The 113595-nt window shown below is 65.8% G+C and carries 99 protein-coding genes, 1 tRNA gene, 1 pseudogene and 1 riboswitch (2 of these 102 cut by a window edge); of the genes and pseudogenes, 48 read left to right on the top strand and 53 right to left on the bottom strand.

The window, feature by feature from the left end; all coding sequences use genetic code 11:
- From U5A65_RS21430 to U5A65_RS21370, 13 genes are all read right to left on the bottom strand, one after another.
- Nucleotides 1–359, bottom strand: partial view of a serine O-acetyltransferase gene (locus tag U5A65_RS21430; RefSeq protein ID WP_321947266.1) — the 5' portion only. The gene continues 52 nt to the left of window position 1, outside the view; 359 of the gene's 411 nt are visible here — the first part of the coding sequence; it begins with the start codon at nucleotides 357–359; its stop codon lies beyond the left edge, outside the window.
- Nucleotides 360–495: 136 nt separating this feature from the next.
- On the bottom strand, nucleotides 496–1383 hold the full coding sequence (locus U5A65_RS21425) for a SprT family zinc-dependent metalloprotease (RefSeq protein ID WP_321947264.1): 888 nt from the start codon (nucleotides 1381–1383) through the stop codon (nucleotides 496–498).
- A 178-nt stretch (nucleotides 1384–1561) separates the two neighbouring features.
- A complete protein-coding gene (locus U5A65_RS21420) occupies nucleotides 1562–2323 on the bottom strand; it encodes a lysophospholipid acyltransferase family protein (protein WP_321913699.1) in 762 nt (253 codons plus the stop codon).
- A gap of 41 nt (nucleotides 2324–2364) precedes the next feature.
- Nucleotides 2365–2928, bottom strand: a complete 564-nt coding sequence (gene gmhB / locus U5A65_RS21415) for a D-glycero-beta-D-manno-heptose 1,7-bisphosphate 7-phosphatase (protein WP_321913700.1) — start codon at nucleotides 2926–2928, stop codon at nucleotides 2365–2367.
- A gap of 30 nt (nucleotides 2929–2958) precedes the next feature.
- Entirely contained in the window at nucleotides 2959–5058 is a 2100-nt protein-coding gene (gene glyS, locus U5A65_RS21410; protein WP_321947262.1) for a glycine--tRNA ligase subunit beta, read from the bottom strand.
- Nucleotides 5059–5074: 16 nt separating this feature from the next.
- Nucleotides 5075–6082, bottom strand: a complete 1008-nt coding sequence (gene glyQ / locus U5A65_RS21405; protein ID WP_321913702.1) for a glycine--tRNA ligase subunit alpha — start codon at nucleotides 6080–6082, stop codon at nucleotides 5075–5077.
- 250 nt (nucleotides 6083–6332) lie between these two features.
- Nucleotides 6333–8030: an apolipoprotein N-acyltransferase gene (gene lnt / locus U5A65_RS21400; protein WP_321947261.1), complete on the bottom strand. Its 1698-nt coding sequence runs from the start codon at nucleotides 8028–8030 to the stop codon at nucleotides 6333–6335.
- Nucleotides 8031–8227: 197 nt separating this feature from the next.
- Complete coding sequence (locus tag U5A65_RS21395; protein WP_321913704.1) at nucleotides 8228–9121, bottom strand: HlyC/CorC family transporter; 894 nt, start codon at nucleotides 9119–9121, stop codon at nucleotides 8228–8230.
- Nucleotides 9122–9312: 191 nt separating this feature from the next.
- Nucleotides 9313–10002, bottom strand: a complete 690-nt coding sequence (locus U5A65_RS21390; RefSeq protein ID WP_321947259.1) for a gamma-glutamylcyclotransferase — start codon at nucleotides 10000–10002, stop codon at nucleotides 9313–9315.
- Nucleotides 10003–10011: 9 nt separating this feature from the next.
- Complete coding sequence (gene ybeY / locus U5A65_RS21385) at nucleotides 10012–10473, bottom strand: rRNA maturation RNase YbeY (RefSeq protein WP_321913706.1); 462 nt, start codon at nucleotides 10471–10473, stop codon at nucleotides 10012–10014.
- Nucleotides 10474–10508: 35 nt separating this feature from the next.
- Nucleotides 10509–11642, bottom strand: coding sequence for a PhoH family protein (locus U5A65_RS21380; RefSeq protein ID WP_321935030.1), 1134 nt, complete (start codon nucleotides 11640–11642; stop codon nucleotides 10509–10511).
- A 56-nt stretch (nucleotides 11643–11698) separates the two neighbouring features.
- The gene (miaB, locus tag U5A65_RS21375; protein WP_321913708.1) at nucleotides 11699–13072 is read right to left on the bottom strand and encodes a tRNA (N6-isopentenyl adenosine(37)-C2)-methylthiotransferase MiaB; all 1374 of its coding nucleotides are present in this window, start codon (nucleotides 13070–13072) and stop codon (nucleotides 11699–11701) included.
- Nucleotides 13073–13353: 281 nt separating this feature from the next.
- Nucleotides 13354–14325, bottom strand: coding sequence for a LysR family transcriptional regulator (locus U5A65_RS21370; protein WP_321913826.1), 972 nt, complete (start codon nucleotides 14323–14325; stop codon nucleotides 13354–13356).
- 115 nt (nucleotides 14326–14440) lie between these two features.
- Here U5A65_RS21370 and U5A65_RS21365 point away from each other — a divergent pair, with 115 nt between their 5' ends.
- The 4 genes from U5A65_RS21365 to ribB all read left to right on the top strand — a co-directional run bounded on the left by U5A65_RS21365 (nucleotide 14441) and on the right by ribB (nucleotide 18110).
- Entirely contained in the window at nucleotides 14441–14845 is a 405-nt protein-coding gene (locus tag U5A65_RS21365; protein WP_321947257.1) for a VOC family protein, read from the top strand.
- Nucleotides 14846–14903: 58 nt separating this feature from the next.
- Nucleotides 14904–16091, top strand: coding sequence for an MFS transporter (locus U5A65_RS21360; RefSeq protein WP_321947255.1), 1188 nt, complete (start codon nucleotides 14904–14906; stop codon nucleotides 16089–16091).
- A gap of 188 nt (nucleotides 16092–16279) precedes the next feature.
- Nucleotides 16280–16981 (top strand): XRE family transcriptional regulator, encoded by a 702-nt coding sequence (locus tag U5A65_RS21355; RefSeq protein WP_321913711.1) that lies wholly within the window; start codon nucleotides 16280–16282, stop codon nucleotides 16979–16981.
- Between the two features lie 70 nt (nucleotides 16982–17051).
- Nucleotides 17052–17225, top strand: a riboswitch (FMN riboswitch).
- Between the two features lie 165 nt (nucleotides 17226–17390).
- Nucleotides 17391–18110, top strand: coding sequence for a 3,4-dihydroxy-2-butanone-4-phosphate synthase (gene ribB / locus U5A65_RS21350; RefSeq protein ID WP_321913712.1), 720 nt, complete (start codon nucleotides 17391–17393; stop codon nucleotides 18108–18110).
- 92 nt (nucleotides 18111–18202) lie between these two features.
- Here the strand turns inward: ribB and U5A65_RS21345 are convergent, their stop codons facing one another.
- Nucleotides 18203–18889, bottom strand: a complete 687-nt coding sequence (locus U5A65_RS21345) for an HAD family hydrolase (RefSeq protein ID WP_321913713.1) — start codon at nucleotides 18887–18889, stop codon at nucleotides 18203–18205.
- Nucleotides 18890–19088: 199 nt separating this feature from the next.
- On the opposite strand from U5A65_RS21345, the gene U5A65_RS21340 reads away from it, so the two are divergent.
- Nucleotides 19089–19466: a hypothetical protein gene (locus U5A65_RS21340; RefSeq protein WP_321935034.1), complete on the top strand. Its 378-nt coding sequence runs from the start codon at nucleotides 19089–19091 to the stop codon at nucleotides 19464–19466.
- 293 nt (nucleotides 19467–19759) lie between these two features.
- Here U5A65_RS21340 and U5A65_RS21335 read toward each other — a convergent pair whose 3' ends face one another.
- Nucleotides 19760–19957, bottom strand: a complete 198-nt coding sequence (locus U5A65_RS21335; protein ID WP_028205977.1) for a hypothetical protein — start codon at nucleotides 19955–19957, stop codon at nucleotides 19760–19762.
- Between the two features lie 651 nt (nucleotides 19958–20608).
- Between U5A65_RS21335 and U5A65_RS21330 the strand changes: the two genes are divergently transcribed.
- The gene (locus tag U5A65_RS21330; protein WP_415765317.1) at nucleotides 20609–21442 is read left to right on the top strand and encodes a ferritin-like domain-containing protein; all 834 of its coding nucleotides are present in this window, start codon (nucleotides 20609–20611) and stop codon (nucleotides 21440–21442) included.
- A gap of 66 nt (nucleotides 21443–21508) precedes the next feature.
- Here the strand turns inward: U5A65_RS21330 and U5A65_RS21325 are convergent, their stop codons facing one another.
- The 4 genes from U5A65_RS21325 to U5A65_RS21310 form a co-directional block, all read right to left on the bottom strand.
- A complete protein-coding gene (locus U5A65_RS21325; protein WP_321947253.1) occupies nucleotides 21509–23158 on the bottom strand; it encodes a DEAD/DEAH box helicase in 1650 nt (549 codons plus the stop codon).
- A 257-nt stretch (nucleotides 23159–23415) separates the two neighbouring features.
- Nucleotides 23416–24036 (bottom strand): PAQR family membrane homeostasis protein TrhA, encoded by a 621-nt coding sequence (gene trhA, locus U5A65_RS21320; RefSeq protein ID WP_321913716.1) that lies wholly within the window; start codon nucleotides 24034–24036, stop codon nucleotides 23416–23418.
- A 316-nt stretch (nucleotides 24037–24352) separates the two neighbouring features.
- The gene (locus tag U5A65_RS21315) at nucleotides 24353–25648 is read right to left on the bottom strand and encodes a cytochrome c (RefSeq protein ID WP_321913717.1); all 1296 of its coding nucleotides are present in this window, start codon (nucleotides 25646–25648) and stop codon (nucleotides 24353–24355) included.
- Between the two features lie 22 nt (nucleotides 25649–25670).
- Nucleotides 25671–26438, bottom strand: a complete 768-nt coding sequence (locus U5A65_RS21310; protein WP_321913718.1) for a c-type cytochrome — start codon at nucleotides 26436–26438, stop codon at nucleotides 25671–25673.
- Between the two features lie 642 nt (nucleotides 26439–27080).
- Between U5A65_RS21310 and U5A65_RS21305 the strand changes: the two genes are divergently transcribed.
- Nucleotides 27081–28007 carry a copper resistance D family protein gene (locus tag U5A65_RS21305; protein WP_321935035.1) on the top strand — a complete coding sequence of 309 codons (927 nt, stop codon included), beginning with the start codon at nucleotides 27081–27083 and terminating at the stop codon, nucleotides 28005–28007.
- Nucleotides 28008–28035: 28 nt separating this feature from the next.
- On the opposite strand, the gene U5A65_RS21300 is transcribed toward U5A65_RS21305, so the two are convergent.
- Nucleotides 28036–28335 (bottom strand): hypothetical protein, encoded by a 300-nt coding sequence (locus U5A65_RS21300; RefSeq protein ID WP_321947251.1) that lies wholly within the window; start codon nucleotides 28333–28335, stop codon nucleotides 28036–28038.
- A gap of 283 nt (nucleotides 28336–28618) precedes the next feature.
- Nucleotides 28619–29767: a galactonate dehydratase gene (gene dgoD / locus U5A65_RS21295; RefSeq protein WP_158758581.1), complete on the bottom strand. Its 1149-nt coding sequence runs from the start codon at nucleotides 29765–29767 to the stop codon at nucleotides 28619–28621.
- A gap of 100 nt (nucleotides 29768–29867) precedes the next feature.
- Here dgoD and U5A65_RS21290 point away from each other — a divergent pair, with 100 nt between their 5' ends.
- Together U5A65_RS21290 and U5A65_RS21285 are read left to right on the top strand one after the other, a co-directional pair.
- A complete protein-coding gene (locus tag U5A65_RS21290) occupies nucleotides 29868–30581 on the top strand; it encodes a FadR/GntR family transcriptional regulator (protein WP_321947315.1) in 714 nt (237 codons plus the stop codon).
- Nucleotides 30582–30743: 162 nt separating this feature from the next.
- Entirely contained in the window at nucleotides 30744–31760 is a 1017-nt protein-coding gene (locus tag U5A65_RS21285; protein WP_321913721.1) for a sensor domain-containing diguanylate cyclase, read from the top strand.
- A 55-nt stretch (nucleotides 31761–31815) separates the two neighbouring features.
- On the opposite strand, the gene U5A65_RS21280 is transcribed toward U5A65_RS21285, so the two are convergent.
- From U5A65_RS21280 to U5A65_RS21270, 3 genes are all read right to left on the bottom strand, one after another.
- A complete protein-coding gene (locus U5A65_RS21280) occupies nucleotides 31816–32907 on the bottom strand; it encodes a M14 family metallopeptidase (protein ID WP_321947250.1) in 1092 nt (363 codons plus the stop codon).
- 6 nt (nucleotides 32908–32913) lie between these two features.
- Nucleotides 32914–34104, bottom strand: coding sequence for a M20 aminoacylase family protein (locus U5A65_RS21275; protein ID WP_321913723.1), 1191 nt, complete (start codon nucleotides 34102–34104; stop codon nucleotides 32914–32916).
- A gap of 77 nt (nucleotides 34105–34181) precedes the next feature.
- On the bottom strand, nucleotides 34182–35507 hold the full coding sequence (locus U5A65_RS21270) for an MFS transporter (protein WP_321947248.1): 1326 nt from the start codon (nucleotides 35505–35507) through the stop codon (nucleotides 34182–34184).
- Nucleotides 35508–35641: 134 nt separating this feature from the next.
- On the opposite strand from U5A65_RS21270, the gene U5A65_RS21265 reads away from it, so the two are divergent.
- The gene (locus U5A65_RS21265; protein ID WP_321935041.1) at nucleotides 35642–36514 is read left to right on the top strand and encodes a LysR family transcriptional regulator; all 873 of its coding nucleotides are present in this window, start codon (nucleotides 35642–35644) and stop codon (nucleotides 36512–36514) included.
- A 78-nt stretch (nucleotides 36515–36592) separates the two neighbouring features.
- Here the strand turns inward: U5A65_RS21265 and U5A65_RS21260 are convergent.
- The 4 genes from U5A65_RS21260 to U5A65_RS21245 form a co-directional block, all read right to left on the bottom strand.
- A tRNA-Met gene (locus U5A65_RS21260) sits at nucleotides 36593–36669 on the bottom strand.
- Nucleotides 36670–36780: 111 nt separating this feature from the next.
- Nucleotides 36781–38439: an MFS transporter gene (locus U5A65_RS21255; protein ID WP_321913726.1), complete on the bottom strand. Its 1659-nt coding sequence runs from the start codon at nucleotides 38437–38439 to the stop codon at nucleotides 36781–36783.
- Between the two features lie 322 nt (nucleotides 38440–38761).
- Nucleotides 38762–40402, bottom strand: coding sequence for a sensor histidine kinase (locus tag U5A65_RS21250; protein WP_321913727.1), 1641 nt, complete (start codon nucleotides 40400–40402; stop codon nucleotides 38762–38764).
- A gap of 12 nt (nucleotides 40403–40414) precedes the next feature.
- Complete coding sequence (locus tag U5A65_RS21245; protein ID WP_321947246.1) at nucleotides 40415–41179, bottom strand: response regulator transcription factor; 765 nt, start codon at nucleotides 41177–41179, stop codon at nucleotides 40415–40417.
- Nucleotides 41180–41415: 236 nt separating this feature from the next.
- Here U5A65_RS21245 and recA point away from each other — a divergent pair, with 236 nt between their 5' ends.
- From recA to U5A65_RS21205, 8 genes are all read left to right on the top strand, one after another.
- Nucleotides 41416–42492: a recombinase RecA gene (gene recA / locus U5A65_RS21240; protein WP_321913729.1), complete on the top strand. Its 1077-nt coding sequence runs from the start codon at nucleotides 41416–41418 to the stop codon at nucleotides 42490–42492.
- A gap of 152 nt (nucleotides 42493–42644) precedes the next feature.
- Nucleotides 42645–43427, top strand: coding sequence for a recombination regulator RecX (recX, locus tag U5A65_RS21235; protein ID WP_321947245.1), 783 nt, complete (start codon nucleotides 42645–42647; stop codon nucleotides 43425–43427).
- Between the two features lie 119 nt (nucleotides 43428–43546).
- Nucleotides 43547–44242: a DUF2889 domain-containing protein gene (locus U5A65_RS21230; RefSeq protein ID WP_321913731.1), complete on the top strand. Its 696-nt coding sequence runs from the start codon at nucleotides 43547–43549 to the stop codon at nucleotides 44240–44242.
- 50 nt (nucleotides 44243–44292) lie between these two features.
- Nucleotides 44293–45459, top strand: coding sequence for an ADP-forming succinate--CoA ligase subunit beta (gene sucC / locus U5A65_RS21225; protein ID WP_321913732.1), 1167 nt, complete (start codon nucleotides 44293–44295; stop codon nucleotides 45457–45459).
- Between the two features lie 98 nt (nucleotides 45460–45557).
- Nucleotides 45558–46439 carry a succinate--CoA ligase subunit alpha gene (gene sucD / locus U5A65_RS21220; protein ID WP_069262862.1) on the top strand — a complete coding sequence of 294 codons (882 nt, stop codon included), beginning with the start codon at nucleotides 45558–45560 and terminating at the stop codon, nucleotides 46437–46439.
- A gap of 184 nt (nucleotides 46440–46623) precedes the next feature.
- On the top strand, nucleotides 46624–47346 hold the full coding sequence (locus U5A65_RS21215; protein WP_321913733.1) for a TerC family protein: 723 nt from the start codon (nucleotides 46624–46626) through the stop codon (nucleotides 47344–47346).
- Nucleotides 47347–47479: 133 nt separating this feature from the next.
- On the top strand, nucleotides 47480–48091 hold the full coding sequence (locus U5A65_RS21210) for a pilin (protein WP_321935043.1): 612 nt from the start codon (nucleotides 47480–47482) through the stop codon (nucleotides 48089–48091).
- 99 nt (nucleotides 48092–48190) lie between these two features.
- Nucleotides 48191–50029: a PglL family O-oligosaccharyltransferase gene (locus tag U5A65_RS21205; RefSeq protein ID WP_321913735.1), complete on the top strand. Its 1839-nt coding sequence runs from the start codon at nucleotides 48191–48193 to the stop codon at nucleotides 50027–50029.
- 62 nt (nucleotides 50030–50091) lie between these two features.
- Here U5A65_RS21205 and U5A65_RS21200 read toward each other — a convergent pair whose 3' ends face one another.
- Nucleotides 50092–50442 (bottom strand): nucleotide pyrophosphohydrolase, encoded by a 351-nt coding sequence (locus tag U5A65_RS21200; RefSeq protein WP_158758565.1) that lies wholly within the window; start codon nucleotides 50440–50442, stop codon nucleotides 50092–50094.
- 4 nt (nucleotides 50443–50446) lie between these two features.
- The gene (gene moaC, locus U5A65_RS21195) at nucleotides 50447–50926 is read right to left on the bottom strand and encodes a cyclic pyranopterin monophosphate synthase MoaC (RefSeq protein WP_321913737.1); all 480 of its coding nucleotides are present in this window, start codon (nucleotides 50924–50926) and stop codon (nucleotides 50447–50449) included.
- 186 nt (nucleotides 50927–51112) lie between these two features.
- Here moaC and U5A65_RS21190 point away from each other — a divergent pair, with 186 nt between their 5' ends.
- Complete coding sequence (locus U5A65_RS21190; RefSeq protein WP_321947243.1) at nucleotides 51113–52924, top strand: M48 family metalloprotease; 1812 nt, start codon at nucleotides 51113–51115, stop codon at nucleotides 52922–52924.
- 8 nt (nucleotides 52925–52932) lie between these two features.
- Here U5A65_RS21190 and U5A65_RS21185 read toward each other — a convergent pair whose 3' ends face one another.
- The 6 genes from U5A65_RS21185 to U5A65_RS21160 form a co-directional block, all read right to left on the bottom strand.
- Nucleotides 52933–53565 carry a DUF2946 family protein gene (locus U5A65_RS21185; RefSeq protein ID WP_321947241.1) on the bottom strand — a complete coding sequence of 211 codons (633 nt, stop codon included), beginning with the start codon at nucleotides 53563–53565 and terminating at the stop codon, nucleotides 52933–52935.
- Complete coding sequence (locus U5A65_RS21180) at nucleotides 53558–54628, bottom strand: YheT family hydrolase (RefSeq protein WP_321913740.1); 1071 nt, start codon at nucleotides 54626–54628, stop codon at nucleotides 53558–53560. Before U5A65_RS21180 ends, U5A65_RS21185 begins: the two co-directional genes overlap by 8 nt.
- A 27-nt stretch (nucleotides 54629–54655) precedes the next feature.
- Nucleotides 54656–55102, bottom strand: a complete 447-nt coding sequence (locus U5A65_RS21175; protein WP_028205952.1) for a nuclear transport factor 2 family protein — start codon at nucleotides 55100–55102, stop codon at nucleotides 54656–54658.
- 316 nt (nucleotides 55103–55418) lie between these two features.
- A complete protein-coding gene (waaF, locus tag U5A65_RS21170) occupies nucleotides 55419–56444 on the bottom strand; it encodes a lipopolysaccharide heptosyltransferase II (protein WP_321913741.1) in 1026 nt (341 codons plus the stop codon).
- 333 nt (nucleotides 56445–56777) lie between these two features.
- Nucleotides 56778–56972, bottom strand: coding sequence for a zinc-finger domain-containing protein (locus U5A65_RS21165; protein WP_028205950.1), 195 nt, complete (start codon nucleotides 56970–56972; stop codon nucleotides 56778–56780).
- A 60-nt stretch (nucleotides 56973–57032) separates the two neighbouring features.
- Complete coding sequence (locus tag U5A65_RS21160) at nucleotides 57033–57956, bottom strand: branched-chain amino acid transaminase (protein ID WP_321947239.1); 924 nt, start codon at nucleotides 57954–57956, stop codon at nucleotides 57033–57035.
- Between the two features lie 494 nt (nucleotides 57957–58450).
- Between U5A65_RS21160 and U5A65_RS21155 the strand changes: the two genes are divergently transcribed.
- The 7 genes from U5A65_RS21155 to U5A65_RS21125 all read left to right on the top strand — a co-directional run bounded on the left by U5A65_RS21155 (nucleotide 58451) and on the right by U5A65_RS21125 (nucleotide 67069).
- Complete coding sequence (locus U5A65_RS21155) at nucleotides 58451–59650, top strand: phosphoglycerate kinase (protein WP_321935047.1); 1200 nt, start codon at nucleotides 58451–58453, stop codon at nucleotides 59648–59650.
- 447 nt (nucleotides 59651–60097) lie between these two features.
- Nucleotides 60098–61534: a pyruvate kinase gene (gene pyk, locus U5A65_RS21150; RefSeq protein WP_321913744.1), complete on the top strand. Its 1437-nt coding sequence runs from the start codon at nucleotides 60098–60100 to the stop codon at nucleotides 61532–61534.
- A 410-nt stretch (nucleotides 61535–61944) separates the two neighbouring features.
- Complete coding sequence (gene fba / locus U5A65_RS21145; RefSeq protein ID WP_028211757.1) at nucleotides 61945–63009, top strand: class II fructose-bisphosphate aldolase; 1065 nt, start codon at nucleotides 61945–61947, stop codon at nucleotides 63007–63009.
- A 263-nt stretch (nucleotides 63010–63272) separates the two neighbouring features.
- Nucleotides 63273–64163, top strand: a complete 891-nt coding sequence (locus U5A65_RS21140) for a phosphoribosylaminoimidazolesuccinocarboxamide synthase (protein ID WP_321913745.1) — start codon at nucleotides 63273–63275, stop codon at nucleotides 64161–64163.
- Between the two features lie 41 nt (nucleotides 64164–64204).
- A complete protein-coding gene (purE, locus tag U5A65_RS21135; RefSeq protein WP_321913746.1) occupies nucleotides 64205–64723 on the top strand; it encodes a 5-(carboxyamino)imidazole ribonucleotide mutase in 519 nt (172 codons plus the stop codon).
- A 55-nt stretch (nucleotides 64724–64778) separates the two neighbouring features.
- On the top strand, nucleotides 64779–65996 hold the full coding sequence (locus U5A65_RS21130) for a 5-(carboxyamino)imidazole ribonucleotide synthase (RefSeq protein WP_321913747.1): 1218 nt from the start codon (nucleotides 64779–64781) through the stop codon (nucleotides 65994–65996).
- A gap of 26 nt (nucleotides 65997–66022) precedes the next feature.
- Nucleotides 66023–67069 (top strand): L-threonylcarbamoyladenylate synthase, encoded by a 1047-nt coding sequence (locus tag U5A65_RS21125; RefSeq protein ID WP_321947238.1) that lies wholly within the window; start codon nucleotides 66023–66025, stop codon nucleotides 67067–67069.
- Nucleotides 67070–67181: 112 nt separating this feature from the next.
- Here the strand turns inward: U5A65_RS21125 and U5A65_RS21120 are convergent, their stop codons facing one another.
- The 3 genes from U5A65_RS21120 to dacB all read right to left on the bottom strand — a co-directional run bounded on the left by U5A65_RS21120 (nucleotide 67182) and on the right by dacB (nucleotide 71789).
- Nucleotides 67182–68567: an SGNH/GDSL hydrolase family protein gene (locus U5A65_RS21120; RefSeq protein ID WP_321913749.1), complete on the bottom strand. Its 1386-nt coding sequence runs from the start codon at nucleotides 68565–68567 to the stop codon at nucleotides 67182–67184.
- 173 nt (nucleotides 68568–68740) lie between these two features.
- Entirely contained in the window at nucleotides 68741–69727 is a 987-nt protein-coding gene (locus U5A65_RS21115) for a sterol desaturase family protein (RefSeq protein WP_321935051.1), read from the bottom strand.
- 331 nt (nucleotides 69728–70058) lie between these two features.
- Entirely contained in the window at nucleotides 70059–71789 is a 1731-nt protein-coding gene (gene dacB / locus U5A65_RS21110; RefSeq protein ID WP_321947236.1) for a D-alanyl-D-alanine carboxypeptidase/D-alanyl-D-alanine-endopeptidase, read from the bottom strand.
- A gap of 420 nt (nucleotides 71790–72209) precedes the next feature.
- Between dacB and U5A65_RS21105 the strand changes: the two genes are divergently transcribed.
- The 6 genes from U5A65_RS21105 (at nucleotide 72210) to U5A65_RS21080 (ending at nucleotide 77847) form a co-directional block, all read left to right on the top strand.
- Complete coding sequence (locus tag U5A65_RS21105; RefSeq protein ID WP_112173421.1) at nucleotides 72210–72872, top strand: response regulator; 663 nt, start codon at nucleotides 72210–72212, stop codon at nucleotides 72870–72872.
- A 25-nt stretch (nucleotides 72873–72897) separates the two neighbouring features.
- Entirely contained in the window at nucleotides 72898–74199 is a 1302-nt protein-coding gene (locus U5A65_RS21100) for an ATP-binding protein (protein WP_321913752.1), read from the top strand.
- A gap of 135 nt (nucleotides 74200–74334) precedes the next feature.
- The gene (locus tag U5A65_RS21095; protein WP_321913753.1) at nucleotides 74335–75840 is read left to right on the top strand and encodes a DegQ family serine endoprotease; all 1506 of its coding nucleotides are present in this window, start codon (nucleotides 74335–74337) and stop codon (nucleotides 75838–75840) included.
- Nucleotides 75841–76049: 209 nt separating this feature from the next.
- Nucleotides 76050–76556 (top strand): carboxypeptidase regulatory-like domain-containing protein, encoded by a 507-nt coding sequence (locus U5A65_RS21090; RefSeq protein ID WP_321913754.1) that lies wholly within the window; start codon nucleotides 76050–76052, stop codon nucleotides 76554–76556.
- 142 nt (nucleotides 76557–76698) lie between these two features.
- The gene (locus U5A65_RS21085; RefSeq protein ID WP_321913755.1) at nucleotides 76699–77064 is read left to right on the top strand and encodes a DUF427 domain-containing protein; all 366 of its coding nucleotides are present in this window, start codon (nucleotides 76699–76701) and stop codon (nucleotides 77062–77064) included.
- 33 nt (nucleotides 77065–77097) lie between these two features.
- Nucleotides 77098–77847 (top strand): CoxG family protein, encoded by a 750-nt coding sequence (locus U5A65_RS21080; protein ID WP_321913756.1) that lies wholly within the window; start codon nucleotides 77098–77100, stop codon nucleotides 77845–77847.
- A 58-nt stretch (nucleotides 77848–77905) separates the two neighbouring features.
- On the opposite strand, the gene U5A65_RS21075 is transcribed toward U5A65_RS21080, so the two are convergent.
- Nucleotides 77906–78892 (bottom strand): helix-turn-helix domain-containing protein, encoded by a 987-nt coding sequence (locus U5A65_RS21075; RefSeq protein WP_321913757.1) that lies wholly within the window; start codon nucleotides 78890–78892, stop codon nucleotides 77906–77908.
- Nucleotides 78893–79037: 145 nt separating this feature from the next.
- Between U5A65_RS21075 and U5A65_RS21070 the strand changes: the two genes are divergently transcribed.
- The gene (locus U5A65_RS21070; protein WP_415765301.1) at nucleotides 79038–79673 is read left to right on the top strand and encodes a cysteine hydrolase family protein; all 636 of its coding nucleotides are present in this window, start codon (nucleotides 79038–79040) and stop codon (nucleotides 79671–79673) included.
- 71 nt (nucleotides 79674–79744) lie between these two features.
- Here the strand turns inward: U5A65_RS21070 and U5A65_RS21065 are convergent, their stop codons facing one another.
- On the bottom strand, nucleotides 79745–80398 hold the full coding sequence (locus tag U5A65_RS21065; RefSeq protein WP_321913759.1) for a TetR family transcriptional regulator: 654 nt from the start codon (nucleotides 80396–80398) through the stop codon (nucleotides 79745–79747).
- Nucleotides 80399–80833: 435 nt separating this feature from the next.
- Between U5A65_RS21065 and U5A65_RS21060 the strand changes: the two genes are divergently transcribed.
- Genes U5A65_RS21060 through U5A65_RS21050 form a run of 3 tightly spaced genes read left to right on the top strand, consistent with a single transcriptional unit; the run spans nucleotide 80834 to nucleotide 86942 of the window.
- The gene (locus tag U5A65_RS21060; protein WP_321913760.1) at nucleotides 80834–82108 is read left to right on the top strand and encodes an efflux RND transporter periplasmic adaptor subunit; all 1275 of its coding nucleotides are present in this window, start codon (nucleotides 80834–80836) and stop codon (nucleotides 82106–82108) included.
- Nucleotides 82109–82123: 15 nt separating this feature from the next.
- Complete coding sequence (locus tag U5A65_RS21055) at nucleotides 82124–85399, top strand: efflux RND transporter permease subunit (RefSeq protein WP_321913761.1); 3276 nt, start codon at nucleotides 82124–82126, stop codon at nucleotides 85397–85399.
- Between the two features lies 1 nt (nucleotide 85400).
- Entirely contained in the window at nucleotides 85401–86942 is a 1542-nt protein-coding gene (locus U5A65_RS21050; protein ID WP_321935055.1) for an efflux transporter outer membrane subunit, read from the top strand.
- A gap of 233 nt (nucleotides 86943–87175) precedes the next feature.
- Here U5A65_RS21050 and U5A65_RS21045 read toward each other — a convergent pair whose 3' ends face one another.
- A complete protein-coding gene (locus U5A65_RS21045; protein WP_321913763.1) occupies nucleotides 87176–88630 on the bottom strand; it encodes a nucleobase:cation symporter-2 family protein in 1455 nt (484 codons plus the stop codon).
- A 609-nt stretch (nucleotides 88631–89239) separates the two neighbouring features.
- Here U5A65_RS21045 and U5A65_RS21040 point away from each other — a divergent pair.
- Complete coding sequence (locus tag U5A65_RS21040) at nucleotides 89240–90715, top strand: xylulokinase (RefSeq protein WP_321947234.1); 1476 nt, start codon at nucleotides 89240–89242, stop codon at nucleotides 90713–90715.
- 70 nt (nucleotides 90716–90785) lie between these two features.
- On the opposite strand, the gene U5A65_RS21035 is transcribed toward U5A65_RS21040, so the two are convergent.
- From U5A65_RS21035 to U5A65_RS21025, 3 genes are read right to left on the bottom strand one after another with little or no spacing between them, the layout of a single operon-like run.
- Complete coding sequence (locus tag U5A65_RS21035; RefSeq protein WP_028205927.1) at nucleotides 90786–91568, bottom strand: metal ABC transporter permease; 783 nt, start codon at nucleotides 91566–91568, stop codon at nucleotides 90786–90788.
- Entirely contained in the window at nucleotides 91561–92511 is a 951-nt protein-coding gene (locus tag U5A65_RS21030; RefSeq protein ID WP_321935057.1) for an ABC transporter ATP-binding protein, read from the bottom strand. Before U5A65_RS21030 ends, U5A65_RS21035 begins: the two co-directional genes overlap by 8 nt.
- Nucleotides 92512–92535: 24 nt before the next feature.
- Entirely contained in the window at nucleotides 92536–93519 is a 984-nt protein-coding gene (locus tag U5A65_RS21025; RefSeq protein ID WP_321947233.1) for a metal ABC transporter solute-binding protein, read from the bottom strand.
- 323 nt (nucleotides 93520–93842) lie between these two features.
- Here U5A65_RS21025 and U5A65_RS21020 point away from each other — a divergent pair, with 323 nt between their 5' ends.
- From U5A65_RS21020 to U5A65_RS20995, 6 genes are all read left to right on the top strand, one after another.
- Nucleotides 93843–94646 (top strand): L-iditol 2-dehydrogenase, encoded by an 804-nt coding sequence (locus U5A65_RS21020; protein ID WP_321947231.1) that lies wholly within the window; start codon nucleotides 93843–93845, stop codon nucleotides 94644–94646.
- 97 nt (nucleotides 94647–94743) lie between these two features.
- Nucleotides 94744–96078 (top strand): sugar ABC transporter substrate-binding protein, encoded by a 1335-nt coding sequence (locus U5A65_RS21015; protein WP_321913768.1) that lies wholly within the window; start codon nucleotides 94744–94746, stop codon nucleotides 96076–96078.
- Nucleotides 96079–96222: 144 nt separating this feature from the next.
- Nucleotides 96223–97167: a carbohydrate ABC transporter permease gene (locus U5A65_RS21010; protein WP_415765296.1), complete on the top strand. Its 945-nt coding sequence runs from the start codon at nucleotides 96223–96225 to the stop codon at nucleotides 97165–97167.
- Nucleotides 97164–98033, top strand: a complete 870-nt coding sequence (locus U5A65_RS21005) for a carbohydrate ABC transporter permease (RefSeq protein ID WP_415765294.1) — start codon at nucleotides 97164–97166, stop codon at nucleotides 98031–98033. Before U5A65_RS21010 ends, U5A65_RS21005 begins: the two co-directional genes overlap by 4 nt.
- A 12-nt stretch (nucleotides 98034–98045) precedes the next feature.
- Nucleotides 98046–98732, top strand: a complete 687-nt coding sequence (locus U5A65_RS21000) for an HAD family phosphatase (protein ID WP_321913769.1) — start codon at nucleotides 98046–98048, stop codon at nucleotides 98730–98732.
- A gap of 24 nt (nucleotides 98733–98756) precedes the next feature.
- Complete coding sequence (locus U5A65_RS20995; RefSeq protein ID WP_321947229.1) at nucleotides 98757–99866, top strand: sn-glycerol-3-phosphate ABC transporter ATP-binding protein UgpC; 1110 nt, start codon at nucleotides 98757–98759, stop codon at nucleotides 99864–99866.
- Between the two features lie 121 nt (nucleotides 99867–99987).
- Here the strand turns inward: U5A65_RS20995 and U5A65_RS20990 are convergent, their stop codons facing one another.
- From U5A65_RS20990 to mutL, 5 genes are all read right to left on the bottom strand, one after another.
- Nucleotides 99988–100935: a sugar-binding transcriptional regulator gene (locus U5A65_RS20990; RefSeq protein WP_158758530.1), complete on the bottom strand. Its 948-nt coding sequence runs from the start codon at nucleotides 100933–100935 to the stop codon at nucleotides 99988–99990.
- Between the two features lie 54 nt (nucleotides 100936–100989).
- On the bottom strand, nucleotides 100990–102471 hold the full coding sequence (xylB, locus tag U5A65_RS20985) for a xylulokinase (RefSeq protein WP_321947227.1): 1482 nt from the start codon (nucleotides 102469–102471) through the stop codon (nucleotides 100990–100992).
- A gap of 122 nt (nucleotides 102472–102593) precedes the next feature.
- The gene (dalD, locus tag U5A65_RS20980; RefSeq protein WP_321947226.1) at nucleotides 102594–104000 is read right to left on the bottom strand and encodes a D-arabinitol 4-dehydrogenase; all 1407 of its coding nucleotides are present in this window, start codon (nucleotides 103998–104000) and stop codon (nucleotides 102594–102596) included.
- 240 nt (nucleotides 104001–104240) lie between these two features.
- The gene (miaA, locus tag U5A65_RS20975; protein ID WP_321947224.1) at nucleotides 104241–105221 is read right to left on the bottom strand and encodes a tRNA (adenosine(37)-N6)-dimethylallyltransferase MiaA; all 981 of its coding nucleotides are present in this window, start codon (nucleotides 105219–105221) and stop codon (nucleotides 104241–104243) included.
- Nucleotides 105218–107368, bottom strand: a complete 2151-nt coding sequence (gene mutL, locus U5A65_RS20970) for a DNA mismatch repair endonuclease MutL (protein WP_321947222.1) — start codon at nucleotides 107366–107368, stop codon at nucleotides 105218–105220. The genes miaA and mutL overlap by 4 nt, the downstream gene beginning before the upstream one ends.
- Before the next feature lie 224 nt (nucleotides 107369–107592).
- On the opposite strand from mutL, the gene U5A65_RS20965 reads away from it, so the two are divergent.
- Nucleotides 107593–108279 carry a DedA family protein gene (locus U5A65_RS20965; RefSeq protein ID WP_321913775.1) on the top strand — a complete coding sequence of 229 codons (687 nt, stop codon included), beginning with the start codon at nucleotides 107593–107595 and terminating at the stop codon, nucleotides 108277–108279.
- Between the two features lie 95 nt (nucleotides 108280–108374).
- Here U5A65_RS20965 and U5A65_RS20960 read toward each other — a convergent pair whose 3' ends face one another.
- Nucleotides 108375–109190, bottom strand: a complete 816-nt coding sequence (locus U5A65_RS20960; protein ID WP_321935066.1) for a mechanosensitive ion channel family protein — start codon at nucleotides 109188–109190, stop codon at nucleotides 108375–108377.
- 287 nt (nucleotides 109191–109477) lie between these two features.
- On the opposite strand from U5A65_RS20960, the pseudogene U5A65_RS20955 reads away from it, so the two are divergent.
- A pseudogene (locus U5A65_RS20955) lies at nucleotides 109478–110098 on the top strand (ParB-like protein); the annotation flags it as partial.
- Between the two features lie 102 nt (nucleotides 110099–110200).
- Here the strand turns inward: U5A65_RS20955 and U5A65_RS20950 are convergent.
- Both U5A65_RS20950 and U5A65_RS20945 read right to left on the bottom strand, forming a co-directional pair.
- Nucleotides 110201–110581, bottom strand: a complete 381-nt coding sequence (locus U5A65_RS20950; protein ID WP_321947220.1) for a hypothetical protein — start codon at nucleotides 110579–110581, stop codon at nucleotides 110201–110203.
- A 334-nt stretch (nucleotides 110582–110915) separates the two neighbouring features.
- Nucleotides 110916–111845, bottom strand: a complete 930-nt coding sequence (locus U5A65_RS20945) for a LysR family transcriptional regulator (RefSeq protein WP_321913778.1) — start codon at nucleotides 111843–111845, stop codon at nucleotides 110916–110918.
- Between the two features lie 112 nt (nucleotides 111846–111957).
- On the opposite strand from U5A65_RS20945, the gene U5A65_RS20940 reads away from it, so the two are divergent.
- The 3 genes from U5A65_RS20940 to U5A65_RS20930 form a co-directional block, all read left to right on the top strand.
- Nucleotides 111958–112527 carry a cytochrome b gene (locus U5A65_RS20940; protein ID WP_321913779.1) on the top strand — a complete coding sequence of 190 codons (570 nt, stop codon included), beginning with the start codon at nucleotides 111958–111960 and terminating at the stop codon, nucleotides 112525–112527.
- Between the two features lie 61 nt (nucleotides 112528–112588).
- Nucleotides 112589–113176, top strand: coding sequence for a YceI family protein (locus U5A65_RS20935; protein WP_321913780.1), 588 nt, complete (start codon nucleotides 112589–112591; stop codon nucleotides 113174–113176).
- Nucleotides 113177–113230: 54 nt separating this feature from the next.
- On the top strand, nucleotides 113231–113595 hold the 5' portion of the coding sequence (locus U5A65_RS20930) for a YceI family protein (protein WP_321913781.1). The gene runs 226 nt beyond the window's last position; the window shows 365 of its 591 coding nt (coding positions 1–365); the start codon lies at nucleotides 113231–113233; its stop codon lies beyond the right edge, outside the window.

The following is a 113595-nucleotide window of genomic DNA, read 5'->3' as shown; positions in this document are numbered from 1 at the left end:
TCTGCAAGCACGACGGAATTTGCACCAATAACTGCACCTCGACCGATACGGACATCGCCAAGGATACAGGCGCCAGCGCCAATGGTGACGTCGTCTTCGATGACAGGAGCGCCCGGTTTTCCTCTGCCCTTACCACCAATGACGACGTTGGGTGAGATGATGATGTTGGATCCGAGGCGCGCATTCTTATGAACGACGATACCAAGGCCCTGATAACCGAATGTGACGTTCTTTCCGACCTCTACCGAAGGTGGCAACGATACCGAGAAAAGGATGCGGTTCACGATCTTCAGGAGCCACGGCAAAACAGGAATTCGCAACTTAAAAAGTAGATGGGCCAACCGATAAATATAGATCACCGTAACACCAGAGAGGGGGAGGAGAGAGACGTTAACGTCTCACGAGGCGCGGTCGCGATTCAATAATACTGCTCCTAATTTTGCGTTCGGTTACGCGTCGTCAGCCAACGTATCGAGAAAATCACGTTGTTCTGCGTCACATCTCCACCGGATGCTGCTTCAATTGCTTCCTGGCTTCCCGAAACTCCGGAAAAATCGACTCCACCGTCTGCCAGAACCGCGGACTATGATTCATCTCACGCAAATGCGCGAGCTCGTGCGCAACGACATAGTCCACCACCGAAAGCGGAAAATGAATCAACCGCCAGTTCAAGCGAATCCTGCCCTCGCTTGAACAGCTCCCCCACCGTGTGGCAGCCGAAGAAAGCGCATAAGACCGAAACGTAACCCCAAGCCTGTCGGCATAAACAGCAAGCCGCTCACCAAAAATCCTTGTCGCTTCACCCTGAAGCCACCCAGTCACGCGATCCTTGATCTGCTGCGCGTCAGCATGCGGCGGCAACGGCAACGCAAGAACACGAGTCGCTTCATCAAACGCAAGCAAGGAAGCCCCAAGCCTCACCGTAATCGGTTTGCCAAGAAAAGGCAGTTCAGCCCCATCGCGCCATTCCACGCGCGGCAACGCGCGTTGCTCCGTGCGCGTTTGCCACTCCGCGAGCTTCGCAAAAATCCACCGCTGCTTCTCAGCGATAGCGGTCTCAATATCGGCAATCGTGACCCATCTGGGCGCAGTGATGCTAAGCCCCGTTCCATCGATCACAAACCCAATCGATTTACGCGAAGAGCGCTTGAGCCGGTAATGCAGCGTGCGCGCGCCAAGCGCGACAGTACGCAGACGCGTGCCATCGGGCGCGAGCGGTGCCTTGCCGGGCTTTTCAGGCGATAGCAAAGGAGCGGGCTGCGGAGTGAGTGAGGGAGAGGACACATCAGGCGCCACAACAGGCGCCGGTTCAGCGAAGAGCGGCAAGTCGAGCTGCCGGTTGTCGAGTGCCGCGTTTGGGCGCGGCGTGGGGGACTTCTGCATCGTCAGGCCTGGTGCTGATGGGCGTGCGCGGCGTGGGCGTTTGCCGCTTTTCGCGGGGCGCGTGCGTGGAGCTTCTGGCTCAATGTTGCGCGGCGAGTTCAGCCGCGCGCCGAGCAGCGCCAGCACCCGCGCGCCAACCCTGCGTGCAACGCGAGCCAGTACGTCAAGCGCCGACGCCTCAAATCCCCGCTGCTTTCGCCGCTGCGCCATCCGTTTCGCGATACGCCTCAGGATCAATACGTCGCATTTCCGCTTCGATCCACTGTTCCACGCGCGTGTTCACTTCGTCGGGCGTGAGTCCGGTCGTCTCGATCGGCTTGCCGATCGACACCGTGACTATACCCGGATATTTAATGAACGAGTTTCGCGGCCAGACGTGGCCCGCGTTGTGCGCGATCGGCACCACGGGCGCGCCCGTTTCAATGGCAAAGCGAGGGCCGCCGGTCTTGTACTTGCCCTGCTTGCCCACCGGTATGCGCGTGCCTTCAGGGAACATGATCACCCAGGCGCCTTCGGCCATGCGCTGCTTGCCCTGGCGTATCACCGAGGTGAAGGCGTTCTTGCCTTCCTTGCGGTTGATGTGAACCATCTTCAGCATGCCGAGCGCCCAGCCGAAGAACGGCACGAACAGCAGCTCGCGCTTGAACACATAGCACAGCGGTCGCGGCATGAGCGCAGGGAACGCCAGCGTTTCCCATGCGGACTGGTGCTTCGAGAGCAGCACGGCCGGCCCGTTGGGCAGGTTCTCCATGCCTTCGATACGGTAGCGAATGCCATTGAGGTGGCGCGCGACGAACAGCGTGGAGCGGCACCAGCCCACGGCCATCCAGTAGCGTCGCGTCGCGTTCAGGAACGGGAACGCGATAAAGCACGCCGTTGCGTACGGCATCGTGTAGACGATGAAGTAGATGAACAGCAGCAGGGAGCGGAGAAAGCGCATCAGTCGAGCCGGGTTAATGTACGCGGGAACTGTCTGCGCCTTCACGCAGTGGCGTTCGCGAGAAAATCGAGCGCGAAAGCGCGCAGGTCGTCGTGGATCATCGTGCCTTCAGGCAAGCCGCCGGCGGCGAGCGTTTTCTCGCCTTTGCCCGAGCGCACGAGGTGGGTGCGAAAGCCGAGCGCCGCGCCCGCTTGCAGGTCGCGCAGCGAGTCGCCCACCACCGGAGTATCGGCGGGCTCGATCTCGAAGCGCTCTGCGATCATCTTGAGCATGCCCGGCAGCGGCTTGCGGCACTCGCAATGGTCCTGGGCCGTGTGCGGGCAGAAGAACACGGCGTCGATGCGCCCGCCCACGGCCGCGGCCTGGCGGTGCATCTTCGCGTGCATGGCGTTGAGCGCGGCCATGTCGAACAGTCCGCGCCCAATGCCCGACTGGTTCGACGCCACCGCGACGCGATAGCCCGCCTGGTTCAGGCGCGCGATCGCTTCGAGGCTGCCGGGAATCGCGATCCATTCGTCCGGCGACTTGATGAACGCGTCGGAGTCGACGTTGATCACGCCGTCGCGGTCGAGGATCACGAGTTTTCTGGTGGTGCTGTTCGGCATGGCGTCTTGCTCAGTTCCGCTTTTTTCCGCTTATGCAGCGAGTCGCGAGATGTCCGCGACGCTGTTCATCTGGCGATGCAGCGCCTTGAGCAGCGCGAGGCGGTTCGCACGCAGCGCCGGGTCTTCGGCGTTGACCATCACGTCGTTGAAGAACGTGTCCACGGTTTCGCGCAGCGCCGCGAGCGCGGTGAGTGCGCCCGTGTATTCGCGTGCGGCGAGTTGCGTTTCCACGCGCGGCGCGACCTGTTCGAGCTGCGCGTAGAGCGCCTTTTCGGCGGCTTCGACGAAAAGGGCCACTTGCACGCCGGCGTCTTCCGCGCCCTCGGACTTCTTGAGGATGTTGGAGATGCGCTTGTTGGCCGCCGCGAGCGAGGCCGCTTCCGCGAGCGCTGCGAATTCGCGCACCGCGTCCAGACGCGAGACGATGTCGTCAAAGCGCGTGGGGTTCAGTGCGAGCACGGCGTCCACTTCAGTCGCCGCAAAGCCGCGTTCGCGCAGCATGCCGCGCAGGCGGTCCATGCAGAACTCGTAGATGGCCTGGGTCGATTCCGTCACGGCCTCGATGCCGGCGAATTGCGCGTACGTGGCGCGCAGCAGCTCGACCAGGTCGAGCGGCAGTTGCTTCTCGACGAGAATGCGCAGCACGCCCAGCGCGTGGCGGCGCAGCGCGAACGGGTCCTTCTCGCCAGTGGGCGCAAGGCCAATGCCCCAGATGCCGACGAGCGTTTCGAGCTTGTCCGCGAGCGCGACGATCGTGCCCGTGGTGGTAGCGGGCAGGGCGTCGCCCGAGAAGCGCGGCTGGTAGTGCTCGGAGCACGCAATCGCCACTTCTTCGGGTTCGCCGTCGTGGCGCGCGTAGTAGGTGCCCATCGTGCCTTGCAGCTCCGGGAACTCGCCTACCATGTCGGTGAGCAGGTCGGCCTTCGCAAGGCGCGCGCCACGTTTCGCGAGCGCGACGTCGGCGCCGGAAAGTTCAGCGATCTGGCCGGCGATCGCTTCGAGGCGCTCCACGCGCTGCAGCGTCGAGCCGAGCTTGTTGTGATACACCACGTTCGCGAGCAGCGGCACACGGTCGGCCAGCGGCTTCTTCTTGTCCTGCTCGAAGAAGAACTTCGCGTCGGCCAGACGCGGGCGCACCACGCGTTCGTTGCCCTCGACGATCTCGTCGGGCGTTGGCGTCGCGATATTCGAGACGATCAGGAAGCGCGAGCGCAGGCGGCCCTGGTCGTCGGTGAGCGCGAAGTACTTCTGGTTCGTCTGCATCGTGAGGATCAGGCATTCCTGCGGCACTTGCAGGAATTCGTCCTCGAACTTGCATGCATACACAACCGGCCATTCGACGAGCGAATTCACTTCGTCGAGCAGCGACTCGGGCATCACGACCTTGTCGCTGCCGGCCTGTTCGATGAGTTGCGCGCGAATCGACTCGCGGCGGTCGGCGTAGCTCGCGATCACGAAGCCCTTGTGCTGGAGCGTGTGCGCGTACTCGTCGGCGTGCTGAATGGCGATCAGGCCTTCGGAGAGGAAGCGGTGGCCGCGCGTGGTGTCGTCGGCGTCGACGCCGAATGCCGTGACCGGCACGATCTGGTCGCCGTGCAGCACCGTGAGGCGATGCACCGGGCGCACGAACTGCACGTTGCTGCCGTCCGGGCGCTGGTAGGTCATGACCTTCGGGATCGGCAGCTTGCCGAGCGCTTCGTCGAGCACGGCTTGCAGGCCGTCGGCGAGCGTGGCGCCAGGCGCGGAGTAGCGCAGGAAGAACGCTTCGTTCTTGCCGTCGCTTGCGCGTTCAAGGTCGCTAACCGGGAAATCGGGGAAGCCGAGCGCCGCGAGCTTCTTCGCGAGCGGCGCGGTGGGCTGGCCGCTCGCGTCGAGCGCGACCGAAACGGGCAGCACTTTTTCGCGCACCTGCTTTTCGGGCGCGACGCTGCGCACGTTCTTGATCGTGACCGCGAGGCGGCGCGGCGTGGCGTAACGTTCGAACGCGAGATCGCCTTCGATCAGGTCGCGCGCGGCGAGGCGCTGCGCAATGCCTTCGGCGAACGCGTCGCCCAGGCGCGCGAGGGCCTTGGGCGGCAGTTCCTCGGTCAGCAGTTCGACGAGGAGAGTGGCGTGATGAGCTTGCGTCATTGTTCTGGAGATCCGGTCATGCCTCGTCGAACTTGCGTTCGACCTTCAGCGGCGGCGCCCAGGCGGGCATCGCGGCGTCCTGTTCGTCGGTGGTGAGGCCAGGCACGCCGTGCACGGGGTTGCCGAGCATCGGGAAGCCGAGCTTCTCGCGCGACTCGTAGTACGACTGCGCCACGCTGCGCGACAGCGCGCGAATGCGGCCGATGTACGCTGCACGCTCCGTCACGGAGATCGCGCCGCGCGCGTCGAGCAGGTTGAACGTATGGCCGGCCTTGAGCACGAGTTCGTAGGCGGGCAGCGCGAGCTGCAGATCGATCATGCGCTTCGCTTCGCTTTCGTACGCGTTGAAGAACGTGAACAGCAGGTCGACGTTCGCGTGCTCGAAGTTGTAGGTCGATTGCTCGACTTCGTTCTGGTGATAGACGTCGCCATACGTGAGGCGGCGCAGTTCCGGGCCGTTCGGGCCTTGCTCTTCCCACTCGGTCCAGACGAGGTCGTAGACGTTCTCGACCTTCTGCAGATACATGGCGAGACGCTCGAGACCGTAGGTGATTTCGCCGAGCACCGGCTTGCAGTCGATGCCGCCCACCTGCTGGAAGTAGGTGAACTGCGTGACTTCCATGCCGTTGAGCCACACTTCCCAGCCAAGGCCCCAGGCGCCGAGCGTGGGGTTCTCCCAGTCGTCTTCGACGAAGCGCACGTCGTTCTGCTTCAGGTCGAAGCCGAGCGCCTCGAGCGAGCCGAGGTACAGGTCGAGAATGTTCTCCGGCGCGGGCTTGAGCACCACCTGGTACTGGTAGTAGTGCTGCAGGCGGTTCGGGTTCTCGCCGTAGCGGCCGTCCTTCGGGCGGCGCGAGGGCTGCACGTAGGCCGCGCGCCATGGCTCGGGGCCGATTGCGCGCAGGAAGGTGTGGACGTGCGAGGTGCCGGCGCCGACTTCCATGTCGATCGGCTGGAGCAGTGCGCAGCCCTGCTTGTCCCAGTAAGACTGGAGCGTCAGGATGATTTGCTGAAACGTGAGCATGTGTGCCTGCAGTGTCTTTCGGGCTTTCGGGAGCGGAATGCAGCGGGCCCGCCTTAAGCGAGCGCGCCGGCGGGGCGGCGATTCTCCGCCTTGCCCCTTCCCCTTGCGTGGCCCGGGCCGGAGGCGGCCAGGTGCTAAAACGTTGAATTTTACCGGATTGCCGGAGCCTTGAGACCTGGACGGGGTTCCGGCGGCCGGCAGCGGTGTGGTTGCGTCGTTGGCGCGATGTTGCGTGTGCCTTGCGCGCGCCTTATTTTTCGTCCGCCGGCTTGCGCGTCTTCGCGCCCTTGAAGGCCGGTCCGAACGCGAAGCCGAGCGCGAGCAGCAGCAGCGAAATGGCGATCACGGTGTTGTTGCCGCTCGTCACGTAGGGCGTGAAGCCGCTCGTGCCTTCCACCTTCACGTCGAGCGAGCCCGCCGTGAACGTTGGCAGACGCGCGATCACGCGGCCTTTCGCGTCGATGGCGGCGGTCGCGCCCGTGTTGGTCGCGCGCAGCATCGGCCGGCCGGTTTCGAGCGAGCGCATGCGTGCGATCTGCAGATGCTGGTCGAGCGCGATGGTGTCGCCGAACCACGCGAGGTTCGTCGAGTTGATGAGGATGCCCGGCGAGGTGGGGCTCTCGCGCACAATGCGCGCGATTTCCTCGCCGAAGATGTCCTCGTAGCAGATGTTCACGGCCACGAGTTCACCGTGCACGCGGAATGGCGGCTGCACGGGCGCCCCGCGCGCGAAGTCGCCGAGCGGGATGTTCATGAGATTGACGAACCAACGGAAGCCCCAGGGCACGAACTCGCCGAAGGGCACGAGGTGGTGCTTGTCGTAGCGATAAAGGCCGTTCTGGCCCGGCGTGATGCCGAACAGGCTATTGGTGTAGTCGGTCACGCGTCCGTCGGGCGTGATCGTGCCGCCCACCGCGCCGAACAGGATGGCCGTGTTCGTGCCGTCGGCGAAGGCGCGGATATCGCGGCCGAACTTCTGGGGAATCTCCTGCACCAGCACCGGCACGGCGGTTTCGGGCGTGACGACGAGATCGGCGGGCTTTTCGGTAATGAGCTTCTGGAACTCGTTGAGCGCGTCGGTAAAGCCGGCCTCGGAGAACTTCATGTCCTGCTTGACGTTGCCTTGCAAGAGACGCACGTTGAGCGGTGTGCCGGACGGTTGCGTCCACGAGACGAGCGAGAGCAGCAGGCCGGCTGCGATCACGGCCGCAGCGAGCAGCGCCGGCGTCGCGACCGCGCTGCGCGAGGGCGCTGCGGGCTGGCGATTCACGTCGCGCACGCGCAAGACCGCCTGAGCGATGAGCGCCGCGACGAGCGCGAGCACCCAGCCCACGCCATACACGCCGACGATCGGCGCGAAACCGGCGAGCGGGCCGTCCACCTGCGCGTAGCCGCTCGAAAGCCAGGGAAAGCCGGTGAACACGTAGCCGCGCGCCCACTCGCCGAGCGCCCACGCGCTTGCGAACGCGAAAGCGCCGTGCCACGTCGGCGAAAACGGCAACTCGCCGCTGCGTCCATTTTTCGCATGTCCGGCGCAGAACGACCAGATGAGCGCGGCGAGCGCCGGATACACACCGAGATAGAGCGAGAACAGCACGAGCGCCGCGCCCGCGAGCACGGCGGGCATGCCGCCGTAGAAGTGCATGCTCACGTAGAGCCACCACACGCCGCTCACGAAGTTGCCGAAGCCGAATGCCCAGCCGGTGAAGAGCGCGCTCTTCCAGCCGGTCGTGCGCGTGAGCCAGAAGTAGAACAGCGCGAAGATCGCAATGGCGAGCCAGCCGCCGTGCGGCGTGGGCGCGAACGACAGCGTGTTGAGTGCGCCCAGCGCGGCGGCCGCGAGATAGTGCCAGAAGGGCAGCGCGCGGCGCGCGGCGCCGTTGGTGGCGCTGGTGGTTTCCGTCGCGCGCGTCTCGGTGCGCGTGCGGGTATCGATCGGTTCGGCCATGCGGTGCTGTGGAATGCGATGAAATGCGCGATGAAAGGCGCGAGCGCGGATTGCGCGACGAGCGCAACGATAGCACTTTCGTGCGTCGTTCCCGGGAAGCTCTGCTGGGGACGGATCGGGACATCCGCGCGCTCGAAGCAAAAACGCCAGCCCAAAGGCTGGCGTCATCGGCGCATACGAGGCGCGCTCGCGCGAGCTCAGGTGCCCGGCGGCTGCAGCGCGGCTTCGCGCTGTCCTGCCATCGGGTCGCGGCGCACGAGCAGCATGTGGACCTGGCGCGCGTCGGCGCGCAGCACCTCGAAGATCAGGTCGTCGATGCGGACCTTCTCCCCGCGATGCGGCACGTGCCCAAAGTGGTTCGTGACGAACCCGCCGATCGTGTCGACTTCCTCGTCCGAATAATGGGTGCCGAACGCCTCGTTGAACTGTTCGATTTCGGTGAGCGCGCGCACGCGGAAGCGCCCGTCGGGCGAGGCGATGATGTTGCCGCTTTCCTCGTCGAAGTCGTACTCGTCTTCAATGTCGCCGACGATCTGCTCCAGCACGTCCTCGATCGTGATGAGACCGGCCACGCCGCCGTACTCGTCCACGACGATCGCGATGTGGTTGCGGTTCTGGCGAAAGTCGTGCAGCAGCACGTTCAGGCGCTTGGACTCGGGAATAAACACGGCCGGGCGCAGCATCCCGCGCACGTCGAACTCTTCTTCGGCGTAGTAGCGCAGCAGATCTTTCGCGAGCAGCACGCCGATCACGTTGTCGCGATTGCCGTCATACACGGGGTAGCGCGAGTGCGCTTTCTCGAGCACGAACGGAATGAATTCGTCAGGACTGTCGGCGATGTTGATCGCGTCCATCTGGGCGCGCGGGATCATGATGTCGCGCGCGCAAAGCTCGGACACCTGGAACACGCCTTCGATCATCGAAAGCGAATCGGCGTCGATCAGGTTGCGCGCGTGCGCGTCCTGCAGGATTTCGAGAAGCTCGGCGCGCGAGTCGGGCTCGGGCGAGATGAAGTCGGTCAGCCGCTCGAGTAGGGAGCGCTTTTCCTGCGGTTTGTCGGTCTGGCGTCGACTGGGATAGGAGTCGTTCATGGTGGTGCGCCCTTTGCCGCTTGAGGGCAGGGCGCGCTGTTGCGGAGGGTTAAGGATACAACATGCCTGTGGCGCGACCGTGTAATGGCACACACGCGGCACACGTTCGGTACACACCGGCAGATCAATCCTAACGCAGATGCGGTGCGGCCGCCCGCTGAAACAAAAAGACCCGAGCCGTGACGCGAGGCTTACGCGCAGCGCGTGAGCAGCCGCTCCAGCGCGCGGTCGCGCATGCCGCTCTCGCGCAGCGCGTCCACGGTGCGGCGCACGTAATCGAGCGTCGTGCCATAGCGGCCCGACGCGCAGCCGAACACGGTGCGCACCGTCGCTTCGGAAAGCTTGCCGGTGTAGGACGCCACATCGCGCCGCATGACGAAGGCGAGCGCGTCGACGCGGCGGCCGTCGGCGAGCACGCAGGGCAGCCAGGCCGGGCGGTACGAGCCCATCGGCATTTCGCGGCGCCAGAGCGCTTCGAGGTGCGGCATCACGCCTTCGGCGGCGAGACGGAACGCGACGCCCGCGCACGAGCCGCCGCGGTCGAGTGCGAGCACGAGGCCCGGTTGCTCGGGCGTGCCGCGGTTCACGCGCGACCACAGGTAAAGCCCGCGATGGTAGCCGTGCACGCGCGAACGCACGTTCTCGACGGTGGGCAGGCCTGGGTTCCAGATCAGCGAGCCATAGCCGAAGAGCCAGATGTCGCTTGCGCCGTCCCAGCCTTTCGACTTCAGTGTGCACTCGAGCGAGGTGCGCAGCTCGTCTTCGCTCAAAAGTCGTGACTCGCCAAGCGTCGGCGGGTAGCCGGGGCAGGGCACGCTCGCATCGCCCGCCTCGGGCAGGGCTGAGGGTTCGGCGAATTCGGGCGTGCGCTTGTCGTTCATGGCGGGGACTTACTTGTACGGATCAGGAAAGCCTAGCGAACTGAGCACCTCGGTCTCGATGCCTTCCATCTCTTCGGCTTCGGCCTCGTCTTCGTGATCGTAGCCCTGCGCGTGCAGCGCGCCGTGCACGAGCAGGTGTGCGTAGTGCGCGGCGAGCGGCTTGCCCTGCTCGGCGGCTTCCTTCTCCACCACGGGGCAGCACAGGATCAGATCGCCCGTGACCGGATCGTCTTCGCTCTCCGCATACGCGAAGGTGAGCACGTTGGTCGCGTAGTCCTTGCCGCGATACGTGCGGTTGAGCGTGCGGCCTTCCTCGGCGTCGACGAAGCGCACGGCCAGCTCCGCGTCCGCGAAGAGCGCGGCCTTGAGCCACGCCGCCACGGTGGCGCGCGGCAGCGCGGCCTTGTGCTCGGGGAACGCCTTCGCGGCGGGGAACTGTACGGTCAGTTTGAGTTTCGGTGCGCGGGGCATGGGGCTAAAGCAGTGATACGACGCAGGCGGCGGCGTTAGCGCGCGTCGCCCACACCTTCGTCCTTTTTCGAATGCGCGTCATAAGCCTCGACGATACGCGCGACGAGAGGGTGGCGCACGACGTCCGCACTCGTGAAGTGCGTGACGGCGATGCCGCGCACGTCCTTGAGCACATGCTGGGCTTCGATCAGGCCGCTCTTGTGGCCGCGCGGCAAGTCGATCTGCGTGGTGTCGCCGGTCACGACCGCCTTCGAGCCGAAGCCGATACGCGTGAGGAACATCTTCATCTGCTCGGGCGTGGTGTTCTGCGCCTCGTCGAGAATGATGAACGCGTGATTGAGCGTGCGTCCGCGCATGTACGCGAGCGGCGCGATTTCGATCATCTGGCGCTCGAACATTTTCGCGGTCTTGTCGAAGCCGAGCAGATCGTAAAGCGCGTCGTACAACGGGCGCAGATACGGATCGACCTTCTGCGAGAGATCGCCCGGCAGGAAGCCGAGGCGCTCGCCCGCTTCCACGGCCGGACGCGTGAGCACGATGCGCTTGACCTGATCGCGTTCCAGCGCGTCCACGGCGCAGGCCACGGCGAGATAGGTCTTGCCGGTGCCCGCGGGCCCGATGCCGAACGTCACGTCGTGCGAGATGATCTGCTTGAGGTACTCGCGCTGCGCGGGCGTGCGGCCACGCAGGTCGGCGCGGCGCGTGTAGAGCTTCGGGCCCAGTTCTTCGACATCGACGCCTTCGCGCGCGGGCTCGTCGAACGGATGATCCGGGTCGCCGCGAAAACGCGGGTCGATCTCGCTGGCGTCGTTACCACCGCCGTTGACACCACCCGCATGGCCGCGCACGCCGCCGTTGCCATTGCCGCGCGGATCGTTGGCCGAGTTGCCGCCGAAGCTCGCCGGGTGTCGTGCTTCGACGAGCGCGAGCTGAATGTCGTCGACGGAAAGCGGATCGCGCGCCCGGTTGTAGAAGTTTTCGAGCGCCGTGAGCGCCAGCCTGGCGCCGCGCCCGCGAATGCTGATGCGATGGCCGCGCCGTGCGAGCGTTACGTCGAGCGCTTGCTCGATCTGCCGCAGGTTTTCGTCGAGCGGGCCGCAGAGGTTGGCAAGCCGCGCGTTGTCGTCGCGCGGCGCGGTGAATTCCAGATGCTGCTGATTGGGCTTCAAGGTGTCTCTGAACTCCTGAATTCCTGGCTGGGTGCGTCGAGCCGATTAATGCACGATTAATGCGCGAGCGTCGAGGCTTCTTCGTGCGCGAGCACGAGTTCGCCGCGCAGCGAGTGCGGGTACGCGTGGTTGATCTTCACGTCGATCATCTGGCCGATCAGGCGCGCGTGCGAAGCGAGCGGCGCCGGGAAGTTCACCACGCGGTTGTTTTGCGTGCGGCCCGACAGTTCGCTCGGGTCCTTGCGCGAAGGGCCTTCCACGAGAATGCGCTCGACTCGGCCAACCATCGACTGGCTGATGCGCGCGACGTTCTCTTCGATCGTGGCCTGCAGGTGCTGCAGGCGCTTGAGCTTTACCTCGCGCGGCGTGTCGTCTTCGAGATTCGCGGCGGGCGTGCCCGGGCGCGGGCTGTAGATGAACGAGAAGCTCGTGTCGTAGCTCATCTCCTCGACGAGCGCCATCATCTTCTGGAAGTCCTCTTCGGTCTCGCCGGGGAAGCCGACGATGAAGTCCGTGGAGAGCGACAGGTCCGGGCGGATCGCGCGCAGCTTGCGGATGATCGACTTGTACTCGAGCACGGTGTAGCCGCGCTTCATCGCCATGAGCACGCGGTCCGAGCCGTGCTGCACCGGCAGATGCAGGTGGCTCACGAGCTTGGGCACCTTCGCGTAGGTGTCGATCAGGCGCTGCGTGAATTCCTTCGGGTGCGAAGTCGTGTAGCGGATGCGTTCGATGCCCGGGATGTCCGCGACGTATTCGATGAGCGTGGCGAAGTCGGCCACGTCTTGCGCGCCATTGGTCAGCGCACCTCGATACGCGTTCACGTTCTGGCCGAGCAGCGTGACTTCACGCACGCCCTGGTCGGCGAGACCGGCGATTTCGGTGAGCACGTCGTCGAGCGGTCGCGAGACTTCTTCACCGCGCGTGTACGGCACGACGCAGTAGCTGCAGTATTTCGAGCAGCCTTCCATGATCGAGACGAACGCGCTCGGGCCTTCCACACGTGCGGGCGGCAGATGGTCGAACTTCTCGATTTCGGGGAAGGAGATGTCCACCTGCGCGCGGCCCGAGGCGCGGCGCGCGTCGATCATCTGCGGCAGGCGGTGCAGCGTTTGCGGGCCGAACACGAGGTCCACATACGGGGCGCGCGCGACGATCGCCGCGCCTTCCTGGCTCGCCACGCAGCCGCCCACGCCGATCAGCAGGTTCGGGTTCGCTTCCTTCAGCTCGCGCACGCGGCCGAGGTCGGAAAACACCTTCTCCTGCGCCTTTTCGCGCACCGAGCAGGTGTTGAAGAGAATGACGTCCGCGTCTTCGGGGGTGTCGGTCTTCACGAGACCTTCGGCGGCGCCGAGTACGTCGACCATCTTGTCGGAGTCGTACTCGTTCATCTGGCAGCCAAAGGTCTTTACATAAACTTTCTTGGTCATCGGGTTTCGCCGTTCGCAGTGGTTGACCTGGGGGCGTCGTCCGCTTGATGCACGTGCGGGAGGCACGGTCTGCACGTCAGGACTACGGTGTTTTATGGGGCCGAATCGGGATGCGGGGAGACCGGCTACGAGACCGGCGTTGGCACCCTGTTTCTGGCAATGCGCGTTTTGCCATTCTTCGGACGTTCCGCTTTGCTTTTCACTTCATTTTGCCGACGCGCATTGGCCAACGATTGGCCCATGCGGTTGCGGCTGCGGATCGCTTTCTGCGCAATCCACCATTATATCCGTTTGCGCCTTCGGCTTTGCGTCGCAACGGCTGGATCGGTGCAGGGCACCAGCGCCTCCAGTTCGCCCGAAGTCTGCGCGAAACGCTCGGTGAGGAAGTCGAGCAACACCCGCACGCGCGGCGCGAGAAAACGGTTGCGGTGATAGAGCGCGTGCAGCGGTGCGTCGGGGTAGCGCCACTCGGGCATCACCGTCTTGAGCCGCCCGGCGCGCAGGTCGTCGGCGACATCCCAGATCGACTTTACCGCCAGTCCGTAGCCGCACAGCGCCCACTGGCGCGCCACTTCGCCATCGGTGGATTCGAGCGCGCCGTCGAGCGGCACCGTGTAGGTTTGCGTTTCGTCGCCGCGCGTGAAGCGCCATTCGTTCACCGGCCCCGCCGCCGAGCCGATCACGATGCAGTCGAAACGGGCCAGATCGTTCGGCTCACTCGGCTCGCCGCAGCGCGCGAGGTAGGCGGGCGAGGCGCACAGCACGCGGCGGTTCGGCGCGAGCCAGCGCGCGACGAGCGAGCTGTCCTGCGGCGTGCCGAAACGAATCGCGAGGTCGATGTCTTCGAGCACAAGGTTCGAGAGCGAGTCGGTCAGCATCAGCGCGAAACGCACGTCGGGGTACAGGGCGCGGAATTCGTCGAGCCAGGTCATCAGCAGGTTGCGGCCGAAATCCGAAGTCGCCGAAATGCGCACCTTGCCGCGCACCGCGTTCTGGCCCTCCTGCAAGGCCGCCTTGGCGTCGTCGAGCGAGCGCAGCGCGTGCTCGCTGCAGGTGAGGTAGATACGGCCTTCGTCGGTGAGGCGCAGCTGGCGGGTGGTGCGGTCGAACAGCCGCGCATGCAGTTCCGCTTCGAGCCGCGCGAGCCGGGCGCTGGCCGCCGCGGGCGTGAGGCCGAGCTTGCGCCCGGCCGCGGAAAGGCTGCCGAGGCGGGCGGCTTCCACGAAAAGGCGCACATCACCGAGGTTGTCCATCGCGCGATTATTAGAAAGCGATTGAAAATGATTCAAATGCTACGCCAATTATCAAATTTGAGCGTAGCCGCGACAATGCGCGTGTTCTCAGGACAACCGCCCCGGCCCGCACGCCATGCAACTCGATCACGTCACCCTCGTCACGCCCGACCTCGAAGGCACATGCCGCTTCTTTCGCGACATCGTCGGCCTCGACGACGGCCCGCGTCCGCCGTTTCGCGTGAACGGTCACTGGCTCTACGCGAACGGCCGCGCGGTCATCCATCTGGTCGATGCGACCGTGCCCGCGAGCTTGGCCGGCGAGTCGTCTGCGCTCGTGGCGCCGCGCATCGATCACGTGGCGTTTCGTTTGGCGTCCGCTGCTGAGTGGCGCGCGCTCGTCGAGCGGCTTGCCGCGCACCGCGTGCCTTACCAGGTGGCCGAGGTGCCCGCGAGCGCGGAAGTGCAGCTTTTCGTGGCGCTCGCGCCGGGCGTGGTCGTCGAGTTCGTGACGTCGATGCCCGCTGACGCGGTGGTCTAGCCGTTGCCTGATTTGCCCTGAAGCCAATTTGAATTCCGGCTGATTTTTGGAGATTTCGATGCCTATCCCCTTGCTCGCGCTGGCCATCAGCGCCTTTGCCATCGGCACCACCGAGTTCCTCATCATGGGCCTGTTGCCCGACGTCGCGCGCGATCTGCACGTGACGATTCCCGCTGCGGGCCTGCTCGTGACCGGCTATGCACTCGGCGTGGCCGCTGGTGCGCCGCTGCTCGCCGCGCTCACGAGCCGCATGCCTCGCAAGCTCGCGCTGCAACTGCTGATGGGCGTGTTCATCGTCGGCAACGTGATGTGCGCCGTCGCGTCGAACTACTCGCTGCTGATGGTCGCGCGCGTGGTCGCTTCGTTTGCGCACGGCTCGTTCTTCGGCATCGGCGCCGTGGTGGCGGCCTCGCTCGTGCCGCAGGAAAAGCGGGCGAGCGCCATCGCGCTGATGTTCACCGGGCTCACGCTTGCCACCGTGCTGGGCGTGCCGTTCGGCACGGCTATTGGCCAGCAGTTCGGCTGGCGCGTGGCGTTCTGGATCGTGAGCGGCTTTGGCGTGATTTCGCTGATCGGCGTGACCGCCCTGGTTCCCAACCATCACGACAGCGGCCCCGCGGGTCTCGGCCACGAAGTGCGCGTGCTGCGCGACCCGCAGGTGTGGCTCGCGCTCGGCATGACGGTGCTGGGCTTTGGGGGCGTGTTCGTCGTGTTCACCTACATCGCGCCGATTCTCGAACAGGTCGGCGGCTTCTCGCCGCGCGGCGTGACGCTGATGCTCGTGCTGTTCGGCGTGGGGCTCACGCTGGGCAACACGCTCGGCGGCAAGCTAGCGGACCGCGCACTGATGCCTTCGCTCATGGGCATTCTCGTGATGCTCGCCGTGGTCATGGCCATCTTCACGAAGACGAGCCACGCCATGTGGCCTGCCGCGATCACGGTGTTCGTGTGGGGCATCGCTGCGTTCGCGACCGTGCCGCCCTTGCAGATGCGCGTGGTCGCGAAGGCTGCGGCGGCGCCGAATCTCGCTTCTACGCTGAACATCGGTGCGTTCAACGTGGGGAATGCAATGGGTGCGTGGATGGGCGGTCTCGCCATCGCGCACGGCGTGGCGCTCGACTCGCTGCCGTGGGTGGCCGCGGCCGTTTCGGTGGCGGCGCTCGTGCTGACATGGGCGGCGGCGCGGCTCGATACGCGCAACGCGCCGGTGCGCCATGCGAGTGTGCCTCAGCAGCAAAATACGTGAGCGCTCGCGAGGGCAATGCGCAAGGTAATGCGCCTTATGCGCAGGGCGCGAAAGCAATCCCGGATTCGCGCTCTGCAATGCTGATAACAGTGTGAAGATAACTTCGTTGGGCGCGGCAAATCGCGATGCTAGTCTTGCCTCCATTCATGCTCTTGCGCCGCAATGACGCGGCGCGCCTGGAGGCAGCCATGCATTCACCCCTCGCGCTCGTGCGCGAAGCACAGCCCAATATTGCGCACACCGAAGGATCTTACGAGGCGCTCGAGCATCTCGTGGGCGTGAACCTCGCCCGCCTGCGTGCCGAACGCCAGCTATCGCTCGATGCGCTCGCCCGCGCCTCGGGTGTCTCGCGGGCGATGCTCGCGCAGGTCGAGTCGGCGCGCAGCGTGCCGTCGATCAAGGTGCTCTGCAAGGTGGCGGCGGCGCTCAAGGTTTCGGTCTCGGCGTTCCTGCGGCGGCATGCGGTGAACGGCTTCGAGCATTTGCCTGCCGAGCGCGCGTCGCGCGTCGTGTCCGCCGACGGCCGCTATTCGGCGCGCGCGCTCTATCCGGAAGGGGAGCCCGCCGCAGCCGAGTTTCACGAGTTGCGCATTGCGCCGCTGCACACCGAGCCCGGCGTGCGCCGCCCGCCCGGCACGACGGTGAACCTCGTGGTGAGCGAGGGCACGCTCGAAGTGAGCGTGCACGATCGGCGCCAGCTGCTCGCCACCGGCGACGCGATTCTTTTCGACGCCGACCAGCCGCACAGCCTGCGCAACCCGGGCGACACCGAGGCGCGCGTGTTTCGCGTGACGCTCAACGCCGAGACGCCGCCGCGCTGGGACGTGCCCGCCGCGCCGGCTGGCGGCGATGCGGCGTCGCACAAAACGCGTTTCGAGCACATTGTCTAGTCGTGCTTTTTCGCGCTGCACGGTTTTGCAGCCTGTTGTATCCTTTGCCCGCCGGTTAATCCGGTAATCAGTGCGTCTTCAGGGCGGGGCGAAATTCCCCACCGGCGGTATGCCGGCCGCGCCGAAAGGCAACGCCGACGAGCCCGCGAGCGCCTGCGCGAGCTTCATGATGTGATGCGCAGGGTCAGCAGATCTGGTGTGAAGCCAGAGCCGACGGTCATAGTCCGGATGGAAGAAGATGTGCAGATGGTCATGTTTGCCCATCCGCCGCGGTGTTTCGGCCGATGCGCGTGCGTCCCCATTTTTTGGGGCGTGGCGCGTGCCTGCCGAATGACGCGTGCCGGGGATTCCTGTCTGTTTGCAATGCCCTGAAACGTTTTTCGCCTAACTCTCGCGAGGAGCGTTTCACATGTCCAGTACTACTCTCGCTGCATCCCAAGGCGCGCCGCTCGACGCCGCCGCCGATCTCCCGTTCATCGATTCCGAGCCGGTGCCGCCGCGCATTGCCGCCGCGTTGCAAGCCATGCGCGAAGGCCGCCCGGTCGTGCTGCAAGACGACCACGACCGCGAGGACGAAGCCGACCTGATCGTCGCCGCCGAACGCCTGACGCCCGAAACGATGGCGCTTTTCATCCGCGAATGCAGCGGCATTGTGTGCCTGTGCCTCTCCGACGAGAAAGTGCGCGCGCTCGAACTGCCGCCGATGGTGGCCCACAACGAAAGCCGCAACCGCACCGCATTCACGGTCTCGATCGAAGCGCGCGACGGCGTCAGCACGGGCGTTTCGGCCGCCGACCGCGTGACGACGATCCGCGCTGCGATCGCTCCAAACGCGAAGCCTGACGATATCGTGCGTCCCGGCCACGTCTTCCCGCTGCGCGCGCAGCGCGGCGGCGTGCTGGCGCGTCGCGGCCATACCGAAGGCACCGTCGATCTGGCGGTGCTCGCGGGCCTCGCGCCAGCCGGCGTGCTGTGTGAGCTGATGAACCCCGACGGCACGATGGCGCGCGGCAAGCAGGTCGACGACTTCGCGAAGCTGCACAACCTGCCGATGCTCACGATTGCCGAGCTGGTGGCGTTCCGTGAATCGATCGCTGTGGCGCGCGAGCGCTGCGCCGAACCGGCCTAAGGGTCGCTGAAGTAGCGAGATGAGAAACGCGGCGCCGACAGGCGCCGAGTCTCGCTTTCTTTAAGGCTCGTGCGGTCTGCGCACGCGCCGCCTCAAGACTGCACGTCGCCGAATTCGCCGCGCACGCCCGCCTCGACGAGCGCCGGCAATTCTTCCATGTGCGCCATGATGCGCGTGATGCCCATCTCGCGCAGCACGTCGGTGTAGCCCGAAGGAATGTGGCTCGCGCCGACGAACGCGATCGTCTTCATGCCCGCCGCGCGCGCGGCGTTCAAACCCGAAATGCTGTCCTCGACGACGACGCAGCGCGCCGGCTCCACGCCGAGCTGCTTCGCCGCGTGCAGGTACACATCCGGATAAGGCTTGGGCCGCGCGACCTGCTCGGCGCTGAAGATGCGCTCGCCGAAGATCGTGTCGAGCCCGGCGCGCCGCACCGAAGCGTGCACGCGCGTGAGCCGGCTGTTCGACACGACGGCGGCGGGTAGCGTCACCTGGCGCAAGGCGTCGCGCACGCCGTTGATCGGGCACACCGACTCGGCAATGGCCGCTTCGCAGCGATGTTCGATCGTCTCGAGAAAGTCCTCGGGCATCGTGAGGTCGAAGCGGGCGGCCACATCGGCGAGAAAGCGCGAGGTCTGCTGGCCGAAAGCCGCGTTCACGGCGGCGTGAAAATCGATGCCGGGAAAGGTGCTGCTGAGCGTGTCGAAGAGAACGCGGTCGGCAATGACTTCGCTGTCGACGAGCACGCCGTCACAGTCGCAGATGAGATGGTCGATCATGCGTGAAACGAGAGGCCGGGTAACGCGCGGCCGGGGCCGATGCGCGCGCCCGAGCCAGGCAGGCGGGAAGGTGGAAACCCCCAATCATACGTGCTTTTGCTTTTTGGACGCAGCGCACTCGCGGTGCACGGCGCGGTGCGAGAATAGCCGAGTCGGAATGCAGTCGTTCCAACCCGTCGAAAACGATAACGAGGCAATCATGCGTGCAATTGCAATGATCGGTGCGGCCGTGCTGCTCGCGGGGTGCGTGGGCGCGCCGCCGGGCCCGGAAGGCGGCGGGCGCGCACCGTCGCTGGCCGCCTTGCAGCAGATGTGCGGCGGCCAGGCGGTCGATTTCGGCGCGTATGCGCCGGGCGTCTACGCGGCCATGTTCGACGCCTGGGTCGCCAATCGGCGCGGCAGGCTGCCCCAGGACCAGTTTTGCGGCTTCCAGGCTCAACTCGCGCAGCAATACACCACGCTCGGCAAGAGCGGTAACGCTCAGGCGCGGGGCGAGTGGGTGAACTTCCTCAATACCCAGCGCGCGCAGGCGCTGAGCTGGCGCTCGGCGGTCGACCCGACGCTGCGAGCGGGGTAGGCGGATAGCGGTGTGGCAGGGCGCGTGTCTACGCGCGTGCGAGGAAGCACGCGTCGCGCGAAACAGCGCGCGCCGTGCGGGAGGGCGTGCCAGGGCGCAAAAAAATGGTCACGCGGGCATGAAGCGCGCGGGTCCGCGTGACCATGCACTGCAGGCGCGTACGTCTACTGCCGTGCGCCTGCATCGGGGACGTGCCCGACAAGCCGGGCTGGCGGACGATCCATACGTCCGCGCAAATCGATAGAGGGCAATGGAGCCTGTGGCTGGGCGGGCACCGGGCCCGCCGGATCAGGCTACGAACACCGTTTGATGGCGCGCAACGCAGAGTCGCCGATTTCGGTTAGTCGCCATTGCTGAAGGCCGGATGCAAGGCGCTCCAGTTGGACGAGCTGTCGTTCGAGCAAGGCGTCCAGTTCTTCTCGTTCCATGTCGAGCTGGTTGGGGGCGTCCTGTACTAGCAGCAGGGTGGCGAATTCATGCGGACTCAGCATCGTTCTCTCCGTGTTGCCGCATCAGAGGTCGCCGGTTGCAGCCCGCAGGGCGGCGCAGCGACAGGAATGCGGTGGTGTGAGCGAAAGCCTGCGACCGGGGAGAATCGTCTGGCCGGAGGGACCGGCCGCCCGGGCAGCCTGTGCGCGGCCCAAACGGCATCCAGCCCGGGATCTACCTCGGGGAACTGGAGTGTAGTCAACGCCGCTGCGTTGTACAAACCACGCCCCAAAAATATTCCCTTTGACATTCGAACCCGCTTGCAGCGGTGGCACGAGCCGTCCTGATTCGCGAAATCACTTGAAGTTCGTACTGCACCGCGGCACGCCGCGGGCGAATCCGCCTCGATCCGCCATGCATCGCGGGCCGGTATTTCCAGTGGGTATTCCGTTTGCGCCGCGGCCAGTCCCGGTCAGTCGCGGCCGATGCGCGTCACATGACGTAATGAGGAGAAGTCGTCCATTCCCGGAACTGTGAGGGTCGGGCCCGGTCTGTGCTGTGTGACTGCAGCTACGCGAAACTACGGCTAAGATTGAATTAGGGATGGCCGGTAATGTTCGCCGCGCGTGACTGGCGCCGCCCGCCGGGCCTCGGGGCTTCCGGCTTCGCGCTGCGCGTCGTGAGCGAAGATACCGCTTCGGGAGTAGGACACAATGCGTAACGAAAACGAGCCTCGCCATGAGATGCCCTGGCGCATCGAAGACATCGATCTCACACGTATCGACCGTCAACGTGCCGCCGCCAACGAAGACCTGATGCTGCTCCTCGCCGCCTCGTCTTTCATCGAAAGCGGTTCCGACCTTTACACCAGTAACCTGAACGTGTTCTTCAAAGGCGACCCGGAAGTCTCCGAGTGGCTCAACCGCGAATGGGAGCCCGAGGAGCTTCAACATGGGCGTGCGCTCAAGACGTACATCCAGTACGTGTGGCCCGAGTTCGATTGGGACGCGGCGTATGCAACCTTCATCGAAGAGTATTCGAAGACCTGTTCGTTCGAGGAGTTCGAGAAAACGCGCGCGCTCGAAATGGTCGCGCGCTGCGTGGTCGAAACCGGCACCGCCACGCTCTACCGTGCGATTGGCGAGTATTCGGACGAGCCCGTGCTCAAGGAAATCACCGACAACATTCGCAGCGACGAAGTGCGCCACTACAAGCACTTTTTCAGGTATTTCAAGAAGTACAACCAGATAGACGGGCACGGGCGTCTCGCCGTGCTCGGCGCGCTCATGCGCCGCGTGATGGAAATCAGGAACGAGGATTCCGCAATCGCGCTGCGCCACGTGTACGCGGGCCGCTACCCCGACCGCGTGCGCGACGAGGCCTATAGCCGCGAACTCACCGCGCGCGTGAACAAGCTGGTGCGCCACAATCTTTCCGCCGACATGTGCGTGAAGATGCTGCTCAAGCCGCTCAATCTGCCCGCGAAGATCCGGCCGGGCGTGCACTATCCGCTCGCGAAGATCACGGAACACGTCTTCTTCCGCTAAGACGTTCGCACGTGCAAACAAAAAGCCCGCTGCTAGAGCGGGCTTTTTCGTTGCTGGACGCGAAGATCAGCGATCGCGCTGGCCGTTGCCGTCGCGACGCGAATTGCCGCCGGGGCGGCCACCGAGCAGCGCGCCCGGGTTGCCCTGCGGCTTGCGTTGTTGCGGGCGGCCCAGCGCGCTTTCGTGCGAAACGCCGCGCTGGCTTTCGCGACGCGTATGCTCGCCGCGCGCGCCTTGTGCGCCGTGATTCGCGCCTTGCTGTTTCACGGGCTTGGCGGTGCGCACGCCGCCGCCATTCGATGCCGGCTTGGCCGGGCGCTGGCCGTTGTTGCCGCCGCCGTTGGCTGCATGCGCGCGGTTGTTTTCACGGCCACCTTCGCGATTACCTTCACGGCCACCATCGCGACCACCTTCGCGATTACCACCGCGCGGCTCACGCGGCTCGCGCGCCTGCGCGGGCCGTCCGCCGTTCGCGGCATTTGCGCCATTCGACGCACCGCGGCCCTGGCCTTGCCCCTGGCGCGGCGAGCGGCCTTGCGGCTGGCTGCGGCGCTGGATCGGCTCAGGCTTTGCGTTCGGGTCCGGCTCGAAGCCCGGAATGACCTCTTGGGGCACTGCACGCTTGATCAGCTTTTCGATGTCCTTGAGCAACTGATGCTCGTCCACGCACACGAGCGACACGGCTTCGCCCGTCGCGCCCGCGCGGCCCGTGCGGCCGATGCGGTGCACGTAGTCCTCGGGCACGTTCGGCAGATCGTAGTTGACGACGTGCGGAAGCTGGTCGATATCGATGCCGCGCGCGGCGATGTCCGTGGCGACGAGCACCTGGAGCGTGCCGTCCTTGAACTCGCTCAAAGCGCGCGTGCGTGCCGACTGGCTCTTGTTGCCGTGAATCGCGAGCGCGCTGATGCCGTCCTTCGTGAGCTGCTCGGCGAGGCGGTTCGCGCCGTGCTTGGTGCGCGTGAACACGAGCACCTGAAACCAGTTGTGCTGGCGGATCAGGTGGGTGAGCAGGTCGCGCTTGCGGTCGCGGTCGACGGGATAGATCTTCTGCGCCACGGTTTCGGCCGTGGTGTTGCGGCGCGCGACTTCGATGAGCGCGGGCGAGTCGAGCAGGCTGTCGGCGAGCGCCTTGATCTCGTCGGCGAAGGTGGCCGAGAAGAGCAGGTTCTGGCGCTTGGGCGGGAGCTTCGCGAGCACGCGCTTGATGTCGTGGATGAAGCCCATGTCGAGCATGCGGTCGGCTTCGTCGAGCACAAGAATCTCGAGCTGCGAAAGGTCGATCGTCTTTTGCTGCATGTGATCGAGCAGACGCCCCGGCGTCGCGACCACGATATCCACGCCGCGCTTCAGGGCGTCGATTTGCGGATTGATGCCCACGCCGCCGAACATCACCGTGGACTTGAGCTTCAGATACTTGCCGTAGGCGCGCACGCTCTCTTCGACCTGCGCAGCCAGCTCACGCGTGGGCGTAAGGATCAGCGCGCGCACCACGCGCTTTCCGTTCGCAGCCGGCGGCATGTCCGTCAAGCGTTGCAGGATCGGCAGCGTGAAGCCGGCGGTCTTGCCGGTGCCGGTTTGCGCGCCGGCGAGCAGATCGCCGCCGCCGAGCACGGCGGGAATCGCTTGCGCCTGGATCGGCGTGGGCGTGCTGTACCCAAGTTCGTTGACTGCGCGGACCAGCGGTTCGGACAAGCCGAGAGAATCGAAAGACATAAACACCTGTTGTATTGCAGTAGCGCGGGCGTCGCTTCGCGGCCCGAGGGCGCGCTGCGCAGCCAAAGCGGTGTTGCCGGGTTCACATGCGCCAGGCGTTGCCGCTTCTTCGCGTTGTTCGGACGGCGCGCCAGTGCGCGCGCCGCGTTTTTTCTTCATGGAACGGACGGGTCTAAGAAGACACGTCGTCTGGCGTTAAGTTGCATCGTGCGGCCGCGGACACTGCGGCGGCCGTGCGATGCCTTCGCATTGACGCGTCACGCGACGTAGCGCGCGACGCTCACGAATTGACAGACGCTCCCGGCGAGCACGAACAGATGCCAGATTCCATGTCCGTGCCGGATGCGCTCGTCATTGACGAAAAAATAAATGCCGACGCTGTATATGACGCCGCCGGCCAGCAACCACGCCGTGCCCGCGGCCGGCAAAGCCTCGACGAGCGGCCGAACCGCCACCACCGCGAGCCAGCCCATCACCACATAGAGCACCATCGAAAGCACTCTCGTGCGCCGCCCGAGCGTGAGTTCCTGCACGATGCCAAGCGCCGCGAGCCCCCAACTCACGCCGAAGAGCGACCAGCCCCAAGGCCCGCGCAGCGTCACAAGCGTGAACGGAGTATAGCTTCCCGCGATGAGCAGATAGATCGCCGCGTGGTCGCACTTTTGCAGCACCGCCTTCAGACGAATGCCGCGCACGCCGTGATACAGCGTCGAGATCGTGTACAGCGCGCACAACATCGCCCCGTATACCGCAAAGCTCACGACTTTATACGCGTCGTGATCCAGCGCCGCGAGCGTCACGAGCGAGACGAGCCCCGCTACCGACAACATCGCGCCCACGAGGTGAGTAATGCTGTTCAGACGCTCACCGGCGTGCATGACGACCACTCCTTGTTCTTCTTGAGCGCAACGCGCACCGTTGGAACAGGGTTCCACCCCGTACGGCGCCGTGCTCGAGCGCAGCGTTCAAAACCCGGCCTGACGGGCCACGGAACCGTTTTCACCACACGGCCCGGCGCCAAATAGCGAAGGGCGCAGCCCGCGCTTTCGCGGACTGCGCCCTTATCAGGCAACCGCCACTATAACAGTAACCACTTGCGTGGGACCGCCGTAAGGGCTGAAGCCCTTACGGCGGTGGGCTGCTCTGCATGGGACCAGAGTAGGCACTGAAGCGCTAACTCTGGTCGACAGTGCGTCAGTCGAGCGGAGACGACCGCAGGTCGGCAACCTGCTGCGGGGAGACCGGCGTGCCCTTGTTGCCCCAGGACATGCGGATGAAGGTCACCACGGCCGCCACCTCCTGGTTCGAGAGCGACTGCGCGAACGGCGGCATGCCGTACGGGCGCGGGTTGCCCCCCGTGCTCGGCGGATAGCCGCCGTTGAGCACCATGCGGATCGGATTCACGGCCGAATGCATCTGGATCGACTGATTGTTCGCCAGCGGCGGGAAGTTCGGCGGCATGCCGAGACCATTCTCCGCGTGGCACTTTGCACACTGGTCATGGTAGATCTTCTGACCTTGCTGCAAGAGTTCGCCACCGAACGCTTCCGAAGTCTCCATCTGCATCGTTTCGGGCGCTTCCTTCTTCTGCGGGATGGTCTTCAGATACGAGGCCATCGCATGGATATCGTCGTCCGAGAGGTATTGCAGGCTGTTGTGGATCACGTCCGCCATCGGGCCGAACACGGCGCCGCGCTGGGAAACGCCGGTCTTCAGCAGGCTCGCGATGTCCTTGATGTCCCAGTCGCCAAGACCGCCTTCACTGCCCGTGAGCGACGGCGCGTACCAGTTCTGCAGCGGGATCAGGCCGCCCGCGAAGGCCGCCGAATTGACCGGGCCGCCCACCGCGTTGATGGACGTGTGGCACATGCCGCAGTGGCCGAGGCCTTCCACGAGATACGCGCCACGGTTCCATTCGACCGACTTGGTCGGGTCGGGCTTGTATTCGCCTTCGCGGAAGAACAGCGTGCGCCAGCCGATCAGCAGGTTGCGGTTGTTGAACGGGAACTTGAGCTCGTGCGGACGGCTAGGCACGTTGACCGGCGGGACCGAGCGCAGATACGCGAAGATCGCGTCGGCGTCGGCGCGCGTGACTTTGGTGTAGCTCGCGAACGGGAACGCCGGGTAGAGCAGGCTGCCGTCTTTCGAGCGGCCCGTGTGCATGGCGCGATAGAAGTCGTCGGCGCTCCACTTGCCGATGCCGTACTGGTCGTCGGGCGTGATGTTGGGCGTGTAGAGCGTGCCGAAGGGCGTAGCCATCGGCAGGCCGCCCGCGAACATCTGGCCGCCGCGCACGGTGTGGCAGGCGATACAGTCGCCGGCGCGCGCGAGATACTCGCCCTTCTTGATGAGATCGGCCTGATCGACGGGCGTCGCGGCAAGCGCTGCGCCATTTTGCAGATAGTGGGTGCCCGACCAGAGCACGGGCACGAGGGCCGCCGCAGCGGCCACGACGACGGCGGAAAGTGCGAACAGGGACTTGCGGTTCATATTGGCTGTCTCCCCCGGCGCCTTATTGCGGTTCGCTGCCGCAGGCAAGCGGCGTCTTGAGTGAGCCAGCCGGCGCCGGCACGGGGTTCTGCGGCGCGCTCTGCGTCGAGAGCCAGGCCGCGACCGCGTTCACGTCCTCGTCGGTGAGGCGTGTGGCGATCGTATGCATGCAGTCGGGCGCCTTCGCATGCCGCGAGCCCGAGCGCCAGGCGCCGATCTGCGCGCTGATGTAGTCCATATGCAGACCGACCAGACCCGGAATGGCCGGCTCCATGCCGGTGAGCTTTGCGCCGTGGCAGGCCGCGCAGGCGGGCACCTGCTTGGCCGGGTCGCCGTGCAGCACGATCTGCTGGCCGCGCGCGAGCGTGTCGCTGCCGACCGAAGGCTTCGCGGGCGCCGGGTAGGGCGGCCGCTGCTGCGAGAAGAACGTCGCGATCTCGTGCAGGTAGTCGTCGGAGAGATAGGTGACCAGATAATTCATCGGAGGGTACTTGCGGCGACCCTCGCGAAAGTTCATTAGCTGGTTGAACAGGTACTCGGCCGGTTTGCCCGCGAGACGCGGGAAGTAGTCGTTGTCGGTACCCTGCCCGTGCGAGCCGTGGCACGCGGTGCAGCCTTGCACGCGCGAGGCGATCGTGTCGGGGGCGCTGGGCTGCGGGGCCGAGGCCGCCGTCTGGGCATAGGCAGCGCTGAGAACGCTGGTCGACCCGAGCAAAAGTGCTGCTGCCAGAGGCGCGACGAGCGGAATGAGCGGTCGGAAGATACGTCTTGGGGACACGCGTAACTCCATCTTTATCGTGGACCTGACCAGGCTTCGAACGGCCCGGCTTCCAGGCTGCGCGCGATGAAAGCAGAAGACCGGGCGCGCTGCGGCGACGCAGCAGATTCTAGCATCGGGAACTTATAGTGACCATTTGCCGCATGCGCCACAAGAGCCCTCCGACACCTTCGTGGCGACATCGCGACGTGCTTGCGGCCGATCGTCGCGGCGGCGCCGGTTATGATTCTGCACCTGTTCGCCGATCGGTGACACGGGGTTGTCCCGCACCCGCGCCACACTCGCCGAGCCGCTCGCTGCTGGGCTCGTGTACGAGTTCATGCCGGGCGCATGCGGCAGCCACATTCCGTCGCGTGCGCGGACTCGATGCTCGCGCATGGAATCCGCGTTGAACCGGCTTCGAACCGGTGCTAAAGCCGCATTGAACCGATTGGTGCGGCGGCTATCGAACGAGGCACGCTTGCGGGCGTGCGTAGCGTTGCGATGTGCTGCGTCGGTGTCCTGCCGTTGCTGTTTTCATGTTGTTTCCTTGCCACTTGTCTCGATGACTCCAATTGCACTTTCCCTATCGTTGCATCAAGCGTTGCATCAAGCCGACCGATCCACTTCGCGCGAAGTCCGCGCGACCCGCAACACGCGGGAGGGCGAGGTCCGATGAAAGCTGACTGGCTCTGGATCGGGCAGGTCGCCATGGCGGCCATTGTCAACATTGCTTACGCCTTCGCGCTCGGCTCGGCGTTCTACAGCGCGTGGCTCGACAAGGACGGCCGCACGGCCGTCGCGCCCGCGCGCCTTGCATGGCTGCGTGCGCAACGCTCGCTGCGCGCCTCGGCGGTCGTGCTCGTCGCGGCGCTCATCATGTGGATGCTTTACGAAAGCGCGTCGGTCAGCGGCGAGCCGTTGCCGAGCGCGTTCGGCGTGGTCGGCACGGTGCTTTCGCAAACGCATGTCGGCCACGCGTGGTCCGTGGCTTTCGCGGGCGCGCTCGTGCTGCTCGGCTGCGCGTTCGCGGCCTCGAGCGTGGCGCGCGACGGCGTGCTGTGGCTCGCGCTCGTCGCCATCGCCGCGGGGCGCGCGGGGCTCGGGCATGCCGCCGATGCGGGCTTCGCATCGGCGGCGCTCGGCCTTCATACGTTGCATGTGCTGAGCGCCAGCGCGTGGAGCGGCATTGTCATGGCGGGCGGCCTGGCTGTCCTGCCGGCACTCGGCGCGTCGACGGCGCGCGGCGTGCTGATCCGCACAGCAGGCCAGGTCTCGAACGTGGCGTTCTTCGCGGTGGGCTTCGTGATCGCGACGGGCGTATTCAACACCCTGCGCGGCAGCGGCGGCTCGCTCGACGCCATCATGAACAGCGAGTGGGGCCGAGTGCTGCTGCTCAAGACTGCGCTCGTCGTGCTCGCGCTCGCGATGGGCGGCTTCAACCGGCTCGTCGCGATGCCGGAGCTGCGGCGCGCAGCGTCGACAGCGGCGGCGCGACGCTTCGTCAACGTGATCCATCTCGAAGCGATCGTGATGATCGGCGTACTGGTGACTGCCGCCGCACTTGCGCACACCGTGCCGGGCTACGTGTTGCAGGGCTGAAACGTCGCGCATTGGGCTGCGCCGGAGCTTACTCGTAGCCGAGCCGGTGACTAAGGATCGGTGCGAAGAAGAGGGCGATGGCGCAGCCTATGGCGTTGCCTTCGAGGTCCGCGAGCGCGGCCGCAGACGTTGGGTTCGCGATCAGCGCGAACAGTTGCGGCGCGCACCACAGCGCTGCTGCGCCGATCGCGGCGTACTCCACCCAGCCTATGCGCCAGCCGCGCATGAAGGCAATGGCGCCAGCGAGCACGCGCATGAAGCCGAAGGCGACGAGTGAGCCGACGGCGGCCTGTTCGCGAATGAGATAGTCGGGTAGTGACGCGTCCATGGAAACCTTTGCAATACCAAGATTGGGTTGCAAAGGAATCTGCAAGGAGCAGGCCAGCGAGTGGCGTTCGCTGGCGTCGTAAGCACGCGATGATGGCCGCGCCTTGAGCGGCGCGGCTTTCCATGAACTGGCTGTGTGCGCAAACGACATAAGCCGCTCGCGCGATTCACTAGCCTGCGCGCCCAAGCGCGCAAAGCCGCGCGAAATGTTACGCCGCCGAAACGCGCGGCGTTAAGCGCATCACCTTACGTTGCGTGCCGCGCATTTGACGTTCATCCTCGCATCACCATTCGGCGACGCTGCCATCCTCGTGACGCCACACCGGATTGCGCCAGCGGTGACCGGTCTTCGCCATCTCGCGCACCTTCTCCTCGTTCACGTCGATGCCAAGACCCGGGCCTTGCGGAATCGAAACGAAGCCGTCTTCGTACTTGAAGACTTCGGGATTCCTGATGTAGTCGAGCAGGTCGTTGCCCTTGTTGTAGTGAATGCCGAGGCTCTGTTCCTGGATGAACGCGTTGTAGCTCACCGCGTCGATCTGCAGACAGGTGGCGAGCGCGATCGGGCCGAGCGGGCAGTGCAGCGCGAGCGCGACGTCATAGGCTTCGGCCATCGCGGCGATCTTGCGGCATTCGGTAATGCCGCCCGCGTGCGAAGCGTCGGGCTGGATGATGTCGACGTAACCGCCCGCGAGAATGTGCTTGAAATCCCAGCGCGAATAGAGACGCTCGCCCAGCGCGATCGGCGTGCTGGTCTGGTTGACGATGTCGCGCAGCGCCTCGACGTTTTCGGAGAGCACCGGCTCTTCGATGAACATGAGCTTGAACGGATCGAGTTCCTTGGCGAGCACCTTGGCCATGGGCTTGTGCACGCGGCCATGGAAGTCCACGCCAATGCCGACGTTCGGGCCCACGGCCTCGCGCACGGCCGCGACGTTGTTGATGACGCCTTGCACCTTGTCGAACGTGTCGATGATCTGCAGCTCTTCCGAGCCGTTCATCTTCACGGCCTTGAAGCCGCGCTCGACCACGGCGCGCGCGTTGTTGGCGACGTCGCTCGGACGGTCGCCGCCAATCCACGAATACACCTTGATCTTGTCGCGCACCTGGCCGCCGAGCAGCGCGTGAACGGGCACGCCATGATGCTTGCCCTTGATGTCCCAGAGCGCCTGATCGACGCCCGCAATCGCGCTCATCGAGATCGGACCGCCGCGATAGAAGCCCGCGCGATACATCACCTGCCAGTGGTCTTCGATCAACAGCGGGTCTTTGCCGATCAGATAGTCGGCGAGTTCATCGACAGCGGCAGCGACCGTGTGCGCGCGGCCTTCGACGATCGGCTCACCCCAGCCGACGATCCCCTCGTCCGTTTCGATCTTCAGAAAGAGCCAGCGCGGCGGGACGACGAAGGTTTCGAGCTTGGTGATTTTCATGCGGTGTCTCCAGATAGGGCGCACGGCACGGACGGATGCCCGGCGCGTCTCGGAGCACATCCTACTGCAAAATTCGCCTTAAAGTGCTATTAATAGTATTATTTCGCGTCGATTCCCAATATCCAGGAGAGCAGCCATTCAGCGAGATCTGCACGGCACGGTGGCCTTCGAACTCGGCAGCGCGATCCTGCGCGGTGACCACGCGCCCGGCGCGGTCCTGCCGCGCGAGGCTGAGCTCATGGCGCGCTTCGACGTGAGCCGCACGGTGCTGCGCGAGGCGTTGCGCACGCTCACGTCCAAAGGGCTCGTGGAGTCGCGGCCGAAAGTGGGCACGCGCGTGCGAGAGCGCGCCGCATGGAACCTGCTCGATGCCGACGTGCTCGACTGGTACGCGCGCGTGGCGCCGCCGCTCGCGTTCGCGCTCAAGCTCCAGGAAATGCGCGAAATGATCGAGCCATTCGCGGCCGGGCTGGCCGCGAGCGCGCACGATGCCGATGCGCTGGCGTCGATCGCCGCCGCGCACGCGGCCATGGCCGAGGCGCGCAATGTGGACGAATGGGTGCGCGCGGACCTGCGCTTTCACCTTGCGGTGCTGGGGGCGTGCCGCAACGAATTGCTGGTGCCGCTCGGCACGCTGATCGAGCGCACGCTCGAAGGCCAGTTGCGCGTGAATGCGAAGCGCGCCGACGTGTTCAACGCGGCGCTGCCCGACCACACGCTCGTATACGACGCGATCGCGCAGCGCGACGCGCTTGCGGCGAGCCGCGCGATGGCGGCGCTGTTGCGCGTGACGCGCGAGCGTATCGAAGGCTGAGTGGATGCGCCCGCAACGAATTGCAGCAAGGCGCCGCGAATCGAAGATGTGAAACGTTTGCGCTGGCGCAATTAACAACGTTTGCTATGCTTTAGCACGATCCAACGGCGCTTCGGCTTTCAGCGCCGTCAGCAAGTCAAAGGCACGGCTAACGGTCAAGCGATGAAGAACAACGAAGCGAAAGACACGCAACTGGACAACGCAACCCTGCTGGAAATCATCAAGGCGCAGTCGGACATCGCGAAGCTCGGGCTCGATCTCGGCGGCGTGATGGCCTACGTGGCCGAGCGCACCGAGCAGCTCACAGGTGCGCACGGTGCCGTCGTCGAACTCGCCGAAGGCGAGGACATGGTGTACCGCGCGGCTTCGGGCAGCGTCGCGAACCTGCTCGGTTTGCGCCTTGCACGCGAGACGAGCCTGTCGGGCATGTGCGTGCGCGAGGGCGAGATCCTGCGCTGCGACGACGCCGAAACCGACCCGCGCGTGGACCGCGAAGCCTGCCGCCGCGCCGGCCTGCGCTCGATGATCGTCACGCCGCTCAAGCACCTCGAGACGACCGTCGGCGTTTTGAAAGTCACGCATGCGGAAGTGAATGCTTTCAACGACGAGGACATCCGCACGCTCTCGCTGATGTCCGAGCTCATCGCCGCGGCCATGTTCCATGCCGCGCGGCACGAGACGAGCGAGCTTTATTTGCGTGCAACGCACGACGCGCTCACAGGGCTGCCTAATCGCGCGCTCTTCTACGATCGCTTGCGTCAGTCGGTGGATCTCGCCGTGCGTTCGTCGGGCGGACTCGGCGTGCTCAATCTCGACATGGATGGCCTCAAGCCGATCAACGACTGCTACGGCCATCGCGCCGGCGACGCGGCGATCCGGGAGACCGCGACGCGCATCGCTCGCCACAGCCGCCGCGTGGACACGGCCGCGCGCGTGGGCGGCGACGAATTCGCAGTGATCTTGCCCGGCATCGCGGGGCGCGGGGATGCGGAGGCATACAGCCGCCGGCTTGTGGACACGGTGGGCGAGCCATTCGAGTTCGAAGGGAACCGCATCGATCTCGGTGTGAGCGTAGGCGTGGCCATCCTGCCCGAAGACGGCACCGAGATGACGGCGCTGATCGAATACGCCGATCGTTCGATGTACGAAACGAAGCGCGAGCGCAAGCGCGTGCGATGAGCGCCGCAGTGGCGCTCGAAACTCGCTAAGACGATATAGCGGCCGTTAGCGGCAGTTAACGCCCGCCGACAGGCATCCGCGAAAGGCCGAGCACCCCTTGCAGGATGGCCGCGCGCGACTGCCCGAGAATCTGCCCTTGCCAGAGCGGGTCATCGAAGCAGAACGCCGCGCGGATCTGCTCGCGAATGCCTGCGGCTTCCGGCGCGTCCGGATGGCGGCGCACCCACACATCGGCGCGCAACATATGCAGCATCGGCACTAGCGGCACGGTGCCGAACTCGATCGCGATCGCCGTTGTCTGCGCGCGCGGGCAGGTCGTGCGCAGCGTGTCGAGAATCGGGCCTCCCACGTTCGACGCGATCGTCGAGCCGTCGAGCGGGCTTGCCACGTCGGCGCCCCACCAGGCACGCGCACGCTGCAGTTCCGCCACATCGATGCGGCCCACGCAGATCTTCTCGCCATGTCCGGCCGGACCGAGGCCGGTATGAAAGTCGATCCAGCCGATCTGCTCGCACTGGCTCGCGTGTTGCGCGAGCAGCGTCTGCAGCAGGCGGGTGCTCCATACGTGCCGCTCGCCGCCATAGAAAAGGCCGTCGGCATGATGGTACTGGCCGGTTGTCAGCGCGCGTTGATAGGCCGGTTCGCCGTGGCTCGCAATGTAGCTCGCGATTGCCTCGGCGTTGCTGTCCGAAGGCGGCCATTGCGCAGGCACCAGCAGCGTGTGCAGCGCCTCATAATCCTCGTTGTACGGCACCGCACGGGTGAAATCGATGCTGTTGCGATTGAGGTCGACGTTGTCCTCGTTCGTGCGCGAGAGCCACGAGAAGCCGTATGGGTTGATCGCATGCACGACGAGCACCGCCACGCCGAGCGCGTTGAGGCGCGCCTGCAGCGCGGCATCGCCGAGCAAGGCCGTTTGCGCCGCGCTCCCGCAAAACCCTTCGACGCCATGCGTGCCGGACGTCAGCACGAGCAGGCGCTTCGCGTTCGCGGGGCCGAGCCGGACGACGTCGGTTGCGAGCGCCTCGCCTTCGCGTCCCTCCATTTCAGGGATGACGTGGCTCGCGAGCGCCAGGCCGCGTGAGGCGGCGGCGCCCATGAACCGGGCGCGCGCCTCGCTGTAGGTGGTGGAGAACAGGGAAGGCATGAGCGCTTATTTCGTGAGGAAGGCCTCGACGAGGCGCACCCAGTACGTCGATCCCAGCGTGAGCACGTCGTCGTTGAAATCGTAGCTCGTGTTGTGCAGCATGCACGGGCCGAGGCCGTGGCCATGCGCGCGATGGTCGCCGGTGCCATTGCCGATATACGCGTAGCAGCCCGGGCGCTCGAGCAGGAAGAACGAAAAGTCCTCCGCGCCCATGGTCGGGTCGATATTGCGCACCACATGGTTCGCCCCGACGACTTCCTTCATGACGTCGAGCGCGAAGTGCGTCTCGGCCTCGGTGTTGACCGTCGGCGGATAGTTGCGGTGGAACGAAAACTCCACCGTGCAACCGTAAGCGGCCGCCGTCGCCTCCGAGAACTCGCGCATGCGCTTCTCGATCAGATCGAGCACCTCGAGCGAGAACGTGCGCACCGTGCCGGCCAGCGTCGCCGTGTCGGGAATCACGTTGACGGCCTCGCCGGCCTGCATCTGCGTGATCGAGAGCACGGCGGCGTCGATCGGGCGCTTGTTGCGCGTCATGATGCTTTGCAGGCCCGTGCCGATCTGCATGGCGGTCAGCACAGGGTCGATGCCGTCTTGCGGAATGGCGGCGTGCGCGCCCGTTCCCTTCACGACGATGCGAAACTCGTTGCTCGACGCCTGGGTCGCGCCCACGCGTGCGCCGAAGCTGCCTGCAGCGAGGCCCGGCCAGTTGTGCAGGGCGAACACCGCATCGACGGGAAACTTCTCGAAAAGGCCGTCTTCGAGCATGGCCTTCGCGCCGCCGCCGCCTTCCTCGGCGGGCTGGAAAATGAACACCACGGTGCCGTCGAAATGGCGATGCTGCGACAGATGCTGTGCCGCGCCGAGCAGCATCGCGGTGTGGCCGTCGTGCCCGCACGCGTGCATCTTGCCCGCGTGCTTCGATGCGTGCGCGAACGTGTTGAGCTCCTGGATCGGCAGCGCGTCCATGTCGGCGCGCAAGCCGATGGTTTTGGTGCCGGTGCCGTTGCGCAGCACGCCGACGACGCCGGTCTTGCCGAGACCGCGCGTGACCTCGATGCCCCACGATTCGAGCCGTTCGGCGACGAGCGCGGACGTGCGATCTTCTTCGTAGCGCAATTCGGGGTGGGCGTGGATGTCGCGGCGAATGGCTTGCAGTTCGGCTTCGGCTGCGGCGATTTCGGCGATGATGGTCATGAGACTCCCTTCGTTTCGGTGATGATGCGTGCGAGCCGTACGCGGGACGGCTGCGCGATGGATGGTGAATGCGCCGCCTATAGCAAAGGCTGGCGCGAGCGGTCTTTCAGCAAGAGCAGGGTGATGAGGCCGACGGCTGCACCGAAGAGGCCGTAGTAGACGACCGAGAGCTTGTCGCCGGTCCAGCCGATCAGCAGCGTGGCGATCGCGCCGGCGAAGCCGCCGAAGATCATCACCGCAAAGTTGTAGCCGATGGCGAGCGACGTGGCGCGCACGCGCGCCGGAAACAGTTCGCAGACGAAGGCGCAGTACGCGCCCTGAAAGAGGCCGAGCGAAAGCATCAGGCAGCACTGCACGAAGATCAGCACAGGCAGCGTGGGCACGGCGCTCACGAGCCGGAAGAGCGGATACGCGACGATCAGGCTGATCACCGCCGAGGCCACCATCGGCTTCTTGCGGCCAACGGCGTCCGAGATGCGGCCCGAAGCGAGCGTGCCGACGATATACGCAACCGCGGCGCACAGCGAAGCGATCACCGAGCTTTGGAACGACACGCCGAGTGAGCGCGTGGCATAGCTCGGCATGTAGTAGTAGAAGAGGTACGTGCCGATCGTGCCGTATATCGTCAGGCCGAAGCCCGCGAGCACCTGACGCCAGTGCGAAACCATCGATTCGAGAAAAGGCGAGCGTTTCGGGCGCTTATCGTGGCGCGCATCGCTGAAGACAGGCGACTCATCGAGGCGCGAGCGCACGTAAAGGCCCACGGGCACGATAAGCAGGCCGATAGCGAACGGGATGCGCCAGCCAAACGCGCTGATCTGCTCGGCCGTGAGCGTCTGCGTGATGGCGACGCTCACCGCCGCGCCAAGCAGCATGGCGCAGGCCTGCGCGATCATCTGGAAGCTGCCGTACACGCCACGGCGTTCCACAGGCGCGTGCTCGACCAGAAACGCCGTCGCGCTGCCCACTTCGCCGCCCGCCGAAAAGCCCTGCAGAAAGCGCCCGACGAGCATGAGAATCGGCGCCGCGAGGCCGATCTGCGCGTAGGTGGGCGCGAGCGTGATGACGGCCACGCCGAGCGCCATCACGAAGATCGTGATGAGCAGGGCGGCCTTGCGGCCGTGCCGGTCCGCATAGTTGCCGAGCACGATGCCGCCGAGCGGGCGCGTGAGGAAGCCGACGCCGAACGTGGTCCACGTTGCGAGCAGCGCGGCCGTGGGATTCTCGCTCGGGAAGAACTGCTTCGCGATCACCGCTGCGAAGAAGGTGAACACAGTGAAGTCGAACCACTCGAGCGCATTGCCGATGGTTGCGACCGCAATCACACGCAGGTCGATACGGCGCGCCGCGCTTTGGGTGTGTGCCGGCGTGGCTGCACCGGCCGTTTCAATTGAGAACCCCATCCGGACGTCTCCTCCAGTTGTTGGTCTGACTGGCTTTCGTGTGGAATCATTCTGGTTGCGCAGACAATCAAAAAAAAGTGATATTTTCTGAAATGCGACTTCAGAAATTTTGATGAATTGGGGGACATGAACCCGTGAGTACGTTGCGAATGCTGCGCACGTTCGACGCCATCGCCCGATACGGCTCGTTTGCGCTCGCCGCCGAGCACCTGTCGCTGACCCAGTCGGCGATCAGCATGCAGATGCGCTCGCTCGAGGAAACCTTCGGCCAGCAGCTGTTCGACCGGGCAGGGCGCACGGTCGTGCTCAACGCCATGGGCAAGGCGCTGCTGCCGCATGCCCAGGCGATGCTCGCGCAGTACGAGGCGATGCGCATGCTGGCGGCGGGAGTCGAAGCGCAGACGGGGCCGGTCACGATCGGCGCGGTGGAGTCGGCCGTGAGCGCGCTCGCTCAGGCCGTGGCGAAACTGAAGACGGCGCGGCCGAGTCTCGAGATCCGCATCGTGACGGCGAGGTCGATCGAACTCGCCGCGCAACTCGACGCGGGCGAGATCGATTGCGCCGTGCTCGTCGATACGCCGGGGCGGCGCTTGGCGCGTGTCCGCTGGACGCCGCTGTACACCGAGCCTGTTGTCGCGCTGGTGCCTGCGAGCCTGAAATCGGGTTCGGTAGCGCAACTGCTGAGCAACGAACGGTTCCTGCGCTTCGACAGCACGCAGCGAACAGGCATCCTGATCGACCGTGCCTTGCGCAAGCGGCGTTACAAGGTCAACGTGTTTCTCGAACTCAGTTCACTGGAAGGCGTAGCGGCGCTGGTGAGGCAAGGTGTGGGCGTGACTGTCGTGCCGCTCTTGCGCAACGCCAACTGGACGCACGATGAGGCCCTGCGCGTGCTGTCCTTGCCGGGCGAGACGGAATTTCGCAGCGTGGGGATGCTCGAGCGCGCGGAGCACGAGAAGCAGCACATCACGGCGTTGATCGCGCAACAGCTCGTGGCGGCGGTTTGATGGGGGGATTGGTGGGGGATTGGGCGGAGAAAAGAAAAAAGCCGCTGTCCTTGTGGGACAGCGGCTTTCTTTTGCAACTGGTGGCGAATCAGGGATTCGAACCCCGGACCTGCGGATTATGATTCCGTCGCTCTAACCGGCTGAGCTAATTCGCCGAAGAAAAGAATTATCGCTACTCGGCCCGAAGCTGTCAACCCCCTTCGTCATCTTTTTTGCAGAGAAGGCAGTCGCCGGGCGAGAAGCCCCGCCCGGCGGCGTTCACAGCCTCAATCCTGCGCGTAGATATCCGAGTCCTTGGTTTCCTTCACGAACAGCATGCCGATCACGAAGGTGCCCAGCGCGATGATGATCGGATACCAGAGGCCCGAGTAGATATCGCCGCGCGCCGCCACGATCGCGAAGGCGGTCGCCGGCAGGAAGCCGCCGAACCAGCCATTGCCGATGTGATAGGGCAGCGACATCGAGGTGTAGCGGATGCGTGTCGGGAACATCTCCACCAGCATCGCCGCGATCGGCCCGTACACCATGGTCACGAAGATCACGAGGATCGTCAGCATCACCACGGTCATCGGCCAGTTGAGCTGCGCCGGGTCGGCCTTGAGCGGATAGCCCGCCGCTTTCAGCGTGGCCGCGAGCGTCTTCTCGAACAGCGCACCGGCTTCCTTGGCGCCCGGCGCCCGGCCGTCAAACGTGTCGATGGTCGTGTCGCCCACCTTGATCTGCGCGAGCGTGCCAGCCGGAGCGGCCACGTTCTCGTAGTTCAGGCCAGCCTTCGAGAGCGCGCTCTTGGCGATGTCGCACGAGCTCGTGAACTTCGAGGTGCCAACCGGGTTGAACTGGAACGAGCATTCGGCCGGATTCGCGATCACGACGATCGGCGCGCGCTGCGTCGCGGCTTCGAGCGCCGGGTTCGCGTAGTGCGTGATTGCCTTGAAGATCGGGAAGTAGGTGAGCGCCGCGATCAGGCAGCCAGCCATGATGATGGGCTTGCGGCCGATCTTGTCCGAAAGCGCGCCGAAGAACAGGAAGCACGGCGTGCCGATCAGCAGCGCCAGCGCGATCAGGATGTTGGCGCTGGCGCCGTCCACCTTCAGCGTTTGCGTGAGGAAGAAGAGCGCGTAGAACTGGCCCGTGTACCAGACCACGGCCTGGCCAGCCGTGAGGCCGAAGAGGGCGAGCAGCACGACCTTGAGGTTCTTCCACTGGCCGAACGCTTCCTTGATCGGCGCCTTCGAGACCTTGCCTTCCGCCTTGATGCGCTTGAACGCCGGCGATTCGTCGAGTTGCAGACGGATCCACACCGAAACGGCGAGCAGCAGGATCGAGGCGACGAACGGAATGCGCCAGGCCCATGCGGCGAACTGCTCTTCGCCGACGAACGTGCGCACGCCGAGGATCACGAGCAGCGAGAGGAAGAGGCCAAGCGTGGCGGTCGTCTGGATCCACGCGGTGTAGAAACCGCGACGTCCGGGCGGCGAATGTTCAGCGACATACGTCGCGGCGCCGCCGTACTCGCCGCCGAGCGCGAGACCCTGCAGCAGACGCATGGCGATGAAGATCACCGGCGACGCAATGCCGATTGCGGCGTAGCCGGGCAGGAAACCGACCACGAAGGTCGAGAGACCCATGATGACGATCGTGACGAGGAACGTGTGCTTGCGGCCCACGAGGTCGCCGAGGCGCCCGAACACGATCGCGCCGAACGGGCGCACGGCAAAGCCGGCTGCGAAGCCGAGCAGTGTGAAGATGAAGCCGGCCGTGGGATTGACGCCGGAAAAGAAGCTCTTGCTGATGAAGGCCGCGAGCGAGCCGGCCAGGTAGAAGTCGTACCACTCGAACACGGTGCCGAGCGACGACGCGAAGATCACGCGTTTTTCGTCGCGGGTCATCGGCGCGTGCGAGACTTGTCCGCCAACGGTTGCCATAGATGTCTCCAGTATTGATATGCGTGTGGTCCGTCGGGCAGGCGACGCTAAAGACCCGCGGTCCTGCGGAGCATTATTGGAATGGAAACTTACGGGCTTCTGACGCGCGTGTGGGTTTCTGAGGGATGCGTCGGAGTGGGGTCTAATCAGTTATGTTCGGCAAACTATTCGATAAGTTCGCGCATTGATGGTCGAATGTCTTTTAACGCGCGAAATTGAGTTTGCGTATTGCGTATCGGATAAGGGTAAGTCCCATCCCGCTTTTCTGACGTGATCCGTCAGTTTCCGGGTGGTTTTGCCGCTCAAGCGGCGGCGATGCCGCTCAAGCTTTCGCGCGCAGCCGCAGCGTCACGCGCACGAGCGTCCCGGCGAGTCGCGGCGTGTCTTGATAGACGTGATCGTCGATGGCGAGCGTGCCGCCGTGCATCGTGGCGATCTCGCGCACGATCGCGAGCCCGAGACCGCTGCCTTCGCCGTCGCGCCCGAGAATGCGGTAGAAGCGCTCGAACACGCGCTCGCGCTCGGCGGCAGGAATGCCCATACCCGTGTCTTCCACTTCGAGATGGACCACGCCCGCCGCGGGTTCCGGCCGCACGCGCACGGTAATGCGCCCGCCCGCAGGCGTATAGCGGATCGCGTTGTCGATGAGGTTCGAGAGCATCTCGCGCAGCATCACCGGGTTGCCGTCCACTTCGACGCGCGCCACCGCTCCGTCCTCGTCCTGCTCGCTCCCGTACGCCGTTTCGGGGCCTTCGTAGCCGAGGTCCATCTGTTTGGCGAGCGCCGGCTGCACCCAGTCGCGCACGGCGTGGCGCGCCACGTCCGCCACGTCGACCGGCGTGAAGATCTGCCCGGACATGCGGTTTTCCGCGCGCGCGAGCGCGAGCAGCTGCGTGACGAGCCGCGCGGCGTGCTCGGAGCTTGTCGCGATCTGCTCGAGCGAGCGGTGCACTTCGGCAGGCGCGTCCTGGCGCAGCGCGAGTTCGGCCTGGGTGCGCAGGCCCGCGAGCGGCGTCTTCATCTGATGGGCGGCGTCGGCGATAAAGCGCTTTTGCAGCTCCATGTTCTGCTCGAGCCGCGTGAGCAGGTCGTTGAACGAGGTGACGAGCGGCTCGATTTCGGGCGGCGCGCGGCGCGCTTCGAGCGGCGAAAGATCGTCGGGGCGGCGCATGCGGATGTTCGACTGCAGCGCGTGCAACGGCGCGAGGCCCCGCGAGAGACCGAACCACACGAGCAGGATCGCGAGCGGCAGGATTACGAACTGAGGCAGGATCACGCCTTTGATGATGTCGTTGGCCAGTTGGCGGCGCTTGTCGAGCGTTTCTGCGACCTGCACGAGCACCGGTTGACCCGGCCGGTCGCCGGCGCTCAGGTGCGTCGGCTCCACTGTTGTATAGGCGACGCGGATGTCGATGCCACGCAGCGTGTCGTCGCGGAACTCGACGAGACCGGGCGGCGGGCGGTCGTCGTCGTGCGGCAGCGGCATGTCGCGATCGCCGCCAATCAGCTCGCCGCGGCTGCCGAGCACCTGGTAGAACACGCTGTCGACGTTGTCGGCGCGCAGGAAGTCGCGCGTGGAGGCGGGCAGTGTGAGTTCGGCCACGCCGTTGACGGGCTGGATCTGGCGCGCGAGCACATAGGCGTCGGTTTCGAGCGCGCGGTCGAAGGGGCCGTTGGCGATCGACTTCGCCACGAGATACGTGACCGCGATGCTCATCGGCCAGAGCAGCAGCAAGGGCGCGAGCATCCAGTCGAGAATCTCGCCGAAAAGCGAGCGCGGGCGCGCCTCGGCGGCGGCTTCGGCTTCGTCGGGCGGGGCGAACGGGTTGGCGTAGCGGGCGTCGCGCGCGTCGTCGTCGAGGGCGTCGGCCGTGAATGCGGACGCGCCCGATGTGTTTTCGCCGGCTGTGCTCGCGGCGCCCTTGGGCGGCACGGCGCGCGCGATGGGAGGACGCCCGGCCATCTTCGACTCCGCCTATTTGAAATAGTGGCTGGCGGGCATCGCCGGCGTGGCGTCGGGTGTGCCGGTCTCGGCGCGTGTGCCTGGCTGGCTCGCGCCGGCGTGCGTTTCCTTCGCCTCCTTTTCGAGGCAGTAGCCCAGTCCGCGCACCGTCACGATGCGCACGCCGCCGGTTTCCAGCTTCTTGCGCAGCCGGTGCACGTAGACTTCGATGGCGTTGTTGCTGACTTCCTCGCCCCACTCGCACAGGTGATCGACGAGCTGCTCCTTCGAGACGAGCCGCCCGAGCCGCTGCAGCAGCACTTCCAGCACACCGAGTTCGCGCGCCGAAAGATCGAGCACCTGGTCGTTGATGCGCGCAATGCGCCCCACCTGGTCGTACGAGAGCGCGCCATGCCGCACCATGGTCGGGCCGCCGCCCGCGCCGCGCCGCGTGAGCGCACGCACGCGCGCTTCGAGTTCGTTGAGCGCGAAGGGCTTGGCCATGTAGTCGTCGGCGCCGAGGTCGAGGCCTTTCACGCGCTCGTCCACGCTGTCGGCGGCGGTGAGGATCAGCACGGGCAGGTTGGAATTGCGCGCGCGCAAACGGCGCAGCACTTCGAGGCCCGGCATTTTCGGCAGGCCAAGATCGAGGATCAAGAGGTCGAACGACTGCATCGACAGGGCAGTATCGGCATCCACGCCGCTACGCACGTGATCAACGGCATAGCCCGATTGGCGGAGTGATCTCACGAGCCCGTCCGCGAGTATGCTGTCGTCTTCGGCAATGAGGATTCGCATGTTGCGCCAACGTCGCTTTCGAGGCCCTTTGACCTCGTAGCACCGGCGCCGCGCCGCGTCTTTGAAGGCGCGGCCAGGCGACGCGCGGCGGTCTCCCGAAATTCGCGGTTCTGGATCGCCGGAAAGGCTTGCCAAAACCACTGTTTTTTTATACAGTGTCTGCGTTCGTGTGCATTAGCCCGAATGAGGCGTGCGCATGGTCACGAGACGCCGTTCATCATAGCAAAGGACGATTCATGGAAGATAGCAAGAAAGGCTCGGCTGGGCTGACTGCTGAAAAGAGCAAGGCGCTGGCCGCCGCGCTCGCGCAGATCGAAAAGCAGTTCGGCAAGGGGTCGATCATGCGACTCGGCGACGGCGAAGCGGTCGAGGACATCCAGGTAGTCTCCACCGGTTCGCTCGGCCTCGACATCGCGCTTGGCGTGGGCGGTTTGCCGCGCGGCCGCGTGGTCGAGATCTACGGTCCGGAATCGTCGGGCAAGACCACGCTCACGCTGCAGGTGATCGCCGAAATGCAGAAGCTCGGCGGCACGGCGGCGTTCATCGACGCGGAACACGCGCTCGACGTGCAATACGCCGCCAAGCTCGGCGTGAACGTGCCTGAACTGCTCATCTCGCAGCCGGACACGGGCGAGCAGGCGCTCGAAATCACCGACGCGCTGGTGCGCTCGGGCTCGATCGACATGATCGTGATCGACTCGGTCGCGGCGCTCGTGCCGAAGGCCGAAATCGAAGGTGAAATGGGCGACTCGCTGCCGGGTCTGCAGGCGCGTCTGATGTCGCAGGCGCTGCGCAAGCTCACCGGCACGATCAAGAAGACGAACTGCATGGTGATCTTCATTAACCAGATTCGCATGAAGATCGGCGTGATGTTCGGCAACCCGGAAACCACCACGGGCGGCAACGCACTCAAGTTCTACTCGTCGGTGCGTCTGGACATTCGCCGCATTGGCTCGATCAAGAAGAACGACGAAGTCATCGGCAGCGAAACGCGCGTGAAGGTTGTGAAGAACAAGGTCTCGCCGCCGTTCCGCGAAGCCGTGTTCGACATTCTGTACGGCGAAGGCATTTCGCGTCAGGGCGAAATCGTCGACCTCGGCGTGCAGGCCAAGATCGTCGACAAGGCGGGTGCGTGGTACAGCTATAACGGCGAGCGCATTGGCCAGGGCAAGGACAACGCACGCGAATTCCTGCGCGAGAACTCGGACATCGCTCGTGAGATCGAAAACCGCATCCGCGAATCGCTGGGCGTGAGCACGATGCCGGCCGGCGTCGACAATTCCGGCGAAGTCGAAGTCGCTGACGAAGAGTAAATTCTTCAGGCTCTCGTAGATAAGGCAAGCTGATGCGCAAGGGCGGGTCACCTACGTCCTCGCCTTCCGGCGATCAGGCTAACTCGCGGGCGGGTTCGCCTGCTGACCGGGGCGCCGAGCGGCGCCCCGCCGTGAAGCCTGCCGACGCACGCATGAGCCGTTCAAGCCGCGACGCCCAGGCGGGCGATCGCGGCTTTGCGCATTCTGACGCGGCATATTCCGCGCCCGCCGATCTCAGCGACGATGGCGGCGCGGTCTTCGAAGTGCCGTTCGAGGCTTTCTTCGGCGGGACCAATGAGTCGGCGGAAAACGCGTCATCAGAGCCGCTGCCGTTCGAAACATCATTCAAGCGCTCGCGCCGTGGGCCTGGCGAAACCGCTCGCGAATCCAGCGCACCGCAAGCCGATCAATACGAGCGCAGCTCGGTCACCCGTGCCGCACGCGCGAGCGAGCGCGAAAAAGCATCCACGGCAAAGCAGCGGCCCGAGCGCTCCCTCAAGGGTCGCGCGCTCGGCTATCTTTCGCGCCGCGAATACAGCCGCGCCGAACTTTCGCGCAAGCTCGTGCCGTACACCGAAGACGCCGACGCACTCGAAGCGCTGCTCGATTCGCTCGAGCGCGAAGGCTGGCTCTCCGACGCGCGCTTTGCCGAAAGCGTCGTGCACCGGCGTGCGGCGCGCGTGGGGGCAGGGCGTATCGTCAGCGAACTCAAGCGCCACGCCGTGGGCGATGCGCTCATCGAAGAAGTCAGCACGCAACTGCGTGAGACCGAACTCGCGCGCGCCCGCACGGTCTGGCAGAAGAAGTACGGTCAGTTGCCCGAAACGCCCGCCGAACGCGCGCGCCAGGCGCGCTTTCTCGCGGCGCGGGGCTTCTCGATGTCGATCATCGGGAAGATCCTCAAGGGAATCGAGGAAGACTGGTCCGACAATTGAGCCGGCCGTCTCGAAAAATCCGTACAGACATGTCCACGCCAGGCCTGTGTGTTCGCGGCTGTCTCAAATACCCGGTATGTTAAAATCGCGAGGTTTTCCAATCCGGTCTTACCTTTAGCATGCCGCTTTCTCCGCCCGTGCCCCGCCAGTTGCGCCACCAGCGCGCCATTCGGGCGGTTGCCTATGAGCGCGAAGACGGCCTGTGGGACATCGACGCGTGCCTGACCGACCACAAGCCACGCGACGTGCCGCTCGCCGCCGGTGTCCGGCCCAATGGTCTGCCGATCCATGAACTCTGGCTGCGCATTACGATCGATCGCAAGCTCAACGTCGTCGACGCAGAAGCGTCGTCCGACTGGGTGCCTTACGACGGTCAGTGCCAGAACGCTCATCCCGCCTATCGGGCCCTTATCGGGCTCAATCTCCTCCAGAACTTCCGCCGCGAAGCGGGCCGGCTCCTCGCCGGCACGGTTGGCTGCACGCACCTCACAGAAATGTTGGGCGTATTGCCGACCGCAGCGATCCAGGCGTTCGTTGGAGAAGTGTGGGACACATCGAATGGCTCGCCGGGTGAAGCGCCCGGACCGGAACACGGCAAGACCGCCGGAGGCATTGAGGCCGACGGTGAAAAGCCGCCCTTCCAGCTTGGCCGCTGCCATGCGCTGCGGTTCGACGGGGAGGCGGTGAAGCAGTTTTATCCGCGCTGGTATGGCCATGTGCCGCGTTCAATAGAGCGCGGCGCCGAAACCCCCAGCGTGCGCGACAGCCGGAGCCCGGGCCAAGAGGGCAGGGCCGACGCCGTCTCGCATGAATAACAACAGCGGAATCGAAGTTCACTCCAACTCTCAGACTGAAGGAATCACGCATGAAGATTCACGAGTACCAGGGTAAGGAAATCCTGCGGAAATTCGGAGTCGCCGTCCCGCGCGGCATCCCGGTGTTTTCGGTGGATGACGCGGTCAAGGCCGCTGAAGAGCTGGGCGGTCCGGTTTGGGTCGTCAAGGCACAGATCCATGCAGGTGGCCGCGGCAAGGGCGGCGGCGTGAAGGTTGCGAAGTCGCTGGAACAGGTCCGCGAATACGCGAACCAGATCCTCGGCATGCAGCTCGTTACGCACCAGACCGGTCCGGAAGGCCAGAAGGTCAAGCGTCTGCTGATCGAAGAAGGCGCTGACATCAAGCAAGAACTGTATGTCAGCCTTGTCGTCGATCGCGTGTCGCAGAAGATCGTGCTGATGGGTTCGAGCGAAGGCGGCATGGACATCGAAGAAGTCGCCGAAAAGCACCCGGAGCTGATCCACAAGGTCATCGTCGAGCCGTCGACGGGTCTGCTGGACGCCCAGGCTGACGACCTCGCCGCGAAGATCGGCGTGCCGGCTGCTTCGATTCCGCAAGCGCGTGAAGTCCTGAAGGGCCTGTACAAGGCATTCTGGGAAACCGACGCGTCGCTGGCCGAAATCAACCCGCTGAACGTCTCGAGCAACGGCACCGTGACCGCACTCGACGCGAAGTTCAACTTCGACTCGAACGCGCTGGCACGTCACCCGGAAATCGTCGCGTACCGCGATCTGGACGAAGAAGATCCGGCTGAAATCGAAGCGTCGAAGTTCGACCTCGCGTACATCTCGCTCGACGGCAACATCGGCTGTCTCGTGAACGGCGCAGGCCTCGCCATGGCCACGATGGACACCATCAAGCTGTTCGGCGGCGAGCCGGCGAACTTCCTGGACGTGGGCGGTGGCGCCACGACCGAGAAGGTCACCGAAGCGTTCAAGCTCATGCTCAAGAACCCGGACCTGAAGGCGATCCTCGTGAACATCTTCGGCGGCATCATGCGCTGCGACGTGATCGCAGAAGGCGTGATCGCGGGTTCGAAGGCCGTGAACCTGAATGTGCCGCTCGTCGTGCGCATGAAGGGCACGAACGAGGACCTCGGCAAGAAGATGCTGGCCGATTCGGGCCTGCCGATCATCTCGGCAGACAGCATGGAAGAGGCTGCGCAGAAGGTTGTCGCAGCTGCCGAAGGCAAGTAATTTTCACCGGACACGAATGGCGTGATGCCGGCGCGAACACCGCAACGCAAGAAGCGGTCTGGCGCGACGCATAACGCCAAACGAACAGAGGTCAATACATGTCGATTCTGATCAACAAAGACACCAAGGTCATCACGCAGGGCATCACCGGCAAGACCGGTCAGTTCCACACCCGCGCTTGCCGTGAGTACGCGAACGGCCGCGAAGCGTTCGTCGCTGGCGTGAACCCGAAGAAGGCCGGCGAAGATTTCGAAGGCATTCCTATCTACGCGAACGTGCGTGAAGCGAAGGATGCTACCGGCGCGACCGTTTCGGTCATTTATGTGCCGCCGGCAGGCGCTGCCGCTGCGATCTGGGAAGCCGTCGAGGCCGACCTCGATCTCGCGATCTGTATCACGGAAGGCATTCCGGTTCGCGACATGATCGAAGTGAAGGACCGTATGCGCCGCGAAGGCCGCAAGACGCTGCTCCTCGGCCCGAACTGCCCCGGCACGATCACGCCGGACGAGCTGAAGATCGGCATCATGCCGGGTCACATCCACCGCAAGGGCCGCATCGGCGTCGTGTCGCGTTCGGGCACGCTGACGTATGAAGCGGTTGCCCAGCTGACCGCGATCGGCCTCGGCCAATCGTCGGCAGTCGGTATCGGCGGCGACCCGATCAACGGTCTGAAGCACATCGACGTCATGAAGATGTTCAACGACGATCCGGATACGGACGCCGTGATCATGATCGGCGAAATCGGCGGTCCGGACGAAGCCAATGCCGCCGAGTGGATCAAGGACAACATGAAGAAGCCGGTGGTTGGCTTCATCGCGGGCGTCACGGCGCCTCCGGGCAAGCGCATGGGCCACGCCGGCGCGCTGATCTCGGGCGGTGCGGACACGGCCGACGCGAAGCTGGAAATCATGGACGCGTGCGGCATCAAGGTCACGCGCAATCCGTCGGAAATGGGTCGTCTGCTGAAGGCGATGCTGTAAATTCGAAATACACTGGCGCTTGTGCATCATGCATGCGCGGGCGGCCAGCGTTTTTTGATATGCTTGCGGAATCCTTTCACGAGGTTTCCGAACAAAAAGCGAGGGAGCCAGTCATGGCCTCCTCGCTTTTTTATTTGGCTCGATATCTGAGCCCATCCTGAATTCCGGCTGAGTTTTCGTTTCCATGCTCGAGTTTTTCGCGACGCTCCACTGGGGCGCTGTCATCCAGATCATCGTCATCGACATCCTGCTCGGTGGTGACAACGCCGTGGTGATCGCGCTCGCCTGCCGCGACCTGCCTGCGCAGCAGCGCATGCGCGGCATTCTGTGGGGCACCGCCGGTGCGATCGCGCTGCGCGTGGTGCTGATCGCCTTCGCCGTCGTGCTGCTCAACGTGCCGTTCCTCAAGTTCACGGGCGGCCTGCTGCTGCTGTGGATTGGTGTGCGGCTGCTCGCGCCCAGTCATCTCGAGCACGCCAACGTGAAGCCCGCCGACAAGCTGGTGGGCGCGATCAAGACGATCATCGTCGCCGACGCGGTGATGAGCCTCGACAACGTGGTCGCGATTGCGGGCGCCGCCGAATCCGCCGATCCGCAACACCGCATTGCGCTCGTGATCTTCGGGCTGATGGTGAGCATTCCGCTCATCGTGTGGGGCAGCCAGCTTGTGCTCAAGCTGCTCGACCGCTACCCGGTGATCATCACGCTCGGCGCGGCGCTGCTCGGCTGGATCGCGGGCGGCCTCATCATCAACGATCCCGCCGGCGACCGCTGGCCGCTGCTCGATACGCCCGCGGCCGAGTACGGCATGTGCGTGGCCGGGGCGGTGTTCGTCGTTGCGCTCGGGACCTGGCTCAGGCGCCGCAACGCGCGGCGGGCCGCGGCGCAAGGGCCGCAATCCCACTGAGCACTGAACGCGCATGGCTGTGCCATTGCGCCTAGGCCATCTGGCCGACTGATGGGCAAACCGGGCCGCCGATACGATCAAGACGCCTGTTCACGACTGTGAGCAGGCGTTTCTTGTTTCAGGAGCCCTGACGATGACCGTATCTGCATTTCCCTTGAGCCCGCCGCCGGGCAACCACTGCGCGTGTTTCGCCCGTCTCTCGCGCCTCGCAAGCCTTGCCTCCCGCTGGACCGCACGCGGCTTCACGCTGATCGAACTGATGATCGTGCTCGCGATCGTCGGCGTGATCGCCGCTTACGCCATTCCCGCCTACCAGGACTACCTCGCCCGCAGCCGCGTAGGGGAGGGTCTCTCGCTCGCGGCTTCCGCGCGGCTTGCCGTGGCGGAGAACGCCGCGAGCGGCAACGCGTTCGGCGCGGGCTACACGGTGCCGCCCGCCACGCGCAACGTCGAGTCGCTGCATATCGACGATACGACCGGTCAGATCACCGTCGCCTTCACCTCGCGCGTGGCGCCCGAGGGCAGCAATACGATCGTGCTCGTGCCTTCGGTGCCGGACAACGCCGATGCGCCCACCGCGCGCGTCGCGCTCGCGCAGGGCAGCGTGCAGGGCGGCACGCTCACGTGGGAGTGCTTCGCAGCGGGCAAGACGGCTTCCTCGCTCGGCGCACCCGGAGCGGGCCCGTCGCCGGCGGACGCCGCAACGCTGGCGGGCAATCTTGCACCGCCGGAGTGCCGCGCGTAGGGGTTGCGCGTGGGTGCGGGTGCGGTCGAACCGGCTGCACCCGCACAGCGGGGGAAAAGTTTTGTATAGTGCCCGGTTGCTGAACGGCCCCGCCCAACCATGCCTTCCAATTTTGCGCGTTACCTTACGTTCGTCTTGCTGGCCCTCGCGTTGACGCTGCCTTATGCGGTCGTCAACCACACCTATCCGATTCCCACGTTCTATGCGGAATTCGTTGCACTGACACTTTATGTGCTGATGGGTGCTGCCACGTTGTTGCTCGTTCGCCCGGCGCGCTCGGGCGAGGGCTTCGCGTCGCCCACGGTCGCGCTCGTGCCGCTTTTATTCGGCCTGCTGCTGGTCGTGCAGACGTTCGCGTTGCCGCTCGCCGAGCCCTCGATGAACTGGCTCGGCGCGGGCTACCTGCTCGCCGCCGTGCTGGCGACGCACGCGGGCTACACCATCACGCGCGCGCGCCTCATGCAGTCGGCGCTCGTGTGGGGGGCGTTCGCGCTCCAGATCGGCGGCCTTTTCGCCGTATTCACCCAGGTGATCCAGCTCTTTCACCTGGAAACGAAGGTCACGCCGCTCGTGGTTGCGTACAACATAACGGTGGATCGCCGGCCGTTCGGCAACATGGCACAGGCCAATCACCTGGCCACGTATATCGCCTTTGCGATGGCCGGTGCGATGTACCTTGCGCTCACGCGGCGTCTGAACATTCTGCTCTGGGGCGTGCTGACCGCGATCTATTCCGGTGGCCTCGCGCTCACGGTGTCGCGCGGGCCGTGGCTGCAGATGGGCGTGATTTTCGTCGCGGGCCTGTGGATCGCGTTCGCGGGCTGCCGTACCGAAGCAGGCGAGGGGCGCAGCTTCGGTGCGCAAGGCCAGGCGTCGGCGGGTTCGGGCCACAAGCCCGGTGGCGTGCGCGCCTGGATCATTCCGGTCGTGCTCGTGCTGATCTTTTTCGGCATGAATGCGTTCGTGCGCTGGGCCAACGTCCACTACGGCCTGGACCTTGCACAGTCGGCCGCCGAGCGCATGAAGGACGCGAGCCAGATCGCGCCGCGCCTCGCGCTGTGGCGCTACGGCTGGACGATGTTCAAGTCGCATCCGGTGCTGGGCGTCGGCTGGGGCGATTTTCCGATGCATCAGTTCGAGCTGGTCCGCTCGCTTGGCGGCGTCGAGATCGCCAATAACGCGCACGATATCTTCCTCGACCTGCTCGCGAAGACCGGCATCGTCGGCCTTGCCATCGTCGTGATCGGGCTCGTCGCGTGGTTCGTGCGTGGGCTGCGCGCGCCGCACACCGCCGAGCGCGTATTCGGCTTCATGCTGATCGGCGTGCTCGTCATGCATGCGCTCGTCGAGTATCCGCAGCAGTACATGTTCTTCCTGCTGCCGGCGATGTTCGTTTTCGGCCTGTTGGAGACCAAGCCGCTGCGTATTCTGCCGTCGCGCGTCTCGCTCGGCGTGTATGCGGTGATCGTGTTCGGCGGCGTCGCGGCGCTGTACCCGGTGCTGCGCGACTACAACCGCGCCGAGGTGCTCTATTACGGGCAGCATCCGGCACGCGACTACGGCGACGACCCTTCGCGCCTGTTCGGCGCCTGGGGCGACTACGGCATGGCGACGCTGTTGCCGATGAATGCCGCGAGCCTTTCGAGCAAGCTTTACGCGCACCAGCGCGCCATCGCGCTGCTGCCCGGAGAAACGGTGCTGCGCCGCTACGCCGTTTTGCAGGCGCTGGATGGCGATACGGCGGGCGCATTCGATACGGTGGAGCGCCTGCGCATTTTCGCGATGGAACTGCACGACTGGCCGACCCAGCTCGCTTCGCTCTATGGCTTGCTCGACGAGCAGCCCACGCTTGCGGACTTCAAGGCGCAACTCGTGAAGAAATATGGGACGCCAGCGAAGTCGGTCGAAGAAGACGACGAGGACGATTCGGACGACTAAGCCTCAAGGCGCGCGCATGAAGCGGCGGCTTGTCGCCGCGTTCTGCGCCGCGCCTTTGGCAATCAAAGCTCGGAGTATTTCGCGGCGCTGCCTTTCGCCTTTTCCACGGGGTAGCGCTGCGCGTTCAGCTTGAGCTTTTCGGCTGCCGCATCGACCAGATCGATCCCCGCGGTATGCGCGACCAGCAGAAGGTAGATGAACACATCCGCGCATTCGTGCTTGAGGTGCGTGAGTTGCGCGGGATCGGCGAGCAGGGCGTCGATCTGCGCGTCGGTCTTCCACTGCACCGTCTCTAGCAGCTCGCCCGCCTCGATGCTCGTGGAGACGATCAGGTTGCGCAACGTGTGAAACTGTTGCCAGTCGCGCTCGTCGCGGAACGCCAGAACCTGCGCGCGTAGTTCGTCGAGAGTCATGATCTCAGCGCTCCGCCACCCAGTCCCCCGACTTCCCGCCGTGCTTCTCCAGCACGCGCACATCGGTGATCGTCATGCCGCGGTCCACCGCCTTGCACATGTCGTAGACGGTCAGCAGGCCGACCTGCACGGCAGTCAGCGCTTCCATCTCCACGCCCGTGCGGCCGAGCGTTTCCACCTGCGCCGTGCAGTGGACGCCGGGCAGCGCTTCGTCGAGCACGAAGTCCACCTTCACGCGCGTGATCGCGAGCGGGTGGCACAGCGGAATCAGATCCGAGGTGCGCTTTGCCCCCTGGATCGCGGCGATGCGCGCAACGCCGATCACGTCGCCTTTTTTCGCGTGGCCGTCGCGGATCAGCGCGAAGGTTGCCGGCAACATGCGGATCGTGCCGCTCGCGAGCGCAATGCGCTTCGTCTCTGCCTTGCCGCCAACGTCGACCATGTGGGCGTCGCCGGCTGCGTCAAAATGCGTGAGTTCAGGCATGGTGGGTTCTTCCTTGAGGGGTACCTATCTTAACAGTGCGTTAAGCAGCGCTTTCTGCGCGTCTTACCTGGTCGCAAGGGTTGTAAGCAGGGCTACAATTGGCCGGTTAGCACACGCGAGCGCAGGGGCGGTCCGCACCGGGCGCGCCGCCGTGCCGGTGTTCCGCCTTCCCCGATCCTGTCATCAATGCGTCTGAAACGGCTGCTTGCTGCATGGTTGTGCGCGTCGCTCGCGGCTTCCCCGCAAGCGTACGCGCAGGCGTCGAATGCCGCCGTGCTCAATCTCGGCGCGGCTTCGCCAGCGGCCACGAAGCCTGCCGCGAAGCCCGCACCGGCCTCCTCCGGCCCCGCGCCGAATGCGCCCAGTACGGCGCCCGCACTCGTCAGCGGCCCATTCGACGACACGGCAGACGCCGTCATTCCCGCCTCGATCGCGCAAGGCGTGTTCGGCACCTATGGCGGGGCGCAGAGCCGCTTGGCGGCACCGGGCCAATCCGCCGCATCTTCCGCGAGCGGCAACGCCAGCGTGCGCGCTCCCGCCTGGGTGCCGCAACTGCCCGACCTCGGCGACGGCTCGGGCGGCGCGCTCACGCCGCAGGCCGAGCGCCGCATCGGCGAGCGCGTCATGCGTGAGATTCGCCGCGACCCCGACTACATCGGCGACTGGCTCGTGCGCGACTACCTCAATTCGGTCGCCGCGCGCCTCGAGGCGGCCGCGAGCGCGCAGTTCATCGGCGGTTACCGGCCCGACTTCGATCTGTTCGCGATCCGCGACGGCCAGATCAATGCGTTCTCGCTGCCGGGCGGCTTCATCGGTGTGAACTCGGGGCTCATCGTCGTGACGCAAACTGAATCCGAGCTGGCTTCGGTGCTCGGTCACGAGATGGGCCACGTTTTGCAGCGGCACATCGCACGCATGCTTTCGCAGAGCGAGCGCTCCGGGCTCGCGGCGCTGGCGGGCGTGCTGTTCGGCATTCTCGCCGGCGTGCTCGCGCATAGCGGCGACCTCGGCGCCGGGATCGCCCTCGGCAGCCAGGCCTATGCCGTGGACAGCCAGTTGCGTTTCTCGCGCGCCGCGGAGCACGAGGCCGACCGCGTGGGCTTCCAGCTGCTCACGGGCGCGGGCTACGACCCGTGGGGCATGGTGGCGTTTTTCGAGCGGCTCGAACGCGATTCGATGGAAGACACCGGCGTGCCCGCCTATGCGCGCACGCACCCGCTCACTGGCGAGCGCATCGCCGACATGCAGGACCGCGCGCGCCGCGCCGCCTACCGGCAGCCGCGCCAGGCACCCGAGTACGGTTTCGTGCGCGCGCGTGTGCGCGTGCTGCAGGACCGTACGCGCAACGAGTACATCGATGAGGTTTCGCGTCTGCGCTCGGAAATCGAGGACCGCACGGCGCTCAACGTCGCTGCGAACTGGTACGGCATTGCCTACGCGCTAATGCTGCTCGAGCGCTACGACGACGCCACGGCGTCGCTCGCGAAATCGCGGGCGGCGTTCGCGCAGTTCGAGGCCGCGGACGGCAGTAAAACACGCAACTCGCCGAGTCTCGACGTGCTCGCCGTCGATATCGCGCGCCGCTCGGGCCACGCCGACGACGCCGTGCGGCTAGGCGAGGCCGCGCACAAGGCGTGGCCGGACTCCCACGCGGCCACCGACACACTGCTGCAGGCGCAAATCGCGGCGCGCCGCTTCAAGGAGGCGCAAGCGCTCGCGCGCAGCCAGACCGAGGCCGAACCGCAGCAAGACGCATGGTGGCTGTATCTGGCGCAAGCGAGCGCAGGACTCGGCGACGCGCTCACGCAGCATCGCGCGATGGCGGAGAAGCTCGCGCTAGACGGCGCGTGGCCCTCGGCCATCCGTCAGCTCAAGGAGGCGCGCGACATGAAATCGGTCGGCTACTACGATCTGTCGACCATCGAAGCGCGCCTGCACGACTTCGAGGCGCGCTACAAGCAGGAGCGCCAGGACGAGAAGGATGAGGGCCGCGGCTGAGCCGGCGCTCAGTCTTTGGATGCAGGCCGCGTGCCGCTGCGCTCCGTGGCCTGCGCTTCGCGCTCCGCGCGTGCCGGGCTCGTCACGAAGGCAAAGCGCGCGCTCACGTCGGCACGCCTGATCGGCTGCAGCGGCAGCGCGGCGCCGGCGCGCCAGTGGAAGGTGCCGCTGTGGGCGTCGTCAGCGAGCGTGGCGTGGTCGGTGAAGAGGTCGAGGTCGTGATCGTGCAGCAGCGCCGCGCGCGGCGGCGTGCTCGCATCGGCAAAGATCACGCTGCCCGCTTCGTCGAGGTAGGCGGCCACGGGCTCGAACGCTTGACCGCCCTGATCGGTGAGCGTCAGCGCGCCGTCGCTGCCGTCGTGACCCGCGGCGAGGCGCACGATCCACGGCGTGTATTCGAGTTCGACATACACGCGCTGCGGCCCGTTCTGGAAGTACCACTGGCCCTGTTCGTCGCGCTCGTAATTGCGGTTGATGAAGCCGAGCAGCGCTTCGTGGCGGATCGCCGTGCCGGGGGCATGCTGCGCCTGGGCGGCCTCGTCGCGCATGCGCCAGTTGCCGCGTGCGTCGAGCAGCAGCCAGCCCGTGCAATGCGGGACGTTGGGCCAGCGCGCGAGCGCCTGTTTGACGATGTCATCCATGAGAAACGAAAGGCGAGAGATAAGAGAACACGCGCTGTGCGAGCCAGTCGCTGCGGCCCGGGAACGGTCCCGTCATGAAGCCGACGTGGCCGCCGTGCGCGGGCTGATCGAGCTCGACGGCGGCGCTCACCTCGTGGCGCGCGGGCAGCACCCGGCCCGGCAGGAAGGGATCGTTGCGCGCGTTCAGCACGAGCGTGGGGACGACGATCTCGCCGAGCTTCGGGCGGATCGTCGCCTGGGTGTAATAGTCGTGGGTGTCGCGAAAACCGTGCAGCGGCGCGGTCACGACATTGTCGAATTCGTACATCGTGCGGCTCGCGAGCACGGCTTGTGCGTCGAAGAGACCGGGGTACTGCTCGAGTTTCTGGAGCGCCTTGACCTTCAACGTCTTCAGGAAGCTGCGCGTATAGATCATGCCGAAGCCCTGCGTCAGCATCTCGCTGCCCGCATGCACGTCGAGCGGCGTGGAGATCGCGGCGGCGGCCGAGACGATCGCGGCGTCCTGGCGGCGCTGCGCGAGCCAGTGCAGCAGCACGTTGCCGCCGAGCGACACGCCCGCGACGACGAGCGGCCCGGCGTGGCGGGCGGCGAAGCGGCGCAGGACCCAGTCGACTTCGGCGGAATCGGCGAGATGGTAGAAGCGCGGCAGCAGGTTCAACGGGCCGCTGCAACTGCGAAAGTGGGGGATCGCCGCGTGCCAGCCGCGCGCGTGCGCCGCCGCGGCGAGCGCGCGCGCGTAGTGCGAGCTCGAGCCGCCTTCCAGGCCGTGGAACAACACGAATAGCGGCGCGCCGTGTGAATCCGCGCCCGTGCTCCTGCCGTCCAGCCAGTCCACTTCGATGAAGTCGCCATCTGGCGTGTCCCATCGCTCGCGCCGGTAGGCGGGCGCGGGCAGGCGCGAGAAAAGCGCCGGCACGATGGTCTGGATGTGCGCGCCGGGCAGCCAGAACGGCGCGCGGTAGTCGGTATCGTCGCTGGCGCCGAGCAGGGCAGCCTGGGCCTCGAGCGCGGCGGCGACGCGGGCCGCCTTGCTGGGCTTGCTGGTGTCGTCGGTCGTACTCATGACTGCCCCCTGCTTTACGCCTTTATTTCAGTGCAGCGCGCCCTGGCCGTGGCGCAATTTGGCCGAGAACTGGGTGGCTGCGTCGTCGGGCATGCGGCTCGCATGAATGTGTGCGATACGCCACTCGCCGCGCTCGTGAACCATCACATAGGTCGTGAAGACCATGGTGGGAATCGCGCTGGGGTCGACCGGACGATGCGCTTCCACAATCGCGTAGACCACGGTGCCGAGGCTGTCGTACACGCGGATATCGAGCGGCTCGATCGACACCGGCGCCGCTTCGAGCTGCGCGGCGAGACCCGCGCGGATGCTCGACAGGCCGTGCAGATGCGCGCCTTCCGCGGTGATGCAGCTCACGAATTCTTCATCGATCCACAGACCCATCAAGCTGTCGATGTTGACTTCCGCGACGGCCTGGTAGTACGCGTTGAGGGTGTCCGCGGCGGCTTCGAAGATGTGGGCAAAACGTGGCATGGCTCGTTGGTCTTGTGCGCCCGGTGTTGCACTTGGCGTGTACCTGGCGCGGGTTGGCGGATGAACGGTTGCGTCGCTTCGCGTCTGGCGCTGCGTTGCGCGCGTGTTGCCGCGAGCATGCCGCTTTCGCGAGACAGGTCTGTGACGTGCTCCGATGCGGCGCTTCGGTCTCTCCCGCGCCTCGATGCCTCTATTGGGCGCGCGCAACGCGCGTGGCGTCCGTTGCGTGGCGCACATCCATTTGCGTGCGCTTCGTTTTCAGCGTGGCGGGCGGCACACAGCCGCCCAGCGCTGGCTGGCGATGTTTCCGGCTGTCCTATCGCTGCCCGAGCAGCATGCCGCGCAGGTCGCCGAAAACTTGCTCCGGGCTCAGTTCGCGCAGGCAGTTCAGATGCCCGAGCGGACACTCTCGCGCAAAGCAGGGACTGCATTCGAGATGAAGCCATTGTACCTTTGCAAGCTCGGACAAGGGCGGGGTGTGGCGCGGATCCGTCGACCCGTACAGCGCGACGAGCGGGCGGCGCAGCGCGGCAGCCACGTGCATCAGGCCCGAATCGTTGGTCACCACGGCGTTCGCGCGCGAGATCAGCGCGCACGCTTCGCCGAGCGCGGTCTGCCCGCACAGGTTGCGCACGTTCGGCGCGCGATCGGCAATGGCCTGGGCGAGCGGGGCGTCCTTCGGCGAGCCGAGCGCGATGATCTGCGTGTACGGGAACGACTGGCCCACCATCTTCGCGAGCGCCGCGAAATGCTCGGGCGGCCAGCGCTTGGCGGGGCCGTACTCGGCGCCGGGGCAGAACACGAGCAGCGGCACGCGCGTATCGAGATTGAAGCGCGCCGACACGCGCGACGCCTCATTCGGGTCCGACTCGAGGCGCGGCATCGGCAGGTCGTCGGGCACGGTCGCGCCGGGCGCGTAGGCGAGCGCGGCATAGTGCCTGACCATGGGCGGGCGCTCGTCCTTCGGCGGATTCGCATGGCGCACGTTCAAGAGGCCGTAGCGATTCTCGCCCGTATAGCCAATGCGCAGCCCGATATTGGCGAGCCACGGGATCAGCGCGGACTTGAGCGAATTGGGCAGCACGTAGGCGGCGTCGTAGCGCTCGGCGCGCAAATCGCCCGCCAGTTGCCAGCGGCGCAGCAGTTGCAGCTTGCCATGGCCGAGGTCGGTGGCGTAGACGTCGCGGATCTCGGGCATGCGCTCGAGCACGGGCGCAACCCAGGTTGGCGCGAGCGCATCGATCTGAATGCGCGGGTGCAGTTTCACGAGCCGCGAAAAAAGCGGCTGCGCCATCAGTGCGTCACCGATCCAGTTCGGTGCGATTACCAGCGCGCGGCGCATCGGGAGTCAGGGTCCGGAGAGGGTAGAGGTTGCACGCAGCTTGACCGTTTTGGGAAATCGGGGCGAGCGCGTGAAACGCGGTTAATTCAACGAAGCGGTTAGCGTGACGTCCCGCCGGCATGCCGGCGGGCGTTAGCGCAAGTGCAGCCTGGTGCTTCGTGGCGATGTGCGTAAAGCCCGCAGCGCGCCGCCGTTTTCATGGCGGCGCGCGACGGGCAGGGAAGCACGGGGAATGCCGCAGGAGTGAAGTGTCTTCACCCGGCGGCCATGCCCGCACGAACGAAACCGGCGCGAGCGCGGCTTCGCGCCATTCGGCGCGAGCCTCGCGACGCGTCAGTGGCCGTGGACGACCTCGCCCGCGCGCAGCTTGTAACGCGTGCTGCAGTACGGGCACTTCGCTTCGCCGTGCGTCACGTCGAGGAACACGCGCGGGTGGTTGCTCCAGCGCGGCATCGACGGATTCGGACAGTAAGCGGGCAGATCCTTGGCCGAAAGTTCGACCAGCGGCATTTCCTTGATTTCGCTCATGAGGACAATTCTCTGTGTAGCTGTGGGGGCCGGGCGTTGGCTCGCCCGGACCTTTCTTTCTTAGACCTTCGCGAGCCAGTGCGCGTACTTCTCGTTCTTGCCCGACACGACGTCGAAGAAGCCCGATTGCAGCTTCTCCGTGACCGGGCCGCGCGAGCCGCTGCCGATGGTGCGGTTGTCGAGTTCGCGGATCGGCGTGACTTCGGCGGCGGTGCCGGTGAAGAACGCTTCGTCGCAGGTGTAGACCTCGTCGCGCGTGATGCGCTTTTCGATCACCTGAATGCCCATGTCGCGCGCGAGCGTGATGACCGTGTCGCGCGTGATGCCGTCGAGGCACGACGAGAGGTCCGGCGTGTACAGCTTGCCGTTGTTGACGAGGAAGAAGTTCTCGCCCGAGCCTTCCGACACATAGCCGTCCACGTCGAGCAGCAGCGCTTCGTCGTAGCCGTCGGCGGTGGCTTCCTGGTTGGCGAGGATCGAGTTCACGTACCAGCCCGAAGCCTTGGCGCGCACCATCGACACGTTCACGTGATGGCGCGTGAACGACGAGGTCTTCACGCGGATGCCCTTGGCGAGGCCGTCTTCGCCGAGATACGCGCCCCACGGCCACGCGGCGATCGCCACGTGAATGGTGTTGCCCTTGGCCGAAACGCCGAGCTTCTCCGAACCGACCCAGATGATCGGGCGGATGTAGCACGATTCGAGCTTGTTCGCGCGCACGACTTCGAGCTGCGCGTCGGCGAGCGTCTTCGCGTCGAACGGCACGTCCATCTGGAAAATCTTGGCCGAGTTGAGCAGACGCTTGGTGTGCTCGGCGAGGCGGAAGACGGCGGTGCTGCCGCCGGCGGTCTTGTAGGCGCGTACGCCTTCGAAAACACCCATGCCGTAGTGCAGCGTGTGGGTCAGCACGTGAATGTTGGCGTCGCGCCAATCAATCAGCTTGCCGTCCATCCAGATCTTGCCGTCGCGGTCGGCCATTGACATACGATTCTCCAGACAAGTGCAGTAAATATCGGGCTGATACAGCGTGCTTCGCCGCGCGCCGCGTGGCTGCGGTTGGCAAAGACGAATATTTTAGCGTCATTTGATGCCTGCCAGCGCGCCCGCGGGCGTACGGGGCGGGGTTTTCAAGCGATTTTAGGGTCGCTTCACGGTGCTTTTGGCTAATTTTTTTCGGCCTGCGTGCATGCTGCGTCGCAGCAAATCCCGCGAAAGCCCGCCTGGCGAGCAGCGTCTGCCCAAATACGGGAGATTCGCCTGGACACGTCTCAGATCGTCCTGGCTATCAGCTAAAATACCGATCTCGCAATTCGATGCCGGCTCGTGCCAGCGACGAGCAGCGACCCGGAGCAGCGACCCGAGACAGCGTCAGACCGGATCCCGCGCCGTGCCGTCGAGCACGTCTTGCCGCGCCAGAAGCAGGCCCGCGGCGCCGCATCGCCTTGCCACCGCCTTCCCACCATCAAGATGACATGCCCATGAACAAGGTTCTGCGTCTTTCCGATCTGATCTCCGAAGGCAAATTGAAGGGCAAGCGCGTATTCATCCGCGCCGACCTGAACGTGCCGCAGGACGACAACGGCAACATCACCGAAGACACCCGCGTGCGCGCTTCCGTGCCGGCCATCAAGGCCGCACTCGACGCCGGTGCGGCCGTCATGGTCACCTCGCACCTGGGCCGCCCGACCGAAGGCGAGTTCAAGCCCGAAGACTCCCTCGCGCCGGTCGCGAAGCGCCTCGCAGAACTGCTTGGCCGCGACGTGCCGCTGGTTGCGAACTGGGTGGAAAACGGCGTGAACGTCGAGCCGGGCAACGTGGTTCTGCTCGAAAACTGCCGCGTCAACAAGGGCGAGAAGAAGAACTCCGACGAGCTTTCGCAAAAGATGGCGAAGCTCTGCGATATTTACGTGAACGACGCGTTCGGCACCGCCCACCGCGCCGAAGCCACGACTTACGGCATCGCGAAGTACGCGCCCACGGCCTGCGCGGGCCCGCTGCTCGCAGCGGAACTCGACGCGCTCGGCAAGGCGCTTGGCGCGCCCAAGCGCCCGCTCGTCGCGATCGTGGCGGGCTCCAAGGTCTCGACCAAGCTCACCATTCTCAAGTCGCTCGCCGAGAAGGTCGACCAGCTGATCGTGGGCGGCGGCATCGCCAACACGTTCATGCTGGCGGCGGGCCTGAAGATCGGCAAGTCGCTCGCCGAAGTGGATCTCGTCGACGACGCGAAGGCCATCATCGAAGCGGCGCGTGCGCGCGGCGCCTCGGTGCCGATCCCGACCGACGTCGTGACCGCCAAGGAATTCTCGCCGACGGCCAAGGCCGAGACGAAGGACGTGGCTGACGTGGCCGACGACGACATGATCCTCGACATCGGCCCGGTCACCGCCAACGCGCTCGCCGCGCAGCTCGCGCAGGCCGGCACGATCGTGTGGAACGGCCCGGTCGGCGTGTTCGAGTTCGACCAGTTCGGCAACGGCACGAAGACGCTCGCGGACGCCATCGCCAACTCGGGCGCGTTCTCGATCGCAGGCGGCGGCGACACGCTCGCGGCCATCGCGAAGTACAACATTGCCGACAAGGTCAGCTATATCTCCACCGGCGGCGGCGCCTTCCTCGAGTTCCTCGAAGGCAAGAAGCTCCCGGCGGTCGAAGTGCTCGAAACGCGGGCGGCTGGTTAAGTGGCGCCGCGAGTCCCGGCGAAGTCGGCGAAAGCCGCCGCCATGAGCAAACTTCCTCGTGCAGGCGCACAGAAGTCGCGCAGCGCAGCCGGGGCCGCAGCAAAACAAACGGGGCGCGCAGCGCCCCATGCAGAGACAGAGACGGCGCGGGCGCACGCGTCGCCCGCCGCCGCTGCCGCTGCTGAAACGGACTGTGCGGCGACGCAGTCGACCGCTGAATCGACAGCCGCACAGAATCCGACCGGGCGCACAGCCACGCCCGAACCGAATACGACTACGCATGTAGCAAGCGCCGCAGGGGCTCGTGTGAGCCCCGCAGCGCCCTCCAAGAAAGCGACGCCGGGCTCACCCGGTGCGCGTTCCGGCGCGTCCGCACCCGCGGCGCAACCGGCCAGCACTTCTCGCAGCAACGGTTTTCCCAGCGATCCTATCCAGACGAGGAGACTCATGCATCGCGCCACCAAGATTGTCGCCACCATCGGTCCGGCTTCCAGCACGCCGGACATCCTGCTGAAAATGATCCGCGCGGGACTGGACGTGGTGCGCCTCAACTTCTCGCACGGCACCGCCGACGACCATCGTCAGCGTGCTGAAATGGTGCGGGACTGCGCCCGCCAGGCTGGCCGCGAAGTTGCGATCATGGCGGACCTGCAAGGCCCGAAGATTCGCGTCGGCAAATTCGAGAACGGCAAGACGACGCTCGAGCCGGGCCAGCCGTTCATCCTCGACGCCGAATGCGAACTCGGCAACGACGAGCGCGTCGGTCTCGACTACAAGGACCTGCCGCGCGACCTGAAGCCGGGCGACATCCTGCTGCTCAACGACGGCCTCATCGTGCTCGACGTTGCGCGCGTGATCGGCAGCGAGATCCACACCATCGTGCGTGTGGGCGGCGACCTGTCGAACAACAAGGGCATCAACCGCCAGGGTGGCGGCCTCACGGCGCCCGCGCTCACCGCGAAGGACATGGAAGACATCCGCACGGCCATGTCGCTCGGCGCGGACTTCGTCGCCGTGTCGTTCCCGAAGAACGCCACCGACATGGAAATGGCGCGCCAGCTCGCGAACATCGCGGGCGCGCCGTACGGCATCAAGCCGAAGATGATCGCGAAGATCGAGCGCGCCGAAGCCATTCCGGCGCTGCAGGAAATTCTCGATTCGTCGGACGGCATCATGGTCGCCCGCGGCGACCTGGCCGTGGAAGTGGGCAATGCCGCCGTGCCGGCGCTGCAAAAACGCATGATCCGCATGGCGCGCGACTCGAACAAGCTCGTCATCACGGCCACGCAGATGATGGAGTCGATGATCCACGCGCCGGTGCCCACGCGCGCCGAAGTCTCGGACGTCGCCAACGCCGTGCTCGACGGCACGGACGCGGTGATGCTCTCGGCCGAATCGGCGGCGGGCAAGTACCCGGTGCAAACCATCGAGGCCATGGCCGCGATCTGTCTGGAAGCCGAAAAGTCGGAGCAATCTGAACTGGACAAGGACTTCCTCGACCGCACCTTCACGCGTATCGACCAGTCGATCGCCATGGGCGCGCTGTTCACGGCCTACCACCTGGGCGCAAAGGCGATCGTCGCGCTCACGGAATCGGGTTCGACCGCGCTGTGGATGTCGCGTCACTGGACCCATGTGCCGATCTTCGCGCTCACGCCGCGTGCGGGCAGCGAGCGCGCCATGTCGCTCTACCGCAATGTCACGCCGCTGCATCTGGATACCAGCAGCGACCGCGATACCGCGCTCCAGCAAGCCATCGAAGTGGTGGTGAGCAAGGGCTACGCAGCGCGCGGCGATATGGTCGTGCTGACGGTGGGCGAGCCGATGGGGCAGCCGGGCGGCACGAACACGCTGAAGATCGTGCGCGTGGGAGATGTGCTGTAACTGCGGTGCTGTAACTGCGGTGCTGTAATCTCGCGGCGATTTTTTTCGCTTTATTTTCGAGACTTCCGAAAATAAATCACGTTAGCGCCGACTGGTATCACATTGGTATCAGATCGGCGCTAGATCGGTGCCATTTAGACGTCTTTTCCCCGCAATTGCAGCCTGTACGCCGTAGAAACGGCGCGCGGGCTGTCAACTCTTTTTGCACCTTCTCGCGGTTTTGACGCTCCGATACGCCATTTTCATGCCAGTTACGTGCCTGGCGCCGGGAACGCACCCGCTTCGCGATAAAATCACGCCATCGAGCCCGCGGCAGGTCACGCGGGCGGCGGCTGCCAGGCCGCCCTCGACCGGCTGCGCAAGACAGTCGGCGGCAGAAGAATTCGTTTCAAATCAAAGGAGTAGCAACAATGCCTCTCGTATCAATGCGTCAACTGCTCGACCACGCGGCTGAACACGGTTATGGCCTGCCGGCGTTCAACGTGAATAACCTGGAACAGGTCCAGGCGATCATGGAAGCGGCGAACCAGGTGGGCTCGCCGGTGATCATGCAGGCATCGGCCGGCGCGCGTAAGTACGCGGGTGAGCCCTTCCTGCGCCACCTGATCGAAGCTGCAGTCGAGTCGTATCCGCATATTCCGGTCGTGATGCACCAGGACCACGGCCAGTCGCCGGCGGTTTGCATGGCCGCGATCCGCAGCGGTTTCACGAGCGTGATGATGGACGGCTCGCTCGAAGCCGACGGCAAGACGGTCGCATCGTACGAGTACAACGTCGATGTCTCGCGCAAGGTCGTGGAAATGGCGCACTCGATCGGCGTGACGGTCGAAGCCGAACTGGGCGTGCTCGGTTCGCTGGAAACGATGAAGGGCGACAAGGAAGACGGTCACGGCGCCGAAGGCACCATGACGCGCGAGCAGCTCCTGACCGATCCGGAGCAGGCTGCCGACTTCGTGAAGCTGACCCAGTGCGATGCACTGGCCATCGCGATCGGCACCTCGCACGGCGCGTACAAGTTCTCCAAGAAGCCCACGGGTGACATTCTGTCGATCCAGCGCATCAAGGAAATCCACGCGCGCATTCCGAACACGCACCTCGTGATGCACGGTTCGTCGTCGGTGCCGCAGGAACTGCTGGCCGAGATCCGCGAATTCGGCGGCGACATGAAGGAAACGTACGGCGTGCCGGTGGAAGAGATCCAGGAAGGCATCCGTCACGGCGTGCGCAAGATCAACATCGACACCGACCTGCGTCTGGCGATCACGGGCGCGATCCGTCGCTATATGTATCAAAACCCGTCGAAGTTCGACCCGCGCGACTACCTGAAGCCGGCTCGCGAAGCCGCGAAGAAGGTGTGCGTGGATCGCTTCCTCGCGTTCGGCTGCGAAGGCCAGGCTGGCAAGATCAAGCCGGTCTCGCTCGACAAGATCGCCGAAAAGTACAAGTCGGGCGAACTCGCGCAGATCGTTCGCTAAGCGAGCTTCTGTGACAGGCGCACCGGCCGGGTCCGGCGGGGCGCCTGGGCGGCCCCGCCTGGGTGGCCCCGCCTGAAGTTGTACAAAACATCGCCGTTTCCGCCTGTTTTGGGGGAACGGCGATGGGCTTTTCCGGGAAATTTGCCGGTTTTTGGTTTACCCTCGCAATACCTTCGGTTTTACGCTGTCCTGGCGCGGTTGCAACCGCGATTCCGGACCGAACCCGCCTTCCGTTTCGATTGTCCTTTTAGCGAATCACGACGATGTCTACCCTTTACGAATCCACGCTCCGCTCGCTGCCGCTTCTCGGCCGCGGCAAGGTCCGCGACAACTATGCCGTGGGCAACGACAAGCTGCTGATCGTCACCACCGACCGTCTGTCGGCGTTCGACGTCATCATGGGCGAGCCGATTCCGCGCAAGGGCGAGGTGCTCAACCAGATGGCCGATTTCTGGTTCGAGAAGCTCAAGCACGTCGTGCCGAACCACCTCACGGGCGTCGTGCCTGAAACCGTTGTGGCCGCCGACGAAGTCGAGCAGGTCAAGGGCCGCGCCGTCGTGGTGAAGCGCCTCGAGCCGATCCTCGTCGAAGCCGTGGTGCGCGGTTATCTGGCCGGCAGCGGCTGGAAGGACTATCAGGCAACGGGCGCCGTGTGTGGCGTGGAACTGCCGCCGGGCCTGCAGAACGCGCAGAAGCTGCCCGAGCCGATTTTCACGCCGGCAGCGAAGGCCGAAATGGGCCACCACGACGAGAACATCACGTACGAAGAAATGGAGCGCCGCATCGGCACCGAGCTGTCGCGCACCATCAAGGAAATTTCGATCAAGCTGTACAAGGAAGCGGCCGACTACGCGGCCACGCGCGGCATCATCATCGCCGACACGAAGTTCGAATTCGGTCTCGACAACCACGGCCAGCTGTATCTGATGGACGAGGCGCTCACCGCCGACTCGTCGCGTTTCTGGCCGGCCGACCAATACCAGGTGGGCTCGAACCCGCCGTCGTTCGACAAGCAGTTCGTGCGCGACTGGCTCGAAACCCAGGACTGGAAGAAGGAGCCGCCGGCGCCGAAGCTGCCCGACGAAGTGATTGAAAAAACGTCGGCGAAGTATCAGGAGGCGCTCGAGCGTCTTACGGGTCAAAAGCTCGCCTAAGCGAGTGCGCGAAAAGTAAATAGAGGGAAGAAGGAAGCACAATGAGCGAAGTTCAGACGGCTCACCAGCACGCGGCGCCGCTCGTCGGCGTGTTGATGGGCTCCAGCTCCGACTGGGACACGATGAAGCACGCGGTCGCGATCCTGCAGGAGTTCGGCGTCGCGTACGAGGCCAAGGTGGTCTCGGCGCACCGCATGCCCGACGAGATGTTCGAGTACGCGGAAAAAGCGCGCGAGCGCGGCCTGCGCGCGATTATCGCGGGCGCTGGCGGCGCGGCGCATCTGCCGGGCATGCTGGCGGCCAAGACCACGGTGCCCGTGCTCGGCGTGCCGGCGGTCAGCAAGTACCTGAAGGGCGTGGATTCGCTCCATTCGATCGTGCAGATGCCCAAGGGCGTGCCGGTTGCGACCTTCGCCATCGGCGAGGCGGGCGCGGCCAATGCGGCGCTCTTTGCCGTCTCGATCCTGAGCGTCACGAACGCCGAATATGCGAACAAGCTCGCGGCGTTCCGCGTGCGCCAGAACGAAGCGGCGCACGCCATGGTGCTGCCCCCGCTTTGATCGTTCCGCTTTGATCGCCCCACGCGCCGCGGCCACCCCGCGGCCGACCACGAAGATGACTCCTGACAACTCTCCGGTTTCACCGATCCTGCCCGGCGCCTGGCTGGGCATGGTGGGTGGCGGCCAGCTCGGCCGCATGTTCTGCTTTGCCGCACAGGCGATGGGCTACCGCGTCGCCGTGCTCGATCCCGACGCGACGAGCCCCGCGGGCACCGTGGCCGACCGCCACATCTGCGCCGCCTACGACGACGAAGCCGCGCTCACCGAACTCGCGCGCCTGTGCGCGGCCGTCTCGACCGAGTTCGAGAACGTGCCCGCGGCGAGCCTCGACGCGCTCGCGAAGTCGACCTTCGTGAGCCCGGCTGGGCGCTGCGTTGCCGTGGCGCAGGACCGCATCGCCGAGAAGCGCTTTATCGCGGCGGCCGGCGTGCCGGTCGCGCCGCACGTGGTGATCGAGTCGTCGCAGGCGCTTGCCGGCATCGACGATGCGGCGCTCGCCGCCGTGCTGCCGGGCATTCTCAAGACCGCGCGCATGGGCTACGACGGCAAAGGCCAGATTCGCGTGGGCAACGCCGAGGAAGTGCGCGAGGCGCATGCGTCGCTCGGCGGCGTGCCGTGCGTGCTGGAAAAGCGCCTGCCGCTGAAGTTCGAGGTGAGCGCACTGATCGCACGCGGCACGAACGGCGCGGCCGTGGTGTATCCGCTCGCGCAGAACACGCACCGCAACGGCGTGCTCTCGCACACCATCGTGCCCGCACCGGACGCGAGCCCGGCGCTCGTGCAGCAGGCCCAGCAGGCCGCGATCCAGATCGCGGCGAAGCTCGGCTATGTCGGGGTGCTGTGCGTGGAGTTCTTCATCCTCGAAGACGGCTCGCTCGTCGCCAACGAAATGGCGCCGCGCCCGCACAACTCCGGCCACTACACGACCGATGCGTGCGCCACGAGCCAGTTCGAGCAGCAGGTGCGCGCCATGACGGCCATGCCGCTCGGCGACACGCGCCAGCACTCGCCGGCCGTGATGCTCAACATTCTCGGCGACGTGTGGTTCCCCTGCGCCGTGGGTGAGGCGAAGCCGCAGAAGGGCGCCGCGCCCGTCACGCCGCCGTGGGACCAGGTGGCCGCGATGCCGGCCGCGCGCCTGCATCTGTACGGTAAGGAAGAAGCGCGCGCGGGCCGCAAGATGGGCCACGTGAACTTCACCGCGCCGACGCTCGACGAAGCGCGTGCGGCCGCACGCGACTGCGCGCGCCTGCTGCACATCGCCACGAGCTGAGGTTGGGCCCGAAGTTGAGAAATGCCATGTCTGACCAGCAGAACGGGCCGCACGAAGGCACGCCGAATTTGACCGACGCCGATATCGAAGCGGCCGCCGCGCTGCTCGACGCGGGCGAACTGGTCGCGTTCCCGACGGAGACCGTCTACGGCCTGGGCGGCGACGCGTCGAACCCTGAAGCCGTCGCGCGTATCTACGCAGCCAAGGGCCGGCCGGCGAACCATCCGGTTATCGTGCATCTGCCGCCCGGCGGCGATCCGACGTACTGGGCGGCGCAGTGGCCCGAGGCGGCGCAAAAGCTCGTCGATGCCTTCTGGCCCGGCCCGCTTACGCTGATCGTCAAACGCCACGAGCGCATTCCCGACGCCGTGAGCGGCGGCCAGGACTCGGTTGGGCTGCGCTGCCCGTCGCATCCGGTTGCGCAGCAGCTGCTGGCGGCGTTTTCTGCGCGCCGCGGGGGCCATGGCGGCGTGGCGGCGCCTTCGGCGAACCGCTTCGGCCACGTGAGTCCGACTACCGCGCAGCACGTGCGCGACGAATTTGGCGCGGCCGTGCATGTGCTCGATGGCGGCGCGTGCGACGTGGGAATCGAATCGACGATTCTCGATCTCTCGCGCGGCTTTCCCGCGTTGCTGCGGCCCGGCCACGTGACGCCGCACGATATCGCGCGCGTGCTGGGCGAGGCGCCGCGCTTGCCCGACGGTTCAGACGTCACGGCGCCGCGCGCCTCGGGCACGCTCAAGGCGCATTACGCGCCGCGCACGCCGCTCGCATTGCTGCCGTTCGAGGCGTTGGAGCCGTTGCTCGCAGCCGCGCGCGATGCTGGCGAAACGGTGGCGCTGGTGGCGCGCGCCTCGCGCGCGGGTGCATGGGCGCAAGCGCCAGGCGTGCATTTCGTCGCCGCGCCGGAAGAGCCGCAGGAATATGCGCGCGAGCTGTATGGCTTGCTGCGTGCACTCGATCGCGCGAATGTCTCGCGCATTCTCATCGAAAAGCTGCCCGAGACGATCGAGTGGATCGCCGTCAATGACCGGTTGGGGCGGGCGGCGGCGGCGTTCGAGGCGCGGCAGTAGGGCTCAGCACGTTTGCCCGCGTTCAATGAGAAACACCCCACGAACCTGACGGTCCGTGGGGTGTTTTTTCTGGCACCGGAAGATCCGGTGCGCGAGGCTCAAACGAGGTTGATCACGGCGCCTTGCCGATGCCCGCAGCAGCCAGCTGCGTTTCGGCGAACGTCGCGAATTGCTGGTGCAGTGCCGTGGTCGGGTGCACGAGATCCGCGAACATGTAGGTCGTAGGCGCGTTGGCCGTCGTCAGCGTTTGCGGCGAGCAGAACAGCGAGCTGCCGAAGCTCTGACCGTATGCCTGCGCGTAGGCGTTGATGGTGGCTTGCGGCGTCGTGGCCGGGTTCAGCCCGAGCGTTGCCTGCGGGTTGGCGAGCGCATAGTTGGTCGCGCTGGTCGCCATGGCCGTAAGGTTGCAGGCCGTGTCCGTATTCGTCACGGTGAAGCCGAGGCTTGCCGCGTTCTGGACCGACTGGTCGAGCCACGAGAACGTATCGACCAGCACGACCTTCTTCGCCTGCACGTCGGCCGCGGTCGCCTGAATCAGCGTCAGGTTGTACATCGCCGAAATGAGCGAGAGCGCCTGGTCAGCCGAGCTTGCGGAGCCGGGCGTTGCGCCGATGGCCGCATCGGCCTTCAGCGCGGCAGGCGTCTTGCCGATGTCGGGTACCAGGGCGACAGCGATCTTCGGATTGCCGGGAACGATTTCCGCATGGACGATGCCACCCAATGTGGCCGCTGCTGTCAGGACCGGGATGATGGACGAGAAGGCGGACTGATTTGCCTTCACGAGCCCAAGCGCGACGTACGCGGGTACGAGCGCCGTAGCCTGAGCCTGCGTGAAGCCTTCGCTCATCAGGGCCGTGACAGCGGCAGTCTGGTTCGCAGCGACAGTGGCCGTGAAATTGTTCGCAACGAGTGCGGCGCCGAACAAGGCCAGGTTCGTCTGGCCGCCGCCAGTCGGCACGTCCAGCAGGTTCAGGATTTCATTCGCGCCGCCTTCCACGAGCACGAGTTGACCCGCGTTGAAGCTGCCGTGCTGCGCCAGATACTGCTGAACTTGCCAATCGACCGGTTGCTCGCTCGCAGCGGCGATCACGGCGCTGGTATTCGCCACGCCGCCGCCCGTCACCAGCGCGCCGCCTTGCGCGTAGTCGAGCCCGCCCGTTGCCGTGAGCGGCAGACCGAAGCCGCCTTCAAAGGCCGGCGAAAGCGTGTTGCCGAAGTACTCGGACACATGCTGTGCCCAGACTTCGCCCGGGTTGGTCGTGAAGCGGCCGCCGCCGAAGCCCGGCAGAATCTGCTCCGAATACGTGCCTGCGTCGGTCAAGCTCGTGCCGAACGCCACCACCTGCAAGTTGACGCCCGACGGCGGCGGCGTGCTCGCGTTGTTGTTGCCCCCTCCGCTGCTGCCACCGCAGGCGGCGAGCAGCGCAAAGGCTGCGCTCGCAACAGCGATCTGGGTGGCGCGCAACAGCGTACGGTGTCTCGGTCCTTGATGCTTCATATTCACTTCATCTCCTCTGTGTGTGGCCTTTGATGCCATGCCTGCCTACTCATGCAACGGGGGCTCGCGGCACGTGCACCCGTTGTCGATGTTGTTTTCGTTAGTCGGCCTTGCATGCACCCCCTGCATGCTGCTTCCAGGTGAGGGCCAAGGCCGACAGACTACGCAATCTCTCAGCTACTGCGCGACCCGAACTCACCCTCGGTGTTGTTTTCCGGCACGCCGCGCGGTGTTCCCGCCGTCGCCGATATTGCCGATATGACGGTTGCAAGACGCAGCGCGTCGTGGCGCTCGCACCAATCCGGCGGCGCGAACAGGGCGGCTGCGCGCGAACGCCAGTCGGGCATGCGCGCGAAGTCCCGCGCCATCGCGAGCCATTCGTGAAACGTCGCCTTGAGCGGATTGCATGATGCGAGCGGCTTGACGATGCCGTAGTCGGGCGCGTCGTGGGCGTCTTCCTCGACATAGCTGCCGAACATGCGGTCCCAGATCGCGAGCACGCCGGCGTAATTGCGATCGATATAGCGTGCATTGCGCGCGTGGTGAACGCGATGCATCGACGGCGTGTTGAACACGTATTCGAGCCAGCCGAGCTTGCCGGGCTGACCTATCGCTTGCGTGTGCACGAAGAACTGGAACGCGAGATTGACGAGCACGATCGCGACGATCTGCTCCGGTGTGAAGCCGAGCATGGCGAGCGGAATCCAGAACACCCACATGCCCGCAACGGGATACATGAGGCTCTGGCGAAACGCCGTCGACAGGTTCAGGCGTTCCGACGAATGGTGGACGACGTGCGCGGCCCAGAGCCAGCGCACGCGATGGCTCGCGCGGTGAAAGACGTAGTAGAGCAGGTCCTGCGCGACAAAGAGCGCGAACCATGCGACGAGGCCGGGCTGCCACGAAACGAGCCGGAAGTGCCGGTAAACATAGGCATAGACGGGGATCGCAACGAGCCACGCCAGTTTGTCGGCGCCCTGATGCATGAGCGCGAGCGCGGCGTTGCACAGCGTATCGGGCCACGCGTAGCGGGCGCTGTCGGGGGTGTCGTTCGATGCAGCACGGGGCCGCGTGCGGGAGAGGTACCACGCTTCCCAGCCGATGCAGGCGAGAAACACGGGAGCGAGGGCGAGCAACAGCCATTGCGCGTCGAACTGCACGAACGTCGTCCTCCTTGTCCCGTGGGCGGCGCTGGCTGGCAGCGCGGCGGTTGTAGTCTCGTGTCTTTTCGGCCGCGTTGATGCGCGTTCTTGTGCGTGCGCGGCTCGATTGCCGTACGCGTGTGACAGATTTTTGTGACGCGCCTTCGGCCTTTGCCCGTCAGGGTACACGCCTCGCGCCCAGGACGGGCGGCGCTTTGCTAGAGGAAAACTTCGAGCCCGGCGCAGGGCGTCGGGCTCGAACAAGGTACGCGGGGACAGGTCCGCGGCGTGCGCTCAGCGTGCACTCAGTGGCCACGCCGTGCGCAAATTGCGTGCGCTGAGCGCCGCATCAATGCGCGCCGCGCCGACCGGCCGGAGCCTTGTGCGACGCTTTCGCGACCTTCGACGCCTTCGCCGCGCGCTTGGGATGCGGCTCGACGTACACGGGCTTCTCTTCGGGCATGCCCTTGTAGACCCACTCGAGCAGCGCATCGTGCGCGGCGCGTGCGGCCTCGGCGCGCGGATCGTTGATGAGGCTCACCACGATCCAGCTCTCGCCATTTTCGGCCGCCACGTAACCGGCGATCGCGCGCACGTCGCGCAGGGTGCCCGTCTTGATATGCGCGTTGCCTTCCACGCCCGCGTTGGTGAGGCGGTTGCGCATCGTGCCGTCCACGCCGACGATCGGCAGCGAGTCGATGAACACCTGCGCAACGGGGCTCGCGTTGGCGTTCTGCAGCAGATTCGCGAGCGAGAGCGCGCTGATGTGCTCTTCGCGCGAGAGGCCGCAGCCATTGTCGAGCACGAGTTCGGGCATGTTCAGGCCGCTGCGCCGCAAGAACCCGTTGACGGCCGTGGCAGCCTTGGCCGTGGTTGAAGGCGGTTTGGCAGCAACCGCGCCGAGCGTGAGGAACAGATTGCGCGCCATCACGTTGTTGCTGAACTTGTTGATGTCGTGCACGACGTCCGCGAGCGGCGGGCTCTGGTGCACGGCGAGCAGACGCGCGCGTGGCGGCACGACGCCTTCGCGCACCGTGCCGGCGGGCGTGGCGAACAGGCTGCCGCCCGCTTGCTGTCCGATTTGCTGCCCGGTTTGTTGTGCGGATTGTTGCGCGGTTTGTTGCCAGAGCGCGAGGAACCCGTCGGCGAAGAACGTGCTGTGGTCCACGGGCGCGGCCATGTTGAGCGTGCGTTCGCCGCAGCGCATGGCGTAGCTGCCGGCGAAGCTCGCGGTGACGACGCCATTGCCGCCGGGCGAAACCTGCGGGCTCGGCAGCATGCCGCCGCACGCGCCGGCGCGCCCGCGGATCTGGTTGTCGATCTGCCACTGCGCAACGGGCGGCACCACGTCGATCGATACGCCTTCGCGCGAGGGCGAGAACGTGAACGAGACCGCCTTGAATGCGTACATCAGTGGATCGGGGCCGACGTTGTAGGGCGCGCTATCGTCGCCGTCGAACGAGGGCAGGTCGCGCGTGGACGGATCGAACTCGCTCTTGTCGAGCACGAGCGCGCCGTCGATGCGCGCGACACCCGCCGCGCGAATCTTCTGCACGAGGTCGATCAGCTCTTCGGGCACGAGCTTCGGGTCTCCGGTGCCCTTGATATAGAGATTGCCGTGCAGCGTGCCGCTCGCATCGATTTCGCCGTCGGTGTAGGCGCTCGTTTTCCAGCGATAGTCGGGACCGAGCATCGCGAGGCCGCTCCACGTCGTGACGAGCTTCATCGTCGAGGCGGGCATCATGGGCTGGCCGGCGTTCACGGCGACGCTGGGCTGGCGGTCGCCAACCTTTTCGATCACCACGCTCACCGACGAGAGCGGCACGTGCGCGCGCTCGAGGCCCGCCATCACGGTGGGCGGCAGCACGGTGGTCACGTTGACCGTGGGCACGCGCGCGCCTTCGGGCTGCGCGTACGCGGCGGGCGCGGCGGCGAAGCTCGCGGCGAGCGTGGCGCAGGCCAATGCGAGGGCGAGCGGTTTAGGCTGGCGCGGTGTGGCGGCGGCGAAATGCGTGCGGTCGGTGCGCGAGGCAGGCAGTCGGAACAACGAGCGTAGGCGGGACAGCGAAGCGGGCAGCATGAAAAGCGTTCGGGCGAGTGCGGGGGCAGTGCATGGGCCGGGCGTGGCGCACGGAAAGCGGGGACTCGCCGGTGCTGCGCGCGGGCGCGAAAATTAGGGCAGCGTGTGATTCGTGGTGCATGCGCGATGCGCTAGCGTGAGCGTTGCACGAAGCCAGCTCGCGCGCATCGCGGCCGAATCACGAGTGAAGCGCCGCAAAAGCGCACATTGTAAAGACCTCGCGCCGCGTGCGCGCATTGCAGGCGAGAAAACGTCGCACATTGCGTGGCGTGGTTCAAACACCGCCCGCGACGCGCGCCAATGCATCGCGACCGGCTACGCGCCGCAGCGGCGCCGCGCTCCTGTTCAGGCGCTAGAATGCACGCATCTGTCATCCATTCACGCTGCGCGACGCGCCGTCGCCGTGCGGCCAACATTACGATGCGCATACTGCTAGTCGAAGATGACCGCATGATCGCCGAAGGCGTGCGCAAGGCGCTGCGCGGCGAAGGCTTTGCGGTCGACTGGGTCGAGGACGGCGACGCCGCCCTCTCGGCCGCGAGCGCGGATTCCTACGATCTCATGCTGCTCGATCTCGGATTGCCCCGCCGTGACGGCCTCGACGTGCTGCGCACACTGCGCGCGCGCGGCGCGGCGCTGCCCGTGCTGATCCTCACCGCGCGCGACGCTGTCGCCGATCGCGTGAAGGGGCTCGACGCCGGCGCGGACGACTACCTCATCAAGCCGTTCGACCTCGACGAACTGGGCGCGCGCATGCGCGCGCTGATCCGCCGCCAGTCGGGCCGCAGCGACTCGACCATCCGCCACGGCTCGATCACGCTCGATCCGGCCTCGCACCAGGTCACGCAGGACGGCTCGCCCGTTGCGCTCTCGGCGCGCGAATTCGCGCTGCTCGAAGCGCTGCTCGCGCGCCCGGGCGCGGTGCTCTCGAAAACCCAGCTCGAGGAGAAGATGTACGGCTGGGGCGAGGAGATCGGCAGCAATACCGTCGAGGTTTATATCCACGCGCTGCGCAAGAAGCTCGGGGCCGATCTGATCCGCAACGTGCGCGGCCTCGGCTACATGATCGCCAAAGACGCATGACGCGCGCAGGAGACCCACTTAGCCGATGAGTTCCATCCGACGACAACTGCTGTTCTGGCTGCTCGCGATCGTTGTCGCGGGCGTGGGGCTCGCGGGCTGGCTGATCTATCGCCAGGCGCTCGCCGAGGCCAACGAGCTGTTCGACTACCAGCTGCAGGAAATCGCCGAGGCGCTGCCCTCCGAGCCATTCAACGAGATCCTCAGTTCGCGCGATACCGGCGACGAAGGCATCGTGCTGCAGATCTGGAATCGCAATGGCGTGCTCATGTACTACTCGCATCCGCGCGCGCCGCTCGCGCCGCGCGCGGAACTCGGCTTTTCGACGGAGCGCACCGATCGTGGCGACTGGCGCGTGTACGGCGCCATCGTCGGCGACAATGTCGTGCAGCTCGCGCAGCCCGTTTCCGTGCGCAACCGGCTCGCCGCGAACGTCGCGTTGCGCACGCTCTGGCCGCTCATCGTGGTGCTGCCGTTTCTCGGCGCCGCCGTCTGGATCGTGGTGGGGCGCGGGCTCAGGCCGCTCTCGCGCGTTGCGCTCGCGCTCGACACGCGCCACCCCGAAGCGCTCGACCCGCTGCCCGAAGAGCGTTTGCCGCGCGAAGTCACGCCGCTCGTGCATGCGTTGAACGCGTTGCTCGAGCGCCTCGCGCAGGCCATCGACACGCAAAAGGCCTTCGTTGCCGATGCCGCGCACGAATTGCGCACGCCGCTCGCGGCCGTGCAGATCCAGGCGCAACTCGTTGCGCGCGCAAAGGACGATGAAACGCGCCGCGAAGCGCTCTCCGACCTGCAAGCGGGTGTGACGCGCGCCACGCGTCTTGCCGAGCAACTGCTCGCGCTTGCGCGTTCCGAACCCGACGGTCATGCGCGCGCACGGAGCGTCGACCTGCATGCACTGCTCGATGATTGCGTGCTCAACTATGCGCCGCTTGCGCAGCAGCGCGGCGTCGATCTCGGCATCGAGGAAAGTGTGGCGGCGAGCGTGCATGGCGACGCCGATGCACTGCGCGTGATGCTCAACAACCTGCTCGACAACGCCACCAAATACACGCCTGCTGGCGGCCGCGTGGACGTGAGCCTCGCCGTCGTGGACGGTCATGCGCGCGTGCGCATCGCGGACAGCGGACCGGGCATCCCCGAGGACGAACGCGCGCGCGTGTTCGATCGCTTTTATCGCGTGGGCGCGGGCGTGAACCGCGCGCGCACCGATATCGCCGGCACGGGCCTCGGGCTCGCTATCGTGCGGCGCATCGCGGATCAGCACGACGCGACCATCACGCTCGGCGATTCGCCCGCCGGCGGCCTGCTCGTGGACGTGCGGTTCTGAGCTTTCGTTACCCGCAAATGCCCGCCACGCGGGCGTTTGCGCGATTATTGCGATTTCTGCGTACTTAAGACTCCTTTAAGAGACACGGCTTACTCTTCGTACGTCGTGATGAGTACCCCGCGCAAGGAGTCCGCAATGAATACAAAAGTTCTTTCCCGCAGTGCCGTGGCAGCCGCCGTGGTCGTCGCGTTGTCGGCGGGCTACGTAGCAGGGCACCGTGATCTGCCTGCCCCGCAGGTGATTTCGCAGGCGCAGGCCGCGGCGATGATGCCCGCCGAAGCGGCCGCCAAGACCGGCGTTCCCGACTTCTCGGGTCTCGTGGAAACCTACGGGCCCGCAGTGGTCAACATCAGCGCGAAGCACGTCGTGAAGCAAACGGCGCTGCGCAGTGGCGGCAGCGGCCCGCAGCAACTGCCGATCGATCCGAGCGATCCGTTCTACCAGTTCTTCAAGCACTTCTACGGCGGTGCGCCCGGCATGGGCGGCGGCGACAACGGCCCGCAGGCGGACCAGCCGAGTGCGAGCCTCGGCTCGGGCTTCATCGTCAGCGCCGACGGCTACATTCTCACGAACGCGCACGTCGTGGACGGCGCCAACGTCGTGACCGTGAAGCTCACCGACAAGCGCGAATACAAGGCGAAGGTCGTGGGCGCGGACAAGCAGTCGGACGTCGCCGTGCTCAAGATCGACGCCAAGGATCTGCCGACCGTGAAGATCGGCGACCCGCGCCAGAGCAAGGTTGGCCAGTGGGTGGTGGCGATCGGCTCGCCGTATGGCTTCGACAACACCGTGACCTCGGGCATCATCAGCGCGAAGTCGCGCTCGCTGCCTGACGAGAACTACACGCCGTTCATCCAGACCGATGTTCCGGTCAACCCCGGCAATTCGGGTGGCCCGCTGTTTAATCTGCAGGGCGAAGTAATCGGCATCAACTCGATGATCTACTCGCAGACGGGCGGTTTCCAGGGCCTTTCGTTCGCAATCCCAATCAACGAGGCGATCAAGGTCAAGGACGAACTCGTCAAGACCGGCCACGTGAGCCGTGGGCGTCTCGGTGTAGCGGTGCAGTCGATGAACCAGACGCTTGCCAACTCGTTCGGCATGGACAAGCCGCGCGGCGCGCTGGTCAGTTCGGTCGACGCGAGCGGTCCGGCTGCGAAGGCGGGCCTGAAGCCCGGCGACGTGATCTTGTCCGTGAACGGCCAGTCAGTGGACGATTCGTCGGATCTGCCGGCGCTCATCGCGGGCATGAAGCCGGGCACGAAGGCCGATGTGCAGGTGTGGCGCGACAAGAGCACGAAGGACCTCACGGCGACCATCGGCGCGCTGGGCGACGCGAAGGTCGCGTCGAACGACGCACCGCAAGCGCAGATGCAGGGACGCCTCGGCGTCGCGGTGCGCCCGCTCACGCCGGAAGAGAAGAGCAACGGCTCGCTCGATCACGGCCTGCTCGTCGAGCAGTCGGGCGGCGCCGCCGAAAACGCGGGCGTGCAGCCCGGCGACGTGATTCTCGCCGTGAATGGCCGCCCGGTGACGAGCGCCGATCAACTCAAGCAAATGGTTTCGAAAGCTGGCAACAGCATTGCACTCCTGATCCAGCGAGACGACGCACAGATTTTCGTGCCCGTCGATCTCGGCTGATCCCTGCTGCCGCGAATCCGGCTCCGTGCGCCGGATTCGCGGCGAGAGCAGGTTTCATGACGTTGTTCCCGCGCTGCCGCCGTTGGCCTTTGGCCACGGCGGCAGCGGCGTTTTTGGGCGCCCAGAAAACGCCTGCGCCCGCCGCCGGGTATGCATCGGGCATGCGCCTTGCGCAAGCGTTACATCGGACAACCTGAAAGGAGCGATCGATGAAGCGTTTCCACAACTCGCGCCCCGTCCATGCCACCGCTTACGCGACGATCCTCGCGGCCACCCTGGCGTTTGGCTACGCGGGCGGCGCGGCGGCCCAGCAAGCCGAGGCGTCGGGCACGGTCGGCGGCACGACCACCGACAACACGAGCGCCGGCAACACCAACGGCGGCGGCATGCCGCAAGTCCAGCAGCAGGGCGACGTATCGTACGTCTCCGGCGGCGTGGGCCTCGACGAATCGAAGGCGCTGCTTGGCGCCGAGCGCCAATGGCCGCTTGCGTTGCGCTTCACCCAGCGCAGCGGCGAGTATGTCGCGGACGTGCGTGTGCAGATCACCGATTCGCATGGCGCGAGCGTCCTCGATACGACTTCACGCGGGCCTTATATGCTCGTCAGGGTGCGTCCGGGGCGCTACAGCGTGCATGTGAGCCATGCGGGCGTCGACAAGACGAGCGCCGTGACGGTGGGCTCGAACGGCAGCGCGCGGGCGGCTTTCATCTGGTAAGCCGGGCACGGTACAGGCGCGCGTTGGGGCGCTGCCGCACGCGCGCCGCACATAAGATTCACGCAGCCTCGCCGAGTTTGGCCGATAATGAAGCCGAGGCGGGGCGCCACGCAGGCGCCGCCTACCAACAGGGGAGCCGAACATGGCGGTCGAACCGGATGCGGCCCATCGCATCGACCTAGTCGCGAACCGTCACCGCGTGCGCGTGATTCATGGCGGCATCACCATTGCCGACACGTTGCACGCCATCACCCTTTGCGAAACCGGCTACCCCGACGTCTACTACTTTCCGCGCGCCGATGTGAACATGGCGCGACTCGAACGCTCCGGACACACCTCGCATTGCCCGTTCAAGGGCGAGGCGACGTATTTCCATTTGCGTACCGAAGACGGGTGCGTCGAAGAGGCGGCCTGGAGCTACGAAGCGCCGCTGGACGACGCGCGCGGCATCAAGGGCTATCTGGCGTTTTACGCGACTCGCGTGGACCGGATCGACCAGACCTCTTGACCTGGCCCGGTAGCTTGCAAAGGGGGAGCCGCCATGGAACTGAAAGATGCGCTGAGAATTCCGCTCGAACCCGACGCCGTCTGGGCGGCGTTGCAGGACGTGGCGCTCGTGCGCGCGAGCATGGAGCATTGCGAGTCCTTCCGGCGGCTCGGCCCCGGCGAATATGCAATCACGCTCACGGTGCCGCTCGGGCCGCTGCGCGCACGTTACGAAGTGCGTGCTCACATTGCCAATGACACGGCGCAAGTGCCGCTCACGCCTCGGCGCGTGCTGAGTTTTCGGGCCCGCGCGGACGGGATCGGCTCGCTGCGCGGACAGATCGACGTCGCACTGCGCCCGGAAGAGCGCGCCACGGCGAAGGAGCCGGGTACGGGCAAGGACGTGAGCACACGGATCGACTATTCGGTGTGGGCCACGCTCACGGGGCCGCTTTCCGAGCTGCCGCCGCGGCAGATCGAAAACGCCCTGCACGAACTCGCCGACGACTTCTTCACGGAGTTCTGCGCCGTGGTCGCGGCCAAGCACGGCCGGGCGCCCAACCGCGTGGCGGGCGAGCAGCCGCGCCGGCAACACGTGTTCCTGCGGCCGATCAACCTCGCGGGGCTCGCGAGGCGCGCGCATATCCTGCCTCAGCACCATGCGGGCGGGACGCTCTCGGGGCGTGCGGCAAGCACGCTCCATCATGAGCCGCCGCCGCATGCCATGCCGTACTGGGCGTGGGCAGCGATGATCTTTTTCGTCGCGTTGCTGCTTTATGCGGCGCGCTGGTTTACCGCGACCTGAAGCTGGCGGCGGGCGGCGCGCCCGAGTTGCACCCCCATTGCGCCGCCCGTCGAATCGCTCAATCCCCCCGAAACTCCCGCCGCCACGCCGACGGCGAAATCCTGAACGCCTCCACGAAATGCTGCCGCAGCGACGCGGCCGAGCCGAAGCCCGCGCGCTGGGCGATCGCGTCGATCGGATGATCGGTGCTTTCGAGCAATTGCTGCGCGCGTGCGAGGCGCTCGCCGAGCAGCCAGGCGCTCACTGTCGACCCCGTCGTCAAGCGGAACTGGCGCGTGAAGGTGCGCCGGCTCATCAGCGCGCGCTGCGCGAGCGAGTCAAGTGTGTGGGGCGCGTCGAGGTGGGCGCGAATCCAGTCGAGCAGGCCCGGCAGGCGGTCGCCGCGCCCGGCCGCCGCGAGTGGCTGCTGCACGTACTGCGCCTGGTTGCCTTGGCGATGCGGCGGCACGACGAGCCGGCGGGCCACATAGTTCGCGGCGTTCGAGCCGCACAGGCGCCGCATGAGATGCAGGCAGCAGTCGAGTCCCGCCGCCGTGCCCGCCGAGGTGAGCAGGTCGCCGTCGTCGATATAAAGCACGCCGGGATCGAAGCGCACGGCCGGAAACCGTTGCGCGAAATCGTCGGCGGCGGCCCAGTGTGTGGTGCCTGGCCGGTCGTCCAGCAGGCCCGCATGCGCGAGCACATAAGCGCCGAGGCAAAGTCCGACGAGGATCGCGCCGCTCGCGTGCGCTTCGCGCAGCGCCTCGCAAAGCGCGGCGCTCGGCGCTTCGTGGGTGTCGCGCCAGCTCGGCACGACGATCACGTCCGCGCCGCGCAGCCCCTCGAGCCCCTGCGGCGCGCCGATCGTGAAGCCCGCCGTGGTCGTGAGCGTGCCGGGCTCCGCCGCGCAAACGGCAAGTTCGAACGGCGGCACGCCGCCTTCGCTGCGGTCCTCGCCGAACACGACGCAAGGCACGGAAAGATGAAACGGGCTGATGCGGTCGAAGGCGATCACGGCGACGCGCAGCGGGGCGGGCGAAGGAGTCTGACGAGCAGCAGTGGCCATGGCGAGCCCCGAAGGTGAATGGCCCGATTCTAGCGAAAGTTGTCATTCGGGCCACTGTCGCGTGAGCGGGCTCAGCGCCACAATCGCGCCATCGACTTTGCGTCTTCGGACCGGTCGGTTCCTTTCAATCTCAGGAGGCATGGCCATGTCCGCGAATCCGCGCCGGGCGCTCGTCGTCATCGACGTGCAGAACGAATATGTCAGCGGCGATCTGCCGATCGAATTTCCCCCCGTCGAGACGTCGCTCGCCAATATCGGCCGCGCGATGGACGCCGCGCGCGCGGCAGGCGTGCCCATCGTGGTGGTGCAGAATCTCGCTCCGGCGGACTCGCCGCTCTTCGCGCGCGGCAGCGTGGGCGCCGATCTGCATCCGGTCGTGGCTTCGCGCGAGCGCGATCACCACGTCGAAAAATCGTTGCCGAGCGCCTTCGCAGGCACCGATCTGAAAGTGTGGCTCGCTGAACGTGGCATCGACACGCTCACGGTGGCCGGCTACATGACGCACAACTGCGACGCCTCGACGGTGTTCGAGGCGACCCACGCGGGTCTCGCCGTGGAATTTCTCGCCGATGCGACGGGTTCGGTGCCGTATGCGAACGAGGCGGGAACGGTTAGCGCCGAGGACATTCACCGCGCGTTCAGCGTGGTGATGCACACGCGCTTCGCGGCGGTCGTGACCACGGATGCCTGGCTTGCCGCCGTCAAGGCAGGCGTGCCGCTCGCGCGCGACAACATCTACGCATCGAATCAGCGGGCCCGCGCGAATCGCGTGCCGGCCTGAGCGGGCAAGAAAAAGGCGGCCTCGTCAGCGGGCCGCCTTGATCGATCCGGGCGCTGCGCGCGCAGGGGGATTCAGGTGTTCGATTCGCTCGCGCCCGTGCGCAGCGACTGGCTGTAGCGCAGCGCGTCGAGCATCGCGTCGACGTGCAGTTCGGCGTTGCTCGCCACGTCGAACACGTCCGGCAGGATCGCCATGTCGCGCAGCGCGCCGCCAATGAACGAATGGAGCACGCGCGAGGCGCGCTTGGGGTCGAGGTCGGCGGGCAACTGGCCCTTCGATATTGCATTGCGCAACCCTTGCTCGATGCTCGCGAGACCCTCGCGCATGTCGGTCTGATGGCGCGCCATCACCGGCCCCATCTCCTCGACGAACTCGCACTTCAGGAACAGGATCTCGAACACGCGGCGGCGGCGCACGTCGGTTGCCGTGTTGCGCAGACACAAAATGCAAAGATCGCGCATGCGGCCGAGCGGGTCGGGCTCGCCGGGGTCCGTCGACGCCACCTTCAGTTCGTCGAGCGGCAGGACCACGCGGTCGAACATGGCCGTAAACAGGTCGCCCTTGTTCTCGAAATGCCAGTAGATCGCGCCGCGCGTCACGCCCGCGGTCTGGGCGATGTCGGCGAGCGATGTGCGCGACACGCCCTTCTCGTAAAAGACGTGTTCGGCGGCGTCGAGGATCCGGTTGCGCGTCTCCAGCGCTTCCTCTTTCGTTCGGCGGACCATGTTTTGAAGTCGGTGTGTTGCTGAGGGTTACGGGTGAACAAATGTATTTGGGGTGCGAACCGTAATGTATTGATTTGTAATATGGATCTGATGCGCGGATCGCACCTGCAGCGCCGTCCAACGGTTATGTAACGTCCTTTTACATTCATTCGCGAATGTATCTATAATAGCACCCCACCACCTGGGTGCCTCAAGTGGTGATGTCCGGTTAATATCCGTCACTGGCCAAGTGGTCGTAGAAACCCCAATGCGCGACGCCCCGTGGGTGGCGCGCAGCAGTATCGCCCGGACGGATGTGCAGACCGGAACGCGCCTTTCTAAAAGAAGTACCGGGTTTATCCGTCAGGTATTTGCCAGATGCTGGCGTGCGTGGTCGTCCTCCTCGTTGCAGGACGCCGCACGCTTTTATTGTCAGTTATAGACAGAGGTCGCTCCATGCGCGTCGAACGGGTTCCATTCCGCCTAATCAGTGTCGCGACGGCTGCCATCGTGCTCGCAGCCTGCGGGCAAAAGCAGTCGGCGCCGCCGCCGCAAACCCCCGAAGTGGGTGTCATTACCGTCCAGCCGACCGCCGTGCCGGTCGTCTCCGAGCTTCCCGGCCGCACCAGTGCCTTCCTCGTCGCGCAAGTGCGCGCACGGGTCGACGGCATCGTGCTGCGCCGCGAGTTCACCGAAGGCGCGATCGTGAAGGCCGGCCAGCGGCTCTACAAGATCGACCCCGCGCCGTATATCGCTGCGCTGAACACCGCCAAGGCCACGCTCGCGAAGGCCCAGGCCAACCTCGTCACGCAGAACGCACTGGTTGCGCGCTACAAGGTGTTGGTGCAGGCCAACGCCGTGAGCAAGCAGGACTACGACAACGCCGTTTCCGCGCAGGGCCAGGCGGCAGCGGACGTCGCCTCCGGCAAGGCTGCCGTCGATACGGCGCAGATCAACCTGGGCTATACCGACGTCGTTTCGCCGGTCACGGGCCAGGTCGGCATCTCGCAGGTCACGCCGGGCGCCTACGTGCAGGCGAGCGCCGCGACGCTCATGTCGACGGTTCAGCAACTCGACCCGATGTACGTCGACGTTACGCAATCGAGTCTCGACGGCCTGAAGCTGCGCCGCGCGATTCAGGAAGGGCGCCTCGCGACCAATGGCCCGAACGCCGCGAAGGTGTCGCTCGTGCTCGAAGACGGCCGCGTGTACGCACAGAAGGGCAAGCTCCAGTTCAGCGACGTCACGGTCGACCAGACCACCGGCTCGGTGACGGTTCGCGCGCTGTTCCCGAACGCCGACCGCGTGCTGTTGCCGGGCATGTTCGTGCGGGCGCGCATCGAAGAAGGCATCAACAACAATGCGTTCCTCGTGCCGCAGGTTGGTGTGCAGCACGACCAGAAGGGCCAGGCGTCGGTGCTCGTCGTCGACCAGGACAACAAGGTCGTGCCGCATCCGATCGTTACGTCGGGCGCGCAGGGCCAGGACTGGGTCGTGGAGAGCGGCCTGCAGGCCGGTGACCGCGTGATCGTGCAAGGCACCGACAAGGTCAAGCCGGGTGCGCAGGTCAAGCCGGTCGCGGCGCAACTGCCGCCGCCGCCGCCGCCGGGCGCGCCTTCGGCCGACATGGCAACTGCCTCGGGCAATGCGAACGCTGCCAGCGCCGCGTCCGGGCCCGCAGCGGGTGCAAGCGGTGCCTCGGCTGCGCCTGCCGCCTCCGCAGCGCAATAACCGGGAGCCTGCTTCATGGCAAAGTTCTTTATTGATCGCCCAATTTTTGCATGGGTGATCGCCATCATCCTGATGCTGGCGGGCGTGGCCTCGGTGTTCACGCTGCCGGTCGCGCAGTATCCGACCATCGCGCCGCCTTCCATCCAGATCAGTGCGAACTATCCGGGTGCGTCGGCCAAGACGGTGGAAAACACGGTCACGCAGGTGATCGAGCAGCAGATGAGCGGTCTCGACCACCTGCTGTACATCTCGTCGACTTCCGATGACTCGGGCACGGCCACCATCACGCTGACCTTCGCCGCGGGCACCAATCCGGACATCGCGCAGGTGCAGGTGCAGAACAAGCTGCAGCTCGCCACGCCGATTCTGCCGCAGGTGGTGCAGCAGCTCGGTATCAGCGTGACGAAGTCGAGCAGCAGCTTCCTGCTCGTGCTCGCGTTCGTGTCCGAAGACGGCAGCATGACCAAGTACGACCTCGCGAACTACGTGGCGTCGAACGTGAAGGACCCGATCAGCCGTATCGACGGCGTGGGTACGGTCACGCTGTTCGGCTCGCAGTACGCGATGCGCGTATGGCTCGATCCACACAAGCTAACGAACTTCCAGCTCACGCCAAGCGACGTCACAGCCGCGATTACGGCGCAGAACGTGCAGATCGCGGGCGGTCAGCTGGGCGGCACGCCGGCGGTGGCGGGGCAGTCGTTCCAGGCGACCATCACCGAATCGACGCTGCTGCAAACGCCTGAGCAGTTCGGCAACATCCTGCTGAAGGTGAATCAGGACGGCTCGCAGGTGCGCCTGAAGGACGTGGCGCGTATTGGTCTCGGCGGCGAAAACTACAACTTCGACACGAAGTACAACGGTTCGCCGACGGCCGGTCTGGGTATTCAGCTCGCGACGGGCGCCAACGCGCTGCAGACCGCGAAGCTCGTGCGCCAGAAGATCGACGACCTCTCGAAGTACTTCCCGCACGGTCTCGTCGTGAAGTACCCGTACGACACGACGCCGTTCGTGCGCCTGTCGATCGAGGAAGTGATCAAGACGCTGCTGGAAGGCATCGTGCTGGTGTTCCTCGTGATGTACCTGTTCCTGCAGAACCTGCGCGCGACGCTCATTCCGACGATCGCGGTGCCGGTGGTGCTGCTGGGTACGTTCGCGATCATGGCGGCGGTGGGCTTCTCCATCAACACGCTGTCGATGTTCGGTCTCGTGCTCGCCATCGGCCTGCTGGTGGACGACGCGATCGTGGTCGTGGAGAACGTCGAGCGGGTGATGGTGGAAGAGGGCTTGGGTCCAAAGGAGGCCACCCGCAAGGCCATGGGCCAGATCACCGGCGCGCTGGTGGGCGTGGCGCTCGTGCTCTCCGCGGTGTTCGTGCCGGTGGCGTTCTCGGGCGGCTCGGTCGGCGCCATCTACCGGCAGTTCTCGCTCACGATCGTGGCGGCCATGGTGCTGTCCGTGCTCGTCGCGCTGATTCTGACGCCGGCGCTGTGCGCGACCATCCTCAAGCCGATCCCGAAGGGCCATCACGAAGAGAAGAAGGGCTTCTTCGGCTGGTTCAACCGCACGTTCGAGACGAGCCGCGACAAGTATCACTCGGGCGTTCACCACGTGATCAAGCGCTCGGGCCGCTGGCTCATCATCTATCTCGCGGTGATCGTCGCGGTTGGCATGCTGTTCGTGCGCCTGCCGAAGTCGTTCCTGCCCGATGAAGACCAGGGCACGATGTTCGTGATCGTGCAGACGCCGGTGGGCTCGACCCAGGAAACGACGGCGCGCACGCTCGCCAACATCCAGAACTGGCTGCTCAAGGACGAAGGCAGCATCGTCGAGTCGGTGTTCACGGTGAACGGCTTCAGCTTCGCGGGCCGTGGCCAGAACTCGGGTCTCGTGTTCGTGCGCTTGAAGGACTACAAGCAGCGTCAGCACGCGGACCAGAAGGTCCAGGCGCTGGTGCGGCGCATGTTCATGCACTACGCGGGCTACAAGGACGCGACGGTGTTCCCGGTGAATCCGCCTTCGATTCCTGAACTCGGCACCGCGTCGGGCTTCGACTTCGAACTGCAGGATCGCGCGGGTCTCGGTCACGAGAAGCTGATGGAAGCGCGCAACATGCTGCTCGGCATGGCGGCGAAGGATCCGACGCTCGCACTCGTGCGCCCGAACGGCCTGAACGACACACCGCAGTTCACGATCGACATCGACCGTGAAAAGGCCGAGGCGCTTGGTGTGACGGCGGCTGCAGTTGACCAGACCTTCTCGATCGCGTGGGCGTCGTCCTACGTGAACAACTTCCTCGATACGGACGGCCGTATCAAGAAGGTGTACGTGATGGCCGATGCACCGTTCCGCATGACGCCGGAAGATTTGAACAACTGGTACGTGCGCAACAGTGCGGGCGGGATGGCGCCGCTGGGCTCGGTCGCGAGCGGGCGCTGGACTTTCGGTTCGCCGAAGCTCGAGCGCTACAACGGTATCTCGGCCGTGGAAATCCAGGGTCAGGCGGGGCAGGGCAAGTCGACCGGCCAGGCCATGACGGCCATGGAGCAGATCGCGGCGAAGCTGCCCGCGGGTATCGGCTACGAATGGACGGGTCTGTCGTATCAGGAACGCCAGTCGGGTTCGCAGGCGCCGATTCTGTACGGCATCTCGATCCTCGTCGTGTTCCTGTGTCTCGCGGCGCTGTATGAAAGCTGGTCGATTCCGTTCGCGGTCATCATGGTGGTGCCGCTCGGCGTGCTCGGCGCGCTGCTGGCGGTGACCTTGCGCGGCCTCGAGAACGACGTGTTCTTCCAGGTGGGTCTGTTGACCACCGTGGGTCTTTCGGCGAAGAACGCGATTCTGATCGTGGAGTTCGCGCGAGACCTGCAGGCCGAAGGGAAGATGGGACCGGTCGAGGCAGCGCTCGAAGCTTCGCGACTGCGTCTGCGGCCGATTCTGATGACGTCGTTGGCGTTCATTCTCGGCGTGCTGCCGCTCGCGATCAGTAACGGCGCGGGTTCGGCTTCGCAGCACGCGATCGGCACGGGCGTGATCGGCGGCATGCTCACGGCCACGTTCCTCGCGATCTTCATGATCCCGATGTTCTTCGTCGTGATTCGTGCGAAGTTCGCGGGCGAGAAGGAAGACGCGGACGTCGCGCTCCAGCACTACGAAGAGCACCACGCGCACGACCATGACAACGACAACGGCGGCAACGCCGGCGGTCAGGGCGGCACGGGCGGCAGCGCAGGTGGCGCAGGTGGCACTGGCGGCAGCAACGGCGACGGCCCGGGCAAGGAAGGACATTGAGATGCATAAACTATCCGTAATTGCAGCGGGCGCCGCAGCGTTGGCCGCTGCGCTCCTGGCAGGTTGCACGATGGAGCCGCACTACAACCGGCCCGAAGCGCCGGTGTCGCAAAGCTTCCCGCAGGGCGGCGTCTACGCGACGCAGCCGGTCGCCGCGGGCGCGAACGGTCAGGCCGCCCCGAGCGCGAAGGGCGCTGCGGCAACCGACATCGGCTGGCGCGAGTTCTTCGTCGATCCGCGACTGCAGCAGCTCGTCGCGATCGCGCTGAAGAACAACCGCGACCTGCGCGTCTCGGTGCTCAACGTCGAGGCGTCGCGCGCGCAGTATCAGATCGCGCGCGCCGAACTGTTCCCCGCGATCAACGGTACGGCGACGGACACGCGCACGCGTGTGCCGCGTGATCTGCAGACCACGGCGAACAACCCGTACAGCGTCTACAACGTGGGTGTGCAGGCGTCGTGGGAAATCGACTTCTGGGGGCGCATCCGCAGCCTGAAGGACCAGGCGTTGGCGCAGTACCTCTCGACGGCGTATGCGCGCAAGGCAGCCGAGATCACGCTGGTTTCGGAAGTCGCGGACCAGTACCTGACCATGCTCTCCGACGACGACCTGCTGAAGGTCACGCAGGAAACGCTCAAGACGGCGCAGGACTCGTACAACATCGCGAAGGCGCAGTTCGATACGGGCACGGGCACCGAGCTGGATTTGCGTCAGGCGCAAACGGTGGTCGAGAACGCGCAGGCCAACATGCAGGCGCAACTGCGGGCTCGTGCCCAGGCCGAGAACGCGCTCGTGCTGCTGATTGGCGAGCCGCTGCCGGCGGATCTGCCGCAAGGCCTGCCGCTCGACGGCCAGGCCCTGCTCAACGACATTCCGGCAGGACTGCCGTCGGACCTGCTCACGCGGCGTCCGGACATCATGCAGGCCGAGGAAACGCTGCTCGCAGCAAACGCCAACATTGGCGCGGCGCGTGCGGCGTTCTTCCCGAAGATCTCGCTCACGGCGGCATTCGGCACCGAAAGCCTGTCGCTCGGCGGGCTCTTCAAGGCGGGCACGGCGGCGTGGAGTTTCGTGCCGCAGGTCACGCTGCCGATCTTCGAAGGCGGCTCGAACATCGCGAATCTGCAACTCGCGAATGTCGAGAAGCGCATTGAGATCGCCAGCTACGAGAAGTCGATCCAGTCGGCGTTCCGCGAAGTGGCCGACGGTCTGGCTGCGCGCGGCACGTACGACGAGCAGATCGCGGCGCTCGAGCGCAGCACCTTCGCGAACCAGCGCTCGCTCGATCTTTCGGAACTGCGCTACAGGAACGGCGTGGACAGCTATCTGCCGGTGCTCGCCGCGCAGACGAGCCTCTACACCGCGCAGCAGTCGCTCGTCACGGCGCGCCTCGCGCGGCTGACCAACCTCGTCGATCTGTATCGCGCGTTGGGTGGCGGCTGGATCGAGCACGCGGGCGAGACGCCGCGTGAGCCCGATGCGCCGGTCGACTATGGTGCGGCCAGCGCGCCGGTGGCGGCTTCGGCTGCGACGGCGGGGTAAGCGGCATCATCGCTTACGCAGCAGGAAGCAAGAACGCCACGGGAGACCGTGGCGTTTTTTTGTGCGCGATTTTTTGTGCGCGTTAGAAAGGCAAAAGCGGCAAAAAAAAGGCGCCATGGTTGCCCATGGCGCCGAACCAGCAAAAGACCCCTCCCGCATGTGTGTGTAGGTGAACACCTGCGAGCGGGGTACCTCTCGCGTCAACTCAATACGTTCAATTCGATTCGATCAGCTCAATGCGCGGCCGAGCGCGGCATTTCGTGGCCCGCGTCCGGAGCTTGTTCAGCGTCGGGATGGCGTTCGAGATCGTGGCCGGCGCGGCGGATGGCGCGCTCGGCGGCCTTCTCGCTCTTTGCGCCATTGAAGATCAGGTTCAGCACGACCGCCGAAACCGAGGCGAGCAGGATGCCGCTATGGAGCAGCGGCGAAAACGCGGGCGGCAGCTTGGAGAAAAAGTGCGGCGACACCACCGGCACGAGACCGAAGCCCACGCTCACGGCGACGATGAAGAGGTTGTGCTGGTTCTTCACGAAGTCCACCCGCGAGAGCACCTTGATGCCGTTCGCCGCCACCATGCCGAACATCACGATGCCCGCGCCGCCCAGCACGAAGGCGGGCACCGAGGCGACCATCTGCGCCATCTTCGGAAAGAGGCCGAGCAGCACGAGAATTACGCCGCCCATCGCGCACACATAGCGGCTCTTCACGCCCGTCACGCCGATGAGGCCGACGTTCTGCGAGAACGACGTGTGCGGGAACGAGTTGAAAATGCCGCCGATCATCGTGCCGAGGCCGTCCACGCGCAGACCGCGCACGAGCGTGGCCTGATCGACGGGGCGCTCGACCATGTCGCCCACGGCGAGGAACATGCCCGTCGATTCGATGAAGGTCACGAACATCACGATCACCATCGTCGCGATCGGCAGGATGTGGAACTTCGGCATGCCGAAGTGGAACGGCATGACGATGCCGACCCACGGCGCGCTCGCCATGCCTTCCAGATTCACGCGGCCAAGCGCAAGCGCGATGGCAAAGCCCGCGACAATGCCGAGCAGCACCGAGATATTGGCGACGAAGCCGCGCCCGAACTTGTTGATGAGCAGGATCAGCATCAGCACGAGCAGCGAGAGGCCGAGGTAGATGGGGTTGCCGTAATCGGGATTGCCCACGCCGCCGGCGGCCCAGTTGATGCCCACTTCCATGAGCGAGAGGCCGATCACCGCGATCACGGTGCCCACCACCACGGGCGGGAAGAAGCGCAGCAGCTTGCCGATCATTGGCGCGATCACGATGCCGATCGCACCCGCCGCGATGGTCGAGCCGAAGATGTCGAGCAGACCGAGCGACGGATTGGTGCCGATGGCGATCATCGGGCCGACCGAGGCGAACGTGCAGCCCATGATCACGGGCAGGCGAATGCCGAAGATCCACAGGCCGAGCGTCTGGATCAGCGTGGCGATGCCGCAGGCGAACAGGTCGGCGCTGATGAGGAAGGCGACCTGATCCTTCGGCAACCCGATCGCGCCGCCGACGATGAGCGGCACGGCGACCGCGCCTGCGTACATCACGAGCACGTGCTGAATGCCGAGTGTCAGCAACTGGCTGAACGGCAGGCGCTCGTCGCAGGGGTGCACCTGCTTCTGGCCAGATCGCTTGGCGGCCTGGTCCTCAATGCCCTTGGCTTGCATGTCGTCTGTCTCCGTCTCTTCGTTTAGGGATATGGCCTCCAAGGTATGCGGTAAGAAAATATGCAACAAGACCGCTGGGGACTATTCCGTGCTTTCCGGGCACGATATGCACCCGTCGAGATGGACAGGCGACATAAGGGTGGGATCAGCGTGCGCGGGGCGTGTGAGGCGGTTTCGTGACGGCTTCACCGGGCCACGTTTTGGACCGCGCGCGTGACGGCGCAAGGCGGGAACGCCCCTGTTTGCGGCGGTTGAGCGCTCTCGCGCGATGGGAGACGCGGCGCGGGCGTGGCGGCACGGCGGACCTAACGAACGTGTACCGCAGTATCGAGGGCAGACCGGCCATGCCGCGCGGGTCATGTCACATATGGCCGCGCCGTTATGATCTCTATTCCGAATGCCGGATGTGAGCCATTTTGCATCGCGCGCGCACCCACCGGGTTAACCCGAGAATGGGCGTTTTTCGCGTCGAAATCGGCGGTGTTGCGCGCGGGTTCGAGGCACGTTTGAAAGTCCTGCTTAACGCACGTTTCGCACCGTGCATCTCGCCGCGCATCGCGCCGGTATGATGGCCTTTCCTTCCCCGCACAATCTCGCGCACCGTTTCCCATGAGCCCATCGCAAACGCGTTTTCTCGGCATCGACCTCGGCACCGGTTCACTCAAGCTAGGCATCATCGATGGCGATGGCGTCGAGCGCGCCGCCGCGAGCGTGCCCTACGCGCTCGATACGCCGCAACCCGGCTGGGCCGAGATCGCCGTGGATCGCTGGTGGGACGCGCTCGTCACGGCCTGCGCGCGACTGCCCGAAAGCGAGCGCGCGGCGGTGCGAGCCATCGGGTTTTCCGGGCAAATGCACGGCGTCGTACTCACCGATGAAGCGGGCCGCGCGCTGCGCCCCGCAATGCTCTGGCCCGACACGCGCGCACATGCGCTGCTCGATGCATGGCCGGACGAAGCCGAGCATCCGCAGCCCAACCCCGTTGCGCCCGGCATGGCGGGGCCGCTGCTGCGCTGGGTTCTGCAGCACGAGCCGCAAGTCGCACAAGCCGCACGCTGGGCGCTGCAGCCGAAAGACTGGCTGCGCATGGCGCTCGGTGGCGCGCTCAACGCCGATCCCTCGGACGCATGCGCGACGGCGCTCGCCGCACCCGACGGTGCGTGGGATTTCGCGCTGATCGAGCGGCTGGGATTGCCGGCGCGGTGGTTCGCACCGTTGGCCGCATCGCATGAAGCGAGCGGCGCGCTCAGCGCGGCCGCTGCGCAAGCGCTCGGTTTGCCAGCAGGCATCGTGCTCGCGACGGGGGCAGGCGACACGCCGTGCGCCGCGTTCGGCAGCGGTCTGGCCGACGAAGGCGACGCGCTCCTCACCACGGGCACCGGCGGCCAGATCGTCGTGACCGCGCGCAGCGAGCCGCCCGCGCGGCGCGGGCTGCATCGCTACCGCTCGGCCACGGGCGGCTGGTACACCATGGCCGCGATGCAGAACGTGGGCGTGGCGCTCGAAGCGGCGCGCGGCTGGCTGGCCTACGACTGGGCTTCGGCCTACGCGGACGCGTTCGCCGTGCTGCCTTCGGAGACGCTGGCATTCCTGCCTTATTTGAGCGGGGAGCGCTCACCGTGGCTCGACCCCACGGCGCGCGGCGGCTGGCTCGGCGCTGCCCTTGGCGACTCGCGCGGCACGCTCATGCGCGCGGCGTTCGAGGGTGTGGCATTCGCATTGCGCGCGGGGCTAGACGCCGTGCGCAGCACGCGCGACGTTGCGGACACCGTTGCCAACGAACGCAGTGTGCCGGCGCTCAAACTCGCGGGCGGCGGCTCCGTGGACGCGCGCTGGCGGCAGTTGCTCGCCGACACGCTCGACGCGGACCTCTACGCGATCGACTGCCCGAACGCCGCGGCGCGCGGCGCGGCGATGCTGGGCGGCCTCGCCTGCGGGCACTGGCGCATGAGCGACCTCGCGGCGCTTGCCCCGGCGGCGACTCAGGTGGCGTCGCCGCGCGAGGACGCCGCGCTCGCGCAGCGCTATGCGCGCTTCATCGATCTGTATGGCCGCGTTCGAACCTGGTTTCCCCCGGCATCGTGATGAGGCGTAAATGCAAAAAAGGCGTTGCACCCGCGAGGGGCAACGCCTTGCTCATTACGCGCGTAACGTCCTAGCGACGCCCGATCAGACTCGCGCCGTAGACGAGCGCGGCGAGCGCGGTGATCCAGAAGCTGGTGGGCCAGTCGGTATAAAACGCGAGCGTGACGCCGAGCCACGCTTGCACGAGCGCGAGCAGCGCGGCCAGAACGAGTCCGGTGGAAAGGCGCGTGGTGAGATTCTGCGCGGCGGCGGCCGGACCGACCATCAGCGTAAAGACGAGCAGCACGCCGACGATCTGCGTGCACGCGGCCACCGCGAGCGCGGCGATGGCGAGGAACAGCATCGAAACCGCGCGCAGCGACACGCCCTTTGCTTCGGCGAGTTCGGGCTGCAGCGAGGCGAACAGCAGTGGCCGCATGATGGCGGCCAGTGCCGCCAGGCTCGCCACGGCGAGGGCGGCAAGCACGCCGAGCGTTTCGCGGTTCACGCCCAGCACGTTGCCGAACAGGAGCGCCGTGACCTGCGTGGCATACGACGTGAAGAAGTGCAGAAACAGCAGGCCGAAACCGAGTGCGAGCGAAAGAATCACGCCGATCGCCACGTCGCGGCCCGCGAGCTTTTCGCCGAGCGCCCCCATCGAAACGCCCGCGGCGAGCGTGAAGCCCACCATGCCCCACATCGGCGAAACGCCCAGCAGTACGGCGCCCGTGGCACCCGTGAAGCCCACGTGCGAAAGCGCGTGGCCCGCGAAGGTCTGGCCGCGCATCACGAGGAAATAGCCCACCACGCCCGCGAGCACCGCCACGATGCCCGACGCCGCGAAGGCGTTCACCATGAAATCGTATTCAAGCATCGTGCGTGTGGCCGTGTGTGTTGTCGTTGTTGTCGCCGTGACCATGGCCGTGCGCGTGGCCGTGGCCGCCGTGGTCATGGCCATGGTCGTGCTCATGTTCGTGGTCGTGCTTTTCGACTTCCACGTCGCCCGACATCACGAAGATGCGGCCCTTCATGCGCATCACTTCGATAGGCGAGCCGTAAAGGCGCGAGAGCACGGGCGCGGTGATGACTTCGTCCACGCTGCCGAGCGCGGCCACGCCGTTGCCGAGATAGAGCACGCGATCGAGCGCGTTGAGCAACGGATTGAGTTCGTGCGCGGAGAACAGCACCGCAATGCCAAGCTCGCGCTGCACGCGGCGCACGAGTTCGACCACGCCGCGCTGATGATTCGGGTCGAGGCTGATGAGCGGCTCGTCGAGCAGCAGCAGCTTCGGGTCGCCGAGCAGGCATTGCGCGAGCAGCAGGCGCTGGCGCTCGCCGCCCGAGAGCTCCGAAAGCGGGCGATCCGCAAGCGCACTCGCACCCACGAGATCGAGCACGCGCGCGACGTCGGCGCGCGTGGCGGCGTCGGCGCGCGGCAGGCCCCAGCGGTGGCCGTCGGCGGCCATCGCCACGAAGTCGCGGCCGCGCACGCGGCGGCTTGCGAGCGCCGTGCGCGTTTGCGGCATGTAGCCGATCTTCGCGTTGCCGCGCGCGACCGGCTCGCCCAGCACGCGAATCGCGCCGTGCGAGGCCGGCACGAGGCCGAGGATGGCGCGCATGAGCGTGGTCTTGCCCGCGCCGTTCGGCCCGAGCACGCCGATGAATTCGCCCTGGTTCACTGCAAAGTTCGCATCGCGCAGGATCGTGCGCTCGCCGAGCGAGAGCGTCACGCCCGCGAGCGTGAGCACAGGCGTGGGCGCGCGATGCGCATGGTGTTGTGAAGCGATATCGGTGGGCGAAGGGCCGGCCCCGGTCATGACATCTGTCCTTGCTGAATACGGTTAGTGTTGCCCTGCGGTTCCCGCTGCAAGCGCCTTGTCGAGCGAGTCGAGCTGCACGAGCATCCATTGCTGGAAGCTCACGCCGGCCGGCTGTGTCTCGGTCACGCTCACGGACGGCACGTTCGACTGCTTCGCCAGCGCCAGCATGCGCCGCGTGAGGGCCTCGGTCGCCTGGCTGTTGTAGATCAGCACACGCACGCGGCGCTCGCGCAGGTCGCGCTCGAATGCCGCGATGTCCGACGCGCTTGCCTCGGTGTCGTTCATCGTCGCGAGCTGAAAGCGCAGGTTGCGCATGTCGAGGCCGACCGCATCCGACATATAGCCGAATACCGGCTCCGTGGCCGTGACGGGCTGCCCCTGGTAGCGCGCGCGCAGCGCCGCGACCTTGGCGTCGACCGGTTGCAGCGAGGCGAGGAACGTTGCCAGGTTGGCATCGTACACGCTCTTGTGCGCGGGGTCCGCGGCGCCGAGCGCGGCGCTCACGGCGCGCGCCACGGCAGGCATGGTCTTCGGGTCATACCAGAGGTGCGGATTGTCGCCCGCTTTCTTGCCGACGAGGTCCGCCGCAATGATCGTCGTGCGGCTGTTCGCGCTTTTCCCGCTGCTTGTTGCGCCGAGCAGCTTGGTCATCCACGGGTCGTAGTCCGCGCCGTTATAGACGACCACGCGCGCGTTCTGGAGCGCGCGGGCGGTCTTCGGGCTCGCTTCGAAGAGATGCGGGTCCTGGTCGGGGTTGCTCAGGATGCTCGTCACGTCCACGTAATTGCCGCCGATCTGCTTGACGACGTCGCCGTAGAAGTTTTCCGCTGCAACGACGGGAAGGGCGGCACTGGCCGCCTGCGCCGCCATGGCTGCAGTCGCGCCGCCGAACGCCGTCCCCAGCGCGAGAGCGAGCCTGGCCGCGAAACGCGCGAGCGCGAAGCCCCGGCGCGCGCCGGCCGTAGCCGCGCGGGGCGGGCAGTTCGCGTGGGTGAACGTGATCATGGTTCTATCCTTGTTGATAAGGGAGCCTGAAAGCGGGCGCGTCGGTGTCGCGAAGGCGAGATGATATAACGTATCACTTCGATTGGCGAGTTAGCTCGCCATCCGGGCAGGGGGCCGGATCCGCGGGCCACAGCCAGCCAAGGCTTGCGCGCCGCACCATCGAAATCTCGGCCAATCGCGTTGGTTCGCCTTGACAGTCTCCGACTCGTATCCGATCATTCGATCAACGACAGAGCAAATGCTCACATGTCGGGCGATCGCTCAGATGCTCCCCGGAGCACCAGCCGGGCGCGCCCCACACGGACGAAAATTGGAGACAACCTGTGGCACACACCGCGACGCGAGCGGCAGGACGTTTGCAGGACAAGGTAGCCGTGCTGACCGGCGCGGCGAGCGGTATTGGCGAGGCGGTCGCGCAGCGCTATCTGGACGAAGGCGCGCGCTGCGTGCTCGTCGACGTGAAGCCGGCCGATGCCGTCGCGCCGTCGCTCGCCGCCGCGTACCCCGAGCGCGTGCTCGCGATCTCCGCAGACGTCACGCGCCGAGAGGACATCGAGCGCATCGTGCTTAGATCGGTCGAGCGCTTCGGCCGCATCGACATTCTTTTCAACAACGCGGCGCTCTTCGACATGCGCCCGCTCCTCGACGAATCCTGGGACGTGTATGACCGCCTCTTCGCGGTGAACGTGAAGGGCATGTTCTTCCTCATGCAGGCCGTGGCGCGCCATATGGTCGAGCAGGGGCAGGGCGGCAAGATCATCAACATGTCTTCGCAGGCGGGCCGCCGCGGCGAGGCACTCGTTTCGCACTACTGCGCAACCAAGGCCGCCGTGCTGAGCTACACGCAGTCGGCGGCGCTCGCGCTGGCGCCGCATCGCATCAACGTGAACGGCATCGCACCGGGCGTGGTCGACACGCCGATGTGGGAGCAGGTCGACGCGCTCTTTGCGCGTTACGAGCATCGCCCGCTCGGCGAGAAGAAGCGACTGGTGGGTGAGGCCGTGCCGCTCGGGCGCATGGGCCTGCCCGAGGATCTCACAGGAGCCGCGCTCTTTCTCGCTTCCGCCGACGCCGATTACATCACCGCGCAGACCCTGAACGTCGACGGCGGCAACTGGATGAGCTGATATTTCCCGCAACCCTCGCCCGCAACCCTTGCACAACGCATCACGACAGCAGCACGGCTGCAGCAAGACATAACGCAACGAACAAGGAGACAACGTCATGAAGCCAGCAATGAAGACCGCCGCGAAGTGCATAAGTCGCGCGGTGAGTGCGGGTGCACTCGTCGCCGCAGCCAGCGCCGCCCACGCGCAAACCGTTACGATCGCCATGTTGAACAATCCGGACATGATCGAGCTGAAGAAGCTCTCGCCGGCCTTCGAGAAGGCCAATCCGGGCATCAAGCTGAACTGGGTGATCCTCGAAGAAAACGTGCTGCGCCAGCGCGCGACCACCGACATCACGACCAACAGCGGCCAGTTCGACGTGATGATGATCGGCACGTACGAGGCGCCGCAATGGGGCAAGCGCGGCTGGATCGTGCCGATGACGAACCTGCCCGCGAGCTACGATCTCGACGACGTGGTGAAGACCGCGCGCGACGGTCTCTCGTACAACGGCACGCTCTATGCGCTGCCGTTTTACGTCGAAAGCTCGATGACGTATTACCGCAAGGACCTGTTCGACAAGAAGGGCCTCAAGATGCCCGAGCAGCCGACCTATGACCAGATCCGCGACTTCGCCGACAAGCTGACCGACAAATCGGCCGGCCAGTACGGCATCTGCCTGCGCGGCAAGGCCGGCTGGGGCGAGAACATGGCGTACGTGACGACGGTCGCGAACACCTTCGGCGGCCGCTGGTTCGACGAGAAGTGGCAAGCGCAGCTCACGTCGCCCGAGTGGAAGAAAGCGGTGAACTTCTATGTCGATATGCTGAAGAAGGATGGCCCTCCGGGAGCGAGCTCGAACGGCTTCAACGAAAACCTCACGCTGATGTCATCGGGCAAGTGCGCGATGTGGATCGACGCCACGGTGGCCGCGGGCATTCTCTACAACAAGCAGCAGTCGCAGGTGGCCGACAAGATCGGCTTCGCGGCCGCGCCGACCGAAGTCACGCCCAATGGCGCGCACTGGCTGTGGTCGTGGGCGCTCGCCGTGCCGAAGTCGTCGAAGTCGCAGGACGCCGCGAAGAAGTTCATCGAATGGGCGACCTCGAAAGAGTATGTCCAGATGGTCGCGCAGGACGAGGGCTGGGCTTCGGTGCCGTCGGGTACGCGGATTTCGACGTATCAGAATCCCGAGTACAAGAAGGCCGCGCCGTTCTCCGACTTCGTGCTGAAGGCGATCCAGACCGCCGATCCGACCCATCCGACCGCTAAGCCGGTGCCGTACACGGGTATCCAGTTCGTTGGGATTCCTGAGTTCCAGTCGTTCGGTACGGTCGTGGGCCAAAGCGTTGCGGGCGCCGTGGCAGGGCAGATGAGCGTCGATCAGGCGCTCACGGCGGGTAACGCCGCTGCCAACCGCGCCGTGGCGCAAGCCGGGTATCAGAAGTAAAGGCGAAAAATGAGGCTGCGATGTTCGAGCAGCCAGCGTAGTCACGCGAGCGCGCGCCGGGCCGCCCGGCGCGGCGCGCGCCCTCGCGAAGCCGATGCAGCGCCTGCACCCTGAGCAGGCGCGCAACCGAGAAGGGTGGTCCTCATGCGTCATCTCCATCTCCCCATGCCTATATTCAATCGAGCGCGCACGCCACAGAAACCGCAGCAGGTCGAATCGCGCCGCACGGCGTCGCGCTGGCTCGTGTCGCCGTCCGTCGCGGTGCTGCTGCTGTGGATGACGATCCCGCTCGCGATGACGATCTGGTATTCGTTCACGCGATACAACCTGCTGAATCCGGACCTCAAGGGTTTCGCGGGCTTCGACAACTACCGGTTCCTCGCTACCGACCCCTCGTTCGTGCCGTCGATCGTGCACACCATCGAGCTGATCGTGGCGGTGCTCGTGATCACCGTGGTCGGCGGCGTGCTGATGGCAGTGCTGTTCGACCGCAAGTTCGTGGGCCAGGGCGTGGCGCGCCTCTTCGCCATCGCGCCGTTCTTCGTAATGCCCACGGTGAGCGCGCTGATCTGGAAGAACATGATCCTGCATCCGGTGTATGGCCTCGTGGCCATCGCGATGCGCTCGATGGGCATGACGCCGATCGACTGGTTCGCCGTGTATCCGCTCACCGCGGTCATCATGATCGTGGCCTGGCAATGGCTGCCGTTCGCGTTCCTCATTCTCTTCACGGCGATCCAGTCGCTCGACCAGGAGCAGAAGGAAGCCGCGAAGATCGACGGCGCGGGGCCCATCGCCTTGTTCTTCTACATCACGCTGCCGCACCTGCGGCGCGCGATTGCCGTTGTCGTGATGATGGAATCCATCTTCCTGCTCTCGATCTTCGCCGAGATCTACACGACCACGGGCGGCGGTCCCGGCAACGCGACCACGAACCTCACCTACCTGATCTACTCGTTGGGCCTGCAGCAGTTCGACGTGGGTATCGCTTCGGCTGGCGGCATTCTCGCTGTCGTGCTGGCGAACATCGTGTCGTTCTTCCTCGTGCGCATGCTCGCGCGCAACCTCAAAGGGGAGTACGAAAAATGAGCCAGATTACTGCTACGCCTGCTCGATCGCCCGATGCGGTCAACCATTCGTCGCCGCTGCAGTTCCTTGGTCGCGTGGTCCCGGGGCTGCTCGCCTGGCTGATCGCGATTGCGCTGTTCTTCCCGATCTTCTGGATGACGATCACGGCATTCAAGACCGAGCAGCAGGCCTATATTCCGACGATCTTCTTCCTGCCGACGCTCGACAGCTTCCGCGAGGTGTTCGCGCGCAGCAACTACTTCGCGTTCGCCTGGAATTCGGTGCTGATCTCGGCGGGCGTGACGGTCGTCTGCCTGATCTTCGCCGTGCCCGCGGCCTACGCGATGGCGTTCTTCCCGAACCAGCGCACGCAGAAGATCCTGTTGTGGATGCTCTCCACGAAGATGATGCCTTCGGTGGGCGTGCTCGTGCCGATCTATCTGCTGTGGAAGAACACGGGGCTGCTCGACACGGTGAGCGGGCTCATCATCGTCTATACGCTCATCAACCTGCCTATCGCGGTGTGGATGGCGTACACGTACTTCAACGAGATTCCACGCGACATTCTCGAAGCGGGGCGTATGGACGGCGCGGCCACCTGGCAGGAGATCGTCTATCTGCTCATGCCGATGGCGGTGCCGGGCCTCGCCTCCACCGCACTGCTGCTGATCATTCTTTCGTGGAACGAAGCATTCTGGAGCATCAACCTCTCCAGCTCGAACGCCGCGCCGCTTACCGTGTTCATCGCTTCGTATTCGAGTCCTGAGGGGCTCTTCTGGGCGAAGCTTTCCGCGGCGTCGCTGCTGGCGGTCGCGCCGGTGCTGATCGTCGGCTGGCTTTCGCAGAAGCAGCTGGTACGCGGCCTTACGTTCGGTGCAGTCAAGTAAATGGACCACGCGATGCCCATTCAAGCCCTCATCTGCGACTGCGACGGCGTGCTGATCGACAGCGAAGCCGTGGCGGCCAGCGTGCTGGTGCGCGAACTCGAAGCGCGCTGGCCCGGTGTGGACGCGGCGCCGGTCGTGATGCCGCTGCTTGGCCAGCGCATCGAGCGCGTGCTGGGCGGCGCGGGCGAGGCACTCGGGCGCAGCCTGAGCGCAGCGGACGTCGATGCGATCCGCGCGGTCGCAGAAGCCCAAGCGCGTGAGGCGCCGCTTTTCCCGGGCGTCGTCGCCGCGCTGGAAGCCGTGACGCTCACCAAGGCCTGCGCGAGCAACAGCTACACGGCGGTGGTGCGCGAAGTGCTGGCGCGCAACGGACTCGAACGCTTCTTTGGCGCGCGCGTGTACTGCGCGGATATCGTCGCCAAACCGAAGCCCGCGCCCGATGTCTACCTCGCGGCGGCGCAGGGCATGGACGTCGCGCCCGCCGCGTGCCTTGTGGTCGAGGACAGCGTGACGGGTGTGAGCTCGGCGCGCGCGGCCGGCATGACCGTGCTCGGCTTCGTGGGCGGAACGCACGTGGGCGGCGACGCGCACGCGCACGAGTTGCGCGAAGCGGGTGCAATCGAAATTTTCGACGACATGACGACGCTGCCTGCGCGGGTGGCGCAATGGATGAACAGGGCGCATACGCGTTCGAACTGAATCAGGCAGAAACGGAGACATATCATGGCAAGCGTGATCCTCAGAGACGTACTGAAGCTCTACGACGACAACGAAGTCCTGCGTGACGTGAACCTCGACATCGGCGACGGTGAGTTCGTCGTGTTCGTTGGCCCGAGCGGCTGCGGCAAGACCACGCTCATGCGCATGATCGCTGGGCTTGAGGACATCAGCGGCGGCGACCTGATGATCGACGGCACGCGCATGAACGACGTGCCTCCGGCCAAGCGCGGCATTGCAATGGTGTTCCAGTCGTACGCGCTCTATCCGCACATGACGCTCTACGACAACATGGCGTTTGGCCTGAAGCTCGCGGGCGCGAAGAAGCCCGAGATCGACGCGGCCGTGAAGAACGCCGCGAAGATCCTGCATATCGACCACTTGCTCGACCGCAAGCCCAAGCAGCTTTCGGGCGGCCAGCGCCAGCGCGTGGCGATCGGGCGCGCGATCACGCGCAAGCCCAAGGTGTTCCTGTTCGACGAGCCGCTCTCGAACCTCGATGCCGCGCTGCGCGTGAAGATGCGCCTCGAATTCGCGCGTCTGCACGATGAACTGAAGACCACAATGATCTACGTGACACACGATCAGGTCGAAGCGATGACGCTCGCCGACAAGATCGTCGTGCTCTCCGCGGGCAACGTCGAACAGGTCGGCAGTCCGAACCGTCTGTATCACGCGCCGGCGAACCGCTTCGTGGCGGGTTTCATCGGCTCGCCGAAGATGAACTTCCTCGACGGCACGGTGCAGAGAGTCGAGAGCGACGGCATTGTCGTGCGCTACGAGACGGGCGATACGCAGAAGGTGGCCGTGGAGCCCGGCACGGCGCGCGAAGGCGACAAGGTGACGGTGGGCATCCGTCCCGAGCATCTGCACATCATGACGGGCGGAGAAGGCGTGAGCGCGAAGGCGATGACGGTCGAATCGCTTGGCGACGCGGCCTATCTCTACGCCGAATGCCCGGTTGCACCCGACGGCCTGATCGCGCGCATTCCGCCGCTGGAGCGGCACGAGCGCGGCGAGGCGTTCAAGGTCGGCTCGACGCCCGATCATTGCCATCTCTTCAATGCGGATGGTCTCGCGTTCGAGCGTCGTTTCGCGCAGCAACTGGCTGCGTGATTTCACTGGCTTGCTGGACGCACCGCCTCGAAGCGTGAGGCGGTGTTTGTGTGGCGAGGTACCTGAGGTTGCCTTTGTTAGCCCGCTTCGCGCGGGCTTCTTTTTTTGTTCGGTGCAGGGTTTAGCGTTCGATCGCCGCGCGCGCGCACAGCTCGTCGGTGACGAGCCCGGAGAGCCAGCCGCCGTTGAGCGCCGCGATCACGGCTTCGCGCTTGCGCGCGCCGCCTGCAAAACCGATGGTCGGGCGGCGCGGCGGCGAATCGAGGTACACGCTCGTCACGCGGCGGCCCGTGGGGGAATCGACACGCTTGCCGGCTGCGTCGATCGGCAGGCCGAGCATTTCGGCCACAGCGCCCTGGCCCATCAATTCGCGCACTTCGTCGGAGGTGATGAAGCCGTCCTCATGCAGCGGGCAATGCTCGCCGATGTTGCCAATGCCGACGAATGCGACATCGGCCTCGCCCGAAAGCGATTCGACGATGCGATAGAGCCGGTGATTGCACCACTGCGCGCGCTCGGCCTCGTTATCGGCGATGAGCGGTGCGGGCAGCAGGAAGTGCTTGCCGCCGGTTTTCTCGGAGATATGCAGCGCGACGTCGTAGCGGTTCGACGAGCCGTCCTGGGCGATCGCGCCCACCATCGAAACGAGCCGATGCTGCGGCCGCTCCAGTTGCGCGATCTGATCGACGGCCGCCTTGAGGGTACGTCCGCTGCTCACCGCCACCACCATCGGCCGTTCTTCGGTGAGGTAGCGCTCCATCACTTGTGCGCCCGCTACCGCGAGCTTGCGGTCGATTTCCTCGGGTGTGTCGTTGTCCACGGGCACCACTTCGCAGACCGAAAGGCCGTAGCGCTTCGAAAGCGCGTCGGCGAGGGCGAGGCAATCGGCGAGACGGTGATCGACGCGCACGCGAATAAGGTTCTTCTCGACCGCGAACGCGACAAGGCGCTGCGCGACGGGGCGCGACACCTGCAGCTTCTCGGCGATTTCGTTCTGGGTGTTGCCGGCCACGTAGTAGAGCCAGGCGGCGCGGGTCGCGAGATCGAGTTTTTCGGTGGACTTGGGCACGGTGGTGGTCGGAGCGGGATCGGGGCCGAAGTTTACTGCACGAATTTGCGCAACTTACGCGAGGCGTTCGCGCGAGGGCTCGAAAAGCGGGCGCACGTGGCGGTACAGCGCGCGGTAGGCGGTCAGCCGCTCGCGCAGCGCCGCGTGGCGCGAGGCGTTCGGCGTGTACTCGGCCACCACGGGCGGCTTCGTCAGCACCTCGCGCGTGTCGCCGCCCGCCGCGAGCCAGCCAAGGCGCGCCGCGCCGAGCGCCGCGCCCGTTTCGCCGCCGCCGTGCTGGCGCGTGGGGGTGTTGAATGCGTCCGCAACCAGTTGCGCCCAGTAGCCGCTGCGCGCGCCGCCGCCCAGCATCGACAGCGCGCCCACTTCGGTGCCGGCGGCCGCGAGCGCGTCGAGGCCGTCGGTGAGCGCGAGCGTCACGCCTTCGAGCACGGCGTAGCCGAGCAGCGCGCGGTCGGTCGCGTGCGTCATGCCGAAGAACACGCCCTGCGCGTACGGGTCGTTGTGCGGCGTGCGCTCGCCCGAGAGATAGGGCAGGAAAAGCGGGGCTTCGGCGAGCGTTTGCACGCCCAGCTGTTCGACTTCGGCGAGCAGCGTGGGCTCGTTCGTGCCCGTGAGCTTGCAGACCCAGCGCAGGCAGCTCGCCGCCGAAAGCACGACGCTCATCTGGTGCCAGCGGTCCGGAATCGCGTGGCAGAACGCATGCACGGCGGAAGCGGGGTTGGGCCGGAAGCGGTCGCCCACCACGCAGAGCACGCCCGAGGTGCCGAGCGAGACGAAGCCGTCGCCGGGCTGCGTCGCGCCGATGCCGATGGCGCTCGTCGCGTTGTCGCCGCCGCCCGCGGCGACGACCACGTCCTCGCGCAGGCCGAATTCGCGCGCGAGCGCGGGCAGCAGCGTGCCGGAAGGCGCGCTGCCTTCGGCGAGCGCGGGCATTTGTGCGCGCGTCATGTTGCAGGCGTCGAGCAGCGCGTCGGACCAGTCGCGTTTGGCCACGTCGAGCCAGAGCGTGCCGGCGGCGTCCGATGGATCGGAGACCTTGCCGCCCGTGAGTTGCAGGCGCAAATAGTCCTTTGGCAGCAGCACGCAGGCCGTTGCGCGAAAGATCTGCGGCTCATGGCGCGCGACCCACAGCAGCTTGGGCGCCGTGAAGCCCGGCATGGCGAGATTGCCCGCGATGCGATGCAGTTGCGGCGCGCGGGCGGTGAGCTCGGCGCATTCGTCCACCGCGCGCATGTCGTTCCAGAGGATCGCGGGGCGCAAGACGTTGTCTTGCGCGTCGAGCAGCACGGCGCCGTGCATCTGTCCGGAAAGGCCGATGCCGCGCACCTGCGCGAATTCATGCGGATGCGCCTCGCGCAGCGCGGCGAGCGCGCGGCGCGTGCCGTCCCACCAGTCGGCGGGATTCTGCTCGGACCAGCGCGGGTGCGGGCGCGAGACGACGAAGGGCGTGCCGGCAGTGCCGATCACGCGGCCGTCGGGCGCGAGCAGCAGGACTTTCACTTCGGAGGTGCCGAGGTCGATGCCGAGATACATAGGCGCGCGGAAGTCGTAATGAGAGTTGCGCTACTTTAGCCGCGCGCCGTGCGCGACGCCATGCGCGCCGACCCGGAGGGCGCGCGCGGCGCGGGTGTGACGGATCAAGCCGCGGTGTGGCTTCACACGCTGCAGCCGCGTGAGGCGAGCCACGCGTCGACGCGCGTGAGCGCGCCGCGCACGGCGACGCCCAGCGTCGGGTTGCCGGCTAGGCCGCCCCAGAGCAGCTTGTCGCCGAGAAACGTCGAGACAGGGTCGCCGCTGTCGAACATGCGGTGCACGGCCGCCTGGTCCATCACGCCATCCTGGTAGGTGTAGGGCAGCATGCCCTTGTGCCAGCGCGCGAGAAAGCGCAGGAAGAGCGCGGGCAGCATGGCCGTGGCGGCAGGCGTCGCGCCGCTGGCGATGCGTTGCGCGAGCGTGGGCGCGATGAAGCCGGGGATCTTCGAGTAGCCGTCGGCGGCCACGCGCTGGTTCGTGTCCTGGATATACGGGTTGCTGAAGCGTTCGAGCACGACGTCGCGATACTTCGCGAGATCGAGCGGGCTGGGCGTGAGGCAGGGAATCACGTCCTCGCTCACATACTCGCGCGCGAAGGTGCGGATGTCGGCGTCGTGGGTGCCTTCGTGGATGAAGTCGAGCCCAACGAGCGTGCCCGCCCACGCGATGCAGCTGTGCGTGGCGTTGAGGATGCGGATCTTCGCTTCCTCATAGGGCATCACCGATTCGACCATCTCCGCGCCTGCGCGCTCCCAGGCGGGCCGCCCGGCGCAGAAGTGATCCTCGATCACCCATTGAATGAACGCCTCGCCCATCACGGGACAGGCGTCGTCCACGCCAGTCGCCGCCTTCACGCGCTCGCGCACGTCGGGCGTGGGGCGTGGCGTGATGCGATCGACCATGGAGTCGGGGCAGGCCGTGTTCGCGTCGAACCAGGCGCGCAGATCCGTTGCGCCGCGCAGCGCGAGGAACTCGCGCATGCCCGCGTGAAAGCGCTTGCCGTTGCTGCGCAGGTTGTCGCAGGTCTGCAGTGTGACGGGGCCGCCCTCGCGTGCCATGCGCGCTTCGAGGATCGCGGCGAGGGCACCGTAAATGGTCGTGCGGCCGCCATTGAGGTCGGCAGCGAGGTCCGGGTTCGCGGTGTCGAGCCGGTCATGTTCGTCGAGGTAATAGCCGCCTTCGGTCACCGTGAACGCGATGATCTTGCAGTTCGGGTCGGCGCCCGCGTCGATCAGGCTCGCGAGATCGGCAGACCATGGCAGCACGCGCGTGATCGAGCGGATCGTTTCGTAGGCGCGCTCGCCCTGCGGCGTGACCGTTTCGAGCGTGTAGGCGCCGTTCTGCGCGGCCAGCGCGTCCATCACGGCGTTCATGTCGGAGCGGATGTTGCCGACAGTGAGCGACCAGGCGGCCTCGTCGGGCTTGCGCGTGAGGTTCACGCGATGCAGGTACCACGCCTGATGCGCCCGGTGAAACGACCCGGCGCCGATGTGCAGGATCACGTTCGCATTGCTGCGTTCGGTGTTCATTCGGTGTCTCCTTACTCAAAGCGGCCTGACGGCTCGAGCCTGAGCAATTGCTCTAGTGGTGAACGAATGATCGTATCCGGTCGATCGAAAGTCAAGCGGGCGAGGGCGGTTTTCGGTGGCGCGCTGCGGCGGCGGAGGACGCGCGCGCGGTCGTCGAACGCGCGTCGAGTGAACGTGGGTGGGGATGTTGTGGCGCACAAGGCGCCCGGGAATCGATGGCGGGAAAATGGGCCGGCGGTCTCAGCCGACAATCCGCTCCACCGCCGCGACGGCCTGTGCGGTCGCGTCTTGCGCGCAGCAATCCACGACGATGCGCTCCGGCATCGCGCGCAGCCACGTGAGCTGGCGCTTGCAGAGCTGGCGCGTGGCGAATACGCCCTTGTCGCGCATGGTGTCGTAGTCCGCGTCGCCGTCGAGGTATTCCCACACCTGGCGGTAGCCCACGCAGCGCATGGACGGCAGGCTGGGATTCAGGTCGCCGCGTGCGCGCAGCGCCCTCACCTCGTCGATGAGGCCGCCCGCGAGCATCGCATCGAAACGCGCTTCGATGCGCGCGTGCAGCACGCCGCGATCGGACGGTTCGAGCGCAACCGGCACGAAGCGATAGCGCGCGGCTTCATCCTCGCGCGTGGACGGCGTGGCGAGCAGCACCGACATCGGCTGCCCGCTCAGCATGAAAATTTCGAGCGCGCGCTGTATGCGCTGCGAGTCGTTCGGGGCCAGGCGCGCCGCGGTGGCCGGATCGACCTGAGCGAGACGGGCATGCATGGCGGGCCAGCCGTCGCGTGCGGCTTCGGCGTCGAGTTGCGCGCGCACGGCGGGATCGGCCGAGGGCAGGTCGTTCAGGCCTTGCGTGAGCGCCTTGTAATACAGCATCGTGCCGCCCACGAGCAGCGGCACGTTCCCGCGCGCAACGATTTCGCCCGTCACGCGCAGTGCGTCGGCGCGAAAGTCGGCGGCGGAATACGCATCCAGCGGATCGACGATATCGATCAGATGATGCACGGCGGCCGCCCGCTCCTCGGCGGTCGGCTTCGCGGTGCCGATGTCCATCTCGCGGTACACGAGCGCGGAATCGACGCTGACGATCTCCACCGTGCGCCCGCGCGCCGCCAACTGCGCGGCGTACGCAAGCGCGGCCGCCGTCTTGCCCGAGGCCGTGGGACCGAGCAGGCAAGCGACGGGCAACGCTTCAGCGGCTGGTTTCGTGGACTGCGTCATTGACCGCGCATGAAGAGCCGATCGAGATCGGCGAGCGTGAGCTGGTACCAGGTCGGCCGGCCGTGGTTGCACTGGTCGGCGCGCTCGGTCGTTTCCATCTGGCGCAGCAGCGCGTTCATCTCGTCGAGCGTGAGCCGCCGGTTCGCGCGCACCGCGTGATGGCAGGCGAGCGTGCCGAGCATCTCGTGCTGGCGCTCGGTGAGCACGCGCGAGCCGCCGTACTCGTGCAGATCGGCGAGCACGGCGCGCGCGAGCGCCTGGAGATCGGCGTCCTTGAGGAGTGCGGGCACCGCGCGGATCGCGATCGACGTGGGCGAAAGCACGGCGAGGTCGAAGCCCAGCGCCTCGAGCGTCGCCTTTTCTTCCTCGACAGTGCCCGTTTCGACGGGATCGGCCGTCATCGAGATCGGGATCAGCAAGGGCTGCACGGCGAGCGAGCGCTCGGCAAGGGCCTGCTTGAACTGCTCGTAAAGAATGCGCTCGTGTGCGGCGTGCATGTCGACGATCACGAGGCCGCGCGCGTTTTGCGCGAGCACGTAAATACCGTGCACCTGGCCGAGCGCGAAGCCGAGCGGATGGTCCTCGCCCGCTTCGAACGCGGCGTGCGGTGCGCCGGCGGCGAAGGCGTCGGCTGCGCCGTCTTGCGCCTGCGGCACGGTCGAGCCCTGCGCCGTGCCCGCGCCGACGTCCTTGCGGCCGAACAACGCGTCATACAGCGCGAGCGGCTGCGCGACCGGCAGGCTGCCTTGCGTCATGCGCGACTGGCGCAGCCAGGTGTTGCCGCTGCTCGCGTTGGCGCCGCCTGCGTTTGAAGCCCCAAAGCCGGAAGCGCGCGAGAGCGGGCTACCCGCGCCGCCGCCGAAGCTGCTCGCCACGCTTGCGGTGCCGAACTTGCCGTCCGTGCCGAAGCCGCCCGTAGCACCTGGCGCTGCGCCTGCGCGCGGGGAATCGGACGCGCCCGAAGCCAGCCCGACCGAGGCGCCCAGCACCCCGGCGCCCGGCAACGCGCGCGGCTCGATGAGCGCGGCCGCGTGGCCGCCCGAGGTCGTTTCGGGCGAGGCGCCCGCGTGGCGCGCAAGCGCGCGCTGCACGGCGTGGAACACGAACTGGTGAATCGAGCGCGAATCGCGAAAACGCACCTCGATCTTCGAGGGATGCACGTTCACGTCGACGGCTTCGGGCGGCAGGTCGAGGAACAGCACGTACGACGGATAGCGCTCGCCGTGCAGCACGTCCTCGTAGGCCGCGCGCACGGCGTGCGTGAGCAGCTTGTCGCGCACGAAGCGGCCGTTCACAAAGAAGTACTGCTGGTCGGCGCGGTTGCGGCTCGCCGTGGGCAGGCCCGCGCAGCCGTACACGGCGAGCGGCCCGGCGCGCTCGTCGAGCGGCAGGTGCGCCGTGGCAAAGACTTCGCCGAGAATCTTCGAAACGCGCGTGGCGGGATCGCTCGCGTTCCAGTGCTCGACCGCGCGGCCATTGTGCAGCACCGAGATCGCGACGTCCGGGCGCGCGAGCGCGCTGCGGCGGATCATCTCGAGGCAATGGCCCAGTTCGGTCTGCTCGCTCTTCAGGAACTTGCGGCGCGCGGGCGTATTGAAGTACAGCTCGCGCACCTCGATGGTCGTGCCCTGACCGCCCGCAGCCGGCGAGATCGCGCCCGTGTGGCCCTCGATCTTCACGGCGTGCGGCGCGTCGGCGCTGCGGCTCGTAATCGACATTTCGGCCACCGAGGCGATCGACGCCAGCGCTTCGCCGCGAAACCCGAGCGTCGCGACGCTTTCCAGTTCGGCGAGCGAGCGGATCTTGCTCGTGGCATGGCGCATGAGCGCGAGCGGCAACTCGGCTTCGGGAATGCCGCAGCCGTCGTCGGCGATGGAGATGCGCTTCACACCGCCTTCGTCGAGCAGGATGCGCAGGGTGCTCGCCCCGGCGTCGAGCGCGTTTTCCAGCAGTTCCTTGACGACGGAGGCGGGCCGCTCGACCACTTCGCCCGCGGCGATCTGGCTGATGAGCTGATCGGGCAGCGCCTGGATCGCGCGCGCGGGCTGCGCGGCGCGCGACGCGACGGCGGCGTCGGTCGTGCTGGCAGCGTGGGCGGCGTTGGCGGAATCCGGCGCGGCGCCGGTGGGTTCGGAATTCGAAGACATGCGCGCAATTATAGCGAGTCGGCGCGGCGCCACCTGGCGCGCATCTGCACCCCTAAAAACCGCCATCTAGCAGCGCTTTGTGCGCGAAATCACCGAAATTGGCGGGAATTTTTCGTGACAGCCAGGCACTTTCGGTATCATGGCGCGGTCAATTTTGCTTCTCGCGCAACACAGGGCGAACGCGCTTTTTCAGGCGCGCGGCCCACGATCAATAAGGGACACTTTTGGATACGCTTCTGCAGTTCGTCAATCTTGTCTTGCACATCGACAAGTTTCTCGGTGTCTTCATCCAGCAATACGGCGGCTGGGTCTACGCGGTGCTGTTCCTGATCGTGTTCTGCGAAACCGGGCTCGTGGTGCTGCCGTTCCTGCCAGGCGACTCGCTGCTCTTCATCGGCGGCGCGTTTGCCGCTACGCACGAGATGAATCTCGGCCTGCTGATCGTGCTGCTGCTCGTGGCGGCGGTCCTTGGCAATACGGTCAACTATCTGATCGGGCGCGCCATCGGGCCGAAGGTGTTCAATACGCACATTCCCGTGCTCGAACGCTTCCTCGATCGCGCCGCACTGCAGAAAACGCACGAATTCTACGAGCGCCACGGCGGCAAGACGATCGTGCTCGCGCGTTTCATTCCTGTCGTGCGTACCTTCGCGCCGTTCGTGGCGGGCGTGTCGCAAATGAGCATGCGACGGTTTCAGTTCTTCACGATCACGGGTGCGCTGTTCTGGGTGTTGCTGCTCGTGCTGCTCGGCTACTTCTTCGGCAACATTCCGTTCATTCGCCAGTATCTGAACGTGATCGTGCTCGTCGGCATTGGCGCTGCGATCGTGCCGATCCTGCTTGGCGGCCTGTGGAAGATGCTGCGCAAGAACTCGCGCGGCGGCGCCGTGCGCAAGCCCAACGGCGGTTGAGCGCCAGGCGCCACCAGGCTGCAACGCAATAAAAAACGGCATCGCCTGCGAAGGCGATGCCGTTTTGCTTTGGCGGGCGCGTCGAATGTGGTGGGCTAGGTGCCCACGCGGCGAATGATCGAAGGCGTTTCGGGGGTGGGGTAGCCCGCGTCCTTGAAGGTCTCGACGATCGCGCGGTTGGTGTCGAAGTAGACCTGCCAGTAGGTGTCGTTGTTCGTGTAGGGCCGCACGGCCAGCAGCGGCCCTTCGGGCGTGAACGAGAGAATCTCGACATCGGGCGCCGGTTCCTGCGCAACGTTCGGAATTTTCGCGATGGCGGCGCGCAGGCGGTTCGCGGCGTCGACGGGATCGACACCGTTGGCGATCTTCGCGGTCAGCTCGACGCGGCGCAAGGGCGTCGCGCTGTAGTTCGAGATGGTGTCCGAGAAGATCTTGTTGTTGCCGACGATGTTGACCACGTTGTCCGGCGAGATGATGGTCGTGCCGAAAATGCCGAGTTCCTTCACGGTGCCCGTCACGCCGCCGGCCGTCACGAAGTCGCCCACCTTGAACGGCCGCAGCACCTGCATGAACACGCCCGCCGCGAAATGCGCGAGCAGGCCGCCCCACGCCGTGCCGATGGCGAGGCCAAGACCGGCGAGGAGCGCCGCGAACGAGGTGGTCTGCACGCCGAACACCTGGAGGATCGCGAGGACCAGCAGCAGGTTCAGGACGGCGGCGAGGATTGAACTGAGGTAATGCGCGAGCGTGGGATCGACGCGCTCGTTGCGCGCGAGCACCTTGCGCAGCAAACCGGCGACGAGGTTGATGGCCCAGCGCCCGATGATCCACAGGGCGATCGCCGCGACGACCTTGGTCCCGAAGTCGATGCCCCGGGTCATGATGAATACGCGGATGGTTTCGAGATCCAAAATGCCCTCGCTTGTGCCGTGGAATTGCCGTTGATCGAGCCGGAAAAGACGTGCAACCGACAGTGGCGGGGAGCGCGGCGCGTGCCGTGGCTGGCGCCGTCTGTCCCTCGGAGCATTTATAGGCGAACTGAAAAAAGCGCGCATCCAACGTGCCCAGCGGCTTGAAGGGTTGACCCCGCGCACGCAGCGCGAAGCGCGCGTTCAATCGATGCGGCGTGCATGGCCGTTCGGCTGTATCGTTGCGCGATCGACACCGACACTGACCCGCACCAAAAAGGAGGCCCGCCATGAACCTTCAGAACACCGATCTCCATCTCATCACCGTAAAGCTCGACGAGCTTCGCCCCACGCAGATCACGGTGGGCTTTCGGGAGGTGAACGCCAAACGCGCGCACTGGCAGGCGCTCGACAAGAAAGGCCGCGCGGCGGCCATCGACTCGCACTGGTTTCCCGCCGTGCTCGGGCCGAAGTCGCGCTACTACGTGGTCGATCACCACCACCTTGGCCGCGCGTGGCTCGAAGAGTCGGTGGAGAGCGTGCGGGTGACGGTGCTTAAGGATCTCTCGTGGCTCGAGCCCACCATCTTCTGGCGCATGATGGAGCACAACCAATGGGTGCATCCGTTCAATGCCTCGGGCGAGCGCTGCGAATTCGAACAGTTGCCCAAGCAGCTCCTGGGTCTCGCGGACGATCCGTATCGCAGCCTCGCGGGCGAGTTGCGCACGTCGGGCGGCTACGCGAAGGACACGACACCGTTCAGCGAATTCCTGTGGGCCGACTATCTGCGCCGTAAGGTATCCGAAACGCGCTTGCGCAAAGACTTCGACGCGGCGCTCGCCGACGCGCTTTCGCACGCGCACGATCCCGAAGCGCGTTACTTGCCGGGCTGGTCGGGGGTGGTGCCTGCCGCGGCGGCTGGCGTGCCGGCGGGGGCGACTGGGAAGGCGCCCAAGGTGGCGAAGGCGGATAGGGCCGCAAAGGTCAAGAAGAGCTGAAGCGGGCGGCGCGCCTTACATCGGCAGCGTCGATTTGCTGTAGGGAGACGTTTCGATTGCGTGCGCGCCGGCTGGTCCGCTGTGCGCCTGGCGTGCGTCCTGCCGGCGCGCATGCCGCGCGAGCAGCAGTGCCATCAACGCGGCGAGCGCGTAGGCGAAGGCGCGCTCGGGGTAGGTCTCGCTCGGGTTGTGCGCTTGCCACGGCCCACCGGCACTGGCGAACACGAGGAAGGTGACCGCCGTGTCGAACGCGAGTGCAATCGCCATCAAGCCGACGAAGATGCGCGTGCCATTGAGCGTGAGATCGGGCCGCGCGCAGACAACGAGCCAGCAACCCACGCGCACGGCGAAGAGCAAGGCGAGATTCCAGAGCAGAAAGCAGATGAAGTTGACCATGATGCGAAGTGATCGGGCGCGTGACGCAAAGCTCGCGCTGGGTGTTCGGGGCGTGCGGCGGTGCGCATGCCCACGCTCCCGGTGAGCGGTGGCGCGATCCTGGCATGGAGGTCCATCTCGATAAATGCGGGCAGACGAAGGTCGATGGCGCGAAGTCAGCGCCCGTCGTCGCGCGAGCCCGGCGCGATGCGGCTCGCGAGGGTTTGTGAAGCATTGTCAGGCGTGCGCGCGGTTGCGTTCTTGCAACTCGCAGGCGCATCGCTGAGGCGCCGTTGGGCCGACGATGGCCCGAAGTTGGCCCTCGGTTGGCTCGCGGTTGGCCCGCAGTGAGCTTTCAGCGCGCGTCGGGAAGTGCCGCTTGCGGCGGCGTGCCTTGGGTGAGGTAGTGGCAGAGCCATTCGCTGGCGGGGCCGCGTGCGGCGTCGGTGCGATGGATCAGCGAGATGTTGTAGCTCACCGAGCGCCGGTCCGCGAGCGCGACGCGCACGAGCCGCCCGGCTTCGAGGTCGGCTTCCACCAAATGCTTCGGCATCGACCCCCAGCCGAGGCCCGCGAGCAGCAGCCGGTGCTTGGCGCCGAGGTCGCCGAGCTTCCATGCGCGATTGCTGTACACGCCAAAGTTCTGGCCTTCGGTGAGGCGGCTTCGGTCGGTGAGGACCAGCTGCGTGTGCTCGCGCGCATCCGAAATACGCACGGGATGCTCCGCCTTGGCGAGCGGATGGCAGGGGGCGGCCACGAGCACGAGTTCCACGGTGCCGATGGACTGCGCCTCGATCACATGCGGCCAGTTGTGGTTCGGCCCGCTGATGCCGACCGCGCAATCGCCGTCGAGCACGAGCTTGAGCACGCCGCCAAGCGCCTCCATGGTGAGATTCAGTGCGACGGTGGGAAACGTGAACGCGAACGCCTGCAGCGCTTCGACGAGCCGCTGCGACGGAAACATCACGTCGACGGCCAGCGAAACCTCGCCTTCCAGTCCCCTCTGCAGGCCGGCCGCCTTGGCGTTAAGCTGACCCATGAGCAGATCGAGACGGCGCGCGTCGGCGAGGATCGCGCGGCCCGCGGCCGTGAGTTCCGGCTTGCGCTTGCCGCGCTCGAACAGTGCGACGCCCAGCAGCGCCTCGAGATTGGCGATCGTATAGCTGACCACCGACTGGGCGCGGTCGAGCTGGCGCGCCGCCGCCGAGAAGCTGCCGGTTTCGGCGACGGCGATCAGCGCGCGAAGCTGCTCGAGACTAGGGGAGCGGTCCGAGGTGCGGTCCACGAGATACGGTCCTTTTCGATCTATCGAAAAAGTGGATGATAACCATCCATTTTAGACGATTGTTTGAATAGGTTTGGCCGGGTAAAGTGCACACCTCGAATATTGGAGTCGTATGCCGATGAACCCTTCCGTCAAGCCCGCCGGCCGCTATAGCGGCTTTGCCATGCTGCTGCACTGGCTGATCGCTGCGCTGATCGTCTGGGGCTTTGCGCTCGGCTGGGTCATGACCGACATTCCCGGCATCACGCCCACCAAGCTGCGCTACTTCTCGTGGCACAAGTGGATTGGCGTGACCGTGCTCGCACTTGTGCTCGTGCGCATTCTCTGGCGCGTCACGCATGCCGCCCCCGCGCTGCCCGGCTCCATGCATGGCTGGGAAAGGCTCGCCGCGCATCTCGGCCACACCGCGCTCTACGTGCTGATGGTCGCGATCCCGGTGACGGGGTACCTGTATAGCTCGGCGGCAGGCATTCAGGTCGTGTACCTCGGCATCTGGCCGCTGCCCGTGCTGATCGACCCCGACACCGCGCTCAAGGGTGTGCTGCGCATCGTGCATATCGCGCTGAACTACACCTTGCTCACCGTGGTCGTGCTGCATGTGCTCGCCGTGATCAAGCACCAGTTGATCGACCGCCAGAACATCCTCTCGCGCATGCTGCCGTTCGGCACGCCGCGCGACTGACCTTGCGGCGCGTGCGCGCCGAATCCATTTTCCGATGCCTCCCACCTTGGACCGACAGCCCATGATCCAACGTCTTGCCCATACCGCTTCCGTCGTCGCGCTCGGCGCGGCGCTCGCCGCCGGCGCGACTTTCGCCACGACTTTCGCCACCAGCGCCAACGCCGCGGCCGAAGCCGCTAAGAACTCCGTCACCGCCGTGTTCAAGCAGATGAACGTGCCGGTCGAAGGTCGCTTCAATCACTTCACCGCCGACGTGCGCTTCGATCCGGCGAACGTCGCGGCATCGAGCGCGAAGCTCGACGTCGAAGTGTCGAGCTTCGACATTGGCGCGCCGGAATACAACAAGGAAGTCGCCGGCGACGAGTGGTTCGACGCCTCGCACTTCCCGCACGCGACCTTCGTCTCCACGCAAATCAAGCCGGGCGCGAACGGCGCGTTCACGGTGGCCGGCAAGCTGACCATCAAGGGCAAGACGACCGACGTCGTCGTGCCGGTGCAATACCGCAAGGACGGCGCCAACCAGGTGTTCGACGGCGCGCTGCCCATCAAGCGCCTCGCGTACGGCATCGGCTCGGGCGAGTGGAAGGACACCTCGATCGTCGCCGACGACGTGCAGATCAAGTTTCACATCGTGTCCGCCGCGCACTGACGCGCGAGCGGCATCATTTTTTCATCCAGTTTCTCTCGCACCAGGAATCGATTCATGAAGACCACGATTTTCGCCGCGGCCGTTGCCGCCTCGCTCGCCGCTTTCGTCGCCACGCCCGCGCTCGCGGCCACGACGACCTACAACATCGACCCGATGCACACGTATCCGAGCTTCGAAGCCGATCACTTCGGCGGCGTCTCGGTGTGGCGCGGCAAGTTCACGAAGAGCGCGGGCACGGTCACGATCGACCGTGCGGCGAAGACGGGCACGGTGGACGTGACGATCGACGCATCGTCGATCGATACGGGCAACTCGCAGCTCGACAAGCATGTGAGCTCGGCCGAATTCCTCGACACCGCCAAGTACCCGACGGCCACCTACAAGGGCACGTCGATCCGCTTCGACGGCGACAAGCCCGT

The organism is Paraburkholderia sp. J10-1 (assembly GCF_905220165.1).
Lineage (GTDB): Bacteria > Pseudomonadota > Gammaproteobacteria > Burkholderiales > Burkholderiaceae > Paraburkholderia.
The sequence above is the reverse complement of the archived record's forward strand: the minus strand, read 5'-3'. Positions and strand labels throughout refer to the sequence as shown.

What these genes read in the sequence shown, in the direction of transcription:
- U5A65_RS21425 (WP_321947264.1), bottom strand. Translation starts at nt 1,383, where the DNA reads ATGCAGAAGTCCCCCACGCCGCGCCCAAACGCGGCACTCGACAACCGG.
- U5A65_RS21420 (WP_321913699.1), bottom strand. Translation starts at nt 2,323, where the DNA reads ATGCGCTTTCTCCGCTCCCTGCTGCTGTTCATCTACTTCATCGTCTAC.
- gmhB (WP_321913700.1), bottom strand. Translation starts at nt 2,928, where the DNA reads ATGCCGAACAGCACCACCAGAAAACTCGTGATCCTCGACCGCGACGGC.
- glyS (WP_321947262.1), bottom strand. Translation starts at nt 5,058, where the DNA reads ATGACGCAAGCTCATCACGCCACTCTCCTCGTCGAACTGCTGACCGAG.
- glyQ (WP_321913702.1), bottom strand. Translation starts at nt 6,082, where the DNA reads ATGCTCACGTTTCAGCAAATCATCCTGACGCTCCAGTCTTACTGGGAC.
- lnt (WP_321947261.1), bottom strand. Translation starts at nt 8,030, where the DNA reads ATGGCCGAACCGATCGATACCCGCACGCGCACCGAGACGCGCGCGACG.
- U5A65_RS21395 (WP_321913704.1), bottom strand. Translation starts at nt 9,121, where the DNA reads ATGAACGACTCCTATCCCAGTCGACGCCAGACCGACAAACCGCAGGAA.
- U5A65_RS21390 (WP_321947259.1), bottom strand. Translation starts at nt 10,002, where the DNA reads ATGAACGACAAGCGCACGCCCGAATTCGCCGAACCCTCAGCCCTGCCC.
- ybeY (WP_321913706.1), bottom strand. Translation starts at nt 10,473, where the DNA reads ATGCCCCGCGCACCGAAACTCAAACTGACCGTACAGTTCCCCGCCGCG.
- miaB (WP_321913708.1), bottom strand. Translation starts at nt 13,072, where the DNA reads ATGACCAAGAAAGTTTATGTAAAGACCTTTGGCTGCCAGATGAACGAG.
- U5A65_RS21370 (WP_321913826.1), bottom strand. Translation starts at nt 14,325, where the DNA reads ATGGACAACCTCGGTGATGTGCGCCTTTTCGTGGAAGCCGCCCGCCTC.
- U5A65_RS21365 (WP_321947257.1), top strand. Translation starts at nt 14,441, where the DNA reads ATGCAACTCGATCACGTCACCCTCGTCACGCCCGACCTCGAAGGCACA.
- U5A65_RS21360 (WP_321947255.1), top strand. Translation starts at nt 14,904, where the DNA reads ATGCCTATCCCCTTGCTCGCGCTGGCCATCAGCGCCTTTGCCATCGGC.
- U5A65_RS21355 (WP_321913711.1), top strand. Translation starts at nt 16,280, where the DNA reads ATGCATTCACCCCTCGCGCTCGTGCGCGAAGCACAGCCCAATATTGCG.
- ribB (WP_321913712.1), top strand. Translation starts at nt 17,391, where the DNA reads ATGTCCAGTACTACTCTCGCTGCATCCCAAGGCGCGCCGCTCGACGCC.
- U5A65_RS21345 (WP_321913713.1), bottom strand. Translation starts at nt 18,889, where the DNA reads ATGATCGACCATCTCATCTGCGACTGTGACGGCGTGCTCGTCGACAGC.
- U5A65_RS21340 (WP_321935034.1), top strand. Translation starts at nt 19,089, where the DNA reads ATGCGTGCAATTGCAATGATCGGTGCGGCCGTGCTGCTCGCGGGGTGC.
- U5A65_RS21335 (WP_028205977.1), bottom strand. Translation starts at nt 19,957, where the DNA reads ATGCTGAGTCCGCATGAATTCGCCACCCTGCTGCTAGTACAGGACGCC.
- U5A65_RS21330 (WP_415765317.1), top strand. Translation starts at nt 20,609, where the DNA reads ATGCGTAACGAAAACGAGCCTCGCCATGAGATGCCCTGGCGCATCGAA.
- U5A65_RS21325 (WP_321947253.1), bottom strand. Translation starts at nt 23,158, where the DNA reads ATGTCTTTCGATTCTCTCGGCTTGTCCGAACCGCTGGTCCGCGCAGTC.
- trhA (WP_321913716.1), bottom strand. Translation starts at nt 24,036, where the DNA reads ATGCACGCCGGTGAGCGTCTGAACAGCATTACTCACCTCGTGGGCGCG.
- U5A65_RS21315 (WP_321913717.1), bottom strand. Translation starts at nt 25,648, where the DNA reads ATGAACCGCAAGTCCCTGTTCGCACTTTCCGCCGTCGTCGTGGCCGCT.
- U5A65_RS21310 (WP_321913718.1), bottom strand. Translation starts at nt 26,438, where the DNA reads ATGGAGTTACGCGTGTCCCCAAGACGTATCTTCCGACCGCTCATTCCG.
- U5A65_RS21305 (WP_321935035.1), top strand. Translation starts at nt 27,081, where the DNA reads ATGAAAGCTGACTGGCTCTGGATCGGGCAGGTCGCCATGGCGGCCATT.
- U5A65_RS21300 (WP_321947251.1), bottom strand. Translation starts at nt 28,335, where the DNA reads ATGGACGCGTCACTACCCGACTATCTCATTCGCGAACAGGCCGCCGTC.
- dgoD (WP_158758581.1), bottom strand. Translation starts at nt 29,767, where the DNA reads ATGAAAATCACCAAGCTCGAAACCTTCGTCGTCCCGCCGCGCTGGCTC.
- U5A65_RS21285 (WP_321913721.1), top strand. Translation starts at nt 30,744, where the DNA reads ATGAAGAACAACGAAGCGAAAGACACGCAACTGGACAACGCAACCCTG.
- U5A65_RS21280 (WP_321947250.1), bottom strand. Translation starts at nt 32,907, where the DNA reads ATGCCTTCCCTGTTCTCCACCACCTACAGCGAGGCGCGCGCCCGGTTC.
- U5A65_RS21275 (WP_321913723.1), bottom strand. Translation starts at nt 34,104, where the DNA reads ATGACCATCATCGCCGAAATCGCCGCAGCCGAAGCCGAACTGCAAGCC.
- U5A65_RS21270 (WP_321947248.1), bottom strand. Translation starts at nt 35,507, where the DNA reads ATGGGGTTCTCAATTGAAACGGCCGGTGCAGCCACGCCGGCACACACC.
- U5A65_RS21255 (WP_321913726.1), bottom strand. Translation starts at nt 38,439, where the DNA reads ATGGCAACCGTTGGCGGACAAGTCTCGCACGCGCCGATGACCCGCGAC.
- U5A65_RS21250 (WP_321913727.1), bottom strand. Translation starts at nt 40,402, where the DNA reads ATGGCCGGGCGTCCTCCCATCGCGCGCGCCGTGCCGCCCAAGGGCGCC.
- U5A65_RS21245 (WP_321947246.1), bottom strand. Translation starts at nt 41,179, where the DNA reads ATGCGAATCCTCATTGCCGAAGACGACAGCATACTCGCGGACGGGCTC.
- recA (WP_321913729.1), top strand. Translation starts at nt 41,416, where the DNA reads ATGGAAGATAGCAAGAAAGGCTCGGCTGGGCTGACTGCTGAAAAGAGC.
- recX (WP_321947245.1), top strand. Translation starts at nt 42,645, where the DNA reads ATGAGCCGTTCAAGCCGCGACGCCCAGGCGGGCGATCGCGGCTTTGCG.
- U5A65_RS21230 (WP_321913731.1), top strand. Translation starts at nt 43,547, where the DNA reads ATGCCGCTTTCTCCGCCCGTGCCCCGCCAGTTGCGCCACCAGCGCGCC.
- sucC (WP_321913732.1), top strand. Translation starts at nt 44,293, where the DNA reads ATGAAGATTCACGAGTACCAGGGTAAGGAAATCCTGCGGAAATTCGGA.
- sucD (WP_069262862.1), top strand. Translation starts at nt 45,558, where the DNA reads ATGTCGATTCTGATCAACAAAGACACCAAGGTCATCACGCAGGGCATC.
- U5A65_RS21215 (WP_321913733.1), top strand. Translation starts at nt 46,624, where the DNA reads ATGCTCGAGTTTTTCGCGACGCTCCACTGGGGCGCTGTCATCCAGATC.
- U5A65_RS21210 (WP_321935043.1), top strand. Translation starts at nt 47,480, where the DNA reads ATGACCGTATCTGCATTTCCCTTGAGCCCGCCGCCGGGCAACCACTGC.
- U5A65_RS21205 (WP_321913735.1), top strand. Translation starts at nt 48,191, where the DNA reads ATGCCTTCCAATTTTGCGCGTTACCTTACGTTCGTCTTGCTGGCCCTC.
- U5A65_RS21200 (WP_158758565.1), bottom strand. Translation starts at nt 50,442, where the DNA reads ATGACTCTCGACGAACTACGCGCGCAGGTTCTGGCGTTCCGCGACGAG.
- moaC (WP_321913737.1), bottom strand. Translation starts at nt 50,926, where the DNA reads ATGCCTGAACTCACGCATTTTGACGCAGCCGGCGACGCCCACATGGTC.
- U5A65_RS21190 (WP_321947243.1), top strand. Translation starts at nt 51,113, where the DNA reads ATGCGTCTGAAACGGCTGCTTGCTGCATGGTTGTGCGCGTCGCTCGCG.
- U5A65_RS21185 (WP_321947241.1), bottom strand. Translation starts at nt 53,565, where the DNA reads ATGGATGACATCGTCAAACAGGCGCTCGCGCGCTGGCCCAACGTCCCG.
- U5A65_RS21180 (WP_321913740.1), bottom strand. Translation starts at nt 54,628, where the DNA reads ATGAGTACGACCGACGACACCAGCAAGCCCAGCAAGGCGGCCCGCGTC.
- U5A65_RS21175 (WP_028205952.1), bottom strand. Translation starts at nt 55,102, where the DNA reads ATGCCACGTTTTGCCCACATCTTCGAAGCCGCCGCGGACACCCTCAAC.
- waaF (WP_321913741.1), bottom strand. Translation starts at nt 56,444, where the DNA reads ATGCGCCGCGCGCTGGTAATCGCACCGAACTGGATCGGTGACGCACTG.
- U5A65_RS21165 (WP_028205950.1), bottom strand. Translation starts at nt 56,972, where the DNA reads ATGAGCGAAATCAAGGAAATGCCGCTGGTCGAACTTTCGGCCAAGGAT.
- U5A65_RS21160 (WP_321947239.1), bottom strand. Translation starts at nt 57,956, where the DNA reads ATGTCAATGGCCGACCGCGACGGCAAGATCTGGATGGACGGCAAGCTG.
- U5A65_RS21155 (WP_321935047.1), top strand. Translation starts at nt 58,451, where the DNA reads ATGAACAAGGTTCTGCGTCTTTCCGATCTGATCTCCGAAGGCAAATTG.
- pyk (WP_321913744.1), top strand. Translation starts at nt 60,098, where the DNA reads ATGCATCGCGCCACCAAGATTGTCGCCACCATCGGTCCGGCTTCCAGC.
- fba (WP_028211757.1), top strand. Translation starts at nt 61,945, where the DNA reads ATGCCTCTCGTATCAATGCGTCAACTGCTCGACCACGCGGCTGAACAC.
- U5A65_RS21140 (WP_321913745.1), top strand. Translation starts at nt 63,273, where the DNA reads ATGTCTACCCTTTACGAATCCACGCTCCGCTCGCTGCCGCTTCTCGGC.
- purE (WP_321913746.1), top strand. Translation starts at nt 64,205, where the DNA reads ATGAGCGAAGTTCAGACGGCTCACCAGCACGCGGCGCCGCTCGTCGGC.
- U5A65_RS21130 (WP_321913747.1), top strand. Translation starts at nt 64,779, where the DNA reads ATGACTCCTGACAACTCTCCGGTTTCACCGATCCTGCCCGGCGCCTGG.
- U5A65_RS21125 (WP_321947238.1), top strand. Translation starts at nt 66,023, where the DNA reads ATGTCTGACCAGCAGAACGGGCCGCACGAAGGCACGCCGAATTTGACC.
- U5A65_RS21120 (WP_321913749.1), bottom strand. Translation starts at nt 68,567, where the DNA reads ATGAAGCATCAAGGACCGAGACACCGTACGCTGTTGCGCGCCACCCAG.
- dacB (WP_321947236.1), bottom strand. Translation starts at nt 71,789, where the DNA reads ATGCTGCCCGCTTCGCTGTCCCGCCTACGCTCGTTGTTCCGACTGCCT.
- U5A65_RS21105 (WP_112173421.1), top strand. Translation starts at nt 72,210, where the DNA reads ATGCGCATACTGCTAGTCGAAGATGACCGCATGATCGCCGAAGGCGTG.
- U5A65_RS21100 (WP_321913752.1), top strand. Translation starts at nt 72,898, where the DNA reads ATGAGTTCCATCCGACGACAACTGCTGTTCTGGCTGCTCGCGATCGTT.
- U5A65_RS21095 (WP_321913753.1), top strand. Translation starts at nt 74,335, where the DNA reads ATGAATACAAAAGTTCTTTCCCGCAGTGCCGTGGCAGCCGCCGTGGTC.
- U5A65_RS21090 (WP_321913754.1), top strand. Translation starts at nt 76,050, where the DNA reads ATGAAGCGTTTCCACAACTCGCGCCCCGTCCATGCCACCGCTTACGCG.
- U5A65_RS21085 (WP_321913755.1), top strand. Translation starts at nt 76,699, where the DNA reads ATGGCGGTCGAACCGGATGCGGCCCATCGCATCGACCTAGTCGCGAAC.
- U5A65_RS21080 (WP_321913756.1), top strand. Translation starts at nt 77,098, where the DNA reads ATGGAACTGAAAGATGCGCTGAGAATTCCGCTCGAACCCGACGCCGTC.
- U5A65_RS21075 (WP_321913757.1), bottom strand. Translation starts at nt 78,892, where the DNA reads ATGGCCACTGCTGCTCGTCAGACTCCTTCGCCCGCCCCGCTGCGCGTC.
- U5A65_RS21070 (WP_415765301.1), top strand. Translation starts at nt 79,038, where the DNA reads ATGTCCGCGAATCCGCGCCGGGCGCTCGTCGTCATCGACGTGCAGAAC.
- U5A65_RS21065 (WP_321913759.1), bottom strand. Translation starts at nt 80,398, where the DNA reads ATGGTCCGCCGAACGAAAGAGGAAGCGCTGGAGACGCGCAACCGGATC.
- U5A65_RS21060 (WP_321913760.1), top strand. Translation starts at nt 80,834, where the DNA reads ATGCGCGTCGAACGGGTTCCATTCCGCCTAATCAGTGTCGCGACGGCT.
- U5A65_RS21055 (WP_321913761.1), top strand. Translation starts at nt 82,124, where the DNA reads ATGGCAAAGTTCTTTATTGATCGCCCAATTTTTGCATGGGTGATCGCC.
- U5A65_RS21050 (WP_321935055.1), top strand. Translation starts at nt 85,401, where the DNA reads ATGCATAAACTATCCGTAATTGCAGCGGGCGCCGCAGCGTTGGCCGCT.
- U5A65_RS21045 (WP_321913763.1), bottom strand. Translation starts at nt 88,630, where the DNA reads ATGCAAGCCAAGGGCATTGAGGACCAGGCCGCCAAGCGATCTGGCCAG.
- U5A65_RS21040 (WP_321947234.1), top strand. Translation starts at nt 89,240, where the DNA reads ATGAGCCCATCGCAAACGCGTTTTCTCGGCATCGACCTCGGCACCGGT.
- U5A65_RS21035 (WP_028205927.1), bottom strand. Translation starts at nt 91,568, where the DNA reads ATGCTTGAATACGATTTCATGGTGAACGCCTTCGCGGCGTCGGGCATC.
- U5A65_RS21030 (WP_321935057.1), bottom strand. Translation starts at nt 92,511, where the DNA reads ATGACCGGGGCCGGCCCTTCGCCCACCGATATCGCTTCACAACACCAT.
- U5A65_RS21025 (WP_321947233.1), bottom strand. Translation starts at nt 93,519, where the DNA reads ATGATCACGTTCACCCACGCGAACTGCCCGCCCCGCGCGGCTACGGCC.
- U5A65_RS21015 (WP_321913768.1), top strand. Translation starts at nt 94,744, where the DNA reads ATGAAGCCAGCAATGAAGACCGCCGCGAAGTGCATAAGTCGCGCGGTG.
- U5A65_RS21010 (WP_415765296.1), top strand. Translation starts at nt 96,223, where the DNA reads ATGCGTCATCTCCATCTCCCCATGCCTATATTCAATCGAGCGCGCACG.
- U5A65_RS21005 (WP_415765294.1), top strand. Translation starts at nt 97,164, where the DNA reads ATGAGCCAGATTACTGCTACGCCTGCTCGATCGCCCGATGCGGTCAAC.
- U5A65_RS21000 (WP_321913769.1), top strand. Translation starts at nt 98,046, where the DNA reads ATGCCCATTCAAGCCCTCATCTGCGACTGCGACGGCGTGCTGATCGAC.
- U5A65_RS20995 (WP_321947229.1), top strand. Translation starts at nt 98,757, where the DNA reads ATGGCAAGCGTGATCCTCAGAGACGTACTGAAGCTCTACGACGACAAC.
- xylB (WP_321947227.1), bottom strand. Translation starts at nt 102,471, where the DNA reads ATGTATCTCGGCATCGACCTCGGCACCTCCGAAGTGAAAGTCCTGCTG.
- dalD (WP_321947226.1), bottom strand. Translation starts at nt 104,000, where the DNA reads ATGAACACCGAACGCAGCAATGCGAACGTGATCCTGCACATCGGCGCC.
- miaA (WP_321947224.1), bottom strand. Translation starts at nt 105,221, where the DNA reads ATGACGCAGTCCACGAAACCAGCCGCTGAAGCGTTGCCCGTCGCTTGC.
- mutL (WP_321947222.1), bottom strand. Translation starts at nt 107,368, where the DNA reads ATGTCTTCGAATTCCGAACCCACCGGCGCCGCGCCGGATTCCGCCAAC.
- U5A65_RS20950 (WP_321947220.1), bottom strand. Translation starts at nt 110,581, where the DNA reads ATGGTCAACTTCATCTGCTTTCTGCTCTGGAATCTCGCCTTGCTCTTC.
- U5A65_RS20940 (WP_321913779.1), top strand. Translation starts at nt 111,958, where the DNA reads ATGCCGATGAACCCTTCCGTCAAGCCCGCCGGCCGCTATAGCGGCTTT.
- U5A65_RS20935 (WP_321913780.1), top strand. Translation starts at nt 112,589, where the DNA reads ATGATCCAACGTCTTGCCCATACCGCTTCCGTCGTCGCGCTCGGCGCG.